This is a genomic window from Parashewanella curva, from assembly GCF_003675895.1.
GTDB lineage: Bacteria > Pseudomonadota > Gammaproteobacteria > Enterobacterales > Shewanellaceae > Parashewanella > Parashewanella curva.
In genome coordinates this window covers 1-115,343 of record NZ_ML014753.1, presented here as the reverse complement: position 1 = coordinate 115,343, position 115,343 = coordinate 1, and the positions used below count along the sequence as shown (strand labels likewise).

Sequence of the window (115,343 nt, the reverse complement as noted above, 5' to 3'; positions counted from 1 at the left end):
CGGTATTCTCAATTTGAGGATACTGAAGTATGGGCAATTTCAGCGCGGAAATTGTGCCAATGATCACTAAGGTCAAAGACAAAATAATCGCTAAAATTGGCCGTGTCACAAACATATCTGTGAAACGGGCTTTATAAGAAGTAGCGGACATTACTAACCCTTATTATTTTGTAGCTTGAGCATCAGCTTGTTTAATACTCACAAGCTGATTTGGGTAGAGCTTAAAGGCGCCAGAAGATACAACCTGTTCGCCCACTTTTAGGCCACTTGATACATAGCTAAACTCGCTATCATCTTGGAATACGCTCACATCACGACGCTGCGCACGATAAGTGCCTTCTTTTTCAGGTACGAGCACATAAACAAAGCGTGAAGATTGTTGACGAAGTACCGCATGTTTTGGCAGCTTAATCTTCGGCTTACTTTGGCCTTGTTGTAGTTTCACCTCAACAAAGGTGCCGGGGCTTAAATTCATGTCTGCTGTTTTTTGCAATTCGGCACGATACTTAACACCGCGGGTTTGAGCGTTAACCACAGGCTCTTTGGCAATGATGTTGGCAAACTCGGTTTTAGGATGATTTTCAATAACCATTTCAACCTTATCGCCACTTAAGCGTTGTGATTGAACTTGAGATAAATCGAAATCTACCCATAGAAGTGGTTGCTCAGTAACAAGGTTGGCCACTTGTGAGTTAGGTGCAAGGTATTCACCAACGGATAAGGTGTGCAGGCCAACTATGCCATCAAATGGTGCGTAGATGGTTTTTTTACTAATAATAGCTTGAATACGAGCGACCTCAGCTTGATTAATTTGAGCATCGGCTTGTGCTTGATCTAACGCTGCGTCAGAAGCCAGTTTTTTTCTGTGCAACTCTTTAGCACGAGCAAGCTCATTATTAGCAAGGGTTGATCTTGCTTTTGCTGTTTTTAACTGAGCCAGTTCTTCACTGATATCTACTTGCAGTAACTTTTGCCCTTTTTTGACAACAGAGCCACTTTGCAAATCTAAATAAGTGATTTTTCCAGCGAAGTTATTGGTGAGCATTAAAGATTCAGGGGCAACAATTTCAGCTGGAACTGTTACACGCTCTTTGTAATCGGAATAATCGACAGTTACCGCGTTGATAGGCGATGGAAACTCAGGTTGTGTCTGCGCCATTGCCGTTTTAATTTCGGATGATTTATAGTGATAAAGACCATAACCAATGCTGGCGATGGCAATAAAAGTCAGGCTCCAGTTAAGGAGTGGCTTTTTCTTTGTCATGTTAATTTTCCTAATGTTTTATCTATATCCAAGAGCTTCTAGCTCTAGTTTTGTTTGTTCTATGGCTTCTGGTGTCAGTGGATCTTTCCAAGGATGAGCATTGATGAAATGTGTCATGGCTACAATGCTGTTGTTCTCAACATTGGTTGCGGCTACACATTCGGCTCTCGGTAAGTGCTGCGAAACGACATCTATATGATTCTTGATTTGCTTAAATCCTATCGACATAGCCCAGTGTCCAACACTGAGTTCATATATGGCATTTAGATCTTTGCCTAAAAACTCACCTGAGTTGAAGCAGTCAACATTTTTTTGTCTGCAAAGTTCACTCATCTTATTTTCAAGCTCTAAAATGCGTGCTTTCCACATAGGAGAGCAACGGCGGATCACTGCTTCGCTTTTCGATAAAATGTCTAAATCCAAATCAAAGCTATATTTTTGTGACTTGTTCGGATCAAGCAAAATGAAGGCGATCAGCTTTTGTGGCATGGTGAGCGAAGTATCAAAAATTCTTTTAAATAATTGATAGAAATGCTCATCTTTTTCACAAGCTAGTGCGATGATCATGTCTTCTTTTGTCTGTACACATTTATATAGTGAACCAACAGATAATCCTGCCTGCTTCGCAATAGCGGTCATTTTAAAGTCCATCAATGAAGAGGACTCAATGACCTGAGCGGCAGCATCAAGGATCATTTGCTGTTGCTGCTCAACGGTAAATCTAGGTGCTGGACACATAGTCTGACTCGTATTCGAATTATATTCGAACGCGATTTTATGCTTGAGAATTGTTTTTTTCAACTGTTAATTCAGCACTGTTTAATCTTTATTTTTTAAAACAATGTGAGATTTTTATTAAATCTTATTCATTTTGCTCATGTATTAGGAAGGAATAGTGATGTGTTTAACCAACAAACAATTTTCGAACCAATCCTAAGTTTTTGTTTGTTATATTTATTCTTAAGTTTTCTTGTCTGATACAAAAGTTTTAGGAATTCAAGCATTCTTAAGCGTTTCTGTGTATCCCTTTGCGCTGGTTCAGTGAGGATTTATTATGCTTTTATTGTTCGATTAATGGTGAATTTATGGCTGTAGGTCAATCTTTAGCGTCTGATATCGCTGCAAAAGCGACCTTGATTTATGATGGCATTCAAAGCCATCCCCTTGATATCGGAACTGATTTTTTCAGAGAGATGAGGATGGGGGCAAATTGTTACCAATTAAAATTCAATGGCAGTCGTATTCCTTTGTCTGTTATTCCGGATAGAGATGAGCAGGGCTGTTGCCCTTTTAAAAGGTATTTTAAAAGAGATGAACTTAGGGTTTCACAAAAGATAACTAAGGCATTTTGTAACATTCAGCATGAAAAAGAGTTAGAACAACTTCGAGCTACATTAGATTTAAGGCAATCAGAGCCTGAGGTAAAATCCGAAACAAACGCAAAAAAAACTCTATTTCTATGATGTCGAACGTAAGTGTTTACAGCAGCTAGCTTGTTCTGTAGCAAAAGATATTCATGAGCCAGATGAGCGGCAAAGAGTGTTTAGGGAAGAAAGCGTTTTGCTTCTGGTAAGATATGAAACAGAAGCAAATAAGGAAGTCTTCGACCGATTAAGAAGAGCTAATAATTACAGGATTACGAAAAAAGCCGAGCACCCACGAGCTGGAGGAAAGCAAGCTGACTTTTTTGGTCGAGTCGCTGCTGAAGTTTGTCCCCCTAGAAGAGTCCATTCCGCGCAGAGTAAACGAACTTACTCAACTCAAGTCCAAAATAAAGGCAATTATACTCAGTTTTATACAGCCCCCATTTCAAGCCCCAAAATAACAAGTACTTTTTTACATCCAAAGTATCCTCAGGGTGGCTTTGATAGAAGGACTTGGAATACGGCTTCGCTGCCGCACTATAGACAAATTAATATGCATCGACCTGCCACATCGCAATGGGGTAACCAAGCTTTTTTTCAATACCAAATCAATAATGGGAAAACCAGACAACGTGTTAAAAATGAATCTCTTGTTTGATCTTTTATCAAAAGCAATTTGAATTTTTATGTTCTAAGTCCAGAGCGGCTTTGGAATAAATATCTAAATTAATTTGATTAATTGCCCTAAATATCATTTGTTTTTTATATTTTTTTTTCGATAGAGTGGATGCGTTAACTACAGCCTCTGGGTAAAGATACTGAAAAAATAAATAATTATTCTAAATAAGGTTGACAGCGATGTCGTAAGTGTTTAATTATATGATTAATTAAGTTAAAGATATTTTTTGAACTCTATGAAATTTGCATTTTTACTCTCACTGAACCTCTTACTCCTATTTAAAAGTAGGCGCGGGATGCTTGGTTAATTTCATTTGAGACCAGAAAACCCGCCTACAAAGTGCGGGTTTTTTTATGTGCATTACAAAATCACTAAAACTGGAGGAACCATGAACAATCAAGTGATCGTTTTTGACACCACATTAAGGGACGGTGAACAAGCTTTGGCGTCCAGTCTTTCAGTGCATGAAAAATTACAAATTGCACTGTCGATTGAGCAGCTGGGTGTTGATGTGATGGAAGTTGGCTTTCCAGTATCTTCACCCGGTGATTTTGAGTCGGTTCAAACCATTGCTCGAACAGTGAAAAATTCAAGAGTTTGTGCCTTAGCTAGGGCGGTTGAAGCAGACATTCAAGCTTGTGCAGACTCATTGAAAGTGGCTGATCAGTTCCGTATTCATACTTTCATTTCTACTTCGGATATTCACGTGTTGCAAAAATTGAGGCGTGAGTTCTCCGATGTTGAGCAAATGGCGATAAATGCAGTGAAATTTGCTCGTCGATTCACTGATGACGTTGAGTTTTCTTGTGAAGATGCTGGTCGTACTTCAATCGATAACCTATGTCGCATGGTCGAAAGTGCCATTAACGCAGGTGCTACCACAGTAAATATTCCCGATACAGTCGGTTACACCTTGCCTAACGAATTTAGCAGCATTGTTGAGCAGTTACTCAACCGAGTTCCCAACATCGACAAAGCCATAATTTCAGTACATTGCCATAATGACTTAGGTATGGCGGTCGCGAACTCAATGTCTGCAATAGAAGCTGGAGCAAGACAGGTCGAATGTACCATTAATGGCATCGGTGAACGTGCAGGAAACTGTTCATTAGAAGAAATTGCCATGATCCTCCAAACCCGTCAAAAAATGTTGGGTTTGCATACCAATATTAATCATAAAGAGATCGCTAAAACATCAAAGCTTGTCAGTGAGCTATGCAATATGCCCGTGCAGCCAAACAAGGCGATTGTGGGGAGTAACGCATTCAGTCACTCATCGGGTATACATCAAGATGGCATGTTAAAGGCCAGCAATACCTACGAAATTATGACGCCTGAAAGTGTTGGGATTTGTAAGACCAAATTGAACCTAACTTCTAGAAGTGGTCGTCATGTTATTAAACATAGAATGGAGAGCCTAGGATATAACGACACAGACTTTGACCTAGACAAGTTATACCAAGATTTTTTGGCTTTAGCGGATAAAAAAGGGCAAGTATTTGACGATGATTTAGAAGCCTTAATATTTAATATTAATCAACAATCGAACTCTGCTTTTTACCGACTGAATACCCTTAATGTTCAATGTGGTACAGGCCGTTTTGCTACGGCCAGTATTGACATAGCTATAGGTAATGAAAGCCAAATCAGTTCAGCGACAGGAAACGGGCCTGTAGATGCATTAATCAAGGCGGTTAAAGACGCTGTTGGCATTGAATTCAAAGTTGAAGACTACAAAATTTCCAATAAAGGTTCGGGTGGCGATGGCTTAGGAAAAGCTGCACTTGAAATCGTATGGGGTGATCGTCGCTTCCATGGCTATGGTATCGAAACGGATGTTGTAAAAGCTTCTGCACTCGCTTTGGTGGACGCCTTAAATAGTATTCACCTATCACGAACGGTGACTCAATTAAAAATCAATCAGCAGCAATTAAATAAGGATTTGGCATGTTACGTGTAGCGGTATTGGCTGGGGACGGAATTGGCCCAGAAGTGATGGAACAAGCGATAAAAGTATTAGATACCGTATCGCAACAATATGATTTTGAAATTAATTATGAACACCATGATGTGGGCGGTTGCGCTATAGATAATCACGGTGTTGCATTGCCTGAATCTACATTGAAAGGTTGTGAGCAAGCTGATGCTATTTTATTCGGTTCAGTAGGAGGTGAGAAATGGTCAAGCTTACCGCCTGCTCAGCAACCAGAGCGTGCTTCGTTACTTGGATTAAGAGGTCACTTTGGTCTGTTTTGTAACATGCGCCCAGCACAATTGCAGTTGTCTTTGTCGCAGTTATCTCCACTTCGAGCTGACATATCATCATCAGGTTTTGATATTTTGGTGATGCGAGAACTCACTGGTGGCATTTACTTTGGCGAACCGAAAGGTCGTCGTGATCAGGATACAGCACAAGAAACTGCTTTCGACACCATGATTTATTCTCGATCTGAAATCGAACGCATTACTCGTCTTGCTTTTGAAGCCGCACAAAAACGTAATCATAAAGTGACGTCAGTCGATAAAGCCAATGTTCTGGCATCTTCGCAATTATGGCGTGAAGTTGTCATCGAGATTGCGAAAGACTATCCAGATGTAGAGTTGGAGCATATGTATATCGACAACGCTGCAATGCAACTTGTACGAGCGCCGAATCAATTTGATGTGATTTTATGTTCTAACTTATTTGGTGATATTTTGTCTGACATCTGCGCCATGATCACTGGGTCTATGGGGCTTTTACCGTCGGCCAGTTTGAATGAGTCTGGGTTTGGCATGTATGAGCCCGCTGGTGGTTCGGCACCTGATATAGCTGGAAAGGGCATTGCTAATCCTATTGCTCAAATTTTATCAGCATCATTAATGCTACGTTTTAGCCTTAATCAACCACAGGCCGCTGATGCTATCGAACAAGCTGTATCGGCTGTTTTAGAACAAGGATTCTTTACTCGTGATTTAGTGTCTGATCCAAGTCAGAACCAAGCTTTATCAACCGCTGAAATGGGTGAAAAAATTTGTCAGCATATTCTTCAATATGGGTCAGCAGCTAAAGGAGGGCAGTGAAATGGCATTGACACTTTATGACAAGTTATGGCAACGAAATCTAGTAGAACAGCAAGATGGGGAAACTCCACTTATTTATGTCAATCGACACTTGATCCACGAGGTGACGTCTCCGCAAGCTTTTGCAGGGCTTCGTTTTCATGGTCGGCAGCTACGCCATCCGGAACGTACTTTCGCCACGATGGATCACAACATTTCTACTCGCTCTATTGCCATTGATGCAGCAGGTAAGAGTGCTGCGAATCAGCTGGCCACGCTAGAAAAAAACTGCGCCGAATTTGGTGTGACCTTATTTGGTATGGGCCATAAGAATCAAGGAATTGTCCATGTTATTGGGCCAGAACTTGGGTTAACTTTACCGGGAACAGTTATCGTTTGTGGTGACTCCCATACCGCTACTCATGGAGCATTTGGTGCATTAGCCTTTGGTATAGGTACTTCTGAAGTTGAGCACGTATTTGCTACTCAAACACTAAGGCAAAACAAAGCTAAATCGATGAAAATTCAGATCAATGGCAAAGTCGGTGATGGGATCAGCGCCAAAGATATTATTCTAGCCATTATTGGTAAAACCGGCTCCGCGGGTGCCGCTGGGCATATAGTGGAATATTGCGGTGAGGCAATAGAAGCGTTGAGCATGGAGCAGCGCATGACCATCTGCAATATGAGTATTGAGTTCGGAGCTAAAGCGGGGTTAGTTGCGCCAGATGAAATCACCTTTACTTACCTTGAGGGACGAGATTATAGCCCTAAAGGCAAGTTGTGGGATCAAGCCATAGCTGATTGGAAAACGCTAAAAACCGACCCAGATGCTGAGTTTGATAGAGTGCTCATTATGGAGGCTGCTGAGATCAAACCTCAAGTCACTTGGGGAACGTCTCTTGATCAAGTTGTTGCGATTGATGGGAATGTACCACACCCAGATTCTTATGATGATGCCGTTGAAAAAGATTCCTGTGCCAAGGCATTGCAATACATGGGGTTAACTGCTGGTACCAAAATATCAGATATAAACATATCTCATGTATTTATCGGTTCATGTACTAATTCTCGTATTGAAGATCTTCGTGCTGCCGCTAACACCATACAAGGTCAGCAAGTTTCAAAGGATGTGACAGCCATAGTCGTTCCCGGATCTTACCGCGTAAAAGAACAAGCTGAAAAAGAAGGGTTGGACGAAATCTTCATTGAAGCTGGATTTGAGTGGCGTTTACCCGGTTGCTCCATGTGTTTAGCGATGAATGATGATGTATTAAAAGAGGGAGAACGTTGCGCTTCAACCAGTAATCGTAACTTTGAAGGTCGGCAAGGTAGGGGCAGCCGTACTCATATTGTTAGCCCAGAACTGGCAGCTGCGGCTGCAATTGCGGGACGATTGATTGAACCGGCATTGCTTAACTAACCTGAGCTCTGCATAAGCAAACCTCTACAGCACAGCTACTTATGCGTATTTCTTCGTTAGAACAGCCTGAAATAGGCTGGCTATTACGAACTGTTCTGCCTTGAACTACACAAAATTAGCCGCACTGTAGATTGAATTTATATTTTATTTGTAAAATCAAAACAGTACTGATTTCTTTATACAGAGCTCAGGTTAACTAGAAGGAGCTGACATGAAAAAGTTTATTACTCAAACTGGAAAGTTATTACCATTGGATCAAGCCAATATCGATACAGACCAAATCATCCCTAAGCAGTTTCTGCAAAAAACAGAAAGGGTGGGCTTTGCACAGCATTTATTTCATGATTGGCGTTATTTAGATGATCACGGCAATATTCCTAATCCAGAATTTGTGCTCAATCAACCAGAATATAAAGGCGCAAGCGTTCTATTGGCGAGAGAAAATTTCGGCTGTGGTTCTAGCCGAGAACACGCTCCTTGGGCACTACAAGAATACGGTTTTAAAGTGATCATAGCCCCAAGTTTTGCCGATATCTTTTACGGTAATTGTATCAACATCGGTGTGCTCCCGATTATTTTGACTGATGCTCAGGTCAATGAACTTTTTTTGTTCGCTGAAAAAAATGTATTGACGATAGACGTTAACCTCGAGAATAAAATTATACAGGTAAACGACAAGGCATTCAGTTTCGATATTAAAGAAGTGCATCAAAAATCGTTACTTAAAGGTGTTGATAGTATTGGTAAGTCACTACACAGATTAGATCAAATTCAAGCTTTTGAGCAAACAATGCCAGCTTGGTTGTAATTTTCATTTTAAGTGCCTGATTAACCCAATTGGGCATTGCTCTCAATCTCTCCTTATTTTATCCAAGTTTTAATAATTCTCTTGAATTTGTTCAAAGGTTAACTAAAAGTAATTAAAGCTTAACTTGTTTTAAGTTTTTGATTTGTAATGTTTTAATTTTATGGTGTTGAGTTGCTCTGTGAGTTTCGGCATGAGTACACTTTATATTTTTGAAAATGTTGCTGTAATTAAATGACGTTAAATTGTTATTAGAGTTTTATTATGAGTATTAGTACTACAGATATCAGAGCAACTGATCAAGTTGTTAAAGAACAGAGCGAATTGATTGCAATGGAAACTCTTCCGTCTATGTCAAATACTACAGATATTCTTTTTATCAGTTGGGGAGGGACAACACATAAAGTTTCAATCAAAGTAGATGCTACAGTAGCTGAAGCGGTTTCGGAATTTTTAAAGGTGTTTGAAACAGATAGTCAAAAATACGAGTTATATTGCCGACCTTTTCAAAATGATCGAGACAAAGAAAGGAAAATGGAGTCACTTAATGATTTACCAATGATGAGCGTTGTTTATAACCTCCCCAAATTTTCAAAAATGCTTCCTGTTATAAGGTTTTTTCTTTACCCGAGAAGTGCTTGAGTGGATTAGAAAGCTAAGCAATTCATTTTTACTCGAAGTGAGTGTTGGTGAAACTTGCACCATGTGGTGATTATGTTACATTGCTAATAACCATCGAATAATCATATAAATAAATCATGGATGAAAAAATTTCTGCTTTTAGAGAGAGTTACCGCTCAAATATGAGCGCTCATTATCACCCTCACTTTCACTTCTTTTTTGTTTTTTCTGTAGGTCTAGTCGTTATTCTATTTTCTGTTTTGGAAATAAAAAAGGTAGAAGTGCTTGAGTGGCTAACAATACCTATTACGTTAATTTGCGTAAATTTTGCTGAGTATGCTGCTCACCGATGGCTAGGGCATCGACGAACTACAATAGGTCGTTTTTTCTACCAAAGACATACTGGTGACCATCACCATTTTTTTGATGAAAATCACATGAGTTGGGAAACATTGAAGGATTGGAGAGTGGTGTTATTTCCTTTATACCTAATTTTAGCTTTTATCCTTGGTATCGCTTTACCTGTCGGCAGTGCTTTATATTATTACGTTTCACCCAATTCAGCTTATTTGATGGTATGCAGTGCAATATTTGGGTATTTGCTGTATGAAGCTTTACATCTCAGTTTTCATGTCCCTGATGACTCTTACTTAAAAAAAATCCCTTTCTGGTGGCGATTAAAGCGACTTCATGTATTGCATCATGATCAAAAACTTATGGTAAAAAAGAATTTTAATATCACATACCCTTTGTTCGATTGGCTACTGAGGACTTTGGTTTTTGATAAAAAAGGAAATAGTTAATTATAACCTTTAAAATAGAAGCTTTATGGAGATGCCTTATATCTATATAAGGCAATAAAAGTCATACTTAATTGACTTTTTCATTCAGGAAAACTTATTTGCCCCAAAGCTTGCCAGCCTATCATATCGCTGTAATCTTTTATGGAATTATCAAATCTCTAAAAATTGTAGTAAAGATTGTCAAGTTGTCAGACGCCGAGGCAAGCTTTACGTAATATGTAAAAGCAACCCTCGTTTAAAAGCTCGTCAAGGTTCAGCAAAAAAAATCTAAATCGAGATTTGATACTGATAAATATCCTATTTGTTCACTTAATGTGGCGCCCAAAATTACTTCAACACAACATTAAAATTTAGATGTGTTGGAGATGTAATTCATAAAGAAATTACAAACAGAGTAACCATATATTCATATAAAAAAGAGATGATCTTCCTGTTTGTTATGTTGTAACATACGCTTTGTTTTTTTGATTAGGTTTATAGAGCATTATTTTCCTCTGATAAATGCAGTATCAGAGAACTTTTTTAAATTAGCGCCATGGAGTATAAATTGTTAACAAAATCACGCTTGGCTATTTGCATTAGCTTAGGGCTTTTTTCGCCACTTACACTTGCTCAGTCTGTTACTGAGGTTGAAACTCAAGATGTAAAACAGGAGTTAAAGAAAAAGAAAGAGTCTGCAATAGAAAGGATCTCCGTTACGGGTCACAGGATGAATCGAGCTGAAACCTCTCCATTACCAGTGCTAACGTTATCGGAAGATGAATTAGTACATCGTCGTCAAGGTGGTTTAGGTGAAACGCTTGCGGGATTGCCAGGGATTCACATGGATAATTTTGGTGGTGGTTCCTCTCGCCCTGTTGTTAGAGGACAAACGGTTCCACGTATTGAAATCTTATCTAATGGTGCCAATGTTTATGATGCGTCGGCAATTTCGCCAGATCATGCTATTACTACAGACCCACTATTGCTTGAAGCGATTGAAGTACAACGCGGTCCAGCAGCGATACGCTATGGTGGAAATGCCGTAAACGGTGCAATTAACTTAATTGATAACAAAGTGCCTACCAAGTTACCTGACAATAATTTTTCTGGTGCTGGCGAGGCAAGACTGGGTACTGGTGACAACGAAAAAACAGTAGTCGGCAAAGTAACGGGTGGCATTGGAGATTTTGCTGTTCATGTTGAAGGCTCTAACCATAAGAGTAAAGACTATAAAGTGCCCTCTAAGTTTGGCAACGACAAGCTAAAAGATTCATTTGCTGAAGGTTCTAGTGCCGCAATTGGGGCGTCTTGGATCACCGATAGTGGTTATATTGGTGCAGCCTATACTAAACAACAAAATAAGTATGGACTTCCTGGTCATACTCACTCTAATGCTTCTTGTCATACTCATAGTAGCGACTTGCATTGTGTACCTCATGATAGTTTCAAAGACCCATTTGCTGAAGGTGCCAATGATGCTGACACTGCTTTTATTCAATTAAAAAATGAACGTATTGATGTTCGTGGTGATTATCAAGACTTGATCCCAATTATTGAGCACACTCGAATTCGATTATCACATACAAATTATGCCCATGATGAAATTGATGGGAATACCGAATTCAGTGGTTTTACCAACAAAGTGTATGATGCGCGCCTTGAATTTGCTCATGAATCATTGTGGGGCTTTGAAGGCTTATTTGGTCTTCAGTATACCGATGGAGTTGCAACTGGCATTAACAACTCAACTCGCCATAAAGGTAAGAAGCCTTTTGAATTAGAAACTCAAAGCCAATCAATTTTTTGGAATGAGAATCGTAATTTTGGCCCAGTAGAAGTAAATTTAGGTGTCCGTAAAGAATGGGTTCAGTCAAATGTTAAAAAAATAGATACAGAGGTGTTATTAAGAGAATATCGAGGTTTTTCTCAACGCACAATTGATTTTCTAAAGCAGTCCTTTGGTCCTGATTTTGATGATGTTTTTGGCAATGAATTTTTCGACGGTGCCTATCCAACAATCAAACACGCCCCTTTATCGGCTTCATTAGGCTTTGCGTTTGATTTAAATGATGATCACTCTCTTGGGTTGGCTTTTTCTCACAGTCAAAGAGCACCGACAATTCGCGAAAATTACGCATCTGGTAACAATCTTGCGACCAATAGTTATGAGATAGGGTTAGCAGTTGTACATTTAGCAAGGCGTGATACAGACAAGTTCCCAGCGCTAAGAAAAGACGTACTAGAAACCACAAAATCCATTGACTTTACCATTGCTAAGAATACGGGCAAATTTCAATTTGAATTTAACGCTTATTATCAAGATGTTGATGATTATATTTATGTTAAATTAATTGAAGAAGAAAGAGTAAATGATAAGCCACATCGCTTTTTCGCTTACACTACGGCTGATGCAAGTTTTTTTGGTATTGATGCTCAAATGAGCTATGACTTTAGTGATGATTTAACTGTAACTATTTTTGGTGATTACATAAAATCAAAACTGAAAGGTGGAACGGATAAATTGCCAAGGATCTCACCAGCAAGGCTTGGTGCTCGCTATATCTATACCTACAATGATTGGATGGTTAACTACGAGCTAGTACATACCTTTACTCAAAATGATCATGCTTCGTATGAAACGCGTACTTCTGGTTACAACATGATGAATGCGACTGTGTCGTATAAGCTTGATGTTGGTAATGATAACCCGCTTGAAGTATATCTTCGTGGAACAAACTTAACGAATGAATTAGCGTTTGCACACACTTCATTTGTGAAAACCCAATCACCATTGAGAGGACGAAATGTCGTATTAGGTATTCGTCACGAGTTTTAAACTATGAATTAGAGTAGCTCAATATATCAATTCAAGCCTCGATAATGTGATTGTACTTATCTTAGGGCGTGTGGATCTTTCGTGATTGTTTTTGCAGCGATAAATTGGTTATCTTATGCAAGGCGGAGTTTGTGAATTGTGGTTGCCCCACATAAACAAACGATAACGCAGCAGAAGTGACCAATTTACTCTGTCTTCGATGCTTTTGAGCACTTCCTGTTCGGTGTTGTGACCCGCTTACTTAGATGACTAAGCTTCACTGCTCACTCCTTGAACAGAAAAGTGCTCAAATAGCACAAAATTTAATCCTGAAAGATCAACACGCCCTAGTAGGTTTGGTCTTAAATTTGTGTTGCTATGATAGAGATAATTAGAAGCTAGTTTAATGGCTCTGTCCATTGATGAATCCGTTTTGAACGAAGGCTGACTTGGCTTTGCTCCAAAACAAGTTGTGTTCAATAAAATTTAAGGAGAGGGGATGGAGCAAAAAATTGAAACAGAGCGTATTTCATTGATCCCACCATCAATGGACTTAGTTGAAGATGTTCACGCTGCTATTGTAGAAAGTCAGAAGGAACTTTCAGAATTTTCACCTTGGGTTCAAAATGTTATAGCAGAACCAGAGAGTAGCATGCACGAAGCAATAGCAAACTTTCACTCACTTTCCAACGAATTACGTTATTTTATTGCTGATAAACAAAGCAAGAAAATCATTGGAGCCGTAGGCTTAACCATTCGAGATAAAAGTGTTCCCTTTTTCGAAATTGGTTATTGGTTAAGAACCTCTGAAACAGGAAAAGAACTAATGACTGAAGCGGTATTCGCTTTGGAAAATCATGCTTTCACAAACCTGAAAGCTCGTAGGCTTGAAATACGTACAGCAGAGACAAATCTAAAAAGTCGTTCTGTCGCAGAAAGATGTAACTATCAGTTTGAGGATGTACTTAATGATGACACTTGTTCTCCCTCTGGAGAGCGTTCGAACACAGTCGTTTATAGAAAATGCAAATAAACAAGTGCAAGTCACGTTTCCGTCCAGAATCAACATATCCTTATTATCATTGGAAAAATATTACCTTTTAATTATTTCTGGTTAAAGTTGCTAGATGATGTTTTAAAAACATAGTTAAATGCGTTTATAGCACCATTAAGGCTGTAATTGTTCGTGCTTTTGTCTTGCTCTACAACACTGATATCTAAAGAGGGGTAATTGAATCGAGTACCTACTGATAGCATGGTATAAAAACTGCTTTTAAATCAAGCGGTTGTAAATAACCAATGACTTTTACCATCGCAAGTTGCGGAAGAGCCTGTTTCAGCGCTTTGCGACTTCGTACCTGTGAATATTTTAATAGTAACATTATCCCATTGCCGGCAAGGCGTTGGATTACTGTACATAAAAAAAGTTTGCCCTATATCATTTATTCCATAGGAAAAGGTTCTGCTAGACGTATTCTCAGGAACAGTAGAAGCGATTCTTGAATTTCCATTGACCGTTACAAACCAATCTCCAAAGTGAGTAGTCGTTGCAGCTAAAGTTGGTGAGCTTAATGCTACAAGTAGAAATAACGTTTTCATAATTACTCCTTCGGGCACTTCAGGCTCAGACTTTTTAACCTCTGCTTTTATTTTTTGGTCAGCCATTGAGAATGGCTAGGTTATTTGAAAAAACGGTAAATAATAAACAGGGTAACTCTTACTTAATAGGAAGTTAGACCCTTTTAAAAAAATATGCTGGTTGCTCAACGAGCTGTGCTCCATGCTTTTGGTTATATCTTCTGGCCGCAGCGTCACCTAATTGCGCTCCTAACACTAACCCAACTGGTCCAAGTGCTAAGGTTCCAGCCGTCGCGCTGATACTGGCCAGTGCTAATTCGGATATTTTATGGCCGTCGGTAGGCATCGGTTTAAGCGTTCGTTGGTATATTGTATTGGGTAGTAAGCGTTGAAGATTTGTGTACTCTTGTTTAGCTAGCTCCAGTGAAATATCATCATGCCAATCATTTTGGTAGGCCGTATTCACGTATTGAGCATTGCAAACGAATTTTTTTGACGGGTCGTAAGTTCTTATACATTTTGGTTTGTTATCTTTCCCTGTAAAAAAGACGCCATATATATGTGGTGCAGAAGTGTTGCACTTGATTTCATACCTTGCCCAAGGGTTGGTGTTTTGGTTTAGAGTTTTCACCGCATCTGTGATTTTGTCAGCATCAGGAATACCATAAAATAAATATTCCAGTTCATCGCAAGTCACATGTGAGGTGTATTTTTTGGTTGAGTCAAAGTCATAATTTTGAGTGTATAACTCAAGCATTTCCCGATAAGTTCTCTGTTTGAGTTGTGAGTCAAAAGCTTGGTGCTCTCTACAAAAAATTTGCCTCAAGCACTGTTCTTGCTCGGGAAGTCTGTGGAAGCTATAGGCTTTGGTTTGAGGGCTAGAATCGCTAATTTGGTATTTTGTACGCCCAATGACAAGATAGAAGTTATAACCGTGTTCATCTGATTTCATATCTTTTTCGATATAAGCAGCAGACCCTTTTAGGTAAAATTTATTGAGCCTTTCCATCGCTTTATCGCTTACCTCTACATCATCGGCGTGTAATAGCGCATGGAACTGAGTTAATGCATCATCCATATTGATGCCAAATAACCAGTTTACAGCTCTTGTTGTCCAACGGTTATTGATTGACTTAGGGGTGAACACCTCACTTCCATTCATTGTGGTAAAGTCATCAGCTGAGATACTTCGTTCAAGCCTAAAACCAAGTAAACTTCCTGATATTTGTATGGAGGGAAATTGAGCACTCATATCAAACACCAAAACATGACTTAGGTAAACCATTATAGGTATCCACTTATATTCGATATAAGAATTTTTGCTTATATAAAAGTCAGTTATCTGATAATCACTCCCAATAAACTACCTTGGCATATCCTTTGCTTTATCTCTTACATAACTCCATCTCGTCAAAAAATAGTCATGGGAGACCAACATGCAAATTGGTGCTAGTTCTTTGTATACAGAGATGCAAACGATGAAAGGGGAGATTACTCCTTCAATTTCTCCGCAAAATCATGGAATGCGTGAGATTAATAATGTAAATTCGTCAAATTTTAATGATGTTCTTGCAAATGCCATCGGTAATGTTAATCAACTTCAAGCTACAGCGGGTGATTTATCGACTCGATTGGAAATGGGCGATACCAGTGTAACGCTTTCAGATACCGTTATTGCTCGTGAAAAAGCTAGCGTTGCATTTGAAGCTACGGTTCAAGTACGAAATAAGTTGGTTGATGCTTACAAGCAAATTATGAACATGCCGGTGTAAGTACCTTAAATAAAAACAAAAGCAGTATAGCAGGTAAGAATTTTGAGCACAGAACTCACTGTTGGTAACCAATCGTCAGGCAGCAGCACAACCAATACAGGTGCGGACCAAGAGCATAAATCGAGCATGCTTGAAGGCTTAGGTAATACGAATACGCTTCGACAAATTACCATGATTTTGGGTCTAGCTGTGTGTTTAGCGTTAGCTGTGTTTGTGCTACTGCTTGCCTCAGAGGATGAGTATCGTCCACTTGGGAAAATGGAAACCCAAGAGCTTATTCAAGTGCTAGATGTACTCGATAAAAACAAAATTGAATACCAACTCGATGTCGATGTTGTCCGCGTCCCTGAAAACAAGTACCAAGAAGTCAAGTTATTGTTAAGCCGCTCTGGTATTGAAAGCAGCGCGAAAAACGACGACTTTTTAAATAAAGACAGTGGCTTTGGTGTAAGCCAGCGCATGGAGCAAGCCAGACTGAAACACAGTCAAGAGCAAAATTTAGCCCGTGCTATTGAAGAGCTAAAAAGTGTCACGCGTGCCAAAGTTATCTTAGCTTTGCCAAAAGAAAATGTATTTGCTCGCCGCAAGTCACAGTCAAGTGCAACAGTAGTGATCACCACTCGTCGAAGTGGACTTGGACAAGAAGAAATTGATGCGATTGTAGATATTGTCGCTTCAGCGGTACAAAATCTAGATCCAAGCAGAGTGACAGTAACAGACTCAGCTGGCCGATTATTAAACTCAGGCAGTCAAGATGGCGTATCGGCTAGAGCGCGTCGTGAACTTGAAATTGTACAATCAAAAGAAGACGAATACCGTAACAAGATTCAGTCCATTCTCATTCCAATACTAGGTCCTGAAAACTTTACCTCACAAGTAGACGTTGGTATGGATTTCACGTCCAAAGAACAAACGGCAAAGCGATTTAACCCAGCACAAGCGGCTGTTCGAAGTGAGCAAACGCTTGAAACAAATTCTGGTGCCGGTTTTGTAGGTGGTATCCCAGGGGCATTAACCAATCAGCCACCGATGAAATCAGAAATCCCAGAACAAGTCAGTGAGTTAACCCAGCAAGGTTCAGCTGAGCGTTCGGGCAGCTCTCATCGTGAAGCGACTCGTAATTTCGAAGTCGATACCACTATCAGTCATACTCGTCAGCAAATTGGCATTATCCAGCGCATCAGTGTTTCGGTCGCGGTTAACTACAAGCCCGGTGCCGTTGGCGAAGATGGACAAATTAATCGAGAACCTCGTACAGAAGCTGAGTTAGCTAACATTCGCCGCTTACTTGAGGGAGCTGTTGGCTTTAATTCGGTTCGTGGTGATATGTTAGAAGTAGTAACCGTACCATTTATGCAACATGAATTTGAAGCTGCTCCAAAGCCTGAACTGTGGGAGCAGCCTTGGTTTATGCGGGTTGTAAAGTTTGTGCTTGCTGCCATTGTTGTTTTAGTTTTAATTCTGACGGTAATGCGTCCAATGTTTAAGCGTATGGCTCAACCTGGATCTGATATGCCACAAGAAAAAATTATTCCAGGTAGCGAATTGGCTGAGATTGAAGATCAATATGCTCAAGAAACTTTGGGTTTGATTAATAAATCTGATGGTGAGTACAGTTATGCCGATGATGGGTCGATTTTAATCCCCGATCTTCACAAAGATGATGATATGATCAAGGCAATACGTGCACTGGTAGCTAATGAACCTGAACTGTCTACCCAAGTAATTAAGAGTTGGTTGCAAGAAGAAGATGCCTGATATAATTGAAAGCCCATCTACAGACGCTGCATCTTTTGATGTCAGTAGTTTGACTGGTGTAGAAAAAGCAGCGATTTTATTGCTAAGTTTGAGCGAAGCAGATGCCGCTTCTATTTTACGTCATTTGGAGCCAAAGCAGGTTCAGCAATTGGGGATGGCAATGGCATCGACGCAAGATTTCGGTCAAGAGAAAGTCATCGGTGTCCACAAGCATTTTTTAGATGATATCCAGCAATTTTCAGCTATTGGTTTTAACAGTGAAGACTTTGTTCGAAAAGCATTAACAGCCGCTCTTGGGGAAGATAAAGCTGGAAATATCATTGAACAAATCATCATGGGCAGTGGTGCTAAAGGCTTAGACTCATTGAAATGGATGGATGCCCGTCAGGTGGCGACCATTATTCAAAATGAGCATCCTCAAATTCAAACCATTGTCTTGTCTTATCTCGAGCCTGATCAAGCCGCAGAGATATTTGCACAATTCCCTGAGAACACTCGTGTCGACTTGCTCATGCGTATTGCAAACTTAGAAGAAGTTCAGCCTGCGGCATTACAAGAGTTAAATGACATCATGGAGAAACAGTTCGCAGGTCAAGGTGGTGCTCAAGCTGCGAAAATGGGTGGCTTAAAAGCGGCTGCCGATATCATGAACTACTTAGATACTTCAATTGAGTCACAGCTTATGGAAACCATGCGTGAGTCAGACGAAGAGATAGCACAGCAAATTCAAGATCTCATGTTTGTATTTGAGAACTTATTGGATATTGACGACCGTGGCATTCAGGCACTGCTCCGTGAAGTTCCACAAGAAATATTGATGAAAGCACTGAAGGGGGCTGACGACTCAATGAAAGATAAGATATTGGGTAATATGTCTAAACGAGCGGCTGAGCTGTTGAGTGATGATCTTGAAGCTATGGGGCCGATTCGTATCAGTGAAGTTGAGCTTGCCCAAAAAGAAATTCTGGGTGTTGCTCGTCGCTTAAGTGAAAGTGGTGAAATCATGTTAGGCGGCGGAGGTGGTGATGAGTTCCTCTAATCTCGATGCCGTTGCTGAGGAATTTAAACATTGGCAAATTCCTGACGTTTCGGAAGAAAGTTCAGAAAAACAAAACTTATTTGGACGAACTCAAGCTCAATCATTACCTCAAATCGAGGAGGAAAGCTTTACTCCGCCAACATTAGCGGAAATTGAAGCTTTGCAGCAACAAGCGGAACAAGAAGCAAGAGAGCAAGGGTTTCAACAAGGTTTCAATCAAGGTCTAGAGAAAGGTAAACTTGAAGGCTTAGAAAAAGGACACGAAGAAGGCTTTGCTCAAGGTAAAGAGCAAGGGCTCGAGCAAGGATTAGCTGAAGCTAAAGAAATATTGCTGCGATTAGAGCAACTGGTGCAGCAACTTGAACAGCCTTTATCTGTTGTAGACACTCAAATTGAAGCCAGTTTAGTCATGCTAAGCTCTAGTCTTGCTAAAGCCATTGTTGCGACTGAAATTCAAACCAATCCGCAACATATACATAATGTATTACGCCAAGGTATTGAGTCGCTGCCATTAAAAAATCAACCTGTTAACGTGCGCTTGAATCCGCAAGATGTTGAACTTGTGGAGCAAGCATACAGCGCAACCATGCTCGAAAAGAAACAATGGCAATTTGAAGCCGACCCGTCATTGAGTGTGGGAGATTGCTTCATTGAAAGCCAAAAATCTGCTGTTGATTTAACCGTAAAAAATCGAACAGAAACTGTGTTAGTCGCGTTAACAGAGCAGCAATACCAGCTAGAAAAACAGTTACAACAAGCTTTACTTGAGCAAACTCAAAAAGCAGTAGCCATTCCTACTCAAGAAGTGCCAACGCCAAATGAATCCTCAGAGAACCAAGAAACTCAAGAGCAAGCTTGATCAACTTTGCCACCAAGTGACCCCTTTTCGTGCTGTAGCGAGTGGGCAGCTAGTTCGAGTCGTTGGTTTAACTTTGGAAGCCAGTGGCTGCCGTGCTCCTGTTGGAAGTCTATGTTCTATAGAAACCATGGACGGCGAATTAGTTGCTGAAGTTATCGGTTTCGATGGCGAACTCCTTTATTTAATGCCTATTGATGAGCTCAGAGGTGTATTACCCGGCGCAAGAGTAGTACCGCTTGGTGAAAAATCGGGCTTAAATGTGGGAATGTCATTACTGGGACGTGTGCTTGATGGTAGCGGTCAACCTATTGATGGTCTTGGCGGTATTCAAAATTCAGAAAGTGTTTCTACTCATTCTGTGGCGATGAACCCATTATCCCGCCGTCCTATTTCTGAGCCATTAGATGTTGGTGTTCGCGCGATTAATGCCATGCTAACAGTAGGTAAAGGGCAGCGAATGGGGTTGTTTGCTGGTTCAGGTGTAGGTAAGAGTGTTCTGTTGGGAATGATGACCCGAGGCACAACCGCTGACGTCATTGTGGTTGGATTAGTGGGGGAGCGTGGCCGAGAAGTAAAAGAATTTATTGAAGAAATCTTAGGGCCAGAGGGGCGTAAACGCTCGGTTGTTGTTGCAGCACCTGCCGATACATCACCATTAATGCGTTTAAGAGCGTGTGAAACCTCAACTCGTTTGGCTGAGTATTTTCGTGATTTGGGTTATAGCGTGCTGCTATTGATGGATAGCTTAACCCGTTATGCTCAAGCTCAGCGTGAAATTGCATTGGCTGTCGGTGAACCGCCTGCAACCAAAGGCTATCCGCCGTCAGTATTTGCTAAGTTACCAAGGCTCGTCGAACGAGCGGGTAACGGCGGAGGTGAGCAGGGCTCGATCACCGCTTTTTATACCGTTTTAACAGAAGGGGATGATCAGCAAGATCCTATTGCCGATGCTTCTCGTGCAATTTTAGATGGTCATATCGTACTTTCACGTGCGCTAGCTGAATCAGGCCATTACCCAGCGATTGATGTGGAGGCCAGCATCAGTCGTGTTGCGCCCATGGTCGTAAGTGAAGATCATCTAAACAATATGCGCAAGGTAAAACAAATGTATGCTCATTATCAGCAGAATCGAGACTTGGTTTCTATTGGTGCTTATAACCAAGGAAGTGATCCGATATTGGATAACGCCATTCGATTACAACCAGCGACTAATGCGTTTTTACAGCAGGGAATGAAAGACAGCCTGAGTTTTGAAGAATGCGCCACTATGCTGTCGCAATTGGCTGCCCAGTGTTAGTTTAGAGTTTGATCATGGCAAAAGATCCTTTAAACACAGTATTAAAGCTTGCGAAAGATGCCGAAGAACAAGCTTCATTGCAATATCGAAGTGCCAAGCTCGATGAACAAAAAGCACGTGGTCAGCTTGAAGCCTTAAATCAATATCGACTTGATTATATGAGGCAAATGGGTGACAAGGTTGGTTCAAACTTATCTTCTTCTCAATATCAACAATTTCATAAATTCATATGCCAAATCGATCAAGCTATTAAGCAGCAAGTTGAAGCGATCAGGCAAACTGAAGAGCAACTCAAACATCGTCACCAGCATTGGCTTGAAAAGCAGCAAAAGAGGCAAGCAGTTGAAATGCTTTTAGAAAAAAAAGAGCAAAAACGACAGGCGGCACAAGCTAAATCAGAACAAAAAATGATTGATGAATTTGCGATACAGCAGTTTTATCGTAGGAAGACTTAGCCTCAAATAATAGTTTCTACTGATGGCGAAGGTAATGGTGGGATATGTTCGTCTAGCAGCCCTTTAATTTTGGTGTCACCTCTATCAACGGCTATCTGATAGGGGCATCTATTATATTTATCTAGCATAAATATTCCTTCTGGAAAGGTTTTCGCTAAGCAAGATATGTGAAACATTCTTCTTTGTTCGACAGCTTGGTGTAAGGGTAACCTTTTTTCTTTATCTGGAAGTTCAGCTAGTTTTGGGGAGTGTTGAAGTAATAATTCAAATACATCTGTTTTTTCAAAGCTGATGGCATAGGAAAGTGGTGAACCGCCATGTTCGTCCTGAACCATTGGGCTTATGCCCATGTTGAGTAATTGTTGACAAAGCTCAGAGTAGTCAAATTCTGCAATAACATGAAATGCATGAATTCGACGAGTTTTGGCAAGGGGATTAGCTTGTTGAGTCTCTAAAATTTTAGCTGCAATTTTAACTTTACCGTTAACTAAAGCATAGAAAAAGACTGAAATTTGAGAATCTATGAGGGTGTTTACTGAAATTCCCGTTTTTTGTAAAACGGTATTGAAAACCTTTACATCGTCATTGATGCATGCAAGCACGATAAGTTCCTTACAGTCGTTGCTACGTACTTGCTTCTGAATAAAAGGTAATGTAAATAAGTGCCTTACGATTGTGTGGTTTCCAACACTTAATGCTATTTTTAATAGCTTTATCCCATCGATTGAATTGCCATGCTTGTCTCTGTGGTTAAGTAAAAACTTGATCCTGTCCAAATCACTGTGGAGCACATAACCTTCAAGAATTTGCTGGGTTATTCGGTAACTGACTTGTGCTCCTCGCTCGAATAAAAATTGTAGATGCTTCTCTTGTATATATTGATTTCTCAATGCCTTAGATAAAGGCGAACAGCCCTCACTATCTAAGGCATTGATCGAAATATCATTAGAAAGTAACTCTACTAACTTTTTAAAATCATCAAATGAAACACTTTTATCGAAACAGCATAAAAAAACATGTAACGCAGTAGGTGTACCTATGCTGACTTGTAAAAATGGATTAGCTCCTTTGGATATAAGAAATTCTACGATATCTACGTGTGCCTTCCCCGCAGCAATTTCAATTGCGCTTGCGGTGACGTTGTCTTCTAATAATCCTCTATGGTCGATATTTCGAATATGTGGAAGCATGGCTTTTACAAGATTAAGCTCCCCCTGAAGAGCGGCTAGGTGAAAAGGAGTGTGCGCTTTATGATCAAATAAAAGGTCAATGAATAACCGCTTGGGGAGTAGGCTAGATACGGTTTTTTCAAGGTCTTCAATTTGTACAGAACTCACACGGGGATTATTGACGAGGCTGAACATAGGCACTTTTCGAGTTGTATCATGCGCATCAACTCTTAATCCTTTACTAATAAGAAATTGAATTTGTGCCAAAGTCCCGAAAGCGCAAGCATAATGAAGTAGGCTAGCCCTCTTTGTATCCATAATGTTTAACTCAGCGCCGGAGTCAATCAGATATTGATACACTTTCATTTGTTGATGAAGGAGTGCCACCATTAAAGGATATATGCCTTCATAATCTGAATCTATGCTGCGGGGACGTAGGCGAACAAGTGATTTTAAAGCTTGCATATCTTCGCAGCGACAAAGCTTAGATATAAGAAGGGCTTCAATTGAGGGCTGTTCCAGTGCTTTTCCCTCAATTTCGGGTTCAAATTGATTTTCGTCAGGTATCCAATAAAGTAATTTAAGGGCAATGCTAAAGTGCCCCTTATTGATCGCAACATAAACTGGAGTGAGAGTAGTATCTTGGGTTGCAGATTGAGTTTTTGCTCCGGCTCTCAACAAGGCTACTGCACAATCTTCGTTACCAAGCTCACAAGCGCGATATAGTGGAGACACATGTTCATTATCTACAATGTTAACTAAGATTGGATGTCGAGTTAGCTCATTAACAATATCGAGATGACCTTTCTTTGCGGCTATATGGAGTGGCGTGTCGCCATGGGAACGAGTTTTAGGCATCACATTAATGCCTTTTGCTATTAAAAATAATACAGCATTCAACTCGCCAGCCATACAAGCAAAATGTATCGGGGAGTAATTATCATAATCAGCTAATTGAATGTTTACATCCGCGCCTAGGTTGCAGAGATATTCTACTCCTTCTGAAAAGCCGAGATAACAAGCAATATGAAGTAAAGGACTACTCAAAGTTTTAGCATCGAATTCAAATGGAATTGAAGTGTTAGGGTCTCCTAGCTGAGGTACTAGTTGCTTAAAGATACTTGTATCCTTTTTAGTGATGGCTTCAATGAGTTTGTCATTTAATTGTTCATCACTATTCGGAGTAAGGGTATCTACAGGCAAACCTCTATCGACAGTTGCAAGCATGTTGGCCCCTTGTTTTGCATTACCTCTCCATCATCTTAACAATCTGTATTAGAAGAAATTAGTCTCTGTTTTTATATCTTATAATCGAATACCTATAGCTAAACCAATATAAAATTAGCTTGGCATAAATCATGCTTCGTATCTTCAAAGATAAATGTTTGACGGTTAGTTTCAAACCAGCGTTTAGAGAAGGAAGTAACAGTGACCCAAGTAAATCCTCTATCATTTATGTCTCAAGCCTCAGCAGAAGATGCAGAAGTGACTGTGGCGTTGTCGGATGATGCTAGTGTGGATTCAAAAGGCTTTGCACAACGGCTTTCGGAGCTTGCCAATAATGATGATGCGGTTTCTAATGAGGAATTAATTACCCAACCTCAAGTTGATGCTGAAACTAACCAAGATCCAAATAATAAAGAAGATCAAACTCAAGAGAACGCATTAACACCAGAGTCATTACTGGTTCAAATCAATGATTCTCAAAATTTCCAAACGGTAGTTACCCCCAGTAAGTCATTGCCAAACGGCGAGGCTTTGCCGCTTACTCAAATTGACGAAAACGAGGTTAGTGATGAATCTAAGGCGGCTGCTGAGGATGAAAAATCTAAGGTTGTGGCTGAACTTAAAATACAATCTGCAAAAGTTGATCTAACTGAAGGAGATGACGCAGATGTTGAAAGCGAACTTGCGGTTAAACTTACTAAAGCTTCATCTGAGTTAAGTACTGTCCGTAGTGGAAAAAAAATAGAAGATGAGAATGCGGTAGTTGCGAAACAGAATAATTTAGAAACTCTCTTGAATCGTCAATCAGGTGCTAAAGAAGACGTAAAATCAATTGAAACTACTGCTGCAAAGAACCTAGAAGCAACGCCTCAAGTGATTCAAAATGGAAAAATATCACAAGAACAAGAAATAGATAAAGACAATAAAGTTCAAATAAAGTTAGCAGAGTCTTTAACTTCGATAAAGCCAAATACAGAGTCACCGACCATCAAGGTTGATATGGCAAAAGCGATGGAAGTGGCTGCACAGGCTTCAACTGAACCCACTCCTATTGCAGAGAGAGTGAATCAATTACAAGCTCAAAACCCATTATCATTGCATCAGATAGCAACGCCTGAGGGCAAAGTTGAGACCCCTCAGTTACATGTGTCTCTAAGGCAAGGGAATGAGCAAGTCGTGCAAATGCAAGATATGATCAAGCGATTTTCCCCTGTTATGAAACAGCAGATGGTCGCAATGGTGAACAAAGGTATCGGGCAGGCAGAAATTCGTCTTGATCCACCGGAGCTAGGGCACATGATGGTTCGTATTCAGGTGCAGAACGACCAAACACAAGTGCAGTTTCAAGTTGCAACCCCTCAAGCTAGAGATTTACTCGAACATGCGCAACCGAGATTAAGAGAAATGCTAGCTGAGCAAGGGCTGCATTTAGCCGATAGTCAAATATCTCATCACAATGATGGTCGAAACAATCAACAAGGCAATGGGCAAGATAATGAGCAAGGATCTTCTCGCTCAAATCACTATACAGGTACTGAACAACAAGAAAGTGAACAATTAACGCTCAAAGTATCAGCAAACTCTAGTTCAGTTATAGATTATTACGCTTAAATCGTTACCATTACCCGATTAAGTTTCAAAAGTACTAAATAAGGAAATGTGGCCATGGCAGACGAAGAAACGCTAACGGTTGAAGAACAAAAAAAGAAGAGTCCGTTAATGCTCATTATCGCTGTGGTTGTTGTGCTGCTTCTCGCGGGGGCTGGGGCTTTCTTTTTTATGTCTGGAGATGATAACTCGTCAGAGTCAGCAGAAACAACAGAAAGCGCATCTTCTTCTGAGCAAGCTGCACCAATGAAGCAAGAAATGGCGAGTTATGTACCATTACCTCGACCATTTTTGTTTAACCTGACCGGAACAAAAAAAGCAGTTCTTGTTCAGATCAAAGTTCAACTTCAAGTGCGTGGTGCAGATGTTGAAAGTAATGTCAAAAAGCACATTCCACTGATTGAATCCGCATTATTGTCGACTTTCAGTGGTGCTAGCGTACAAAAACTAAGTACTCAATCAGGAAAAGATGAATTACGCCAACAAGCACTGTTGAGCGTGCAAAACGCTTTAATGCCAATCATGGGCAAGCATGGCGTTGAGAAAGTACTGTTTGTTGGGTTTGTAATGCAGTGATGAGCTGCTTTTTTAGGAAAAGAGTAATCTGTGAGTGACTTACTAAGCCAAGATGAGATTGATGCGCTGCTTCACGGGGTTGATGAGGTAGAAGAAGAGGTTGTCGATCAAAGTAATGACGATGCTCTATCGTATGACTTTTCGTCTCAAGATAGAATTGTTCGTGGCCGAATGCCAACACTTGAAATCGTCAACGAGCGCTTTGCTCGTCATCTTAGGATCAGCATGTTCAACATGATGCGCCGAACAGCAGAAGTGTCTATCAATGGCGTGCAGATGTTGAAGTTTGGTGAGTACATCCATAGTCTTTTTGTACCAACGAGCCTCAATATGGTGCGTTTCAGTCCGTTAAAAGGTACAGCGCTCATTACCATGGAAGCTCGCTTAGTCTTTATTTTGGTAGATAATTTTTTTGGTGGCGATGGTCGCTTTCATGCAAAAATAGAAGGCCGAGAATTTACGCCTACTGAACGCCGTATTATCCAATTACTGTTAAAAATCATTTTTGAAGATTACAAAGATGCTTGGGCGCCAGTCATGGATGTAGAATTTGAGTATCTAGATTCAGAAGTTAACCCAGCCATGGCTAATATTGTGAGCCCAACCGAAGTGGTGGTGATTAATTCATTCCATATCGAAGTTGATGGCGGTGGTGGTGATTTTCATATCGCCATGCCGTACTCGATGATCGAACCGATTCGAGAGTTGCTGGATGCTGGTGTGCAAAGTGACAAGCAAGATACAGATATGCGTTGGTCTCAAGCGCTCAGAGAGGAAATTATGGACGTTGACGTTGGCTTCAATGCCAGTTTAGGTGAGCAGTCAATGTCATTAAGAGACGTTATGACCATGCAAGCAGGCGATATTATTCCGTTTGACCTACCTGAACATGTGATGATGAAAGTTGAAGACTTACCAACTTATCGTTGTAAATTGGGGCGTTCAAGAGAGAACTTAGCCCTAAAGGTTACAGAGCAAATCCCACGTCCCGAAACCGTTAAATCAGAATTACAACTGGTCAAGTTACGCAATCCAACCAGTGATAGCCAAGAGAGATAGCTAGTTAAGGTTAACCTATGAATACAGAAGAAGATTGGGCGGCGGCAATGGCTGAGCAAGCCATTGAAGAAGCCAAAACTGCAACGTTAGACGAAGTGTTTGATGAGCCGGGCAGTATTGGAGCTGATAAAGATAACTTAGATGCGATTTTAGATATCCCTGTCACTATTTCTATGGAAGTAGGCCGCAGCTTTATCAGCATTCGGAATTTACTTCAGCTTAATCAAGGTTCGGTTGTTGAGTTAGATCGAGTTGCTGGAGAACCCTTAGACGTCATGGTTAATGGAACTCTCATTGCTCATGGTGAAGTGGTAGTAGTCAATGATAAATTCGGGATCCGTTTAACCGATGTTATCAGTCAGACTGAACGAATCAAGAAACTCAAGTAAGTTTTTGATAAGCTAGCGGAATACATTCTAAACCAAGGACATCCGATGAATAGCTTGCTTGTTACAACACTCGCAACAACCAGCAGTTCCAACACGGTTGAAGCACCCAGTGCACTAGGCAGTTTTGCCAGCATGATAGGTGGCTTAGTTGTAGTGGTAATGATTATTTTAGTGCTGGCATACTTAGTCAGGCGCTTTAATTTAACCCCTGCATCCAATGGTGTGATGAAAACCTTAGCTGTAACACCCGTTGGGCAGAAAGAAAAGTTGGTATTGATGGAGATGGATGGTAAGCAGTATTTGTTAGGTGTTACACAACATCAAATAACTTTACTCGATAAAATAAAAGATCCCATTGAAGTAAAAGCAGAGTCTTTTGCCGAGAAGTTGCGTCAGGCAAAAGGCAGGAAAGAAGATGCGCCTAACTAAATTATTTGTTTTAGCAATAGCCATGTTTGCGCCAATGGCTTTTGCTAAAGATGGGGTTTTACCCGCAGTAACTGTTACCACTGGCGCTGATGGTTCTACTCAATATTCGGTCACCATGCAAATTTTATTGCTGATGACTGCTATGAGTTTCATTCCAGCCATGGTGATCATGCTCACCTCTTTTACCCGCATTATCGTGGTACTTTCAATTTTAAGACAGGCGATAGGTTTACAGCAGACTCCCTCAAATCAGGTGCTAATTGGTATTAGTCTGTTTTTAAGCTTTTTCATTATGAGCCCCATTTTCAACAAGGTGTATGAACAAGGGGTGAAGCCTTACATGGATGATAAAGTTACCATCGAGCAAGCTTACGAGGCTGGAAAAAAGCCAATTATGGCATTTATGTTGTCTCAAACCCGAGTGACTGATTTACAGACCTTTATTGATATTTCTGGCTACAAAAACATTGATAAACCTGAAGATGCGCCAATAAGCGTGTTGATCCCTGCTTTTATTACCAGTGAACTCAAAACGGCTTTTCAGATTGGCTTTATGTTGTTTGTGCCTTTCTTAGTTTTGGACTTGGTGGTAGCCAGTATTTTGATGGCTATGGGTATGATGATGCTGTCGCCGATGATTGTATCTTTGCCCTTTAAGATCATGCTATTTGTGTTAGTCGATGGCTGGAGTCTAGTGATGGGAACACTAGCTAACAGCTTTGGCATCACTTAGTCGGAAGTAGGGGGAAGTATGTCTCCAGAAGCCTTAGTCGATATTTTTCGTGATGCTTTGTCTATCATAATTACGATTGTCTCGGTCATTATTTTACCGGGACTTGGTATTGGTTTGTTAGTGGCGGTTTTCCAAGCGGCAACATCTATCAACGAACAAACGTTGAGCTTTTTACCAAGATTGATAATGACGTTATTAGCTTTGATGCTGCTGGGTCATTGGTTAATACAAACCATGATGGAATTTTTTATGGAGATGGTTAACCGCATCCCGCAAGTAATCGGGTAGACGATAGCATGGAATTTTTAATGAGTACCATAGAGAAGACCCTTGCAGGTTATCTATGGCCGTTATTTCGAATTTCTAGCATGTTCATGGTAATGGCTGTGTTTGGTGCGACCACAACTCCAGCCCGAGTTCGGTTACTGTTAGCAGTGGCAGTAACCATTGCTGTTGCTCCAATGTTACCCGCTATGCCGTCAATTCCTCTGTTTTCATTAGAAGGCATGTTTGTAAATGCACAGCAAATCTTGATTGGTATCGCCATGGGGTTTGTGAGTGTGATGCTGCTGCAAACCTTTGTGCTTACAGGGCAAATTATTGGTATGCAAACCAGTTTGGGGTTTGCGTCTATGGTCGACCCTGGTTCTGGTCAGCAAGTTCCTGCTGTTGGTAACTTCTTCCTTATTTTATCGACGTTATTGTTTTTGCAGCTAGACGGTCACCTGTTGATGATAAAAATGCTCATTGCCAGTTTTGAGACTTTGCCTGTATCAACCGAAGGGATAGCAATTGGCAGCTACAAAGCGGTTGCGGACTGGGCCTCTTATATGTTTGGTGCGGCATTAACAATGTCGATTTCAGCAATTCTAGCGCTTTTACTGATCAACTTATCCTTTGGTGTGATGACTCGAGCCGCACCTCAATTGAACATTTTTTCTATTGGTTTTCCTATTACCATGCTCAGTGGTTTATTGGTGTTGTGGTTAACCTTAAACCCCATCATGGCGCATTTTTCAGAAGTATGGAATTCAGCTCAAGTGCTTATGTGTGACATTCTGCAATTACAGTGTCAGGTATCTGTAAATAAAGGAGGGCGCTGATGGCAGAAGACAGTGGCCAAGAACGGACAGAGGAACCCACCAGCAGGCGCTTGCAACAGGCGCGAGAAAAAGGACAGGTTGCACGCTCTAAAGAATTGGGTACATCAGCAGTGTTGCTCGCGGCAGCTGTTGCGTTAGCAATGATGGGGCCTAAATTGGCTCAAGCATTGGCCAGTATCATGACCAATTTATTTACCATCGAAAGAGCTAATATCTACGATGTTGATGCCATGCTTAGAGTCTGGGGAACCGTTGGTTCGGAGCTAATGTTTCCTGTTTTAGGTATTGTAACTTTATTGGCTCTTGTGGCTTTTATTGGAAATATTGCACTTGGTGGACTTTCTTTTTCCACCAAAGCCTTTATGCCTAAAGGCAATAAGCTTAACCCTATGAATGGCTTTAAGCGGATGTTTGGTACTCAAGCATTAGTGGAGCTAACTAAAGGGATTGCTAAGTTTTCAGTAGTGGCAATTTCGGCTTATACACTGCTTAGTATCTATTTTGAAGATATCATGCAGCTTTCGGCTTCGCATTTACCTACCAATGTATTTGAAGGGCTGAATCTATTATCTTGGATGTTTATCATTTTATGTTCATCAACCTTGCTGATTGTGGTTATTGATGTGCCGTTTCAGATCTGGAATCACAATAAACAGTTGAAAATGACCAAGCAAGAAGTGAAAGATGAATATAAGGACACTGAAGGTAAACCAGAAGTTAAAGGTCGTATTAGGCAACAGCAAAGAGAGATTGCACAACGAAGAATGGTGGCGGAAGTGCCTAATGCCGATGCTATTGTGGTAAACCCTGAGCATTATGCGGTAGCAATAAAATATGATGCTGATAAAGCGGCTGCGCCTTATGTAATTGCAAAAGGCGTAGATACCGTAGCCTTTAAAATTCGAGAAATTGCCCGCGAGCATGATGTGGCAATAGTTTCCGCACCACCGTTAGCCCGAGCGATATATCACACCACAAAAATCGATCAGCAGATTCCAGATGGTTTGTTTATAGCAGTCGCTCAAGTGCTTGCTTATGTATTCCAGTTAAAACAATATCAAAAAGGTAGAGGGCGAAGACCAACGCCAATTCCTACAGAGCAGCCGATACCAGAGGAGTTGAGGTATTAGTTAACAGCCACTCTTTGGAATAGTTCATTTCAATCACTCATCAAGCTCGCTTCGCGCCATGCAACAAATTACTGTAACTATACATGGGCAGCACAGGATACCACCCATGGTACCACCAATACGGACAGCCCATTTTTTAGCTGTTGAATAATAACTGCGGCCGGTCGGTAATGTTACCTTTTTGTCGAGAGCTGGGTGATGTTTATCAATTGTATCTCTTCGTAAATTTGTATCAGATACAAAAGCGTCAGTTAAGCTGTTAGAGAGCTTTTCAGCAAGTGGATCAGGTCCTTTGAAAGGCTGGCTATTCAATCCTTTTTGAGGCTTCTCAGACTTAAGTGTAAAGTATGCAGACACTTGCATACCTGTCATTCCACAGAAGATACTTTCTTCAGACGGTGTTAATGTAAGTTGATAAGTACGACTTACTTTATCAGAAAATGAAACGATTAACTCTTCTCTGTGTTGATCTATAAACGCTCTCCATTCACGTTTATTAATTTTGCCTAAATGTGCAGGGTTGTCTGACTTTAAACATAAGTCTAAGGCATTGTCCCAGCTATGATGCGGGCTTGTATTGAGTGCAGCGTATTGTTGTGAAGACATAACACGGTTTCCGAAAATTAGATAAAGGATTCAATATGTCAAATAAATACTGAACCATTAGTTAATATGCGGTGATTGTTCTGGCTTCTATCAGAGTAAGATGTTGATTTAAGGTTTAGAAAAGCCAAGGTTCTACATCATGACAATATCGGGCTTTTGGGTATAAATATGACAAGCTTCTGTTTTATCACCTCTTAACCATATATCGAAAGCATGGCTGTTATTGGTGTCAGTTATTACGAAACACACTGGATTTGGAATTTCATTTTTGGGGCGGTGAATATTCTGCTTTGAAAATAAATGTTTAAAGCAGTTAAAAACTGAGTAAGTTAGTTTGGCCGTATTTTCATCATCATGTAGTTTATGGCTTTGATTAGCTTCGACTCTATAATGGACATCACCGTCTTTTTTTCGAGTGACGGTTATTTTATGGCTGTTGCCTTGGGGATAGTGAACCTTTTTGGAACGACTTGATTTTTCAACCTCAAAAGAAATAAAAGTGGCTAATGGGTATCTTGTTGCTTCTAAAAACATTTTTCTTACTTTTTGATTTTAAATGTACAGATTTTATCGAGTGTGTTGCGGCCAAACAACAAGTTTCCTGAAAGATGAATCATGATTAACACGTCATTGGTAATAGCTTTTATTGTTTTATCAATTATTGTCACTATCACAACAAGTTATAAAGCAAATTAAAGCGCATATCGCAGGTGAGCATAAGGCCGTTCTGGCAGCAATATTACGTTTATCCCATTTAGTGAGAAAACAGGGGCTTTTAGGCAAATCATATTCACTTACAAGTGCAGGGTGATTATGTTTGATAATGAGTTCTCTTAAGCTTATTTCTGAACTTAAAGTATCAGTTAAATCTGTAGAGAGTTTTCTTGCAATTTCATCGGTAGTGTTATCTGAATATGTAAAAAATGACGCTGTAACCCTTAAGTTTTCTGCAGCTAAACATAAAATTTCTATATGAGGAGTTAGAGTAAGTCGATATTGCTTTGTGGTATTTTGGAAGGAAACTGTTAGATATGGAGTATTTTCATTAACAAAAGCTTTCCACTCAGAGAAACTCACTTTTCCAATTTTATTCGCAGAAGGGCCTGATACAAGTAATACGTAATTTTGGTAATCCTTACCCTGAGGTTCTTCATAAACTTGAGAGATACTTGAAGCCATAATATAACTCGTCCTCAAAGGAGACAAATAACATCATTGTTTAATCATGTATTGGCGTGTGGGTCATAATGAAATGTCGCTTCAGTTTGATCATGTGGCATCCATAGTTCAAACTGATGTGCATTTTCTTTATCTGTTATTTTGAAACAAGTTGTGCATTGAAAAAAAATTAGGTTTGGATGAGTCCCATTTAGAAGATTTGGGTTTACCTTTACTTTATAATCAACTTCGTTATCTTTTCTTCGATTTATATATACCATGTAATAACAATTCTCAATGCTGCAAGATTCTACTGCTTTTCCTGTGAAACCTACCTCAGACGATACATATCTTCTAAGTGAGGTTTCTGCTATTTCAGATGACATGTCTATACCTTAGCTTTTGTTCAACGATTAAAAATGCTACGAATTAATCAACGTGGATACAACTTATTAAGCCATTGATGAATAATTATTAATTGTTGAATTTCTGAGGGCTTAATATTAATCGCATCCAAATCAAGATGTTATTTTGGTGGTGTCTTTCTTAATATGAACTGATCGAAAAATTGTGCGGTTTCGTAAGCTACGTACGGAGGTGCATATGGTTTTCAACTGGATGTTATTCAACTTAATGTGGCTGGGATGTGTGAAATACGGAAATAACGTTGCTCCCTTTGTATTGGTATGGGCAATTGTTCATTTGTGGATGAGTAGCAAGCCTTGGCAACAGCTTGCTTTAGTTAGTTTCGTCACTTTCGTCGGCATATTTGTTGATACTGTATTGATGCATGCTGGTTTCTTTCAGTTTCCAAATCAAGGTGAAATAATTCCCTTGTGGTTAGCCATGATGTGGCTAAGTTTTGCTTTGACTATTAATGGCTGTCTATCCCTATTAACGCGTAGCAAAGTATTGCAGTGGATCTTTGGAATGGTCTTTGCGCCACTGGCTTATTGGGGGGGAATTAGTATGAGTGATGCTAGCTTTGGTCAACCATTTTGGCTAACGTTAATGGTGATTGGTGCCCTTTGGTCTATATTGATGTTGCTGTTTTTCGAGGTTAATGAACGTCTGAAAAAGGTGGAATCTTTTGCGTAAATGTATACATGTAATTTTATTAGGTTGCTGCTCATTAGCTATGTATCAGGCTAAAGCTTGTGATCTTGATTTTCCAGATCTTACAGAAAGCCATACTCAAATGAAAAAACTAGGTAATGCCTCACTTTCAGTTTTATTTTGGGATATATACAAAAGTACCTTGTATACAAGTGAAGCTGAAAAGCCTAGTTCAGCATCAAAAGTGTTGTTTGAAATCCAGTACCAACGTGAGATTGGCAGCCAAGATTTGGTTGAGCAAACAATGGCGCAATGGCAGCACCTTAAACTATCACCAGCAGAATACAAAAATTACCTACCTGAATTAAGAAGTATTTGGCCAAGCGTGAAAAAAGGTGACACCTTAGCGCTATTGGTAAGCAATAACAGCAGTTCTTTTTATTTAAATCAATCATGCATAGGAACCATAAACGATCCTCATTTCGGTAAGCGCTTTCTAGACATTTGGTTATCACCTAATACTTCAGAGCCAAAATTGCGTAAACGTTTATTGGGAGAAAGAGGATGAAAATTCGATTTTTGATACTATCTGTAATTTCGCTACTAATGCTTAGCGCTTGCTCTAGTGACATTAATGAATACAAGGGCACTGCTCCAACGTTGGATATAAAGAATTATTTCACTGGCGATATTGTAGCTTGGGGAATGTTGCAAGATTACACTGATAAAGTAACACGTCGATTTTGTGTCGAAATTAATGGCAGTTGGCAAGGCCGTAATGGGTTGCTAAAAGAGACCTTTTATTGGAACGATGGTGAGATCTCGCATCGAAATTGGCAGCTAAATAAACAAACTGACGGCAAATATACCGGCACCGCTGAAGATGTTAATGGGGTGGCTAAAGGGCAACAACAAGGGTTCGCTTTCAATTGGAAGTATGCCTTACAAGTCCCTATTGGAGATAGCTCTTACTCTTTCGACATTGATGACTGGATGTATCAACTCGATCAGTACAGAGTTATTAACAAAAGTAAAATGTATAAGCTTGGTATACATGTCGCAGATATTACCATTTTCTTTAATAAGAAAACGAGTTCAAAAAAATGTGATCTAAACCCTAACTGATACCGTAATTTCAGTAACGGAATTTTATAGTGTTTAACAGGTTTATTTATGGCAACAGCTACAAGGTTATTTGCAAACACTCATGAGTATGCTAAAGCTTTACCTATGACATTAAAATCACCGCCCCAAGATTTAGAGCAGTTACTTTTGGATGTTGCGTTAAAGCGCGATAAGAATGCATTTTCCCAATTATTCAAATTATTTGCTCCTAAAATCAAGCACCACGCTCAAAGCAAGTTAGGCAGCCAAGATGCTGCCAATGATATTGTGCAAGAAACCATGACCAATGTGTGGCGCAAAGCTCATTTATTCAACCCTAACAAGGGTGCAGTAAATACTTGGGTGTATACCATCATGAGAAATGTGACTTTTGATGCTTTGCGTAAAATCCAAAGCAATCGCGAAGATGTTGTTAGTGAAGATATTTGGCCGCTGATAGACATTGAGACAGTAAAACCGATGGAAGAAGATCATCTCTCAACTAACTTATTGATGAAGCATATAAATGAGTTATCTCCCGAGCAGCAAGCTGTGGTAAAAGGCATTTATTTTAGTGGTATTTCTCAAGAACAATTAGCAATACATCTTGATTTACCTTTAGGGACAGTCAAATCAAGGCTAAGGTTGGCGATGGCAAAGCTCAAAGCAATAGGAGCACACCTATGATAAATTATCATCCAGACTCACAGCTACTCACTTCTTATGTGAGTGGTGAATTGATGACTTCATTCAGCTGTGCGGTTGCCATACATCTTGAAAAGTGCCCTAGTTGTCGACACAAAGCAGAAAGTTTCATTGAGCAAAAAGCCTGTCATGCTTTCCAATTTGAAGAAAGCAATGGAGATAGCTCAGAGTTTGACGGAATGCTAAATGCTATATTGTCTGATGATGGTATCGATACACCGCCAATAAACTATTTAAAGGAAATGGAAATCGGGGGTGAGCAGTTCACCTTACCAAGAGCCTTATCCAAGTTAAGCTTTGGTAAAGCTAGCTCTATTGGAAAAATATCTCGCTCAAGAGCAAAGTTGGATGAAGGCTCAGTAAGAACCAGCCTCATGCACATTGAAGCAGGTGGCAAAGTGCCGCAGCATACCCATAAAGGTTATGAGTTAACGCTAGTGCTTAGCGGTAAGTTTAAGGATGAATCTGGCGAATACAGCGAGGGAGATTTTATTTTTCTTGAAGGAAAACACAAACATCAACCTGTTTCTGTAAATGGTTGTCTTTGTATGACGATTGTTAGTGACTCTCTACACTTCACTCAAGGCATTAATAAGTTACTCAATCCAATTGGAACATATATTTATTAATCATTGATCTGCCCGTTAAGTTGTCGCGTATTGAGCTGTTACTACCCATTGATAAAAACTGAGTTTGGGTAGATGACAAGGAGCTAAAATGTCTGCACAACTTGAGAATTCATCCAATCCCATTTGGCTCAACAATATTGTTGAGCTTTATCAAACTCTTACTAAGCAAGAACTTAACAAAATTTTAGATGTTTATCATGAAGATGTCGTATTTCGAGATCCTATTCATCGTGTCGTGGGTGTCGATGAACTGCATGAATATTTCCAGACCATGTACAAGAATACTACTTCATGCGAATTTGATATTTACGAGACTTTCTTTGATAAGCGTAATGCCGCTTTGTATTGGAAGATGACCTTTATCAACCCCAAAATTAATCGTGGAAATCCCATTTTGGTTGAAGGACATTCACTGATTCGAGGGCAAGGGGATAAAGTCATTTATCACCGTGATTATTACGATGTTGGGGAAATGGTATATGAACATGTCCCTCTACTAGGGTTTATGGTACGTAAGCTAAAAAGGTTCATCGGAAAATGCAAAAAGTCTTGATCACAGGTGCTTCATCAGGGATTGGCGCAGCGCTATATTCACAATATATTTCTCAAGGTTTTAACGTCATAGCTTGTGGTCGCAACCAGCAAAAGCTTGAAGAACTGACTCAAGCTCACGTCAAAGGCACAGGGCTGGTGTTTGATGTGACTCAGCAGCAACAAGTTGTAGAAGCGACAAGGGATATTGATGAGTTAGATATTCTGATCCTAAATGCTGGTGATTGTAAGTACATTGACGACGCTAAACATTTCGATGCCAGTCTTTTTAAGCACAATATTGAAACCAATCTTATTTCTGTTGGCTATCTATTAGAGAGCTTATTGCCTAAATTAAAGCATGGTGGACAATTGGTGTTGGTGAGTTCTAGCGCAACGATTGTGCCTTTCCCTCGGGCTGAAGGATATGGTGCCTCTAAGGCCGGCATGGACTATTTAGCCAAAAGCTTAACGATTGACCTAAAACCACACAATATTGATGTTAGCCTTGTTCACCCTGGTTTTGTGAAAACGCCACTTACTGATAAAAACGACTTCTCAATGCCTTTTTTGATCGATGCTGAACAAGCGGCACAAGCAATTTTTGCAGGTGTATCAAAACGTAAACGTTACATTCATTTTCCTAAACGTTTAACCCTGTTATTAAAAATGTTTTCACTCCTGCCTTTTGCTTGGTGGAGCAAGATGATTTCAAGGACGACTCGATGATAAAAAATATTGCCGTGATTGGTAGCGGCATTTCGGGATTAACGGCAGCTTATCTACTGTCAAAGAAACATAATGTAAGTGTATTTGAAAAAGCGGATCGCATTGGTGGCCATACGGCTACAGTGGATGTGGAAGTCGACAATAGAGCTTACGCAATTGATACAGGGTTTATTGTATTTAACAACAAGACTTACCCTAACTTTTTAACGCTTTTATCTGAATTAGGTGTTGATAAGCAAGAAACGGAAATGAGTTTCTCTGTTAAACACGCTCAAACGGGGCTTGAGTATAACGGCCACAACCTTAATACCTTGTTTGCTCAGCGACGCAATATTCTCAACCCTAAGTTTTGGGGATTGATCAGGGAGATTTTGCGATTCAACAAACACTGTAAACAACTCTATGCTAGTGATGACTTCAGTGTTTCACAAACCCTCGGGGAATTTTTATCTCAACACAAATTTAGTGACTACTTTTGTCAAAATTATATTTTACCAATGGGAGCTGCCATTTGGTCATCATCACTCGATGATATGCGGCTGTTTTCGCTGCGTTTCTTTGTACGCTTTTTCCATAATCATGGTTTGTTGAATATTACAGATAGACCACAGTGGTATGTGATCCCTAAAGGCTCTCGAAGTTATTTAGAACCTTTGATAGAACCATTTAAAAATGACATTCATCTCGACCAGAATATTAAAGGGATAACCCGCCGTAATAACAAGGTGCAATTAATCTTTGAGAATAAAACCCTTGAGTTTGATGAAGTCGTCGTTGCTTGTCATTCTGATCAGGCTTTAGCTTTACTCGATGATGCAACAGAGCTTGAAAGCGAAATTCTAGGTAGTATTCCTTATCGTAGTAATGATGTGGTGCTTCATACTGATTCAGATATTCTTCCTCAGCGTCGCAAAGCGTGGGCGAGCTGGAATTATCAGTTGGGTTTATCAAGCAGTCGTCCAGCGTGCGTCACTTATAATATGAATACCCTTCAAGGGCTTAAAAGTGACACCACCTTTTGTGTGACCCTCAACCAAACAGAGCGTATTGAGCCATCTAAGGTATTAGGTCGCTTTAACTACCATCATCCTGTTTATTCCATTGAGTCATTAGCAGCGCAGCAACGCAAACAAGAGATCTGCGGTATCAAGCATACGCACTTTGCTGGAGCCTATTGGTATAACGGTTTCCACGAAGATGGGGTAAAGAGTGCGGTCGAGATAGCAAAGCGTTTTGGGTGTGGCTTCGATGAGTAAACTGAATTTTTCAAGTATTTATAAAGGCTCGGTTTATCATTCTCGATATAAACCCAAGCCTCATCATTTTGACTATTCGTTATATATGATGGCGATTGATCCTGATGAAATGGCGGGTGGTGGTGTTGATTGTTGGCCATTTGGTCAACGCTGGTATCACCCAATGAGGTTCTGTGAAAAAGATTATTTGCGTGATGATCTGGGGTCACTTACTCAGCGTATCAAAGACAAGGTAAAAGCCTTAGGTGGTGAGAAGCCAATCACCCGAGTGCTGATGCTGGCTCAGCTTCGGTGTTTAGGTTTGTATTTCAGCCCAGCTAACTTTTATTTTTGCTATGACAATAATGGTAAGTGTCACTATACCTTGGTAGAAGTCAGTAATACGCCATGGAATGAACGTCATTATTACTTGGTAGATATGAAGTTTATCGAGTCTGAACAAACGCAAAAGGCCTTTCATGTCTCGCCCTTTATGAATAACGATATGAAATATCGATGGGCGATATTACCACCAAACCTTAATAAAGAAGATGTATTAATAAAAATACAAAATTGGAACGAATTTGAGTTAGGGAACCCTAAAAAACTGTTTGAAGCTGGAATGTTTCTAAGAAAGATATCTATTACACGTGGGGCATTATTTAAGTTGTGGCTGTGTGTGCCAATGATGACCTTAAAAGTCCTATTTGGCATCTACTGGCAAGCATTTCGGCTGTTTCTAAAGGGAATACCAATAACCACTTATCAAAAACAAAATAAGGTGAGTAAGGATCAGTAATGGAAAATATTGTAACTTCAAATATCACCAAACCAACATGGCTGCAAAATCGTTGTCGTGATTTTATATTTAAGCAGCTGGCTCAGTTACTCGACGGCGAGCTTAGTCTTGTTGAGCCTGATTCAACGAAACATAGATTTGGTCAGCGTCGAACCGAACAATGCTTGAATGCTGAGATAAGGATCCATGATTGGAGCTGTTATCGAGACTGGGTGATCAATGGGAGCATTGGCGCTGCAGAAGCATACATTGAGAACAAATGGTCGACATCCAATTTGACACAAGTGATCCGTTTGTTTGCTAAAGCGCAAAAGATTACTGATAAATTAGAGTCCAAACAAAGCTGGTGGAGCCAAATAAGCCAAACCTTATCCCACTGGGCAAACAAAAATAGCTTAGCGGGTTCTAAAAAGAACATCATCGCTCATTATGACTTAGGCAATGAGCTTTATACTCGTTTTCTCGATAAAGAAATGATGTATTCAAGCGCCATCTATCCAGATCCTAATGCCACATTGGAACAAGCACAGCTCAATAAGCTTGATGCAATATGTCAAAAGCTAGATTTAAAGCCCAGTGACCACTTGCTCGAAATCGGGACAGGGTGGGGAGGATTAGCGGTTTACGCTGCAAGTCACTTCGGCTGTAAAGTAACAACAACCACTATTTCAGAAGAACAGTTCGCTTATGCAGAGCAGCGTATAAATGAGTTGGGGTTACAAGACAGTATTACCTTGCTTAAACAAGATTATCGTACGCTGGAAGGTACGTTTGATAAATTGGTATCCATCGAAATGATTGAAGCGGTAGGGTATCGCTATCTGCCAGAATTTTTCAAAATATGTAATGACCGGCTAAAACCCAATGGAAAAATGCTGATCCAAGCGATTACTATTGCTGACCAGCGATTCGAACCCTACAAAAATAGCGTCGATTTTATACAAAAATATATTTTTCCCGGTGGATTTTTACCTTGCATAGCAGAGATGACTGCATTGACTCAGAAAAAAACACACCTCGTTGTCGAGGGAGTGGAAGACATAGGTCTGCACTATGCTAAAACCTTAGCTCATTGGCGTGAGCGGTTCTTACTGCGATGGCATGAGATAAAACACCACGGTTACGATGACACATTTAAGCGGTTATGGCTGTATTATTTCGGCTATTGTGAAGGGGCATTTTTGGAACGGTCAATCAGTACTGTACAGATGGTACTAAGGAAGTAGCGAAATGAAAAAGGTACTGATTTTCCTATTATCAATCTGGTTAGTGGCTTGTAGCAGTTCATACCCAAATCAAACCGTGTTGCAAGAAACTTTACCTGTCATGAAAGGGGAAACACTCGATAAACGTAGCGTTAAGATCCCCAATAATTTTGATGATTCGCAAACTTTATTATTGATTGGTTATCAAGGGCCTGTTGATCTTTCAGGCTTGAATTTTGTGCTATTTGAGCACATTCCTGTTCAAGGCGTGAGCGGTGAAGCTTAGCCATCTAAGTAAGCTGCTCACAACAAAGAACAGGGAGTGCTCAAAAGCATCGGAGACAGAGTAAATTGGTCACTTCTGCTGCGTTATCGTTTGTTTATGTAGGGCAACCACACTTCATAAACTCTGCCTTGCATAAGATAACCAATTTATCGCTGCCAAAATAAGCAAGAAAAATCAACAGGCCCTATAAGCCAGTCAGTTTGATATTGATCGCTGGATGATAGGGTTAAATGAGTTAAGCATTAAGGTCCCGACTTATGAGTTAGCCGCTGCAGCTGGCATTATGCCAAATATTTTTCAGGGCTTTATCAACAATGGCATGAGAAAAGGGATCCCTAAAGAGTTATGGAAAGGCGTGGTTACTTTATATGATGACGCCAATATCTTGCAGAGGTTTACTGGTAACCATAATCCCAATAATGCACGAGTGATGTTAATTGATGGTAATGGAAAGGTATTATATTTTTACGACCGAGGTTTTTCAGTTAATGCATTGAAAGCATTAAAAGTTAAGATAAATGAATAGCTTGTTAGTGCGTTAAATCTATTTCTTCTCTCTACCATAGCTTGAGTACTCAATAAGGGAAGCCTGATTTGGCTTCCCTGTAGTCTTAATGGAAAGGTTAGAGCCTTAATTTAAATTGCTTGGCACTTTTTTCTAACTGACTAGCCATATCCAATAAGTGCTCAGCGATTTCTGCGGTATTTTCAGCATCCTTAGAAGTGGTTTCTGTCGAATTAGCAATTTCTATTACGTTATTGTTAATGGATTCTGCAACTTCACTTTGCTCTGCTGCTGCGGTTTCCATTTGAGCATTTAGCTCACAAATTTCATTAACGGCGTCTGAAATTTGCTTTAACTCAACCGCAACACTTTGTATTGATGCAACTTGCTGCTTAGCAAGACTGGATGCGGTATTCATGACCGAAACACAATCAGACGTTTCTTCTTTTAGCCCTTCGATGGTACGACGAATATCCTCAGTGGATTCTTGAGTACGTGAAGCTAATGTTCTTACTTCATCTGCCACAACGGCAAAACCTCGGCCTTGTTCTCCCGCTCGAGCAGCTTCAATCGCAGCGTTAAGAGCGAGTAGGTTAGTTTGTTCTGCAATACCCGAAATAACAGATAGAACAGCCGCTACTTCATCTGTTCGCTGATCGAGTTGTTGGATTCTCATAGCTCCGTGTTGTACTTCTTGGCTTAAACCCTCGATGGCACTAACTGCATCATGTGTTTGGCTTTCACCATGAGTCGCAAGGGTATTCGTTTTTTGGGAGTGCGAGGCTGTACCCTCAGCATTACATTTCACTTGTTCAGCAGAAGCCGCCATTTCAGTCATGGCTGCCGCCATTTGGTCGGTATTATATTTCTGGGCTTGTACTTCTTTTTTGGTTGTGTTGGCAACCGAATTAATATCAATTGCAGATTGGGTGACTTGTTGAGCGTTCGATACTACAGAGCAAAGGGTGTCATTAATTTGTCTAACCATTTGATTGAAGGCTGACGAAACTACACCAATTTCATCTTCGCGATTATCTTCTAGTTTTATAGTTAGATCTGATGTTTGATAAATAGTACTCATTACATGGCGCAGTTCTCTTAGGCGAGCAATAACAACGCGATTCAAGATATAGGCGGTAAAAATGAAGGCGATGAAAAATAACGCTAACTGTACCAAACCTGTGGTCCAAAGGCTTTTATTTAAGGCTTTGTCTTCAGAGGCCAGTGAGTAGTCAATTCTCAATGCTCCTAATTGTGTATTTTCTGGTACTTGATGACAGCCTAAGCAATTCACACCTTGATAATTTGATTGCGCTAAAATAGGTTCAATACGTGTTAATACTCGCCCATTAGGAGTTTGACGAATTTCATTGATGGTTTGACCGTTAATACCACGTTGATCCAAGTTATCTTGTATCTGTTCACTTGCTAATCCAGAGCCAAAGACTTTATTTAACGCAGGAGAGCGGATGATACGAATATCGTTTATTTCGTCCTCTGCAATCAAGCGTTCTCGAATCATCTCTCGATTATTGATGCTTCCGGTAAGCATCATGGCATTCAAAGAATCAAAATATGATTTGGTAACACTATGAGTGTGTTGTTGAGCAAATTCTTCTAGGTTTTCCCGTTGGGTGCTGGCATTAAACCAAAAAGTAAACACTAGAACAGTCAAAAATATACAAGCCAAACAAAGCAAGACTAGTGATCGAATCGACAAGGAGCTCTTCATATTACAGCTAAAGACAAAATGAACCGTAATTTGCTATCGGCGCAGTTTAGAGTTTCTTCACTAAAATTTGTGAACTTAATCCTAACTGGTTGCAAAATGAGCGTTTGGTTGGCTTGTATGCATTTTGGCTTATTCCTTGCTTTTAACCGTTTATTATTGAAAAAGTGTCAAACATCGGTTTTTTGAATGAACGCCATATTAGGTCGATTTAAGCAGTTAAACACATCGAATATCAAAGGGGTAGGGACACCTATATTGGTACTTGCAGCCATGGCGATGATTATTTTGCCAATGCCTGCATTGCTATTAGATACCTTATTTTCGTTCAATATTGCTCTCGCTTTAGTGGTCATGCTCGTTGCAATCTACTCTAATCGCCCTTTGGATTTTGCCGCATTTCCAGCTGTATTGCTGGTAGCAACATTATTACGGCTTGCTTTGAATGTAGCGTCTACTCGTGTTGTATTACTCGAAGGACATAATGGTGGAGATGCTGCTGGTAAAGTGATTGAAGCCTTTGGTAATGTGGTTATTGGTGGTAACTATGCTGTTGGTTTGGTCGTCTTTATTATTCTTATCATTATCAACTTTGTCGTAGTAACCAAAGGCGCCGGTCGTATTGCGGAGGTAAGTGCTCGCTTTACCTTGGATGCAATGCCGGGTAAGCAAATGGCTATTGATGCTGACTTAAACGCTGGCATTATCGACCAAGATCAAGCCCGAACCCGACGCAGCGAAGTAACCCGAGAAGCCGACTTTTACGGAGCGATGGATGGTGCATCTAAGTTTGTAAAAGGGGATGCTATCGCTGGGATTATGATTTTGATCATCAATATCCTTGGTGGTTTCGTTATTGGTATGGTTCAGCATGGGTTGGACTTCTCAAGTGCTGTTGAAATTTATACCTTATTAACCATTGGTGACGGCTTGGTCGCGCAAATTCCAGGTTTGTTACTTTCGATTGCAGCAGCATTAATGGTGACTCGCCAAAATGAATCCGGTGATATGGGTTCTATGATGATGAGTCAGATGTTTGACAATCATAAGTCTTTAGCGATTGCTGCTGGTTTGTTGACCGTTATGGGCTTAGTTCCCGGTATGCCACACTTAGCATTTTTAAGCTTTGGTTTATTTACTGGTGGTGCGGCTTATTTTATATATCGTCGGAATCAGCAGCGTCTACAGCAAGCGGAAGAAATGGCAGATGCAGAAGCATTAGAACCACAAGAAGCTGAAACAAAAGAGCTTGGGTGGGATGATGTTCGTCATGTGGATGTGATTGGACTTGAAGTAGGTTATAGACTTATTCCTCTAGTAGATAAAAATCAAAATGGTGAGCTACTTAATCGCATTAAAGGGGTTCGTAAAAAGCTGTCTCAAGAATTTGGTTTCTTAGTTCCTGCTGTACATATTCGTGATAATTTGGATTTATCTCCAAACAGTTATCAAATCTCGTTAATGGGTGTGGTAGTTGGTGAGTCGGATATTCAACACGACTGCGAACTCGCCATTAATCCCGGTCAAGTTTATGGTCAGCTTGATGGTACGGTAACTAAAGATCCCGCCTTCGGATTGGAAGCCGTATGGATTAACCCTCAGCAGCGAGAGCATGCTCAAACACTGGGGTATACCGTGGTTGATGCTGCAACTGTTGTCGCGACTCATATCAGTCAGCTACTGACTAACAATGCTGCCAAACTATTAGGCTATGAAGAAGTTCAACAGCTATTAGATCTCTTGAAGAAGAACTCTCCCAAATTGGTGGATGGATTTATTCCAGAAGTCTTGTCACTAGGAATCGTTGTCAAAGTGATGCAAAACTTACTCGAAGAGGGAGTTTCTATTCGAGATCAAAGAACTATAGTTCAGACCTTGATAGAGTATGCGCCTAAGAGTCAGGATACTGAAGTTCTTACGGCTGCAGTGCGAATTGCATTGAAGCGAATGATAGTACAAGAGATTGCAGGACCAGAAACCGAAGTGCCTGTCATAACATTGGCTCCAGAGTTGGAACAGATGTTGCATCAGTCTATGCAGGCAACAGGTGGTGATGGGCCAAACATTGAACCAGGCCTTGCAGAACGCATGCAGAAGTCGCTTACAGACGCTGCACAACAGCAAGAGTTAATCGGTCAGCCCGCCATATTGTTGACGTCAGGAATGTTACGCTCGACTTTATCGCGATTTGTTAAGCACACCATTCCGAGCTTAAGAGTCATTTCCTATCAGGAAGTGCCGGATGAGAAACAAATCCGAATTGTGTCAGCAGTCGGTCAATAGAGGAAGTAACCGTGAAGATTAAACGATTTTTTGCTAAAGATATGAGAAGTGTTCTTGCCCAAGTGAAGGAAACTTTGGGTGCTGATGCTGTAATTATGTCAAATAAGAAAGTAGAAGATGGGATCGAAGTGGTTGCAGCTGTGGATTATGATGAGCCTCAGCCAAGTATTGCTCAGCCAGCCACCACACCTACTAAAGCAAAATCACAATCGGGATTCAGAAGCTTGTTAGATGACAAAGTTTCACTTGGTCAAAACCGCAAGCCTGCAATAACTGAACCTAAGAAAGAGTCTGGTTCTGCTGATTCATTACAAGCCCTTCTTGAGCGTCAACACTCCAAGTTGCAACAACAAAAACAACAAAAGCAAGAAGATATGGAGTTACCGGCATGGGCTAGAGGAATGGAAGCCGCAGCTCAAAAACAGACCAAAGCGGCGACATTTACGCCTAGCCCTGAAAAGCATAAGGTACCTTATACCACTAACAATGAAATGCAGCAGATGCGAGATGAGTTGGCATCATTACGTAATTTGCTCACTCATCAAGTTTCTAGCTTGTTAAATGAACAGAAGCAACGTGTTGATCCTGTTGGTGCTATGTTGGAAAGTAAGCTAATCGAAGCTGAATTTTCTATGACGATCGCCAAACAATTGGCAGAACTAACGTCAGATTTTACACCTGCTGAATTAGTAAACGCTTTACCTCAGAATTTAGCAAATTTACTCGACAATCAAGGTGATGATATTATAAAACGTGGGGGCGTAGTAGCATTAGTCGGCCCTACAGGTGTAGGAAAAACAACTAGTTTGGCAAAAATTGCTGCTCGTTTTGCTGCTAAGCATGGTAGTGACCAAGTTGCTTTGGTTACAATGGACCATTATAGAATTGGTGCCTATGAGCAATTGGCTACTTATGGCAAAATTATGGGATGTCCAGTAAAGCTTGCTCATGATTTAACGGAGCTAGAGCAAATACTGTATCAATTTAGAAACCGTAAACTAATATTGATAGATACTGCAGGGATGGGACAAAGAGATCTTCGATTATATCAACAATTAGATAACTTAGCTGAAAATAAACGCATACCTATCCGCAATTATCTGGTATTGTCTGCAACATCCCAGCGTCGTGTGTTGCAAGAGGCTGTAGAGCATTTTCAGCGTGTACCATTAGCAGGTGCGATATTAACTAAATTAGATGAATCAGTATCATTAGCTGGGGCTTTAAGTGTATTGGTTGAAAATCAACTTTCCCTAGGGTATGTGACAGACGGGCAACGGGTTCCAGAAGATATGCATGTGGCGGACTCTTTAAAATTAGCCGAACAAGCATTATCAGTATTAGATGAATCGAAACCTGATTTCGTACATAATACGAATTCCAATTGGGAAGTTCGAAATAACGAACATTACTAACATTAATAACAGAATTAATAGCAAGTAAAGCGAATACATTCGCTTTGGCAGTTTGAGTAAAGCTATGACCCAAGATCAAGCAAGCGGTTTACGTATGATGAATCAACCTAATAACGAAAAAGTGAAAGTTATTGCCGTAAGTGGTGGTAAAGGTGGCGTTGGTAAAACCAGCGTTTCCATCAACACTGCAGTAGCCCTTGCTGAAAAAGGCAAGCGTGTATTAATTCTGGATGCCGATTTGGGGCTAGCCAATGTTGACGTCATGTTAGGTATCCGCGCAGAGAAAAATCTTTCCCATGTTCTTTCAGGAGAGTCTGAACTGGATGATGTCATCGTCCGTGGTCCTAAAGGAATAGGCATTATTCCTGCTACGTCAGGCTCACAAACCATGGTAGAACTGACTCCGGCTCAACATGTTGGATTAATTCGAGCGTTTAGTGAAATGAGAACTCAATTTGATGTGTTAATTGTTGATACCGCAGCCGGTATCTCAGACATGGTATTGAGTTTCTCAAGAGCCTCTCAGGACGTATTAATTGTGGTATGCGACGAACCAACGTCTATTACCGATGCTTATGCATTAATAAAAATACTTAGTCGTGAACATGGTGTATTCCGTTTTAAGATTGTCGCGAATATGGTGCGCTCACTTAGAGAAGGAATGGAATTGTTTGCCAAGTTAAGCAAAGTTACCGACCGCTTCCTAGATGTTGCTTTAGAGTTAGTTGCCACTGTTCCTTACGACGATAATGTTCGTAAGTCAGTGCGTAAACAAAAATTAGTTGTCGAAGCTTTTCCAAAATCCCCATCAACTATTGCCTATCATAGTTTAGCGAATAAAATTATAAGTTGGCCTGTGCCTGAACAACCCGGTGGGCACCTTGAGTTCTTTATTGAACGCTTGGTTCAACGGCCTGATCACCATGAGGGAAATGTGAGTGAATAAGGCCGCTGCGTATACTAGTTTTGACGATAGGACAAATGTAGTCGAACAGTATGCTCCACTGGTTAAGAAAATCGCTCACCATCTTCTTGCGAGACTTCCAGCATCTGTTCAACTTGACGACCTATTACAAGCCGGGTTAATGGGGCTCTTAGAAGCCTCAGGTAAATTCGATAGCGGTAAAGGTGCAAAGTTTGAAACGTTTGCTGGCATTCGCATACGAGGCGCAATGTTGGACGAAATCCGTCGAGGAGATTGGGTGCCACGGTCGGTTCATCGAAATCAACGTATGGTTGATCAGGTGATAGAGAAGCTTGAACAAGAATTAGGAAGAGAAGCTTCAGATATTGAAATTGCGGCCGAATTAAATATACCAATTGAAGAATATCACCATATTTTAAATGATGTGGCGACAGGAAAAATCGTTGGTTTTGAAGATTTAGGCGTTTCGCATGATGTGCTCCGTGAAGAGCACCAACCTGAAGATCATGCTTTTGATGCTCTATCAGAGCAAAATTTTCAAAAAGCGTTAGTGCAAGGCATTAAACAATTGCCTGAACGAGATGCTTTAGTGCTTTCGCTGTATTATGACGAAGCTCTTAATTTAAAAGAAATTGGCGCTATTCTTGAAGTGAGTGAGTCAAGAGTAAGCCAAATATTGAGTCAAGCCATGCTCAGGCTTAAAGGTAAGCTGAGAGATTGGACGCAAAATTAAAAAAGCAAAAACTATTTAGTGGCTCATAAATAGCTACTTTTGATTGATGGGAAATCCTTGTTAGATGCGCTACGGCCAGTTTGGATATCCAAATACTAATTGGTTGTTTAACTCTGTCTAATTAAGTTTCCGTTCGCTTTTTACCATAAAGATAAGATTACAAAAGCCCTTGGAGGAAACCTTGGACAAGAATATGAAGATACTTATTGTTGATGACTTCTCAACAATGAGACGTATCATTAAAAACTTGTTGCGGGATTTGGGATTTAATAACACCCAAGAAGCCGATGACGGAACCACCGCACTACCTATGCTGCAAAAAGGCGACTTTGACTTTGTGGTCACTGATTGGAATATGCCTGGTATGCAGGGAATTGACTTACTTAAGGCCATTCGAGCTGATGAGAAACTCAAATCTATTCCTGTACTCATGGTGACAGCTGAAGCAAAGCGTGAGCAAATTATTGCTGCAGCTCAAGCTGGTGTTAACGGCTATGTAGTAAAACCGTTTACTGCAGCCACCCTAAAAGAGAAGCTTGATAAAGTTTTCGAAAGACTGGGCTAACCCGAGCAAGGACGTTGTATGTCGGAAGAATTATCAGGCCTGATCACTCTTGAGCAGGCGCAACAGCTAGTTGAACTTCTATCTGCGGGAGAACAACAGCAAGCAGATGAAGTCATTAAAGAGATTTCATTGCCTATTCAAAATGAGCTCTACGAGGAAATTGGAAAGCTGACTCGTGAGCTTCATAGTGCATTGATCGACTTTCAAGTTGATAGCCGTCTTACTGAATTGACCAATAATGAAATACCTGATGCAAAAGAGCGCTTAAATTACGTTATTGATATGACGGAACAAGCCGCGAATAAAACCATGGATGCGGTTGAAGAGTCACTTCCATTGGCTGATGCATTGATCAGTAACATCAATAATGTCCAACCTGCTTGGGACAAGCTCATGCGTCGAGATATTGACCTTGAGACGTTCAAAAAACTGTGCTTCGACATACAAGATATGATGCAAAGAAGTGGGCACGACTCCATTAGATTACGAGATTTGCTTAATCAAATTTTAATGGCTCAAGACTTCCAAGATATTACCGGACAAATGATCAGACGTGTGATCGAACTTGTTCATGAAGTCGAAAGTAGCTTGGTATCCATGCTAACTCTTTTTGGTGAGCATGCATCAGCAAACTCGGAAGAAAAAAATAAAAATAAAATTGAAGCTGAAGGTCCGATTCTAAATGCCGATACAAGGGATGATGTTGTATCAGGACAAGATGAAGTTGACGATTTGTTATCTAGTCTAGGTTTCTAAAATCTAAGCGTTGGCTTGAGGTGATAATAAGCAGGCATTTGGTACTGCAAGGAGTGTAGGATGGACTTTTCTGTTGATGAAGAGATCCTTCAGGATTTTTTAATTGAAGCTGGCGAAATTCTAGAGTTATTACAAGAGCAGTTAGTTGATCTCGAAAATAACCCAGAAGATACCGAACTATTGAATGCCATATTTCGTGGATTCCATACAGTAAAAGGTGGTGCAGGGTTCTTAGGCCTTACTCCAATGGTTGATGTATGCCATGAATCGGAAAATACCTTTGACTTGCTAAGAACGGGTAAGCGCTCAGTGACTGCTGAGTTAATGGACATCATTTTGCAGGCTGTAGATGCGATTAATGTGATGTTTAATCAAACTCAAAATGGTGAGCCGCAGCAAGAAGCGTCTTCGGAATTGCTCTCTCAATTAAAGTTACTGAGTTCAGGCGAGCCGTTGCCTAGTGAGTTAGGTGCAGCGCCAGCATCACCTCAACCTATTGTTGAAACTCCGGAGCCTGAGCCTGAACCAGAACCAATTCCTGAGCCTGAAGCTAATCAAATAGAAGCTATTGATGATATTACCGAGACTGAGTTTGAAGCTTTATTAGATGCTTTACATGGTCATGGGAAAGCGCCAACCTCTTCGGTAATTCAGGAAACTTCAGAATCAGACCAAAGTGATGATATTTCTGAAGATGAATTTGAAGCCCTATTAGATGAGCTTCATGGTGCAAACGGTTTCAACGCCAATATAGCATCTACTCTTGAGCAAATCACACCAGATGCAGTGACAGAGCAAGAATCTGATGAAATCACAGAAGATGAATTTGAAGCTCTACTCGATGAACTGCATGGTAAAGGAAGCAGTCCTACAACAACGTCAAAAAATTCACCAGAGAGCGCTGAACCTAAAAATAAACTTGAACCAACCGCTAAAGTTGAAGCTTCACCAAAAAAAGAAGACCCCAAAAAATCTACACCGCAACAAGTTGTAGAGAAAAAAGCAGCGGTGAAAAAGGAAGCCCCAACAGCTCGTGTTGCAGCACCTAAAGGTGAAACAACGGTTAGGGTAGACACTTCACGCTTAGATCAAATCATGAATATGGTTGGGGAATTGGTCTTAGTTCGAAACCGCCTAATTAGCCTAGGTGGAAATCGAGAGGATGAAGCCATGTCTAAGGCGTTAGCAAATTTAGATTTAGTAACGGCTGATCTTCAAGGTGCGGTAATGAAAACCCGTATGCAACCTATTAAAAAGGTATTCGGTCGCTTTCCTAGAGTTGTAAGAGATTTAGCTCGTTCGCTGGATAAAGACATCAACCTTGTGATGATCGGTGAAGAAACCGATCTCGATAAAAACTTGGTAGAAGCCTTGGCTGATCCTTTGGTTCACTTGGTTCGAAATTCAGTGGACCACGGTATCGAAATGCCAGATGAGCGTGAGGCTAATAACAAGCCTAGACAGGGAACAATAACCCTATCTGCAAGCCAAGAAGGCGATCATATTCTTTTGAAAATTGAAGATGACGGCGCCGGCATGGATGCAGAGAAACTTAAAAAGATAGCTATTAGTCGAGGAGTTCTCGATGAAGATGCTGCCGCAAGAATGTCTGATGAAGATGCTCATAACTTAATTTTTGCACCAGGTTTCTCAACTAAAACTGAAATTTCCGACATCTCAGGCCGTGGCGTTGGTATGGATGTAGTGAAAACCCGTATCGCACAATTGAATGGTACGGTTCATATTCACTCGCAGCAGGGACTAGGTACCACGCTAGAAATCAAAGTTCCGTTAACATTGGCGATTATGCCTACTTTAATGGTTGAAGTGGCAACACAAACGTTTGCATTACCACTTTCCAATGTCAGTGAAATATTTCATTTAGATTTGACCAAAACTAATGTGGTGGATGGGCAGCTGACTGTCATCGTTCGTGAAAAAGCGATTCCACTTTTTTACCTTGAAAATTGGTTACATAGTGATAGTGGTTTCCAAGATAGGCAGAAAGGATTTGGTCATGTTGTGATAGTTCATATTGGAACTATGATGGTAGGCTTTGTTGTAGACGCCTTAATTGGCCAAGAAGAGGTCGTAATTAAGCCTCTCGGAAAACTATTGCATGGCACTCCAGGGATGGCAGGAGCAACGATTACATCGGATGGCGGTATAGCCTTGATTTTAGATGTTCCTGGATTATTAAAGTTTTACGCAACAAGAAAGTAGTAATAAAGAGGTTCAATGGCTATAAAAGTTCTAGTCGTCGATGACTCAAGTTTCTTTAGACGACGTGTGAGCGAAATTCTTTCTCAAGATCCTAATCTTGAGGTAGTTGCTGATGCTCGTAATGGTAAGGAAGCCCTAGCAAAAGTTGCAGAATTTAAGCCCAATGTGATCACCATGGATATTGAAATGCCTATCATGGATGGGATCACTGCGGTCAAAGAGATCATGGGTAGCAATCCTACTCCAGTGTTGATGTTTTCATCATTGACTCATGATGGCGCTCAAGCGACATTAGATGCGTTAGATGCTGGAGCTTTAGACTTTTTACCTAAAAAGTTTGAAGATATTGCTACTAATCGCGATCAGGCGATTCGCTTATTGCAACAAAAAGTTAAAGCGCTAGGGCAACGAAGACTGTTTCGGAGGATCCCTAGGGCGAGTGTCGATTTAAGCGAGTCAAATCGAGCAGCCAGATCTTCCCAAAGCACGTTTAATAGAAATGATAAGCGAGACATTGCTCCAGTTGTTAATGCTTCTTTTAAAGCTAGTGGCAAACAATACAAAGTGCTTGTTATAGGTACGTCAACTGGCGGGCCTGTGGCCTTGCAACGTATTCTGACTCAGCTTCCAGCTAATTACCCTCATCCTATATTGCTGATTCAGCATATGCCTGCGGCATTTACGCCAGCCTTTGCAGTGAGGTTAAATGGCTTATGCAAAATTCAAGTAAAAGAAGCGGAAAATGGTGATGTAATGAAACCAGGGTGTGCCTACCTTGCACCGGGTGGGTTGCAAATGCTGATTGAAAAAAGTGGCGCATATGGTCGAATAAAAGTGATTTCTGGTAAAGAAGACATGAATTACAAGCCCAGTGTTGATATTACCTTTGCATCAGTATCTAAAGTGTTTGCCGATAAAGCATTAGCCGTTGTCCTAACCGGAATGGGGGCTGATGGCCGTGAAGGAGCTAGGCTGCTTAAAACTGCAGGTTCGAGTATTTGGGCTCAAGATGAAGCAAGCTCAGTAGTCTATGGAATGCCACAAGCTGTAACCCAAGCTGGGTTATCGAGTAAATCTATTGCTCTAGAACAAATGGCAAATGCCATTCTTAAAGAAACAATAGGCCGCTAAAAATGTCGATGCCGAAGCTGTATTTAAATTTGATTATTTTTCTTTTAGTCATTGTTTTGGCCTCGGTTGCTACATATGCCTTTGAACAACATCAAACGATTGAGTTGCTCGAAAAGAACGTTGAAAAATTGCTGGCATCTCAAGTGGTTTTTGTTATTAGTAACGAAAATTCAGAAGAGGTCAGTAAGTGGCTAAGAAAAAAGCCTGAAATGATCAAAGAGTGGCTTGCTAATGTTAATTCAAATGCAAAACAACCAGATAGTAAGCCCAAAAAACAATCGCAAGAAGTTAAAACTGTTTCTCAAAGTTCTAGCATCAAACAGTATAACTTGCCTAATGGTGGCATCCTGATCACAACGAGAGAGCAGTAGGTTGAAAATCTGGACAGTCGCTAATCAAAAAGGTGGTGTTGGTAAAACGACAACAGTGGTGAGCCTTGCTGGTGCTCTAGTGAAGCAAGGTAAACGTGTGCTAGTTATTGATACCGACCCTCATGCTTCACTGGGTTATTATCTTGGAATCGATTCTGAGGAAATACCAGCCTCATTATATAACTTATTTGTGGAGCACCAGTCGTTAACAGAATCCAAAATTCAAGCCCATATCGTACCCACGTCGGTAGACCATTTAGACTTACTTCCTGCCGCAATGGCATTGGCTACGATAGATAGGCAGTTAGGGCATGAAGATGGCATGGGATTGGTGTTACGAAACATAATTGATAATGTTTCTAGCAGCTATGATTACGCGATTATCGATTGTCCGCCAGTATTAGGTGTGTTGATGGTCAATGCCTTAGCAGCCTGTGAGCAGGTGCTGATCCCTGTTCAAACCGAGTTTTTAGCACTAAAAGGGTTAGATAGAATGATCAAAACCCTTAAATTAATGGATCGTACTCAACAGCAGCAACATCGGTTCATTGTGATCCCAACTATGTTTGATAAACGCACTAAAGCTTCACCGTTAGCACTCAGAGAGTTACAGCAAAGCTACTCGGATCATTTATGGAATGGTCTTATTCCCATAGATACAAAATTTAGAGATGCCAGTTTAGCACATACTCCAGTTTCCCATTGTGCACCTAACAGTAGAGGCTCTGTGGCGTATAGACGGTTACTGCAATTTCTCGACAGTGAACGAGGTGTGTCATGACTGAGCATTCAGATATTGCAGTCGTAGACTTTTTTTCTCGGCTTCTCAAAGAACCACAATCGTCAGGTCCTGTTGAAAAGCCAAAGGTTTTAGTTAAAGAAGCCGAACTCACGCTAAGTGCTGAGCAGGTAGGATTACAGCAATTACTTTCCAAAGTATCTGCGTTTGACGAAAAAGATGAGCCCCCAAAAGAGCCTTCATCACCCTTTACCTCTTCAAAATCAAAGCCTGAAATAATCGTTAGCGATTCAACAGCAAAAGAAACTGAAACTGCTGCCGATATAGGTAGTGAAAAGTCGTTTTTACACCAAAGACTTGAAGGTGAGTTTCAAGCCTTGTTCTTTAAAGTGGCTGGCTTAACCTTAGCCGTTCCTCTGGTTGAACTTGGTGGCATTATCCATGAAGTAAGAGTTACTCATTTACCAGGACAGCCCACATGGATAAAAGGTGTAATGACTCACCGTGATCAAAAAATTAATGTAGTTGATACAGCCGCTTGGGTGATGCCTGAAAAATACGATGCGAATCTGCAAAAGCAAGTCGATTATCGATACGTGGTGTTATTACAGAACAGTCAATGGGGCTTGGCATGTGAAGAGCTTTTGGATGCCGAATCAATAAACAAAGAACAAGTGAATTGGCGCGTGAATACAGCTAAACGCCCATGGTTAGCTGGCTTAGTAAAAAAGCAAATGTGCGGAATTTTAGATGTAGGGGCTTTGATCGAGCAACTTAGCTCACAGGGTCATATAGCAGGATAAATACCCTGGAAAAACGTAAAGAGTTAGAAAAGTAGCAGAGGATATTATGACAGATTCAAACAACCTAGCAGTATCAGCCAGTAACGATGATTCTGTTTTGCAATGGGTAACATTTCGCCTTGATAATGAAACTTATGGTATCAATGTTATGCAGGTACAAGAAGTACTTCGTTATAGTGAAATTGCCCCTGTTCCAGGTGCACCACATTATGTCCTAGGAATCATCAATTTACGAGGTAACGTGGTTACAGTTATCGATACTCGTGCGCGTTTTGGTTTAGCTTCAGCAGACATTGACGACTCTAGTCGTATCGTGATCATAGAAGCAGAAAAGCAAGTGATAGGAATTTTGGTTGATAGTGTTGCTGAAGTGGTTTATCTGAAAAGTACTGAAATTGATAATGCGCCAAACGTTGGTACTGAAGAAAGCGCAAAATTCATTCAAGGTGTCAGTAATCGAGATAGCGAGTTGTTGATCCTTGTTGACCTTGATAAGCTTCTATCTGATGATGAGTGGAATGAAATCGCTCAGTTATAAAAAATAAGAGATAGGCGTTCATGGAAAATGAATTACTGATAGCGGCGCTGTTTTATGCCACCGCTTGTTTGGGCTTGGTACTGTATTTACTGAAACAGTCTGGAAAGCAGCGCAAAAAGTTGGACGCCTTAGCCACTTTGGTCAAAGATAGTCAAAAACAGCGTGATACCTTAAAAAGGGAGCTAGACGAACTAAGAAAAGGAACAATCGGTGTTGGCCGACGCGTTATCGATTTGGAAAAAAAGCTAAAACAAAATGAAGCTAGAATTGATGAAGCTGCTCAAGAAGAACCGCAGTCACGGTTATATACTCGCGCGATGAAAATGGTTGCTCTTGGTGCTGATGTACAAGAAATTGTTCAAGAATGTGAGTTACCTAGAGCAGAAGCTGAACTTCTAATTCGTCTTCATAGCAAATCTGCATAGCCTGAATTTTTCAGGCTAGTTCCATAATGTGGAACTCAAAGTCTTACTTTACAAATCCAAGTTTTGAGAACTATTCTAGTTAGTCAAAGGTGAGAGTGATATAATCTCGCGCTTTCGTCAACGCTAGGAAACCAAGACAATTATGGGTCAACGGATTATTTTTGTTTGTTTATTAATTCTCACACTAGGTACAGGATGTACGTCAAAAGCGATACTTGAAACTAATCAAGCTGCGCAAACAGATAATGTATCTACATCCAAGTCTAGCCAACCTCAATACAATGACGATAGAGATCCTTTTGAAGGCTTTAACCGCGCAATGTGGAACTTCAATTATAACTATCTCGATAAGTATGTGTTAAAGCCTGTTGCTCATAGCTATAACGATTATGTACCGTCTCCAATAAAAACAGGTGTTGTCAATTTTGTTGAGAATTTAGATGAACCTTCATCTTTATTGAACAACACGCTGCAAGGAAAATGGAAAAATGCGGCAACATCAGGCGGACGTTTTATCATTAACAGTACGATTGGTTTACTTGGTTTAGTGGATGTGGCTGAAATGATGGGAATTTCAGCAAAACAAGAAAGTTTTAGTGAAGTTGTTGGTTACTACGGCGTACCAGATGGACCATATTTTATGTTGCCTGCTTATGGGCCTAAAGTTACGCGTGAACTTGCAACGGACTGGGTGGATGATTTGTATTTTCCATTAGCAGAATTGTCAACGGGACAGAATTTAATTCGTGTCGCTTTAAAAGGGCTAAATGCTCGAGTTGCGGCTATTCCACAAGAACGTTTGCTAGATAATTCACTCGACCCATACAGTTTCGTTAAAAATGCCTATTTACAAAATGTTCAATTTAAACTGCACGATGGTAAGGTACCTCAAAATCAAGGCAGTGATGATGTTGACGCATATCTTGATGAATTAGATTAATCTTGAGTACAGAACAGAGCAAAATTTAATTTGCTCTGAAATTCGCAAAAACTCAGAACTGGTGTTATAACTCTAATGCGTGTTACAAAAATGGTTTAGAGAAAGCCGTATTCCTCTGATGTCAAATCTTCTAAGTTGAGTGAAATTCTCTTTTTTTTACGAGACTTTATTTTGTTACATTCACAACTTCCTTATGCTTTGTTCAGTGAGACATTAAAGGTTACTTACTGAAAAATATTTATATAAGGTTAACCTTCCGTCTTTTTATAGGCGTAAAATGGATTTGAATCCAACAATGGAATGGTGTGGGTATGGCGTTACCAAATATTTCAATACTGCTGTTTGAAGTAGAGGCCTCAGAAGCAGAGATGATTACAGAATACTTAGCTCAACAAGGTTGTACTTGGTATTTAGCTAATAATCTTGATTCTGCTACCAAGGTACTCAAACAAGAATCTATAGATTTAGTGATTGCAGACCTCAGTCTGCCTAACTCAATTGGATTAGACTTAATTGCTGAAATTCCACTTATTTCACCTCCTACTCATTCAATCGTAATCTCTGGTAATAATGTGTTATCAGATGTATTACAAGCGATTCGTCTTGGAGCAAGCGATTACCTTTGTAAGCCTATTGATGACATGCTGGTGTTAGAAAATGCCATTCAACAAACCATGGTAGGCTTCATTGAAACCGATGCTCCTATGGCACTTTTAGATGAATTATCGTATCAAGAGTTTGACGAACATATTTCGTCGATTGAACAAAGTTCTCACGCTGTAGAGCATATTCAACAGCAGTTATTTCCAGCGGCTGAGGCGACTTTTCCTAATGCTCAAGTAAGTTACAGTATTTTTAAACATACCGAGGTCAGTAACTACTTGATAGACAGTACCTTAGTTAGTGAAAAATACCTTATGGTTTACATGGCGCATTTCCAGCCTGAAAATAAAACAACAGCTTTTGCGAGTGTGACGCTAAGAAGCCTTGTTAACCAAAAACTGCAAGCTTTTCGCATTGGAAAAAGTCAGTCTGTTATTGAGCCATTTAACATGCTCAGCTATCTCAATGATCGAATTGTAAAGTCTGGCTTGGGAGTTTATATCGATATGATTTATGCAATCGTCGATTTAAATAACTTCCGTACAGCCATTGCTCAAGCAGGTCATGGATTAAGAAGTTACATTCGAAATTCTGAAGGACTCATGCCAATAGCCATATCAGACTCAATGCAAATTGGTGTACAGCATTGGGTAAAAACCAGTACTCAATACCGGACGCTCAATCGGGGTGAAAATTTATGTATCTCCACCAGCAAGCCAGAGCATAAGCCTTTATTACTCAGCAACAGGTTTTCAGGATTAGTGAAAAATGAAGCCATACCTACTGGTGGGTATGTTGAAGTAAGGGTGTGATGTTTCTCAATGTTTCAATCCATCATTAAGTATAAGTTCAGTCTTAATATTGTTAACTAGCGATAAGTATTGGGGGTGAAGGACAAAAACTTTGGCTATTAAGTTCGACAATCAAGCTGCTTGTATTGCAGTATTGAAAGATGGTATTCCCGATTGGAAAAATGAAGGTTTTGTTAGCAAACACTTAATGACTTTATACTCATTACATATAATTAGTTTTCCACAAAAAAAATCGATTATGGATGCAGGAAGTTCAAGTGAGAAAGCTTCGAAGCTTGTTGAATTTCTAGTTGAAAGCACCGAACGATTTGGCACAGAAACTTTTCAAACTTTTATAGACGATTTGGACAATTATGATGAGAAAAATGTGCTAGGAGTACTTACTCAGAGATATAAAACATACATGCAGAATCCTCCTCAGGCATTTCAAAAATTTCTTTTATCTAAAGATACTACACAAAGTTCCACAGAAGGCCTTTTAGGTGTTCAGCTCGAAAGTCATAATAAAAAAGAACTACTAGCTTTAAGAGTTAAATCAAATGAATCAGAACAACAAATAAAGTCACTAAAAAGTGAAGTTGAAGATCTGCGGAAAGAAAACGACGATTTAACAGGCCAGCTTGAGCAACTTGCAATTCAGATGGATAAATTACAAAAAACAGTTGCTCCTAATAACATTCATACTGAAAATAATTGATGACTAAGCTGCTAAAATAGAGCCTGAAGGGAGTTGATTGAACTTTCGTTTTGTTTTTTTACAAAAGCCTCTGTTCCCCATAATGGCACCGTTGACAAACTGTGTTTAAAACTGCCCGATGTTTCTTTTGTTGAATATGACACATACAGCAGGGTTTGATGCTCTGCATCATAAATACGCCTAATTTTCATCGATTTAAAGAAGATGCTTTTTGATTTTTTAAATACGATTTCACCCGATTTACTCTTATCAATATGAGCAATCATTTCAGGCGTTATTTCGCCTGTTTGACGGCAAGATATGGCGCTATCGCTAGGGTCTGACAAACTTAGTTTTGCTTCTATTGAAGCAACATGACAAGTTACTCCGGGTACGTCAGGGTCTACCATAGTGTTAATTTTGATGTCTTTTAAAGTAAATAGTCCTAGCGAAACATCTCCCACTTCTTTTTGGCCGAAGCAACCAGTTAACAGAGTGGTGAACCAAATAATCGTGATGAGCTTTTTCATTTTAAATAAACTGTGTAAAAGTGTTACTTAATACTGACAAAAGTTGAAAGAAATAGCTACACGTCACTTGAAAACGCATTTTGCCATTTCTTGACTAAGTCGATAATATTTTGACGCATCAGTGGAGTTCGAACAAGCTTTGGAGATTTTTGTAATCTTAAATTTAAAATAGAGCTATCAGTTATTTTTTCTATTGAAACGGATGGAGATATTACTTGGCTTCGATAATTAAATAGGTTTAAAGCATTTAACACTACCCCTGTTTTACCTATTCCTGAATTACAGTGAATTAGAACCCCTCTATCTATGAGTTTAGGAGCTATTTTACAAACAAGTTCATCTAAGAGTGTTAAGTCATAGGTAACTGAACTAGGCCAATTGTTGATATGCAGTCGTTGCACTCTTTTACAGCTTTGTTTTTCATTATTTACCAGCTGATACTGATGGATATCATCATCAGTTTTAGTATAAATGACTGTCATCGAACCAAATGTTAAGTTTGTTTTTTGAGGATAATATGGCAGTGCCGATTCAAAAGAGTAAGATAAGTCTACTATAAGTCCAATATTTTGTTGGAACACAAGCTTCCAAAATAATTCGGGATGTTCTGGTGAATAGGGGGAGTCATGATATGGATATTCAGTAGCAATGAGTTTAGCTTTAGGGAACGGATGAACTGTTATGTAATTAGCTGAAATTAATCCCTTTATCGATAGAGGTTGATTGTTATCACTTATTAAAACATTGATAGGGACTAAGTTTATTGTTGGTACTAAAATCCCTAAAAAACGCCCAATTTTAGGTCTGCATATCTGGTGTGAAGCGGGCCACATGAGCATAGTACTTCTTGTTAGTTCATCAAATTTTTTATTTAAAGATTTTCTTGGAAATTGCTCATTAGGTTCAGTGACTAATCTGGTATCGCTTGTGTTAAAACCTGTCGTATTACTTCGAATTATAAAGTCGAGAGGTATCGAGTAATAAATTTTTGCACTACTGGTAACTCTTAGCTGTTTTAGGTTCCATACATTACCTAAGGGTGTTTGCTTGATAGCATTTAGTGCGTGTAGTTCATCTATTTCTGCTGATTCCGACTCTGTTAAATAGATTTGTAATAATAGTTTTGCTGCACTAGCTTGCTCAGACGATGCTAATTCAATTCCCCACATCTCATCTCGAACTTTAATATGGCATTTTCCAATGGTTGATATATAGGGATTTGACTCTAAGTCACAGGAAATATGAGTTTGTTGCAACGGAAATACTGCCATAGTGTATACACGCTAAAAGTATGATGTATAACACAATGAATCTGAATATACCTTGAGTGAAAGGTTGTTAACCTGAACTCTGTATAAAGAAATCAGCACCGTATTGTTTTAGGGCGTGTTGATCTTTCAGGATTAAATTTTGTGCTATTTGAGCACTTTTCTGTTCAAGGCATGAGCAGTGAAGCTTAGTCATCTAAGTGAGCTGCTCACAACACAGAACAGGAAGTGCTCAAAAGCATCGAAGACAGCGTAAATTGGTCACTTCTGCTGCGTTATCGTCTGCTTATGTAGGGCAGCCACACTTCACAAACTCTGCCTTGCATAAGATAACCAATTTATCGCTGCAAAAATAAACACGAAAGATCAACACGCCCTAGTAGATAAAATTTAAATTTTATCTACAGTGCTGCTAATTTTGTGTAGTTCAAGGCGGAACAGTTCGTAATAGCCAGCCTATTTCGGGCTGTTCTAACGCAGAAATACGCATAAGTAGCTGTGCTGTAGAGGTTTGCTTATGCAGAGCTCAGGTTAGTTAGAGAGTAAAAAATGGTGTCCCGAGCAGGATTCGAACCTGCGGCTTTCGGCTTAGGAGGCCGACACTCTATCCACCTGAGTTACCGGGACATACATAATGTGGTTATCACGAGTATGTCTATAGATTATATATAAAGATTCAGGTGTGTTGTAGTTTCTCTTGTTTCTCTATTTTCCATTTATTTTCAATTTAAGCCGAATGCCCAGTTTACTCACATTGACTTTTACTATCAGGCGTTTTCACTTTTAAAGCGTCATTGATACTCTGCGCATAAAATTCAGCATCACCATTGTTCTTAATATCATCATATTGAAACATAAATCCGCCTTGGGTTATTTTAGGGCATTTCTGTTTCCACTGGCTTAATACTGCGTAAACATCGTTAGGACCAGATTTTGATGTTGCAAATCCAAATGATACAGGCAAACCCAAATTCCAATCACAGGGTGAGTTGTACTCCCCTAACGAATAACCTTGTAAATAGATGTAATCTAATGCATTGCTTTTATGGGCATTGACTTTGGCAATAAACCCTTTCCAAAAATCTTCGTCACCATACGGTGAAATGGTTGTTTTAAAGCCTATGTCTGAAAGCATGTTGTGAAAAATGACTGAAGAATCCATATCAAATTCATCTTCGTCATCATTATTTAATCCATCAACATCAGGGAAGGTTTCTTTTAGTATCTTAAAATTTTTATATAAAATGTTGTTTTTAATATCGCAAGCTGAAGTCTTATCACATTTAAATAAGGCTTTAATATTAGAGTATGTCTCAGAGCCTGCGCCGCTTAGCCCAAATTCAATTCGCTGTACTTTCGTTTTGCCAGTCTTTAGTGAGGCTATCTCTTTGCGGAAATTTGGATAATCATTATCCCCAACATATTTTCCACCCTCAATTAATGGAAACTCTTCATTAAAATTCAAATCGCCATTTGCATGAACATGAATCGTCCAAACGATAATGGTATCGAAGCCAGAATTTTTCAGTTCATTAATGCTGGTTTCAGGGTTTTTATAAATGGAACCACCTGCATAAATGGCTGATCCAGCAAAACAAACATTGGTTAGAAAAGGTAGGCTTAGGAACGTCATTGTCAGGGTTCGTTTTTTCATCATATTGATTCTTACCTTTGTTGAAAACCTAAAACAAAGTAGATGACTTTCATCGAATACTCTCGTTAAGTTTTATTAGGGCCTGTTGATCTTTCGTGTTTATTTTTTCAGCGATAAATTGGTTATCTTATGCAAGGCAGAGTTTGTGAAGTGTGGCTGCCCCACATAAGCAGACGATAACGCAGCAGAAGTGACCAATTTACGCTGTCTTCGATGCTTTTGAGCACTTCCTGTTCTGTGTTGTGAGCAGCTCACTTAGATGACTAAGCTTCACTGCTAATGCCTTGAACAGAAAAGTGCTCAAATAGCACAAAATTAAAGCCTGAAAGATCAACAGGCCCTAATGTAGAAACATTACTTGTTCTCTGTGATCACATCTAAAGCTTGGGTAATTGAGTCTGCATAGCTTTTAGGTAATGAAGAGTTTTCAAAATTATCATACAGCCACATAAAGCCACCGCTGGTTATTTTGGGGCAGGTTAGCTTCCAACGACTTATTGCGCTATATACGCCTCTGACACTGGAAGTATTGGAAGATAAACCTGGAGAAACAGGAAGCCCAAAATCCCAATCGCAAGGCGAATTACCAGTTCCGCCAGCATATCCTTGTAAGTAAACTCTATCCAAGGCGTTAGGGTGATGAGCATTAACCTTTTTTACTAACTGTTGCCAAAAGCTTTGATCGGAATAGGGGACTATGGTTGATTTGAAACCAATATCGGCCAACATATTATGAAACTTTACTGATGAATCAAGATCAAACTCTGTCTCATCATCGTTATTAATGGCGTCAACATCAGGAAATGCTTTCTTAAGTGCCATGAAATTTCGATATAAGATGTTGTTTTTAATGTCACAGCGTTGTTTTTTTGGACACGTTAAAAGCGCTTTTATATTGGTGTAGCTTGGGGAACCAGCGGCACTCAATCCAAATTCGATTCGGTTAATGTGGGAGTGGTCGTGCTTCAAGGAAGCGACATCTTTTCGAAAGTGTGGATAATCGTTGTCGCCGATGTATTTTCCATTTTCAACCAGTGGGAATTCTTCATTAAAATTTAGACTACCATCTTCGTGAACATGAATAGTCCAAACTATCAAAGTATCAAAGCCCGATTTTTTCAATTCGTTAAGGCTTGTGTCTCGTTCTTTATAAATAGGGCCGCCAGCAAAAACGGCAGAGGTGGCAAAACAAGAGTTACATAGATTGAATAGCGCAATGAAGCAAATGGCTAAAGAGAGTCTTTTCATTATGATTGCCTTCGAGTGAATAACCAGCGTATAAACTAAATTATTTTTAGCTAATATGCAGTCAAAGTACGGCAGTCATACAACTAATCTTCAGCTTTTATATTGATTTAGCGATAACAATATCCCCAACTTGAATATTTTCAATTTTGTTTGCTTTGTTCCATTCAACAACTGCGGTTTGCTCGGTAATTTGAGTCACCTTAAGTTTTATCGGGCTGGATTGCGCAATAGTCTTAATGGATTGAAAGCGGGTATGTAAATCTTTCCTCAATACCAATTTTAGAGTATCACCAACTTGGATATTGTTACGTCGCCCCAGATTTACTATTAACAGCTTGCTTTTCTTTGCGATAACCGTACCCATTAATGGTCGATCTCTGAGATGATTATCTAACTCAACCGCAATACTATTAAATAGACGTTTGATGGCTTGTCCATACTTTGAATGCCATAACTCAGTAGATGATGCCGATAGGATTTTATTAGATTCAAATTCCCAAACTTCATTAATAAAGTACGTTTTTTGCCAAATCTTTTCACCACTAATGTTATGAAATAAGCTGAGATTTATTCGAAACTGACGTGTTGGCCAATCTTCGAATAATCCCAGAAAGCTTTCAGGTGAAGAAATGACTTCTGCATTCAAAATATTACCAATAAGTACATATTGGCTATTGGTCATATCTCCAATCCAGTAGGGGAGCTTTTGGCTGTTATCTTCAAAAAAGTGCTGCGTTAAATTTAAGCTTTGTTCGGCTCTTAACTCAGGAAAGGATAATTTCGCTTTTTGGCTAAGGCTGTCAGAAAACTTTTCGGTTAACATTTTGGAAAAATCGTTTAATTGCCCATATCTTAGGTGTGCAGGATTAGATAAAACAAATCGAGGCAGATAAATACTGGCTTTTCCCGATAAAGGAAACTCATTTTGATGGCTGGTTATCCTAACATTGACATAGATAACATCACCTTTGGTTCGCTCAGAAACTAATTCAATTTGCTCACTATTGTAAACTGAAGCTAATTCAGTTGAGCCTTGAATTAACTGACCTGATAGGGTGCTTCTTGTACTATTTACTCTAACACCGCTTTCAAGCTTAGCTTGTTGTATGGCGGATTCTATGGCTTGTTGGCGTGCTTGCTTGATATTGCCATTGATTATTGGTGCTTGACCTTGAAAGTAAAAATCTTCCGCTGTGCTTGAACGAGAAAAACCAAGAGCTAGCAATAATAAAGCTAATAAAACGAACGCACGATGCAACATTACCATGTAAAAGCCAACCTTTTGACAGCATAAATTCTCCTAATCTACTAATACAAAACTCATACCACTTTATTACTTGGTATTCATTTTGCTTAAGATTGAACATTAGATAAAAAATGACGCAAACGGCACCTTAACGGATGTAAAGCGGCAATTTTTGCCGTTACCAGTGAAGCAAGGTGGGAGAAGTGCAGTGAAAAGAATATTAGTTACTATTGGATGTGTCTTACTTAGCGCGTGTAGTTATCACGTTACCATTACGAAAGATGCTCATAAGCAAAAGGTACAAGAGTTAATGATGATGCCACCGAGCTGGGCGGCAAATGTAGTGTTGTCGCTCTCTAACCATCATTCGGCATTGCCTAAAGATGTGCCTCTAGTGGTAACGACACCTGTATCTGCAAATGATTTTAATGAACGAGCCAGTTTTGCAGCGCAAATTCAGCAAGAATTAATGACAACGTTTAGTCGTGCAGGGTATACCGTTGCCGATCCCAATGTCACCGATAGGTTAATGATTAAATCTAAAGGGGAGTTCGTCCTCAGTCGTGACTGGCAGGAGTTGTCAGGAAATCTTGAGATAGGCTTGCTTGTGGTCACCACATATAGCTTAGGGCTATCAGATATTAAACTGAATACTCGAGTAATAAACATTGAAAATAACCAAGTAATAGCTGCTGAATCAAGCGCTATTCCCGTTACAGAGCTAGAGCAGTTTTTGTCTCCTGCTGAAAAGGTAGTAGAAAAAAATGGAATGTTGTACAGAAACGAGGCTACGGGTATGGAACCCGTTTCAGATAAGCAGGTTAAACCATGAAAAAGTTAGTTGTATTATTCGCCTTATTGTTGTCAGCATGTGCTAGTTCAGAACGATATGTTCAGTGGGAAACCGAAAAGCCAGAGCACTTTCCTAAGTTAATCGCCATTGGCTATGCACCGTTGTCAGAACAACCAGGTAAGACGAAATCGAAACGTGTATTAATGGCGATGCAAGCGTCTAAAGTGGCAGCCTACCGTGAATTAGCTGAGCAAGTCTATGGACAGCAAATTACCGCTCAAACGACAGTGAAGGATTGGACGACTGAAAGCGAAGCAATCAGTTCTTCTGTAACAGGTGTTATCCGCGGAGCTAAAGTTGTAAAAACTTATGTTGCTGGGGATTTTTATGTTACTGAACTAGAGCTTGATTATCATAGAGTATGGGAATTATATCAGCACAGAAATAAAACTCAGAGAGTGAAGCGAGTCACTTACTTTTAGTTTTGTATACACTCAATTTATATAAACTCAAAATAGCTGCGGACTGCGCTCAAGCTCCTACAAATGACGGTTTAACTGTACTGCTACTTATAGGACGCGGAAAGCTTCTGAATAAACTCCACCTTTTAGAAGTCGAAGGTGTGCTTTTCTTAGCTTTATGGCAGTGTCTACGACCGTGAGTAATCCATGTGCTTCCTGTTGTCCTTTATTTGCAAATTTATCGAGGATATCTCTTTTTAAGCTCAAGAGCGGTAAATCATTTTTTACAAGTTCATGTTTTGATGAGATAAAACTTTTGAATACCGTGAACGCATCATATGTGAAGGTGGTAGTGGAATTTGTACTAGGTTTTTTTAGGCCAAGGAGTGCTTGAGTCCGCTCTTCTAAGTCCATTTTTTTGGGATGCCTAGATAATACTGAAATGTCTGTTTGGGGTAACGTTAGCAGCCAAAGTGCGACTTCGAATTGTTGATTCATTAATGCAAGAGTCAGGGGTGTTTGACTACTGGCTTGATAGGTTATGCAATCTGCAGTCTCATTAACATTTGCTCCGTGTGAATAAAGAGTCATTGCTATTTTTAAGTTACCATTGCTGCAGTAAAGTAAGAATGGAGAAATGCGGTCGTAATATAAGCCTGAGTCTGTGATACATGGTTTTCTCCATTGAGCGATCTTTTCGATACCATGTTCCTCAAATATTCTCTGTACCTGAGAGGCATCGCAGTTGTTAAATATGAGCATCTCTGGGGAACAAGACTTTTCATTGCTCATAGCAACCTGTAACTCCTGAATGATCTCAACGCTTTCAATAGCTTCATACTGTAACTGACTTAAACTCTGAACTTTTTCATCTTGTGTGACGGGTTGACTTTCAGTGGAATGAAAGTCACTTACGTGCTGCTCTGATTCCATTTTTTCATCGAACTGGAATGCTCCAACCGTTGCTGATTGCTGAGTTGATGGTATGTTTTCATGCTGCGGAAGTTGAGTGTGGGTATCTAATAGAGGGAGAGCAGCGCGCGTCATATGATTTACTGTATTCAATAAATTAATGGATTATCGAATACTTTTTTATCTTTAACATGGTTTTTTTGTAAAAAATTAGTGAAATAATTTTCATTAATTATCAAGGAGCAATCAAGGTAAGTTTTTTTCTTTAAATAGGATTATTAGCTTGGCGACTGACTGATTTAAAAGGGAAAGCTTACGCCTCAATACTCTTATTCATCGAAGACATAGTGGAAGTATGTCCTTTATCATCATAGGTGAGGGACGACGAGTTTTTACTCGCTTGTAGAGCTTGTGATAGTCGATTAACACTTGCGATATTCTTCTCAATCAATTCAGAGTTATGCTGGTTAAGGCTTTTGCACTCATTGAGTAAGCGCTTGCCTTGCTCTGATTTTTCGAGTAATTCTGGAGAAGATTTAATTAACTCAACCGTATCTGGTAACGCCAGAATAGCGTTATTTTGCTGGAGTTGGTTGAGGCTTTCATTTTTTTGCTTGGCAATTTCTAGCAGACGCTCACCATCTTGTGATGAAAGAACATCACTTTCATCAATGATAAGTTGCTTTAGGTGAGCCAGTAATCCAAGTTGCTGCTCAAGAATAGACGTGATTTGATCCATTATAATGGTTAGTCAACCCTGTTGTCGTTTTTGTCTTTATACAAGGCATTGAGCTCAGATTCAAAACTTGCAATGTTTTTTGCTAAGCTTTCTGCATCGATTTTATAGCGGCCTTCTGCAATAGCTTGCTTGATGCCTGAAACTTTATCGTGGTCAACATCTGACATTAATGACATGCGAGTTTGCATTCTTTGTAGCTGTTGTGCTTGTGCGGTCAGCTGCACAGAATCACCTTTTACTGGACGTGGAGCGTCGTTAGCCGCTTTTGGCTGTGATGTACTTTCGTTTTGAACCGCAGCCTTACGTACTTGAACGCGATTATTAAGGCTAGGGTTTAACTTGTTCGTGTCTATTGGCATGATAGTTTCCAGCAAATTAGAGATCGGATCATCCCATTATCGGCCATTGAATATTAAACTTTAATAAAAAATGCAATTTTTTTTAATTGAAGGTATTTTACATTTTGACTTCAACTTCGCCAACCCTAACAACCTTTACATCAATGATTTTGTTCGATTTACGATTTCTGACACGTATTTTATCGTTTGGGTTGCCATTTTGAAGTGCGACACCAATTGTTTTTATTTGTAAATGATCACTTTTGGCAAAAATAGATACTGTATCTCCCTTGCATACGTAACACACATTTTGTTGATAAATCACATTACCTTTACCTACGCGTCGTTTTAGGCGAGTGCCGATCAAGGCCTCCCGCTGATTGAACATGGCTCCTCTTAATCTTCTTTCGTCCATTAATTGTAAAACCACATCATCCTTGGTGATAATTTGGCCTGTTGATAAGATTCGGTTGGCAACGGCAACTTGATAGAGAATATTGACCTTCACGGATACAAATGATTGCCATAACGTTTGGTTTGGTTTTGTGCAGCTAATTTTAACAGTAGTGAGTGCTTTGATTCGATTATTGCTGATTTCTGCTTTTAGCGGAGAGTTACATTTTGGAATCATAAAACGGTTATCTAACACTTGAGTGTTAACATTTACCGTAGCATTGGATGGAGCCTTTACTTGAGCTTTAACAGTATCAATAGCCAGCTTTGAGATAGTGTTTAAATCTGGCGAATAGGCTTTAGCAGCAAGATGACCAGAGCAAAGTAAGCTGAAGCTCCAAACAAGCGTGCGAACAAGCGCAGAACTCAAGATAAAACCATTCAATTTAATTGACTCCTTAAGTCAAAATATTGACAAAAAACGCGTAAAATGAATTTTATGTAAAATATTAAGTAACGGCTATGCCAGAACGTTAAAATTGCTGGTAGTATACGCACCATTACTGAGCTTTGTAAGCGAACTAAGGCGAGATTATGGCTGGGGTTTTAGAATCCGTAAACAAGCGAACACAACTGGTTGGTCAAAACCGTTTAGAGTTATTGTTGTTCCAATTTGATGGAAAACAAAGGTTTGGGATCAATGTTTTTAAAGTTAAGGAAGTCTTGCAGTGCCCAGCATTGACGAGTTTACCTAAATTAAACCCAAATGTTCGTGGTGTGGCTCATGTTCGTGGTCAAACCATCTCGGTTATTGATCTAAGTGCTGCCACTGGTGGCCAACCAATATCGGATATCAGTAAAAGTTTCATCATTATTTCAGAATATAATCGCAGCACTCAGGGCTTTCTGGTTAGCTCTGTAGATCGAATCGTTAACCTGAACTGGGGAGACATTATGCCTCCGCCACAAGGTACGGGGAGGACTTCTTATTTAACGGCTGTGGCTGAAATTGAAGGTGAACTGATTGAAATTTTAGATGTTGAAAAAATTCTTGACGAAATATCTCCTGCTAAAACGGACTTAAGTAGCGAAGTTAAAACTAAGTTCGAAGAGGAAAGAACGGATGAAATACAAATCCTCGTTGTGGATGATTCGTCAGTAGCGCGCAAGCAGATTGTCCGCGCATTAAGTGCATTAAATTTAACGATTCAAACGGCCAACGATGGTCAGCAAGCGTTAAATCTTTTAAAAGGTATGGCACAAGATACTGATAATGTTTCAACAAAATTACCGTTGATTATTTCAGATATTGAAATGCCAGAAATGGATGGATACACCTTAACCGCAGAGATCAGGGATGACCCTAAGTTAGCTGATATAAAAGTAGTATTACATACCTCACTCAGTGGCGTGTTTAATCAAGCTATGGTGGAAAAAGTCGGTGCGGATGACTTTATTGCTAAGTTTAATCCAGATGAATTAGCTTCTACCGTAAACAACCATTTGAGTATATAAAAGCTAACTTTTTGAGAAACATGTTCAAGTAACAGTCATTGATACTAACTGCAGCCTTAAAACGGTGCAGTGAGTATTTTTGGCTGTCAAAATGTTTCATTAAATCCAAAGTAAGATCGAATATTGTGGGAAAATAGAGTGTCGCAGCGCCAGTTAACGCAAGATGAGTACAAAAGGTTCTCAGCTTTTTTAGAGCAACATAGTGGGATTGTTTTAGGTGACAATAAGCAGTACTTAGTACGTAGTCGTTTATCACCTTTGGTGACACTTTATGGACTTAGTGATATCGCAGAAGTAGCCCAAAAATCTATTGATGGTAGCCTTCGTCAATTACGGCTTGATGTAATTGATGCAATGACGACCAATGAAACCTTATGGTTTAGAGATGGTTATCCCTTTTCCCTGCTAGAAAGTACTATATTTCCAGAGTATTCCGATCAGAGTCGTTCTCTTAAAATATGGTCTGCGGCCTGCTCTTCAGGTCAAGAGCCATATTCTATTGCCATGAGTGCACTAGAGTACAAGCAAAAAAATCCGACAGCCTTTGCACGCGGCGTTTCAATTCTGGGCACCGATCTTTCCCCGACTATGCTCGAAAAGTGTAGTAAGGCCGAATATGATGAGCTGGCATTAGCACGTGGTTTATCTGAACAACGTAAGCGCCAATTCTTTGAAAGTAGCGGCCAAGCTGGAATGCGTGTTAAACAAAATGTTCGTGATTTAGTCAGCTTTCGTAATCACAACTTACTCGACAATTATAATGTGTTGGGAAAGTTCGATGTCATTTTTTGTCGCAATGTGCTGATTTATTTTTCACCAGCGGCAAAGTCAAAAATTCTGCGGCAATTTGCTGCCGCACTTAATCCTAATGGCGTCCTATTTCTTGGGGCATCTGAATCTATGACTGGGTTGTGTGATGATTTTGAAATGATCCGTTGCCGCCCAGGAATTTTCTACCGAAAAAAATCTTAACTACTTCTTTTCCTCTTGGCATAGCAATTGCTTTTTAGCTGTTGATTACAGTTAAAAGGCAATTTTATGGCGCTCAGTTTTGATAAAGCTCTCGGCATTCATCAGCACACGTTAGGCATTCGTGCGAAACGTGCTGAAGTATTGTCGAGTAATATCGCAAATGCAGATACTCCTAACTATAAAGCCCAAGACGTTGATTTTTCTCAGGCATTGAAACAAGCCTCGTCAAAACAGCGTGGTGTTGGTCTTGGGGCGACACATCAAAATCACTTCTCCATACAGAGCCAGCTTCAAGCTCAAAGTCAATATCGCATTCCAAACCAGCCAGATACAGGTGACGGGAACACGGTAGATATGCAGCAAGAGCAGGCCGCTTATATGGAAAACGCCTTGGAATATCAAATGTCTTTAGGCTTTCTCGAAAGCAAATTTATGGGACTTAAAAAGGCAATTAGAGGCGAATAAATATGAGCTTATTCAATATCTTTGATGTGTCAGGCTCTGGCATGTCAGCGCAATCAGTACGCCTAAATACTACCGCAAGTAATATTGCCAATGCTGATGCTGTGTCAAGTAGCGTCGATGAAACTTACCGTGCTCGTCATCCTGTTTTTGCCGCTGAAATGGCAAAAGCCTCAGCTTCTCAGGCGCATAACCAACCGAGTTCAATGAAAGTGGCGGTTAAAGGCATTGTGGAAAGTGATAAGCCACTTATCAAAGAGTTTTCACCTGATCACCCAATGGCAGATGCTGATGGCTTTATTTATAAGCCTAATGTCAACGTCATGGAAGAAATGGCCGACATGATCTCAGCCTCAAGATCTTACCAAATGAACACTCAAGTTGCAGATGTGGCAAAGAACTTGCTACAGCAAACACTACGCATGGGGAAATAGCTCTGTGATTGAAAGGAGTGAGGTATGAGTTCAGTAAGCCAAACAGGCAACCCGTTTTTAGATTCAGTGCGATTGCAGGGTAAGCCTGAGACCCCTGCATCGAATAACAATCAGCAACTGACTCAAGAAGATTTTTTCAAACTATTGGGTCAGCAATTGTCGCATCAAGATCCGTTCAAACCTGTTGAGAACGACAAAATGATTTCACAGATGTCGTCATTTGCAACGGTTGATGGGATTAAGAACCTCAATAACGAAATTACCAATATGAACAAGACGATGACATCTAGTCAGGCGCTTCAGGCTTCAAGCCTTGTTGGTCGAAAAGTGTTGGTTCCATCAAATGAAGGTTATTTGGCTCCTGGCTCAAACGAAGTTAAAGGGGTTGTTAGCGCTGGTAAATCGACAAAAGAGATAACAGTTCGTGTTGAAGATGAGAAAGGGCAGTTAGTTAACACTTTCAAAGTAGATGGCAGTGCAGGCGGCAACATTGATGTGAAGTGGGATGGCAAAGACAAAGATGGCAAAACCATGCCGTCCGGCAAGTACACATTAAAAGCCACCGGTTCCGTTGATGGTGAATCACAAGAATTACCGACTTCAACTTTTGCACACGTAACGAGTGTTTCATTGGGTAACGCTCAAACTGGTGCAGTTTTAAATCTTAAGGGCGTTGGAGGCATCAAACTTGCCGACGTTCTAGCAGTATCTGAAAGCTAAGCAGCGAGTATTAACTGCTTAATTGGAAAAAGAATTCGGCGAGGAATCGCCAGTACATGACTTGATGTCAGAACAGGGGGACTTATGTCGTTCAACATCGCTTTAAGTGGCATTGAAGCTGCTCAAAAGGATTTAAATACCACCGCGAATAACATTGCAAACTCAAACACCATTGGTTTTAAAGGTTCCCGCGCTGAGTTTGCTGACGTTTATGCCAATAGTATCTTTTCTAATGGTAAAACTAATGTAGGTGGTGGTGTAACAACAACTCATGTTGCTCAACAATTTCATCAAGGTAGCTTGCAGTTTACAAAGAACTCTTTAGATATGGCTATTAGTGGTGGTGGCTACTTTGTAACGTCAAACAATGCGACTTCAAATGATCTAACTTACACTCGAGCAGGCGCATTTAAAGTTAACAAAGAAAACTTTATTGTGGACTCTGCGGGTAATTATCTACGAACTTTACCAGTGGATAAAGATGGTAACTCTACCTCTGTAAGTTTAACAACGACTAAGCCAGTTAAAATACCTGATACTGCAGGTAGCCCTGTAAAAACTGAAAATATTGGCATTCGCATGAATCTAAATGCGGGACAAAAGCCGAAAGATCCTGCTAACTTTGATCCGACAGATTCTGATACATTTAATAATTCAACGGCAGTAACTTTTTATGACTCATTAGGTGAGCCGCACGTTCTTACTACTTACTATGTGAAACCGCCACAAGCTTCACATGATAACGAAAGTAACTGGGTGGCGTTTTATGCCGTAGATGGAAAGCGTTTGGATATTGATACTCCATCAGCACAGACTTATCGAACCGATACCAATGGTGATGGCACACCAGATGGCACTGCTACAGCAACAAACTCAGCAGGCTGGAAAGGTTCTGTAATTAAGTTTGACAATACCGGTAAATACACGGGAAGTAACCCTGCCAATATTAAATCGGTAAGCTTAGGCAATATAGCTGAATTCCCTGCTGGTGCGGATGGTAGCCAAGTATTAAACCTTAAGTTTAATAACCCTACTCAATTTGCAGCTCAGTTTGAAACAACTGAATTAACTCAAGATGGTACTACCGTAGGTCGTTTAACCAATGTTCAAGTTGGTGCAGATGGTTTGATCAATGCCAGTTACAGTAATGGTAAGACAGTCCCATTAGCTCGAATTGCATTAGCTCGATTCCCTAACGAACAAGGGCTAAGCCAAGTGGGCAACACGTCATGGCGTGCAAGTTTAGAGTCAGGACAAGCACTGGCTGGTGAACCTAACAGCGGTACCTTTGGTAGTATTCGTTCTTCAGCACTTGAACAGTCGAACGTAGACTTAACCACGGAAATGGTTGATTTGATTTCAGCACAACGTAACTTCCAAGCAAACTCCCGTACGCTTGAAGTCAATAACACGCTACAGCAAACGATTTTACAGATCCGCTAATATTTCGAGAGGCAGTGTTTAGGGGCTAAATGCTGTCTTTTATTTTTTCTTCTTAAAGTCACTCCTTGGTAAGGTCACATAACAATATTCGTTATCTTCATGGTCACCAATAGTAATAAAGCTATACTCTGCACTCTTGTGAGCATCAAGTTTTACTTTTTTAGTTTCTTTTGCTTTTGGTTTCTCATCTATTTTGTCTGTTTTTTGTGTTTCTGTTGTTACGGCCGCTGCTGGTAGTTGTGCTGTTCTATCTGATGTTCGTGATTCAGTTTCTTCAGTTATTGTTTGTAGTTCAACTTTTGAAGGAAGTTTTGGTTGTTCAGTTGTTCTGCTAGGTTCCCGTGGTTCTGTTTTTACTGTTGGCTTTTGCGGGGCTATTTTTGAGGCACTCTCTGAGGCTGTTGTTGCAATCGCTTTAGCGGGCTCTTGTGACTCTGTTGTCCCATTTGTTTTTATATCTTCAGTTTTCACAGTTGCCTTTTGTGACTCCCTTGAAATGGCTGCATTGTTTATTTCAGCTGTTACGACCAATTTTCCAGAAACAGTAGTCGTGGTTTGAGCAGCGGATATTGGTTGATTGTGTGTTGCCTGACTTCCTTGTTTAACCTTCGCTGTTGCAGTCGATTCTTTTGGGGGGATAGCAGAAACTGGTTTCGATGCTTTAGTTGTTGAAACCAATTTTGGACGATTACTTGTTGGTTGGCTTTGTGATGTTTCAGTTGCTTTTTTGTTTTCAGTAATCGTAGTTGCTCTGAGCGGAGAGGTTGATTCGCTTTTGGAGCGACTAACCACTTTGGTTTTTTCTGTTTTTAGCTTAGCTACATATGCATTTAATTGGCGCTTTACTGCATCAGAAAAATCATCACTTATAAATTCTTTTTCTGACTCTAGAGAACTGCAGCAACATAACTCTTGCCTCAAGGTTGATGGCTGTTTAAATACGACTCTATGGCAGTCGAATTCCTTTTCTGAAACTTTAATTAATCTAATAGCATAACCTGATATTTTGTTATATTGTAAGGTTGGCTCGGTAGTTTCACCAATCGTTTTGGGTGCCTGTTTATAAACTTTTTCCACGCTTTCTTGGTCAAAGTTAAATTGTTGATTGTTGCTTATATATTCATTTAATTGTTTTTGCAAAGCATCAGAAAAATCGTCTTTTATGGCTTTTTTTCTTTGCTCTTGTGTGCAGCAAAAACAGCACATTTGTCTGAATATGGACTGCTGTGACGATACGATGCTTTGGCAGTCGAATTCCCGTTTTGATACCCTCACCATCCGAATCGTGTATGAGGTGTTATTATACGTATAAGTGCTTGTTGTAGTGGCTCCAACCCTTTTAGGGGCACGATTATATGCTGCGCCCACGCTTTGTTGGTCGAAAAAAATTGGCTCTTTGCTGTAAGCCGTTGAGGTTTGGGCTGCGGTTGACATGACGATACTCTCTCTAGACGCACCATTATCATTTTGTTTTATTTGTTGAATAAAGCGTAAATATTTTTTTTGTATTAGTTAGGGCTTGTTGTTCTTTTTAATTGGGAGCGTCTTCAGTCACGATGAATTCATATATTAGCTGAGTCCGAGTTCCCAATAATGGGTAGCTCGTATTGGCTCTGAGGATAGAACTTCTTAATTTGTTCATCAGTTAAGATACTATGTATCAGTATTGTTCTTGTCGCTATGTTCTCAGGCTTTTTGCTATCACAGCTAGGCTTAGCCACATATTGATTAAATTGTTTTTGAATATCCTTTGAAAACCTATCAACTCTCATTCTTTCTTCTGTTCTAGAAAAGATGTGCAAACAATCCAACTTAGAAAGTACTGATGAATTCGCCGGGAGTACATGGTAGAAATCGAGTTGATCACTACTACCTTTTACCAATCTAAAAATATAAGTTTCATGTCGATTATGAGCGAATTCAATTTGAACTGACTCACCATCCTGAGCTGGTGCCACTTGATTAATCTGTTCAAACTGCTGAACTGTTAATGTGAAGTGATTCCCTTGCCACATTGGTGCTGGAGTAATGCTGACATTTTGATACGACATATGTTTATGGCTTTCGATTCAGATAAATCCTAGTCCATCATTGCTTATATATTGAAGATTAAGTAAATATTTTATCGCTATTAGATATGCATGTTGCTTATCACTTTAGGCTGCTAGAGGAATATTTATAGCGTGAATTCGTAGAAGTATCTTGTTGAACGTACTGTTTGATGACAGGAACTGACCGAATGGTATTGGTGTGTACCTTTGGACTCTTCGTGTATTTTCTTAACGCAAATTGATAGGCAAAATCTAGTGCTGCACATTTGGAATCAACTTTATAGATATGCATAAAATTACGCCTCGAAAGCATCCATTTTTTTTGTGATACATCGGATTTTGCTTTGAACGTTTCACCATCTAAGAATGTTAATATTAAGGTGCTGTATGTTGAGGGTTCTTCAGTAAAAATCAAGTAAAGATCATGGAGTTGAGTTCGAGTTAGAGCGCCGTAGCTTTGAGTTAAGCTATACCATTCAAGAGAGAAATTTAGATGGAATGTTATTGCAGTCATTTAATTCTCTATTTATTCATTGTCTTGTACCTATCACAGTTTTTTTGTTTGGTATCGTCTGAGTTGCTCAGGGGTGATATTGAGTTTAGCTGCTCTATTGGCTTGATTAGCTTGGTAAATAGTGAATAAATCTATTGACAATGAAGTGATTTTTTCTTCTGGCTCTTTACTAGACATACAACAGCTAGGATTACAGAGCTGGAAGAATTGTAGCTCATTTGTACGATCTCTTCGAATGACAAACACTTTATTATCAGAGAATTTAAAAAACGCTGAATTAGTTTTAGATTGGAACACATTAATTACTGTATCTGTAAAAACGTTCTGTTTCTCAACTTGTTGTGGTGATAACTGATTTTTTAGATTCCAGTCTAGACTGAATTTGAATTGATAAGTAGGCACAGACATTTTAATCATCCAACTTGAAGTCGTTTTGTGATAATTCATTGTTTAACTTAGTTTTTCAAATAACAAAATTGGCTTTCTTATAACTCTTGATGATTGCTGAAGCTATGAATTGGTTAATCTTTTAGATCTCACGAAAGTTAGATTCGGCTTCATATTAAGTAACATCAGCTCTGCATAAGCCAACCTCTACAGCACAGCTACTTATGCGTATTTCTGTGTTAAAACAGCCCGAAATTGAAACGCAGTAACGACAGTTTTGTATGTCGGTACCAGCTATTACGAACTGTTCTGTCTTGAACTACACAGAATTAGCAGCACTGTAGATAAAAGTTTAAGGTTTATATTTTAAATCAAAATGTTATTGATTTCGTTATACAGAGCTGATGTTAAGTACTTCTATTATCTCAGCTAGGCCTCATCTCTTTCAAATTGGCACGTTCAATGCTTTATCAAGTCAAATGTTGAATATTTGACGGATAGGCAATTGGACAAACTCCTCTATATCGCCACCAGTGGCGCAAAGCAAAATATGAATGAATTGGCGGTTAGAGCCAATAACCTTGCTAATGCTAATACTGATGGTTTTAAAGCTGATATGGCTCAAGCTCGCTCAATGCAAGCTTTTGGTGAAGGTTTGCCTACGCGCGTGTTTGCCATGACTGAAACGCCCAGCAGCAACTTTAAAGCAGGAGCGCTTCGTACCACTGGTCGTGATTTAGATATCGCCATTAACGGTGATGGCTGGATTGGTGTTCAGGGTAAAGACGGACAAGAAGCTTATACCCGTTCGGGTAGTCTGAGTTTTGACGCTACAGGCTTACTGCAAAATGATCGTGGAAATCCAGTCATAGGTGAAAACGGTCCTATTATCCTACCGCTTCCTATTCAAAAAATAGAAATTGCCCAAGATGGCACTATCTCTGTTCGCCCACAAGGTGCGCCAGCAGAGGTTATTGAAGTCGTCGACCGAATCAAATTGGTGAATCCAAATAATCAAGATCTTATGCGTGGCGAAGATGGTTTGTTTCGTCAAATGAACGGTCAAATTGCACCTGCAGATCCAGATGTAAAGGTCGAAAGTGGTGCAATTGAGAGCAGTAACGTCAGCCCTGTAGAAGAAATGGTGGCATTGATTGATATTCAGCGTCAATTCGAAATGCAGGTCAAGATGATGAAAACCGCAGAAGAAAATGATCGAGCCGCAGCGCAGATGGTTCGGATTTAGGGATTAAATAACTACAAAAGGTGAATTATGCATCCTGCATTATGGATAAGTAAAACCGGCTTAGATGCCCAACAAACCGACATCGCAGTTATCTCAAATAACGTAGCCAACGCCAGTACAGTGGGCTTTAAAAAGAGTCGCGCTGTTTTCGAAGACTTACTGTATCAAAAGGTAAACCAAGCAGGTGGCGTAAGCGCCGCTAATACCAAATTGCCAAATGGTTTGAGCGTTGGTGCAGGTACCAAAGTGGTAGCGACTCAAAAGTTGTTTACTCAAGGCAACATGGTTACCACAGATAATTCATTGGACTTAATGATTGAAGGCCCAGGGTTCTTTGAAGTGCAAATGCCAGATGGAAGCATTTCTTATACTCGTAGTGGTCAGTTCAGCATGGATGACCAAGGGCAAATTGTTACTTCGGGTTCGGGGTTTGTAATTCAGCCTGCGATTACGGTTCCGCAAGACGCTAAAAGCATTACAGTTTCCGCTGAGGGTGAAGTATCGGTAAAAGTACCGGGTGCTGCTGAAAACCAAGTGATTGGCCAATTCACCATGTCTGACTTTATTAATCCTTCTGGTTTAGAGCCAATGGGACAAAATTTATACCTAGAAACTGGAGCCAGTGGTGCGCCTATTCAAGGTACAGCAGCGTTAAATGGCATGGGAGCCATTCGTCAAGGAGCGTTAGAAACCTCGAACGTGAATGTGACTGAAGAGCTAGTGAACCTGATTGAAAGTCAAAGAATTTACGAGATGAACTCTAAAGTGATTTCATCTGTTGACCAAATGTTGTCTTACGTTAACCAGAATCTTTAGGAGTTGATGATGTTGCGTTTATTGCTGGTGGTTAGCGCGTTAATGCTAACAGCATGTGCTTCAACAAATAAGAAGCCTATTCCTGATGATCCTTACTATGCTCCAGTGGTACCTCAGGCTGCGCCAACCCACAATGAACCGACAGGCTCTATTTTTCTAGACAGTCAAGTAGCTGGGCTATACACCGACAAGCGAGCGCATCGTATCGGTGACATCATTACTGTAAGACTAACAGAATCTACTCAAGCCCGTAAAAGTGCCACTAATGGTATTAAAAAGGGCAATGCTTTCAAACTTGATCCATTCAAGCTAGCTGGAAAAAACGCCACCATTAATGGCAACCCTATTAGCTTAGATTACAAAGATAACTTTGATTTAAGCCGTGAAGCGGATGCCGATCAAAGCAATAGCCTTTCTGGCAATATCTCTGCTCATGTGATGAAAGTGCTCGCTAATGGCAATCTAGTCATTCGCGGTGAAAAGTGGATCACCATCAATAACGGTGAAGAGTTTATTAGAGTTACAGGTGTGATCCGCACCGAAGACATTAAACCAGACAACACCATTGAGTCGCCAAAAATTGCCAACGCCCGTATTCAATACAGTGGTACAGGTACCTTTGCAGACTCACAAAAAGCAGGCTGGTTATCGAAGTTTTTCCTTGGTGAATGGTGGCCTTTCTAGGAGTTACGTTATGAAAGTTAAAATTATTCTCGGCTTATTGCTCGCGGTCATTTCCACCAGTAGTTTTGCGCAGCGCATCAAGGATATTGCCAATATCCAAGGTATTCGTGATAACCAATTAGTCGGTTATGGCCTAGTAGTCGGCTTGCCGGGGACAGGTGAGCGCAATCGCTATACCGAACAAACGTTCAGTACCATGTTGAAAAACTTTGGTATCAACCTACCTAATGGTGTTCGCCCCAAAATCAAAAACTCAGCCGTAGTGGCATTAAGCGCCACCATGCCAGCCTTTATTAAAACCGGTCAAACCATTGACGTTACCGTTTCAAGTATTGGTGAAGCCAAAAGTTTACGTGGTGGCACATTATTACAAAGCTTTCTTAAAGGGATTGATGGAAAAATCTATGCCATCGCTCAAGGTAACTTGATTGTCAGTGGCTTTAGTGCAGAAGGTCGAGATGGCTCTAAAGTGATCCAAAATACGCCGACCGTTGGCCGTATTCCAAGTGGTGCAATCGTTGAGCGAGAAGTGATTTCACCTTTTACTCATGGTGACTACCTTACATTTAATTTATTGCGCCCAGACTTCTCATCGGCTAAACGTGTTGCTGATGCTATTAATGATTTATTAGGTGGTGGTATTGCCCAACCATTAGATGCGACTTCAATTCGAGTCAGCGCACCGCGTGATCCGTCGCAGCGCGTATCTTACTTAGCCACTATTGAAAACCTACAAGTGGATTTAGCCACTGAATCTGCCAAAGTCATTGTTAACTCTCGTACTGGCACCATCGTAGTTGGAGAGCAAGTGCGGTTAAAACCTGCCGCTATTACCCATGGTGGGTTAACCGTCACCATCAAAGAAGCACTGCAAGTTTCTCAGCCAAATCCGTTGGCACAAGGTCAAACCGTTGTAACACCAGACTCTGATATTGACGTAAACGAAAAAAACAAACGCATGTTTTCTTTTAAACCTGGTACGTCGTTAGATGAATTAGTGCGAGCGGTCAACTTGGTTGGCGCAGCGCCATCAGATGTATTGGCGATATTGGAAGCTCTGAAATTAGCAGGCGCATTACAAGGCGAGTTGATCATTATTTAAAGCGATTAAGCCTTAGTCGTCACTCCTGCGAAGGCAGGAGCCTAGTGCCTTATGTACTTAAAGGCTCTGGATGCCTCCTTTCGCAGGCATGACGTAAGAGAAAAATACAAACTGATTATCGAAGTGGTTAAATGGACAAACTATCAAACGCATCAAACATGTTGGAACTAGGAGGCTTAGATAACCTCCGTTCTCGTGCTCAACAAAATGACAAAGGTGCGATTAAAGAAGTTGCAAAGCAATTTGAAGGCATCTTTGTGCAAATGCTGATGAAAAGCATGCGTGATGCCAACGAAGTGTTTAAGTCTGACAGCCCGTTTAATACTCAGTACACCGCCTTTTATGAGCAAATGCGTGATCAGCAAATGGCGAATGATATTTCGGATAAAGGCGTATTGGGTTTAGCTGACCTGATGGTGCAGCAATTGTCACCAGAAACCAGCAATATGCGTCCTGCTTCAACGCTTCGTACTGATAGCTTACCCATTGCTTCACAAAACAATACTGCAGCGACACCAAAGCCGCAGCAACTCAATGAGATTATTAGCGGCAAGGTGTTGCCGTCTCAGCCTTTTGAAAGCCAAGATGACTTTGTTAAGCAGCTTTATCCTCATGCTAAAGAAGCAGCAGAGAAGTTAGGTACAACGCCAGAAGTATTAATCGCTCAATCGGCATTAGAAACAGGTTGGGGCAAAAAAATGGTGCGTCAATCGGATGGCACTGTTAGTAACAACCTATTCAATATCAAAGCCGATAAACGCTGGGGTGGTGATAAAGCCAGAGTATCTACGCTGGAATTTGACGGTGGCGTGGCAAATCGTCAGCAAGCAGATTTCAGAGTCTACGACTCAATCAAGCAAAGTTTTGATGATTTTGTAAACTTCCTTTCAAGTAATCAGCGCTACCAACAAGCGCTTGATGTCGCAAAAGATCCCCAACAATTCATAACTGGCCTACAAAATGCAGGGTACGCCACAGATCCCAATTACGCCAAGAAAGTGTTAGCCGTAATGAAAGGCATAGTAACGCCATAAAAAGATTAAGACTCGGCGCTTGGCACTAGGAACAAAAATAACAAATTGGAACAGCTGTTATGTCTAATGATTTAATGAATATTGCTCGCAATGGTGTGTTGACGTCACAGTCGCAACTTAGCGTAACCAGTAACAACATTGCCAATGTAAATACTGACGGCTATAACAGACAAGTGGCCACCCAATCTACTTTAGATGCCCATAAGGTGGGTAATCATTTTATGGGTTCAGGTTCTTATGTTTCCGATGTGAAAAGAATTTATAACGAGTTTGCCACACGCGAGCTTCGTATTGGTGCTACCGGACTTTCTGAGGCTCAAACCCGTCTTTCAAAAATGAATGAGATGGATCAATTATTCTCTCAAATCGGCAAAGCCATTCCAGATAGCCTTAATGATTTCCAAAACAACATTAACCGTCTTGGTGACACGCCAGATGATCTTGGTATTCGAACCAGTATCTTATCTTCAGCTAAGCACTTAGCCAACACCATTAATCAAATGGATAACCATTTGAGTAGCCAATTTAAAAGCACTAATGGTCAAATTGATGCGTCACTAAAACGTATCAATACGCTGACTCAAGAACTTGGCAACATCAATCAAGAATTGATGGAAGGCAATACTGAAAACAGCCAACTGCTAGACAAACAAGACAGTCTGTTAAAAGAACTTAGCGAATACGCCAATATCAATGTTATTCCGCTCGAAGGCGGCGGTAAAAGTGTCATGCTGGGTGGTTCAGTTGCCTTGGTTTCAGGCGCAAAAGCCATGCAATTAGAAAGTAAAACTGGCGATCCCTTTCCAAATGAAACTCGATTAGTGGTGAAGTCTGGTGATAACGAAACCTTGGTTTCTTCCCAGAATCTAGGTGGACAATTGGGTGGCCTGTTCGAATTCAGACAAGACACGCTTATCTCAGCCAAAAATGAACTCGGCCAATTTGCTCTTGGTATTGCCGATGCGTTTAATCAAGTACAAGCCAAAGGCATTGACTTAAATGGTCAAGTTGGCAAGCCGATCTTTCAAGACATCAATGATCCTGCTATGTCTAATGGTCGTGCTGGAAAATTTGACAGCAACACCGGAACTGCAAGCTTGTCGGTGAATATTGATGATGTCACAAAACTGACAGGCGCAGAATACGAACTGAGCTTTGACGGCACTGATTATAAGCTTACAGATAAAGCAACAGGCAAAGCGCAAAACTTAAGCCTAGATACTTCAACAACACCCAATCAATTAACTGGTGGTGATGGTTTTAGTATTCAAATCAAGTCAGGCGCATTTGCTAACAAAGACAAATTTACCATTCGTCCAACTTCTGGTGCTGCAAGTGGCATTGAAGTGGCAATCAAAGATCCAAAAGACATTGCCGCAGGTAAAGCCAATATCACAGAACCTGATAGCAACTCAGGTAATACCAAAGTTAAGCTTAGGGCAATTAACGACCGCAATGCCGCCAACTTCCCGAAAGATGGTCAACCACTGACATTTGAAATCAATACCAGTACAACACCAAAAACCTTCACTGTAATTGATAAAGATGGCAAGACTGTAGGTACAGCAAACCAAACGTTTACTGGTAATACAATCAAAGCCAATGGTATTGAATTTGAAGTGACTTCAACCGCAGGTTCAACCGATAAATTCACGTTCGATTTATCCGTCAGAAAAGGTGATAACCGCAACGCCGTAGAAATGGCCAAGTTGTCTACTAATTTCAAAATGAACAATGGCTCAACCACACTAATCGATGTGTTCCAAAACACCAAGCAAGATATTGGTAGCCAAACCAGCTCAGCTGAAATCCAACTCAATAGTGCGACCGCGGTCTTCAAGCAAGCGGAAACTCGAGTGTTAAGTGAATCAGGCGTCAATTTAGACGAAGAAGCGGCAAATCTAATGCGTTTTCAAAAATCTTATCAAGCATCTGCGCGAGTGATGACGGTAGCCAATCAAGTATTCGATAGTTTGTTGAGTGCTGTTAGGTAAGGTGGAGAGGAAATAATAAATGAGAGTATCAACAGCACAATTTCATCAACAAAACATTGGCAATATTCTTAATCGTCAATCCAATACTAGCAAATTGCTTGAGCAAATTGCCACTGGTAAACGAGTGAATACGGCTGGCGATGATCCTGTCGCTTCTGTTGCGATTGATAATTTAAAGCAGCAAAACAAATTGTCAGATCAATACCTAAAAAATATTGATTACGCTAAAAATCACCTGTCACAAACCGAATCCCAGCTTGGTGATGCCGAAGACATTGCTCGCACCTTAAAAGATCAAATGTTGAGTGTTCTAAACGGCAGACATAGTGATGCCGATCGGCAAACCATTGCCAAAAAAATGCGAAGTGACTTGGAAGCATTACAACAAGTAGCTAATAGCCGTGATGAATCAGGTAACTATTTCTTCTCTGGTTTCAAAACCGACCAAAAGCCCTTTGAGTTTTCAGGTAGCTCACCAAGAAGCATCAGCTACAACGGTGATGATGGTGTTCGTAATTCAGTAGTGGCTGATGGCGTAGCATTAGGCACTAACATTTCTGGCAGTCACGCCTTTATGGACGCCAAAAATGCCCTTGGTGACTACAGCGCCAAATACTCGTCAAACCAAAGCGGCAAATTTCAGATATCTGAGGCAAAAATTGCCAATTCTTCGACACATGTTACCGCCAATTACAGCATTAACTTTGTTGATGACGGAAAAGGCGGCGTAAACGTCGAGGTAAAAAACGGCAGTAACACCACTTTAGCGGCAACGCCATTTGATCCTAAAAAACCGATCAGTTTTAACGGCATTGAAATAAAGCTAGACGGCACGCCCAAAGCGGGTGATAGCGTGGAAATCAGCCCACAATCCAACACCAATATCTTTGATACCGTTGAGAAAACGATTGCGCTATTAGAAAAAGGTGATGTGCAATCTGAAGCAGGAAAAGCAGAGTTGGCACAACAATTGAATAACTTAAACCAAGGTATAAATCAAATTGGTTTAGCCAGAAGTGAGGCCGGTGTCAGCCTACAAAATAGCGATAGCTACTTAGCAAGGCACCAAGACACCAAGCTAGTAAATACTGAAGCATTGGCAAAGCTAGAAGATTTAGATACTGCAAAAGCAATAACGGATTTGAATCGAGAGCAGTTAGCACTAAGAGCCGCTTCAAGTACTTACACTAAAGTCAGTAATACGTCGTTGTTCGACTTTATATAACAAGCCGTATTTCACGACTTTAGGTCTGACTAAACAACAAATTCAAAAACAAAGTAGCCGAGCAGTTGGCTTAGGCTAAATTTTAAGGGGAAAAACATGATTAGTGTAAATACTAATGTTACTTCAATGAAGGCCCAAGGAAACTTAGGTAAAGCCAACATGGGCGTTCAAACTTCAATGGAGCGTCTAGCATCTGGCATGCGTATTAATAGTGCAAAAGATGATGCAGCAGGTTTACAGGTTTCTAACCGTCTAACCAGCCAAATTAATGGTCTTGGTGTAGCAAAGCGTAACGCTAATGACGGTATTTCTATCGCCCAAACCGCAGAAGGTGCAATGCAAGAATCAACCAATATCTTGCAACGTATGCGTGACCTTTCTTTGCAATCGGCTAACGGCTCGAACTCGGCCAAAGACCGTGGTGCAATGCAAAAAGAATTATCGGCACTTCAAGACGAGTTAACTCGTATTTCTGATACCACTACTTTTGGTGGTCAAAAGCTTCTTGATGGTTCGTATGGAACACAAGCTTTCCAAGTAGGTTCTGATGCCAATGAAACTATTTCAATTTCTCTTTCTGATGTTGGTGCTGATAAATTAGCTCAAGCAAGAACGGTAACCGCTGGCGGTATCAGTAAAGCAGGTGTTGATGAGTTAATTGATGGGAACACAAACAATGGTCAGCTAGTGTTCACGTTTGATGCTGATGGTGGTGGTTCAGGTGCCGCAGTTGATATAGAAGTGAATATTGGTGATGCGACTGATGCCGGCGGTGTTGCTGACGCAATCAATAAAGCACTGTCAGAGCGTGATATAAATGTAACTGCGGATGTTAAAACTGCTGCTAATGGTGACAAGTCTTTAAGTTTTTCAGGGAGCTTCCGAAACGGTGCTGCTACTCTTGCAATTGACGCTGCAAAATCTGAACAAGACGATGGTTCAACTGCATTAACAGGTACAACAGTTACAGCCATTACATTTGGTGCTGATGACACTGCTAGTGTCAATACTATTGATATTTCTACTGCAGGTGGAGCACAGGCGGCGGTTAAAACGATTGATGCTGCTATCGAACAAATTGATAACCAACGTGCCGATTTAGGTGCAGTACAAAATCGTATGAGCCATACAATCAATAACTTAGGTAATATTGAAAATAACGTATCTGATGCCCGTAGCCGTATTCAAGATGTTGACTTTGCAAAAGAAACAGCTCAGTTAACAAAAGGGCAGATATTGTCTCGAACTTCATCTGCTATGTTGGCTCAAGCTAACCAATTGCCACAAATTGCGCAATCGCTATTAGGATAAATATCTTTCCTCCTTAGCACCTTAAAATGGCATGATAGTTTATCTATCATGCCATTTTTGTTTTTATCGCCCAAAGGAATTTTTACAGTTGTGCTTGTTCACTGATATTAAGGTGAGCCAATAGTTCTATCCTTTAATGTGAGGTTCTTTTTATTACATCACTTTTCTTTATCGAAAATTGTCTTAAAAACATTTTTCAAATTATTTCTAAAGTCTCAATTTCTCCTGCCGTTAACTTAGTTGTAACCATTAACTAAGTCTGGCTGAGATGCTTCTGGATGGAGTCAGTCAGGTAAACAGAGGACAGTAATATGATCTCAGTCAATACCAATGTGACTTCCATGAAGGCTCAGGGCAACCTAGGTAAAGCGAACATGGGCGTGCAAACTTCAATGGAGCGCCTTGCTTCTGGTATGCGTATTAACAGCGCAAAAGATGATGCGGCAGGTCTACAAATTTCTAACCGTTTAACCAGTCAGGTTAATGGCCTTGACGTGGCAAAACGTAACGCTAACGATGGTATCTCAATTGCACAAACTGCAGAAGGTGCAATGCAAGAATCAACGAATATTCTACAGCGTATGCGTGATCTATCTTTACAATCAGCAAACGGCTCTAACTCTGCAAAAGACCGTGGTGCCATGCAAAAAGAAATCGGTGCACTACAAGATGAGTTAACACGTATTTCAGAAACAACATCTTTTGGTGGGCAAAAGCTGCTTGATGGGTCTTATGGCACCCAATCATTCCAAGTAGGCTCAGAGGCAAACGAAACTATTTCAGTTTCACTGTCAGATGTAGGTGCGGATAAACTTAGTGAAGGTCGAGCTATCACTGCTGGTGGAATTACCAAAGCGGGTGTAGGAGAATTGACAGATGGTAACGACAATGACGGATCGCTATCATTCGCAATTGATACCACTGGTAATGGTACTGCAGATGTTACTGTTACGGCGGCTATTGGTGACGCATCGGATGCTGGTGGAGTTGTCGAAGCAATTAATAAGGCTATGGCCGACAAAGAAATTAACATTGCTGCAAATGTAAAAGACGATGGCTCAATCGGTTTTGCTGGAAATCTCGTTAATACTTCTGCATCAGGCACTCCTGCAGCAGTTGTTATTACCGGAACTGGCGAAGGTACAGGTGGTACTGCAGGTACTTTTACTGCTGGTAATAAAACAGATTTAACTGTTGGTGCTAATAATTCATCTAACGTAGGAACTATCGATATTTCAACAGCTGGTGGCGCACAAGCTGCAGTAGGTGTTATTGATAAAGCCATCGAGCAAATTGATAACCAACGTGCAGATTTGGGTGCGGTGCAAAACCGTATGGGTCACACCATCAATAACCTAGGTAATATCCAAAACAATGTATCTGATGCTCGTAGCCGTATTCAAGATGTGGATTTTGCAAAAGAAACTGCACAGCTGACTAAAAACCAAATTTTGTCACGTACATCCTCTGCCATGTTATCGCAAGCGAATCAGTTACCTCAGGTTGCTCAATCGCTACTATAAGCCAAATCATTCAATGAGAACATTCAGCCCATCATATGATGGGCTTTTTTATTACAGTTTATTAAAAAATTTACAAAAAATAGAAAAAATATCTAAAGATGTTTTTGAATCTGTCGATACATTAAATGTAAATAAAATCATTATGCTGGCTGAGGTGCTCATAAGGAGAACAGTCAGGAAAACAGAGGACAGTAATATGATCTCAGTCAATACTAACGTGACTTCTATGAAAGCCCAAGGCAACCTTGGTAAAGCTAATATGGGCGTTCAAACTTCAATGGAGCGCCTTGCATCAGGTATGCGGATTAACAGCGCAAAGGATGACGCTGCAGGCTTGCAAATTTCTAACCGTCTAACCAGTCAGGTAAATGGTCTTGACGTAGCAAAACGAAATGCCAACGATGGTATTTCTATCGCACAAACTGCTGAAGGTGCAATGCAAGAATCAACGAATATTCTACAGCGTATGCGTGACCTATCTTTGCAATCGGCAAACGGTTCAAACTCTGCAAAAGACCGTGGTGCAATGCAAAAAGAAATCAGCGCACTTCAAGATGAACTCACTCGTATTTCTGACACCACTTCTTTCGGTGGTCAAAAGCTGCTTGATGGCTCTTATGGAACTCAGTCTTTCCAAGTGGGATCTGAAGCAAACGAAACGATTTCTGTTTCTCTTTCTGATGTTGGTGCTGATAAGCTGGCGCAAGGTAAAAATGTAACTGGTTCCATTACCACAGCAGGTGTAAATAGCTTGATTGATGGTAATACGGATAGCGGTAAGCTAGTTTTTTCATTTACTCCAAGTGGTGGTTCAGCAGGTGATGTAGATGTTGAAATTAAAGATGCAAGTAATGCTGGAGAGGTTGCGGAAGCAATCAATAAGGTATTTAAAGATAAAGATATTGGTGTATCTGTTGCTGCAAAGAGTGATGGCAGTCTTGAAATTAAAGGTGCTTTGAATAATGGTGAGGGGTTAGCTTTGAAAGCAACAGGCTCTTTACAAGACGATGGTTCTACAGCATTCGCTGGCGCTGGATTATCACTTACCGTTGCTGCTGATGATTCAGCAAGTGTTAATAGTATCGATATTTCAACAGCTGCGGGTGCTCAAAGTGCGGTAGGTGTTATCGATAAAGCCATCGAACAAATCGATAACCAACGTGCAGACTTAGGTGCGGTACAAAACCGTATGGGTCATACCATTAATAACCTAGGCAACATCCAAAACAATGTGTCCGATGCTCGTAGCCGTATTCAAGATGTTGACTTTGCAAAAGAAACTGCACAATTGACTAAGAATCAAATCTTGTCACGTACTTCTTCTGCGATGCTGTCTCAAGCGAACCAGCTACCTCAGGTTGCTCAGTCACTATTGTAATAAGTACAAGCTTTTACATTCTTTTCAAGCCTGCATTATGCAGGCTTGTTTATTATGGCTTTAATCTCTTGGATACAATACTTTTCATCAAATGTTGTTTTGGTAACCACTACGGTTTCATCTTCGCAATTCGACATATCAAAGCCTGAGTCTTCATTTATAAAAAACAGCTTAAACTGAACTCCATTTTCTTCTGATACATCTTCTTTAATATCATAATAGCGAGTAGACAAAAGAGCCTGTCCGTCACGAATTTTAAGTGTTAACTGGGCAATAACAGTACCTTTTAGCCCTTGTGCTGCCGATTTTAGTTTTTCATTAATCTGTTTAGTATCACCATCGGCAGTTGAAACCTCTATTGGAGAGCCATCACTGTTATAGATTGCAGTAAGTTGAATTGGTGGAAGGGACATACAGTTTCCTTATGCCTGAGTTTTTGGTGATGTATTCAATAGTGCTTCCACTTGCACTTTTATCTCTTTTTTGTAGTTCAAAGACTTTTCAGTGTCTTGCTCTGATTCAATCGACTCTTCTTTTACTATAGAAACGTAAAATGAAACCTGATTCTCCTTACCTTCTCTTGATTGTATCTGACAATGAAATTCAGTTAGGTATTCATTGTCTTCGTTAATAGTCCATACGCTAAATTCCGCTAGTGGGCTGTCAGGTGAAACAGAGACTTTTCGTGCTTGATATGAGCGGGATAATTGTTCTGACATATTGTCAGGAAAATGATGGGTGAGCTCCATATCATCGATATGAAGATTTGCATTTATAAAACGTAGTGTCTCTGATACTGCCATTATCTTCACTAGTGCCTGTATTTATGAGTTTTTACATAGTCCAATTACTGCTCAAATACTTCAATGATTTATAAAGAAAGATTCATTCTATCGAACTGAAAACCTGTTTTTAGTGGGGGTTATAGAGGGAATAGTGGGTTAAGTTTGAATGTGGATTGGAATGAGCTATAACACAAATTATTAACTTAATTTAATGTTTTAAGGCTAATAAAGGAATTCTACTCTGCTAGATTTATAAGTCTGTAAATTAGTTATTTAAGTATCCGTTCAAAAGTAAGCAGATAAGTTTGGCGTTCAATTCAGGTTATCAACAAGGCGCTTTTATGCAGGAATACCGGAAGTATTTCAAACAGAAGCAACGCAGTAGAAAGCTTGAAAGGGATGTTAAAAAATATGTTTTCATTTGAATGGGTACTTATGATAAGGGAGTATTATGAAGTTAACTAATTATCTATTGTGCACGGCTTTACCATTTACATTAGTTGGTTGTGGTGGCAGCAATGACAATAAAACCGATCCTGTTGTCATTGACAAACCCAAACCTGATGACGAAGTTAAGCAAGCGCCTAAACAGCTATTACCTACAGCTATTACTCAAGTACCTGCCAAAAAGCAAGATTCACCTCAAGGTGTTTCAGCTTCATTTGAACAGCCAGAAACCGATTACGCAAAACTTGAACCTAATATTTTAGGTGCAAAGCTTGCGGGTGACGAAGCATTTCAAATCACCAATTTTATTTTGTGTTTTGCTGGGCAACTGGTTCCACAAGAAAATATTAATCAAGGTATTTATACTGCATTGGTGGATCAAGCCGAATGTAATAAACAGTCAGGTATGCAGTCTGATGAATCACAACAATCACTGACTAAGGTGACAACACAAACGACTTCTAATGACGATGGTAGTTTTTTAGTGAATGCGGTTTGGAGTAGTGGTGGTGAGTTTAGAATTCGTTTCGAAGTTGCGGCTCCAGTATCAGATGATTCTCCATCTGGCAGCTTTAAGATGTATATGGTGAATGATGTGCCTGAAGCTCCACAGCCAAACCGTGGTTATTTAGAAATGACGCCAGACGCAAGTAATGTGCGAATTAAATATGCTGATAATGTCGGCGGCTCTAAGCAAATGGTGGGCTTACAGGCATTAAACGGAACTTCTGGCGGAAGCTTGTTTCACTTTAATGGTCAACAAGTATCAAAAATTGAGTTTAATAGTAATTTAGTGAACGCCATTGCTGGCGATGATACTCAGTGTTTGTCTAGGGACAATCCAAGTGAAGATGCATTAGGTTATGGCTTGTTCAAAAAAGGAAGTGGTGATCTCGTTAAACTGGAACCAGGACTTAGTTTTAGCTATAGCGATAATGGTGAACCAAAGCGTGGGCATATTGGTAAACAATACCAGTGGTTTGAAGGTGAACAGCCTGTATCAGGGACTGAGGTCAATGGCGATGACGATAAGGTTTATACCTTGACGCTAAATGAGCAGACTGGCAAATTTTCAGTTCAAAATGAACAAGGTGAAAATAAATCTTTTGATGATGTAATGGTCTTTGAGAATGTTGATTTAAGTGGTCAAAATGATAGAGCAGGTGTGCCTATGCCTGTTGAACCACAAACTCTTGTTTATTCAGGAATGGGAAGCATGGGGCAGTTTAGCGGTGAAGGCAATAATGTTGAATTTAGCTTTGATGATGGTCATGAATTGTCCAAAGAGATCGACGGTGAAGTTCAACCATTTGTTGTGAAAGCTTCAAGGATTCAGCAAAAGTTAAAAGCAGCCACAGATTCTGATGCTTGCCAAGCGATTGAGGGCTCAGGTCTTACTGCTGATGATTTTGTTGTTATTGACGATGAGTTAGATAACTTCCCTACTGCGGAAGTGCTGGAACCCTCTTCGGCAGCACCAAAGTACATTAGAGGCGAACTTACTTCTAACTAATTCTTATAGTAGCAAAGCGTAAAAAGCGAATGGTATAGCCATTCGCTTTTTTTGTGGCTTTAAAAAAATTCTAAAGTTTGCCTAAGTATTGCCGATAACAGGTCGATTAGAAGGAGTTTAATATTGGAAGACAATAGGAGCGCAACCTTATGTCAAATAATTCACTTACCTCTGGTATGAATTTTGCTAATGAGCAATTAGTAAATGCAATGCAAACAAATAAAGTTCGAGCGGTTGAAGAGCGCGAGGCTGTGGTTTCATCAGAAATTGAGAATGTTCGAACCGTTACTCAAACAGATGACACAAACAAAGTCACAGCAGTGACAGAAGCTGAAAAACAAGAGTTAGCTAATGCGACTGAAGAATTGACTCAAATGATGGCAATGACTCGTAAAAGTATTTCATTTGAAGTGAATGAAAACAGTAACGAGCCAATTGTAAGCGTTCGTGATGCTGATTCCGGCGAAGTGATCCGGCAAATTCCTTCCGAGGAAGCGCTAAAAATTGCCGAGCGTATTGCCGAAATGCGCGGTCTGCTGCTTGATGAAATCGTGTAGTACTTTTTAGTACTAAACAAAAATGATTTAAGGAATCTTTATGTTAACGTCCACAGGTTTAGGCTCAGGGTTAAATATTAATGCTTTGGTTGATGCTCTTGTTAACGCACAAAATGCACCCAAGCAGGCACAATTTAACCGTGAACAGGCGGTCATTAACGCTGAAATTTCAGCATTAGGCTCCTTAAAAAGTGGCTTGTCTAAATTTGTTGATAAACTCAAACCACTGTCTGAAACAGATGCCTTTCAAGGTACAAGTATCAAAACTTCGAACGAAGACTTTATTGAAGCCAAAGCTGATAAAGGCACTGTCCCGGGCAGTTACACTGTAAGTGTCGAGCAATTGGCGCGTAGTCAAAAGCAAGGAACGCAAACAGTTTCTGATGTTGAGGCAGCAGTAGGCGAGGGTTCGTTAAAATTTACTGTCGACGGGGACAGCTTTACCGTCGATGTCAGTGCCGAAGATGATCTTAAAGATGTCGTTAATAAGATTAACGAGTCGGAAGATAATAAAGAAAAAGGTGTTACTGCAACCATCATCAATAGTGATGCAGGTGCTAAGCTGGTCATCACGTCCAAAAAAACGGGCATCGCAAACAATGTTACTGTTGAAGCGACCGATGCTGCTGGCTCTTCATCATTAAGCAATACCTTTAATATGACAGAAGTTCAAGCCGCTAAAGACTCGGTTATCGTCGTAGATGGACTGCGTAAAACATCGGCATCCAATACGGTTGAAGATGCAATTGACGGTATCACTATTGATTTAAAAGAAGCTGATGCAGCAAAAACGACAACAATCACAGTATCTCAAGATAAAGATGCTACTAAGAAATCGATTAAAGAGTTTGTTGATGCCTTTAATGACATGTCGAAAACCATGAAAGGGCTGTCACATTATAATGCTGACCAAAAGACAGCAGGCGCGCTTCAAGGCGATGCGATGTTGCGTTCTATGAACTCTCAAATTCGTAATACATTGTCTTCTTCTTTTTCTGCGGGTTCAGGTACGGTTCAACTTGCAGAATTTGGTATTACCACAAAACGCGATGGTACATTAGAAATTGATGATGATATTTTAGATAAAGCCATCGATAATGACTTACCTAAACTAACTGAGTTTTTCACAAAAGAAGACACAGGTTTTGTAGCAAAAATGACCGAAAAAATTGAGGTCTACAGCAAAACTGGCGGTATTCTTGATAACAGGGATGAGTCTCTAGACGGAAAGCTTGACCGTTTACAAGATCAAAAAGACGCTTTTGGAAGAAAGATGAGTTCATTAGAAGATCGCTTACGCAAACAATTCAATGCGATGGACTCCATAGTTGGTAGTCTTAATGCCCAACAAAACTTTTTATCACAGCGTTTAGCTTCACTCCCCGGTGCAGCTAGAAGTTAATTAACTAGCGAAACTCACAAGAGAATCTACAATAAGCAGTACATAAACCGATTTTAGGAATGCCAGAGTGTCAGAGCTAAAGCAGCAGCTAAAAGAGCTAAATCAAACGATATCTCATACCATTAAAAGCTTGGATGATGTTATTAAATCAGACATCCATAAATCAGAGGAACTGGCATCGAGTTTGCAGGGATTAATAGACAAGCGTCAACTTTTGATTGAAAAAGTCACATCAGGCAATGATGTCGATGCAGATTATATCAATCAACAAAAAGCGTTGGCGAAAGCGTTTATGGATGCCCTTGTTACTCATCGCCAATATTACTTTGATGCATTAGCGAAAGTTAAACCGGGTACCAAAAAAATTAACCTTTACCAAGACATCGATTCGGGCAAATGATCATTGGTTGTTGCTGACAAAATGAAACAGTAAAACGTATTCATTTATAGAGGTGGTTTGGATTGGTTTCTCATGAATTTTAAGAACACATAAAAATGGAGTTGGTACTATGAGAGGATCGCTACAGTCCTATCGTCAAGTGTCAGTAAACAGTCAAATTACTGAAGCTTCACCACATAAAATTACACAAATGTTATTCGCTGGTGCATTGGAGCGTATCGCTCAATCTCGTTACGCCATTGAAAATAATGATATTGCAGCCAAAGGCTTATGCATTGGCAAGGCCATTGACATTGTAGAAGGCTTGAGAAGCTGCTTGGTAATGGACGATGATGAGCTAGGGCACAATCTAGAAGCATTGTATGATTTTGTTATTAACGGTTTGATTCAAGCTAACCTAAGCAATGACACAAAAATGTTAAATGATGTCTCAGAAGTTCTTAGAACCTTAAAAGAGGGCTGGGATGAAATCCCAGAAGAAATGCATCATATTACTGCTCACGCCAGCTAAAACTTTTTTTCATTTTGGGCTGATAACAGGCGTTTTTGAAACGCCTGTTTTGCTTTTTGCTGGCAATAAAAATAAAAATCGAAACGATATAGGCTGATGTGCATGCCTAGCTTTTTATGTGCCGTTAAAATCTCTATAGCCATTTTCTTGACGTACATCATAAGGGGTGTTTGATTTTTGAGCTATAAGTTGACTTGTTGTGCAGAAAGCCTATCAGAGACTTGCTTCTCGCGTTCTGATAATACAATATGCGAGATATTAAGCAGTGTTTACCTACGGGTAACATAAAATTAGCTAAAATGACACTGCAACTTACAATCGGGTTAGAACCAGCATAGTTTATTCAACTAACATTGTTGGTGAGCTCTACTAAACTGTAATAATACTTTTAACCTAATGGGCAAAGGATTACCCAAGTAATTAGTGATGGTTGGGTTTTTATAGTGATGATGCACTTACGGCCTTATTAATGATGCAAATTGATCAACGAATTTTACTTGTCGGTAATGACTCAGAGCGATTTAATCGTTTAACTTGCGTATTGGAGTTTCTTGGAGAACAAGTCGAGAAGATCAGCTTAGATCGTCTCTCAGCTTCAACAAAAGATACTCGCTATCGAGCAATTGTTTTTGGCGTCACTGTCAGTGAGCTCGAAACCGTTCGTGCTTTAGTTAGTACTTTGCCGTGGCAACCTTTTATTGCCTTGTCTCAGGAAATAGAATTTGATGCGGCTAACCTTATCGGTTCATTGGCTGACAATCTCAGTTACCCACAACTCACCGAGCTTTTACATTTTTGCCAAGTATTTGGTCAAGCCAAACGGGTGGAAGTACCAACCAGTGTAAACCAAACCAAGCTATTTAGAAGCCTTGTTGGTAGAAGTGAGGGCATTAACCAAGTTAGGCACATGATCAGCCAAGTTGCTGGTTCTGACGCTACGGTATTGGTGCTTGGTGAGTCTGGTACTGGTAAAGAAGTTGTTGCTAGAAACATCCATTACCTTTCAGAACGCCGTGACGGTCCTTTTATCCCTGTAAACTGTGGTGCCATTCCTCCAGAACTTCTTGAAAGTGAACTATTTGGTCATGAAAAAGGTTCATTCACGGGGGCGATTACAGCAAGGAAAGGCCGCTTTGAACTAGCCGAAGGCGGTACGCTGTTTTTAGACGAAATTGGCGATATGCCATTGCAAATGCAAGTGAAGTTACTGCGTGTTCTTCAAGAGCGAGTATTTGAGCGTGTTGGTGGTTCTAAAACCTTAAAAGCGGATGTTCGAGTTGTGGCTGCGACGCACCGCGACCTTGAGTTGATGATCAAGGAAAACGAGTTTCGTGAAGATTTGTATTACCGCCTCAATGTATTTCCTATTGAAATGCCATCGTTGAAAGAGCGAAGTGACGATATACCTCTACTTTTGCAAGAGCTAGTGGCTCGAGTATTTAACGAAGGTCGAGGAAAAGTGCGTTTCACTCAACGTGCTATTGATTCACTGAAAGAACATGCTTGGTCTGGTAACGTTCGCGAATTATCGAATCTAGTTGAAAGGCTAACCATTTTATATCCAGGTGGTTTAGTAGACGTTAATGACTTACCACATAAATACCGCCATATTGATGTACCTGAATATCAAGTGGCCGTAAGTGAAGAGCAAGCAGAACGTGATGCATTAGCTGCAATTTTTAACGATGATGAGCCTGTAGAAATACCAGAAAACCGTTTTCCTAGTGAATTGCCTGCTGAAGGGGTGAATCTGAAAGATTTATTAGCAGAGCTGGAAATTGACATGATCCGTCAAGCTCTTGACCAACAAGATAACGTTGTTGCCAGAGCTGCAGAAATGTTGGGTATTCGTCGTACTACCCTTGTTGAGAAAATGAAAAAATATAGCCTGTCTAAAGATTAATTTTTTTGAGTATATAAGCAAACCTGCTTGACAGGTTTGCTCTCTAATCCCCCTATTAATACAAAATTAAAACCAATTTATATTGGATTAGTTTGCTTGCTATTCAATATACAATGTTTACCACATTGTTATTTTTCGAATATTAAGAATGGCTTCTCAATCAGCTTCATATCAAACTTCATGGGCTCTGCCTAGGGAACTCTTCCCTCCGATGACGCTTAAAAATTTTGCTGGCGTGGTTACGGTAAAGGAGGTAGGTGCAACTGAAAGTGAAAGCATCAAAGTTAGATATGAATACAACTCTGTAACTGACCGCGAAAGGAAATTAGAGCTATTTTTTGACGGAGAAGAAGTCGACTCAAAAAAAAGTCAGGAAGTTGCAAAGGTTGTATCTGATGAATTTTTCAATCGCATATTACTCAGCAGGAGCAGAGTAAAATACCAAAATAGAGTCACTAGAACTTATGGAAAAATAAAAAGGGAAGATTGGACGATTAACACCACTAATGCTCACGTTAGTCCGCCTATTGAAAAAAATAAAACTGAGTTGTTGGTTAAAGAAAAAAAAGAATCTGCTAAAGAACTGAGCATTGAATCAGAAAAAACAATGGAAGTTCTCCAGCCTGAAACTGAACAAGTTATATCGCTTCCTAAAATTGGTTCATTACCTCTTTTTATTACAGTAGCAGATGAGAGTGGTGAGTCAAAAAAGCTAAACTTGCATCAATATCAGTCGATGATTTCACTGCTTCATACAGATATAAAAACATTGAATAATGCTCTATCTGGTATTGCACAGAAAGGGTTACTACTTGCTGAGTTTGTCGTTGCTCATAGGCTGAAAGCAGAATGTTCAAGTGTCGAAGTAAGCTTTGGTAAAGCTCCTCGTTTAGCGGTGTTGGAAGATAGGAAGTTCCCCGTACTTGTAGATAAAATGCCTTATGGTTTTATTAAGTTCAAAAATATGGATTGGGGAAATCAGGTCATGGTAACCCTTGTGAATCAGGAGCAACAAGAAAGAAAGGTTTGTATCTATTTGCCAAAGCAGGATGATTTAAGAGCTTATGAAGAAATGGAGCAAAAAAATAAATGTGAGCAAAAATTAAGCCAGAAAAGGCAAGAAAATTTTGATACTAAAATTGGTTTTAGGGCACAGATGTTACGACAACAACTCGCTGATTGTGACAGTGTGAAAAATACAAACACTGATACTCAATTAACAAGGGAGGACTTTCAAGAACGTTTGCTCCCAGAGGTACGGTCGTTTAACAAAAATTAAATAGTCCATTCAACTTAAATTCAGCTAAAACGATACTCTTTTTATACCTCATTCTACTTTCGCCTTCTTCATAATAATTTTAGATCAAATAGTTGGCATATTAGCTGCTTTATTCACTCTAGAAACAGTTTTTTGACGGAGTGAATGAGTGAGCAACTCATTAATACTAAAAGTATTTGTTCGATTTCTTGTAAATCGTCTTCACTCTGTTTTCTTGCTAGAAGCCATGAGTGAGGTCATTCAATGTCGAATGAAGTAGAACACATATTGCAAGCTATGCCGTCAGGCATTGTTATTCTCGATGGCAACGGTGTAGTAACCAAAGCTAACCCTGTTGCAATTGAATTACTTGGTGAGCCTCTTGAAGGCCAGCAATGGTTTACTATCATTCAGCGCTCCTTTGCGCCACAAGAAGATGACGGACACGAGGTATCTCTAATTAATGGTCGTCGAGTCAAATTAGAAATCACGCCTTTATCACCAGAATCAGGACAGCTAATCGTTCTTACTGATTTGACAGAAACTCGTCAGTTACAAAATAGCTTGGCTCATCTTCAGCGCTTATCAGCACTAGGCAAAATGGTGGCTAAGTTAGCCCATCAAGTACGCACGCCATTATCTGCTGCCATGCTATATGCGACTAATTTAGCTAATCCCAAATTACCTCAAGCCAATAAAGATAAGTTTCAAGGAAAGCTGGTCGATCGATTGAACCAACTTGAACGTCAAGTAAATGACATGCTTCTGATGGCTAGAGGTCGTCAAGAGCAAGAAGGCGAAGCTGTAGGGCTAGAACGGGTGATGCGTGAAGTTGAAGCCAATTGCGAACCGATTGCTGCTAAGCATCATTGTCAGCTTAAATTTATTGATATGTCTTCTTCAAAGCTTATGGCAAATCACTCTGCACTAGCGTCAGCCATTAATAACTTAGTTATGAATAGTATTGAAGCGAAAGCGACCGAAATCACGATTAAAGCCAGCGAGCATAATCAAGAGCTATTTCTTGAGGTAATCGATAACGGTAAAGGCTTACCCGCAGAGTTACACAGTAAAATTCTAGAACCATTTTATACAACAAAGTCACAAGGAACGGGCTTGGGGCTCGCCGTGGTGCAGTCAGTAGTTGGAAATCATGGTGGTCAATTAACGTTAAGTTGTGAGAAAGAGAAAGGTTGTCATTTTGTAATGAGATTTCCAGCTCTTGCTGCAGCCGCTTAATTTGGAGTAAGTATAATGTCTCAAGCCAAATTATTATTAGTCGAAGATGATGCGGATTTACGCGAGGCTTTAGTGGATACCTTAACCCTGTCTCAGTACGATTGCTTGGATGTGGCCTCTGCCGAAGATGCTATTTTGGCACTGAAAAAGCACAGCTTTGATATGGTGATCAGCGATGTGCAAATGGAAGGTATTGGTGGTTTAGGTTTATTGAATTACGTTTCGGCTAATCACCCTAAACTGCCCATGCTAATGATGACCGCTTACGCAACCGTTGACGATGCAGTTAAAGCGATAAAGCAAGGTGCAGTGGATTATCTAGAGAAACCTTTCGCGACCGAAGTGTTACTAAACCAAGTTTCACGCTATTTGCCAGATTCTTCAGATATTAATCAACCTATTATTGAGGATGAAAAAAGCGTTAATTTGTTTAACCTTGCGAAAAGAGTGGCTAACTCAGACGCATCGGTGATGATTCTTGGGCCAAGTGGAAGTGGTAAAGAAGTCATGGCTCGCTATGTTCATCAAAACAGTAGCCGTAAAGATGCACCATTTATCGCAATCAACTGCGCGGCAATTCCCGAAAATATGCTTGAAGCCACCTTATTTGGGTATGAAAAAGGCGCGTTTACTGGTGCACATCAAGCTTGTCCGGGCAAATTTGAACAAGCTCAAGGTGGTACTCTGTTACTGGATGAAATTTCAGAAATGGAATTAGGGCTTCAAGTTAAACTACTTCGAGTTTTACAAGAAAGGGAAGTTGAGCGTTTAGGTGGTCGTAAAACCATCAAGTTAGATGTTCGCGTATTAGCTACATCAAACCGTGATTTAAAAGCCTATGTCGATGAAGGTCAATTTCGAGAAGATTTATATTATCGTATTAACGTATTTCCATTAGCGTGGCCAGCGTTGTACCAACGTCCTGCTGATATTATTCCGCTGGCAAAACATATGCTCAATAAGCACTGCGAAAAGCAATCTATTATACAAGTGCCAGAGTTGTCAGATGCTGCAATCCGAAAACTATTACTACACCGTTGGCCTGGTAATGTACGTGAGTTGGATAATGTGATCCAACGAGCCATTATTCTGCATCAAGGTGAAGAAATTACTACTGATGATATTATCATTGATGCTAATGATGTGCATGAACAAGCAACTAATGATGATGTCGAACCTCAAACTAAAGAAGCCGAAACACTTGGTAAGGATCTAAAAGCGCAAGAGCACGTGATCATTTTAGAAACTCTAAATCAGTACCAAGGCAGCCGAAAAATGGTGGCAGAAAAACTGGGCATAAGCCCAAGAACCTTAAGATACAAAATTGCCAAAATGAAAGAGTTGGGGATGCAAATTCCCGCTTAGGTGCTGTTACGTTTATCAGTAAATGTTGGAAAAATTAAACCTTGTTAATGATGAAATATTATTGGTAGCTCTTTGATAGTATTTGCCAAAGTTGAATTAATTTAAGGTGAAAAAATATGTCAGCTATAGGTGGTAATCAATGGGGGAATATAGGTGTTAACCAACAATTCGATCGGCAAATAGCTCCACAACGACACTGGAGTGTTTCACAAAATCTAACCATCAGAGACCTAGAATCAATACTCAGTGACCTTGGAGAATTGAATGACTGGCAAAATTTTGGGCTTGGTTTGGGTCTTATCTATACAAAACTAGAACAAATTGAAAGAGATGGTCGAGGTCAAATTGAGCAATGTAAACGTAGAATGCTATCTCACTTTTTGACGACAGAGCAATCTAAAGCTCATGGTAGTAAAGCAAATGGTGCATTTATTATTGCTGCGATAAGACGTCATGATAATTGGATTGCTGATGAAATTTTAGCTAAGAATGTAAATAGCAGTAGTGCACATGCTTCTGCAAGAGTTATGGAGGTACAAGCACTTTCTCAAGCTAATTCTTATGAAGCACATTACCAACATGCTCAAAGAGAAATTCAGCAACTACAACAACAGCTTTCCTCCTTGAAAGTTGACATGGAGCGTCAGCAAGAATTTCATGAAAGTGAAACGGGTGCTATAAAACAAATAAATCAAGTGTTAGTTAAAGAAAACCTAGAGCTAAAAGAAAAGCTTAAAGTTTATGAATCTCAACAGCAAGATTTACGGGCTTGGCCTTACAATCAACCACATGTGACATTGCCCCATTCTTCGGAACAGCAAACACATTCTTTCACCAATAGCGTCAGTAAATTAAGCGCAGCTGCATATGCTCAGCTCAATAGGCAAATGAAATCATCTGATTTAAATCAGCTTATGGGTGTGATGAGACAAGATGGTGGTTTTTTACAAAATCACTGGAGGGTAATTGGTGAAGGCTTAGGGATAAATCCAAACACACTTAGTACAATTGAAACAGAAGAATCTAAAGTTGGTAGTCGTGCTAGAGAAATGCTAATGATAGCAATTAAAACCGAGCGTAAAGCATTTGTTGATTTAGCAAATGTCATTATGGATTTAGCGCCTAGTTTTGATGAAACTAGTGAGCCAATTAAAGCTCTAATGAGAATTACAAGCTAATTCAATTTTGTTGAAGTTTGCCATGGTGTTTCGGTATAAATTAGTTGGACTAAAATTCTGACATTGCTTTTGCTTGATGTTCCAAATATTTGTGTCGATGCAACATCACGGAAGCTATGAGGTTTAACAAAGATTAATGCTCAACCAATTAAGTGAGAACGCTTATTTGTTATTCTTCAGCTTCGTTAATAATTCGTAGTTTTATTATGGCAACCCTATTTCATCACCTGCCACAGTTTCTTTTGAATACTATTCAACTGAGGGTGAACATAGAGAATTAACGCCAGCTGATTTAGATGTTCTCTTGCCAGAGTTCCAATTTTATGAGTGGAGGCGTGTTGGATTACGTTTGGGGTTCTTATATCCTCAAATAAAAAAAATTGAAACTAACAATCAAGGCCAGAGTCTAGCTTGTCTATGAGAGTTATTAAGCGATTGGCTTAACAATAAGCATGAATCTAAGAAAGGTAAAAAGGTCAGTGTCTATACCTTAGTCGATACACTAACAGCTACTGACCAACATTTGGTTGCTGACAATATAAGGCGCAAATATCAGGTTCATACTTCTGCAACAACGGGGGAGGAAGCTCAGGTTGTTCATAGCTATTTCCTCCCTTCAGAATTAGAAGGCAAAAAGCTTCCTTTGAAAAAATTAACAAATGAACTAGTCCTGTTAAAAACAAAGCATGAATTGAAAACGATAAAGAACCAAAGGCTTAGAGCTTTTTTTTCATCTTCAGATAAATGCCATTCATTAGACGTTAAACAAAGTTCCCCTGATTGAATAGCAGATTAATCACAGCATATTTATATTCACTATAAAAATTGGAGGGCAAAATGGCTACCTGTCTATCACTAAACAGCATTCCCGACTCCGAGTTTAAGACTCAGTCTGCTTTTTCTGAGCCCTTGTTAGAAGAGAAGCTTAATTATTATCTAATTAACGGTAATGGTGAGCAAAAATTAAGGCAGTGGCTAATTTCAAATACAAAAGATGAGCAGCTAAGTAATGTATTGGGGGAGTTTTCTCAGGAAAATTTCACAGAACCACAAAGTGTAAAAAGTTTTTGTACTTTTGTTAATGGGCACTTAAAACAAGGTCCTGAACTTAAAGAAACGCTTAACTTTGAATTAGATTCAGTGATCTATGATGTATTTTGGGTAGAGGAAAATCGTAAACCATCCTTCGTGTTTTATAGTGTTAAAAAGCAATCTAAAACTATTAAGCCTTCAAAAACTAAACAAGTAATTGATCTGGTTTCTGAAGATGAGGTGGTACTAGATGATGTATTGGACAAAGAGACGTTTCAATTAATGCAACATCATAGGTTACAGCGAAATCAACGGCGATGTTTTGACATCCCTAATATGAGTGCTTTGACATTGAGTGATGAGGTCAAACCTACAGTAAGCAAGTTAGAGAGAAGAAGAAAACGAAGCGAATTCAGAGAGGCACAACATTTTGCTCTCAAGCATGTCGAAACAGCTGCTCGGCGCTTTTCAGTTGATTGGCATAGTGCAAGCAGAGAGGAAAAAATAGCAATCTTAAGGCGTGAAGGTACATTAAAGGAAGATGAATTCTCATCGTTTTTAGCATTGATAAGCCAACCCGAGGCTTCGAAATTACCTAAAATCAATTTTTAGTCAAACCAATACAAGAAAACACCGTTCTTGTTAAATTCTCAATTGTGCCGCTTAGCAGTTTTTGCTAGACTACTTCCCCGTCCTAGTGCTTTCTCATATCAATCCAATTTTCATACACAAGCTATAGTTTGTTAGCAGTGCTTTGGTTTAAAACTTGGCCTATTGATAAGTTGTATTTGAATTGATGTAAGCGAATTATTACTTTTACTTTCTCAGGTTCAGCATGACTACAAGGTATATCTTCGTAACTGGTGGTGTGGTTTCATCATTAGGTAAAGGCATTGCAGCGGCGTCGTTAGCGGCGATTTTAGAAGCACGTGGTTTAGACGTTACCATTATGAAACTGGACCCGTATATTAACGTCGATCCGGGCACAATGAGTCCGACTCAACACGGTGAAGTGTTCGTAACCGAAGACGGGGCGGAAACAGATTTAGACTTAGGTCACTATGAGCGTTTTATTCGCACCAAAATGACCAAACGCAACAATTTCACTACTGGTCGTATATACGAAGAAGTGCTTCGCAAAGAACGTCGTGGTGACTACCTAGGTGCAACCATTCAGGTTATTCCTCATATCACCAATGCGATTAAAGAGAAGGTATTAGCTGGCGGCGAAGGTCACGATATTGCAATCGTTGAAATTGGCGGAACTGTAGGTGATATCGAATCGCTACCATTCCTAGAGTCAATTCGTCAGTTAGGTGTATCTCTAGGTCGTGAGCGTACCTTGTTCATGCACTTAACTTTAGTACCTTTCTTAGGTGCAGCGGGTGAAGTGAAAACTAAGCCGACTCAGCACTCAGTTAAAGAACTTCGCTCAATCGGTATTGCTCCAGATGTTCTGATTTGTCGTGGTGATCGCGCGATTCCAAGTAATGAAAAAGCGAAAATTTCTCTGTTCTGTAACGTAGAAGAACGTGCCGTTATCTCACTTAAAGATGTGGATAGCATCTATAAAATCCCTGCACTACTAAAGTCTCAAGGGCTGGATGACTTAGTGACTAAGCGTTTTGGTATCGAATGCAAAGAAGCTGACTTAGTTGAATGGGAGAATGTAATCTACCAAGAAGCGAACCCAACCGATGAAGTGACCATTGGTATGGTAGGTAAATACATTGAATTACCTGATGCATATAAATCAGTAAACGAAGCGTTAAAGCACGCAGGTTTGAAAAACCGTTTATCAGTTAACATTAAATACGTAGACTCTCAAACCGTCGAAGCTAAAGGTAATGAAGTATTAGAAGATCTTGATGGTATCTTGATCCCTGGTGGCTTTGGTGAGCGTGGCGTAGAGGGTAAAATCTTAGCAGCTAAATATGCTCGTGAGAATAAAGTACCGTATTTTGGTATTTGCCTTGGCATGCAAGTGGCTTTAATTGAGTTCGCTCGTAACGTTGCTGGTATGAAAGGTGCGCACTCAAGCGAATTTGATAAGCAGTCTCCTTTCCCAGTTGTGGGTTTGATCACGGAATGGATTGATAATGAAGGTAAGATAGAGCAGCGTGATGAAGCCTCTGATTTAGGTGGCACTATGCGTCTTGGTGCACAGGTTTGTCACTTGAAGAAAGGAACCAAAGCAGCAAAGGCTTATGGTTCAGAATCTTGTGTTGAGCGTCATCGTCACCGTTATGAAGTGAATAATAACTTTGTTGAGCAGTTAGAAAAAGCGGGCTTAATATTTAGTGGCTTGTCATTTGATCGTAAATTGGTTGAGATGATTGAACTGGCTGATCACCCTTGGTTCGTCGCTGGTCAATTCCACCCTGAATTTACTTCAACTCCAAGAGATGGACATCCTTTGTTTGAAGGTTTTGTTGCTGCGGCAGCAGAGTTTCAAAAAAACAGTTAGGGGTATCCTGCTACCACTTCGACTTATTATGAGTTGAAGTGGTAGTCATAGTTTGAGAATTTATTCCAATTTGGTGCTTAATTACTCAATTGGTATAAGTTTTCATTTTTTTGTTTTAAATTACTCTAATTTTAATATCGAGGATAACAATGGCTAAGATTGTAAAAGTAATTGGTCGCGAGATCATGGACTCACGTGGTAATCCAACTGTAGAAGCTGAAGTACATTTAGAAGGTGGCTTTGTTGGAATGGCTGCTGCTCCATCTGGCGCATCAACTGGTAGCCGTGAAGCTCTTGAATTACGCGATGGTGATAAAGCACGTTACTTGGGTAAAGGTGTATTAACTGCTGTTGCTAACATCAATGGTCAAATTGCTGAAGCATTAGTTGGTAAAGATGCTACTGCTCAAGCTGATGTCGACCAAATCATGATTGATCTTGATGGTACTGAAAACAAAGATAAGCTAGGCGCTAATGCTATCCTTGCTGTATCTCTAGCAAACGCTAAAGCAGCGGCTGCATTTAAAGCTATCCCACTTTATGCTCACATTGCTGAACTTAACGGTACTGCAGGGCAGTACTCTATGCCAGTTCCTATGATGAACATCCTTAACGGTGGTGAGCACGCGGATAACAACGTTGATATCCAAGAGTTCATGGTACAGCCTGTTGGCGCAAAAAGCTTCCGTGAAGCATTACGTGTTGGCGCTGAAATCTTCCACAGCCTTAAAAAAGTACTTAAAGGTAAAGGCCTTAACACTGCAGTAGGTGATGAAGGTGGCTTTGCTCCTAATCTATCTTCAAATGCAGAAGCACTAGCAGTTATTAAAGAAGCAGTAGAAGCAGCAGGTTACGAGCTAGGTAAAGATGTTACGCTAGCACTTGATTGCGCAGCGTCTGAATTCTATAAAGACGGTAAATATGACCTTTCTGGTGAAGGTAAAGTATTCGATTCAAACGGCTTCTCTGATTTCCTAAAAGAGCTAGCAACTGAATACCCAATTGTTTCTATTGAAGATGGTTTAGACGAGTCAGATTGGGATGGTTGGGCATACCAAACTCAAATCATGGGTGACAAAGTTCAGCTAGTAGGTGACGATTTGTTCGTAACTAACACTAAGATCTTAGCTCGTGGTATTGAAAACAAGATTGGTAACTCTATCCTTATCAAGTTCAACCAGATTGGTTCCCTAACAGAAACTCTTGCAGCAATTCGCATGGCGAAAGAAGCTGGCTTCACTGCCGTTATTTCTCACCGCAGCGGCGAAACTGAAGATGCAACCATTGCTGATTTAGCTGTAGGTACAGCAGCTGGTCAAATTAAGACTGGTTCACTATGCCGTTCAGATCGTGTTGCTAAGTACAACCAATTACTTCGTATCGAAGAGCAGTTGGGTGACAAAGCAGTTTATCGCGGCTTGGCTGAAATCAACTGCAAGTAATTGAAACCTTGATTGATGACTTCTAGTCACTCATAATTAGGTATATGTGAGGCCACCTGATAAGGTGGCCTCTGTTTTAATGAGGCCAATTAGTATTATTTTTGCACAAACTTGTTGAGTTTAATGAAATTATTTATCGCCGGTTTATTAGTGTTATTAACATTGCTCCAATATCGCTTGTGGTGGGGAGTAAATGGCCTGCATGAGTATTTTTCACTACTTGATCAAATTCATAATCAACAGCAAGATAACCAAAAATTGGTTGAACGAAATCAAGTCTTAAAAGAAGAAATCGCCAATTTACAAACCGGAACCGAAGCTCTAGAAGAACGAGCCAGAAATGAGTTAGGTCTTGTTAAAGAAGGGGAGACTTTCTACCGAGTCGTGAGAGGAAAGAAATAGTCATTCTTCTGTTCAAGATTAACTGGAGAGCTTAAACGCGTGAGCGAAACTATCGACCGAATTATCGCAATCATTCCTGCTGCTGGTGTGGGAAAACGCATGGGAGTAACGCTTCCAAAACAATATTTGACCATTAATCACAGAGCCATTCTTAGTCACACTCTTAACGCATTTTTATCTCATCCAAATATCGATAAAGTGGTTGTTGCTATTGGAGAAGATGATCCTTATTTTAAGGAACTTCCCGAATCTGAACACCCAAAATTATTGACCACGATTGGTGGCAAAGAGCGTGCAGATTCTGTATTAAGTGCACTGAAATATGCCGAGCAAAATAATTCAAGCGATTCATGGGTATTAGTGCATGATGCTGCGAGGCCATGTATTACCCACGATGACATTGATAAATTGCTAGACGCTAGGCAAGAGTTTCCTCAAGGGGCTATCTTAGCCATACCTGTTAGAGATACTATGAAGCGAGCTGGATCTGATGGCACAATCGATCGAACCGTTTGTCGAGAGCAACTGTGGCATGCTATGACTCCACAAATGTTTCAACTTAATATATTAATGAACAATTTAGAGCGTGCGTTATCTGAAGATGTAACGATCACCGATGAAGCATCTGCAATGGAGTGGGCAAATATACAGCCGGGATTAGTGTCCGGTCGACCTGATAATATTAAAGTCACTCATAAAGATGATTTGCCACTAGCTGAACTCTATTTAAAAAATAATGGGTAACCCTATGAAGTTTCGAATCGGACATGGATTTGATGTACACAAATTTGGCTCAGATAAGCCGTTAATCTTGGGCGGTGTTACTATTCCTTACCAAGATGGTTTGATTGCTCACTCTGATGGTGATGTGGTACTTCACGCTATAAGCGATGCTATTTTAGGCTCCATGGCTTTAGGAGATATCGGTAAGCACTTTCCTGACACTGATGATGCATATGCTGGAGCTGATAGCAGAGTGTTACTAAGGCACTGCTATCAACTTGCCCAAAATAAAGGGTTCGAAATGGGTAATCTAGACGTTACGGTTATAGCTCAAGCCCCTAAAATGCTGCCTCATATCGAAGCAATAAGAGCTATTCTCTCAGAAGATTTGCAAACAGACATTGAAAATATCAATGTAAAAGCCACAACTACAGAAAAGTTAGGGTTTACTGGGCGCAAAGAAGGCATTGCAGTAGAAGCCGTAGTATTGATGCAATCAAAATAGTACTCAATGGCAAACTATACCCGCTAGATAAGAATTAGGTTTTAAGATGTTTGACGAATTACACTACCTTCATGGTAAACCCAAAGCTACTGCCAATTTACGAACTCATAATGCTGATTTTAAAGTAGTAGAAATGATGCCTGTTCAACCATCTGGCGAAGGTGAACATCATTGGTTGTACGTCAGAAAAGACGGATTAAATACTCGTTTTGTAGCTGATAAATTGGCTCGATTTGCCGGAGTGCCAAGTAAAGACGTGACTTTTGCTGGGCAAAAAGATCGCAATGCTGTCACTGAGCAATGGTTTGGTGTCCGTATTCCGGGAAAAGATACCCCAAACTGGGCTGAACTCAATGATGATGAAATGCAGATCTTACAAGCTCATCGTCATGGAAAAAAACTTCGCTTAGGTACACTTGCTGGCAATCGCTTTACGCTCACGTTAAGAAATGTATCAGATATTGATGAGCTTCAAGCTAAAGTAGAAAAAATCAAACAATATGGAGTTCCGAATTACTTTGGTGAGCAACGTTTCGGACATGAAGGAAACAACATCAAACATGGTGTTGAAATGTTCAAAGGCAAAAAGGTCAAGGATAGAAGTAAGCGAAGCATGTACTTATCCGCAGTTCGTTCTTACCTGTTCAACCAAGTGGTTTCTAAAAGACTAGTAGAGCACCAATTAAGTCCTATTACAGGTGATTGCGTGATGCTCACTGGCTCGAAAAGCTATTTCAGTGTTGATGAGTGGGGTGATGAAAATCAACACAGATTGAAGACTAATGACATTCAACTTTCAGCTCCTTTGTGGGGAAATGGAGAATTGAGTTCTCATTCTGATGCTCTGAACTTTGAAAACCAAGCGCTAAGTCAGTTTAGTGTTGAAAAGCAGGGACTAGAAGAGGCTGGCTTAAAACAAGAGAGAAGAGCACTTCTGCTTAAAGCTGAAAACCTTTCATACAAAGTGAGCGAAGACACGTTCACAATTAGCTTTTCATTGCCAGCAGGCTGCTATGCGACTTCAATCTTAAGAGAGTTGGTCAACTATACTGATGTACAGCAGAAAGTTTGGAAAGAAAAAAGTAAAGCAGAACCGCAGCCATTAAAAAGTAATAAAAAATTCATCCTAGTAAGTAATGATGATGGTGTATTAGCTCCGGGAATTAAGGCGTTAACTCAAGCAATGGCAACCATGGCCGATGTATTAACCGTTGGTCCTGATCGTAACTGCTCAGGTGCAAGTAACTCATTAACCTTGACGAACCCTTTAAGGATTAATAAGTTAGATAATGGTTATATTTCTGTGAGTGGAACACCAACAGACTGTGTGCATCTCGCTATACGAGAGCTGTGTCCGCAAGAGCCATCAATTGTTGTCTCTGGCATTAATGCTGGTGCCAACATGGGAGATGATGTCCTATACTCTGGCACTGTTGCGGCAGCAATGGAAGGTCGATTTTTAGGCTTACCTGCTATCGCTATATCTTTGGTTGGTAAGCAGTTACAACATTATGATACGGCGGCTCACTGGGCATTGAAATTGGTAAAAGGTTTGTTGGAGCATCCTTTAGAAAGAGATCAAATATTAAATGTAAATGTACCGGATATTCCTTTCGAACAAATAAAGGGAATAAAGGTAACTCACTTGGGTGCTAGACATAAAGCTGAAGGCTTAGTTCGTACACAAGACCCGTCTGGCAAAGAGATTTTTTGGTTAGGGCCTCCGGGACAACAACAAGACTCAGAAGAAGATACAGACTTTAATGCCGTGGCTAATGGCTATGTTTCCATTACGCCATTAACAGTAGATTTAACCGCTTATAAGCAGTTACCCACTTTAAATGAATGGACTAAAAAACTATGACACAGGCTGTCAGCGCTGCAGCAAGTAATTTATCTCAACGTCTTGCAGAACTAGGTATTAGTGATCATAAAGTGCTTCAAGTGGTGTCCAATACACCTCGTGAGCATTTTTTAGATATGGCGTTAGCTCATAAAGCTTACGAAAATACAGCACTGCCAATTGGAAGTGGTCAGACTATTTCACAACCTTATATCGTTGCAAAAATGACAGAGCTAGTGACCAATCATCATCCAAATAACATTTTGGAAATTGGCACCGGATCAGGTTATCAAACGGCGATATTGGCTCAAATTGTTCCTCAAGTCTGCACCGTAGAGCGTATTAAGAGCTTACAGGTACAGGCTCGCCAAAAGCTAAAATGGCTGGATTTGCATAACATTTCATTTAAATATGGCGATGGTTGGAAAGGCTGGGTAAATAAAGGACCATACGAAGCAATATTGGTAACCGCTGCACCGAGTCAAATCCCAGATGCGTTATTACAACAACTTTCGGACGGAGGAAAGTTAGTTATTCCTGTCGGAGGAGAATCTCAACGGTTAATGAGAATTACTAGAGAAGGTGATACGTTCAGAACTGAAGTCATTGAGCCTGTTAAATTTGTACCTCTAGTCGATGGAGATTTAGCGTAAGGAACTTAGGAACTGAGCAAGCAGAATGGATACTAGAAGCATGTGGCCGCAGCAATATAAAATACAAGGTGAAATGCAGTGATTGCGTTCATAAGAATTGTATTGCTGATTGCTATTGCGCTTTTAAGTGTAGGTTGTAGTTATCGTTCTGATCGACCTGCGCCAGTTTCCAGTTTAACTTCATACAATACTGGCTATGAAAAGGGGAGTATTAAAGGCTCTCGTTACAAAGTAAAGCGTGGTGATACTTTATATTCGATCGCATTCGGTGCAAACCGAGATTTCAAACAGTTAGCAATTTGGAATAAGCTCCCTAAACCCTACACTATCTACCCAGGTCAAATAATAAAGTTAAACAAACCTTCAATTCCGAAAAAAAATTACAATAGGAAAGTTAAAAACACAAAAAAATCAGTAAGTAAGGTGGCTAAGAACGTTAAAAACTTACCGAGTAAAAACACTAAGGAAAATAGTTCAAAAAAAATACTTGCTAAAAATAATCAAGCTGCATACTCTGTAACAGTACAACAACAAAAAAACAACAAAGCACCTGCTCAAAAAAGTAGGGCTTCTCAAAAAATAGATTCTCGGAAAAAAGTAGAGCGTTGGGTTTGGCCCTATGAAGGAAAAATTATCGCTCGTTTTTCAAGTAAAGCCCAAGGAAACAAAGGAATAAAGTTTTCTGGTCGTCGCGGAGACTCAATTAAAGCAGCGGCAAATGGCAAAGTCGTTTACGCGGGAAATGCGCTTAGAGGTTACGGTAATTTAGTCATTATTAATCACAATAATAACTACTTAAGTGCTTATGCACATGCCGATAAAATCTTAGTAAAAGAAAAGCAACAAGTGAAAGCAGGACAAACTGTTGCGACAATGGGAAGCACTGGTACAAACCGCGTAATGCTGCATTTCGAAATTCGATACCACGGTAAATCAGTCAATCCATTGCATTATCTACCTAAGTAACACTCTTAGGAGCCAATTTTGGCATTGGAGGACGAGTAAGCCTTAACATTATTGTCATTAGAGCGATATAAATTAAGGCGTTAGAAAAGCTGGATTTACTTTTTTAAGTAAATTTGTAAGCAATATCGATAGGTAAAGGATAGCCGTTAGCTGCAGTTAGGGATGAAGTTGTAGTGTATCAACAAGGAAGCATTTCCCCTTGTTTTCTATAAAACCCTCATAATCTAATATCTCTTTTCATATCTGAATTATTGCCAGCTTTTGCCGAGTAAACACTATCTTAGTTCCGATTTGGGGGGAAGCCATTATGGGAAGTAGAAATAGTACCGCGGTTGTAGAAGAGTTAGCAGGCGTCACTGAAGAAATGGATTCAGATGTGAGCGTAGCTCAGCGTGAGCAAAAGGCTGATGAAATCATAGGACAAGAAGACACACCAAGAAACTTGGATGCAACTCAATTGTATTTAGGTGAAATTGGCTTTTCGCCACTCCTATCTGCAGAAGAAGAAGTCTTCTTTTCTAGAAAAGCTCTAAATGGTTGTGAAAAATCACGCAATCGTATGATCGAAAGTAACCTGCGATTGGTTGTAAAAATAGCTCGCCGTTACAACAACCGTGGATTAGCGTTGTTAGACCTTATTGAAGAAGGTAACCTTGGTCTAATTAGAGCGGTAGAAAAATTCGATCCCGAGCGCGGTTTCCGCTTTTCAACTTATGCGACTTGGTGGATACGTCAAACTATTGAACGTGCCATCATGAACCAAACTCGTACTATTCGTCTACCCATTCACGTAGTTAAAGAGCTAAACGTCTACCTCCGCACAGCTCGTGAATTAGCTCATAAACTTGACCATGAGCCTACTGCGGAAGAAATTGCAGATAAATTAGGTGTACCTAGTGCTGATGTTAGCAAGTTACTCAAACTGAATGAAAGGATCACCTCTGTAGATACTCCTATTGGTGGCGAAAATGATAAAGCCCTTTTAGATGTGATACCCGCAGAAGACATGGTTGGCCCAGATCACAAGGTCCAATCGAAAGATATCTCTAATTCAGTTGTTAAGTGGCTTAACGAACTTAATAGTAAACAACGTGAAGTATTGGCTCGTCGCTTTGGACTATTAGGTTATGAGCCTTCAACTTTAGAAGATGTTGGTGCTGAAATTGGTTTAACTCGCGAGCGTGTTAGGCAGATTCAAGTCGAAGCATTGAAGCGGCTTAAAGATTTACTTTCGGCTCAAGGGTTATCGGTAGAGGCTTTATTCCAACAGCCTAATTATTAGCATTTCCAATATTACTTCAAGCCCTCTTTTTGAGGGCTTTGTTATACCTTTATGTAATGCTTAGTGTTGTAACTAAGTTTGGAAGAGTATCAGTTGCTTCAGGAATAGCCTCTGGTTTGGAAGATATAGTTTTATCATTCATATTTTTAGATTCTGTTACGCCACTCCCTGACTTAGAAAAAACAACACTTTACAAATCTTGTTTTTCAAATTGAAGGCCTTGGTAGTTTTCTCCAAGTAATATAAACCGTCTAAACCCTAACCTTGAGCATGTCGTCGTTGCACCGTTTAAGGTCAAAGAGATTGTATCTTCTCTCGCCGTTATTTTATTCGTAAAAGGGCATCTGAAAGGTTGTTTAAGAGCATCATATTCATCTACCGATACAGCTTCAGCTTGAACACTGTTTTTTAAGACTGCTTTTAGCTCCGAGCTTAATACAGAGTAGTTAGTTTCGTAGTGGAAATAACCTTCTTGTGCTTGAGAAGAAGTACCTTGTGGCATTTTAAAGACATAGAAACTATTTCCAACAGGCTTTATCCCTTGGTGCATGACTGCTGACTCAATAAGCCTCGCTTCTCCTTTTTGGGTGAGGAGTTTAACAACAGCCCAAGCTCTACTTTTGGAGCTATTTAGCGCGTCTTCATTTATGTAACAAGGGCGCCCACCGAAGACCCAGTTAGTCAGAACATATGTCTTACCACTACCTTCCATAGTGAATTTATTGGCAGATTTTTTATTAAAAAGCTGCTCAGCAACTTCTTGGTTGATTGCTTCTAATGATGGTGGAAGGCATTGCGCTAGTTCTTGGCTTAATTCTAATGACATAACTCATTACCTCTATTGTATTGTCAACTAGATAAATTCTTAGGGGAGAACATAGACGTTAAGGCCAGATAATGGTAACAACTAAAGCTGTTTATTGATTGAATAAGAGAGTCATTTCTGTGCTTTTGAAATGTTGTATCTACACAACCACTCAATTAACCCTAATACAGAAACATACAACGCTTCTGCGGTAATATAGAAAAAACCGATAAAGCTCATATTGGAAAAATGCATTTTAATAATGAAAATACAGCAAATAGCCCATTACAAATTACCGGCTGCCAGTGTTGTTACTGCTGTTAGAGACCTAGCTTTACATTTAGCAAGTGATAGGGCGCATATAGCGTAAATGAGATTTACAATGGCTATGAATAATATGATGTTTTTTGGTAGCCCGAAAAGTGTGATTAAAAAATTATGTAAAAAGAGAGTTGATGTACCAGCGATAGCAGCTGAGAGCCCATCAATCCAAAGTATCTTGTTGTATCCTTTCATTTTTATTTTTCCATAATTTGGTTTTGGATTAGAGAGTTTTTTACAAAACTCTAGTAGACCTTGGTGTTGCCTCCTCAATATTGTAAAGGTACTTCCTGATTTTGCGAATCAGTCAGCTAAAGACGTGGGCTGTTAGCCCACACCCAACCAAGAAAGGGGTCACCAGCAACCCCTCTCCTGGATCTCTCCATGCCGCTCCGCAAAGTTATACGTCATTCCTCTTATGGCAAAAAATATCTAACGCTTCTGATGGAGCATCCATGCACCTCAGAATCTAGCGCAGCGTCCATGCTGCGCTTACGCTATTTTTCACCAACGATGAATAACAACTTTGCCATGGGGAATTGTTGTAGCCTGCAAGGGTAATTGGAGTAGCTATAACTTATTTTTGCCCCGAAATCTTGATAGCAAACAACGGAAGGGTTGGATCTAAAACAGGGCAACCGCGCGAGTGTTTAAATTTCGTCCGCTACAGTTAGCCCAGCCTTTAAAACCTTTTCGAGATAATCTGTTTTCATCCAAGCTCGCTTTCTTTTTGTTGGGATGCTTATTTTTGTTTTTT

General features: G+C 40.1%; 117 protein-coding genes, 1 tRNA gene and 3 pseudogenes (1 of these 121 running past the window's edge). 93 read left to right on the top strand and 28 right to left on the bottom strand.

Features of this window, described 5'->3' with window-relative positions; all coding sequences use genetic code 11:
* The 3 genes in view from D5018_RS00610 to D5018_RS00600 are tightly spaced (at most 18 nt apart) and all read right to left on the bottom strand, a layout consistent with a single transcriptional unit that may run on beyond the window.
* Positions 1-151: the 5' portion of an efflux RND transporter permease subunit gene (locus D5018_RS00610; RefSeq protein WP_121837052.1), read on the bottom strand. 2,912 nt of this gene lie to the left of the window's left edge; 151 of the gene's 3,063 nt are visible here — the first part of the coding sequence; it begins with the start codon at positions 149-151; the stop codon falls past the left edge of the window.
* Between the two features lie 12 nt (positions 152-163).
* The gene (locus tag D5018_RS00605; protein ID WP_121837051.1) at positions 164-1,264 is read right to left on the bottom strand and encodes an efflux RND transporter periplasmic adaptor subunit; all 1,101 of its coding nucleotides are present in this window, start codon (positions 1,262-1,264) and stop codon (positions 164-166) included.
* Between the two features lie 18 nt (positions 1,265-1,282).
* Positions 1,283-2,002 (bottom strand): TetR/AcrR family transcriptional regulator, encoded by a 720-nt coding sequence (locus D5018_RS00600; RefSeq protein WP_121837050.1) that lies wholly within the window; start codon positions 2,000-2,002, stop codon positions 1,283-1,285.
* 347 nt (positions 2,003-2,349) lie between these two features.
* Between D5018_RS00600 and D5018_RS00595 the strand changes: the two genes are divergently transcribed.
* The 11 genes from D5018_RS00595 to D5018_RS00545 all read left to right on the top strand — a co-directional run bounded on the left by D5018_RS00595 (position 2,350) and on the right by D5018_RS00545 (position 13,831).
* Positions 2,350-2,727 (top strand): hypothetical protein, encoded by a 378-nt coding sequence (locus D5018_RS00595; RefSeq protein WP_121837049.1) that lies wholly within the window; start codon positions 2,350-2,352, stop codon positions 2,725-2,727.
* Positions 2,728-2,824: 97 nt separating this feature from the next.
* On the top strand, positions 2,825-3,286 hold the full coding sequence (locus tag D5018_RS00590; protein WP_133309211.1) for a hypothetical protein: 462 nt from the start codon (positions 2,825-2,827) through the stop codon (positions 3,284-3,286).
* 409 nt (positions 3,287-3,695) lie between these two features.
* Positions 3,696-5,267 carry a 2-isopropylmalate synthase gene (gene leuA, locus D5018_RS00585; RefSeq protein ID WP_121837047.1) on the top strand — a complete coding sequence of 524 codons (1,572 nt, stop codon included), beginning with the start codon at positions 3,696-3,698 and terminating at the stop codon, positions 5,265-5,267.
* Positions 5,255-6,370 (top strand): 3-isopropylmalate dehydrogenase, encoded by a 1,116-nt coding sequence (gene leuB / locus D5018_RS00580; RefSeq protein WP_121837046.1) that lies wholly within the window; start codon positions 5,255-5,257, stop codon positions 6,368-6,370. The genes leuA and leuB overlap by 13 nt, the downstream gene beginning before the upstream one ends.
* Position 6,371: 1 nt before the next feature.
* Positions 6,372-7,772: a 3-isopropylmalate dehydratase large subunit gene (leuC, locus tag D5018_RS00575; protein WP_121837045.1), complete on the top strand. Its 1,401-nt coding sequence runs from the start codon at positions 6,372-6,374 to the stop codon at positions 7,770-7,772.
* Between the two features lie 211 nt (positions 7,773-7,983).
* Positions 7,984-8,580, top strand: coding sequence for a 3-isopropylmalate dehydratase small subunit (gene leuD / locus D5018_RS00570; protein ID WP_121837044.1), 597 nt, complete (start codon positions 7,984-7,986; stop codon positions 8,578-8,580).
* 261 nt (positions 8,581-8,841) lie between these two features.
* Positions 8,842-9,219 (top strand): hypothetical protein, encoded by a 378-nt coding sequence (locus D5018_RS00565; protein WP_121837043.1) that lies wholly within the window; start codon positions 8,842-8,844, stop codon positions 9,217-9,219.
* Between the two features lie 116 nt (positions 9,220-9,335).
* Positions 9,336-10,001, top strand: a complete 666-nt coding sequence (locus D5018_RS00560) for a sterol desaturase family protein (RefSeq protein ID WP_121837042.1) — start codon at positions 9,336-9,338, stop codon at positions 9,999-10,001.
* Between the two features lie 154 nt (positions 10,002-10,155).
* Positions 10,156-10,272, top strand: coding sequence for a 50S ribosomal protein L36 (rpmJ, locus tag D5018_RS21930; RefSeq protein WP_207819183.1), 117 nt, complete (start codon positions 10,156-10,158; stop codon positions 10,270-10,272).
* A 276-nt stretch (positions 10,273-10,548) separates the two neighbouring features.
* Positions 10,549-12,819, top strand: coding sequence for a TonB-dependent receptor domain-containing protein (locus D5018_RS00550; RefSeq protein ID WP_207819170.1), 2,271 nt, complete (start codon positions 10,549-10,551; stop codon positions 12,817-12,819).
* A gap of 478 nt (positions 12,820-13,297) precedes the next feature.
* Positions 13,298-13,831, top strand: a complete 534-nt coding sequence (locus D5018_RS00545; protein WP_207819167.1) for a GNAT family N-acetyltransferase — start codon at positions 13,298-13,300, stop codon at positions 13,829-13,831.
* A 245-nt stretch (positions 13,832-14,076) separates the two neighbouring features.
* Here the strand turns inward: D5018_RS00545 and D5018_RS00540 are convergent, their stop codons facing one another.
* Both D5018_RS00540 and D5018_RS00535 read right to left on the bottom strand, forming a co-directional pair.
* A complete protein-coding gene (locus tag D5018_RS00540) occupies positions 14,077-14,463 on the bottom strand; it encodes a hypothetical protein (protein WP_121837040.1) in 387 nt (128 codons plus the stop codon).
* 67 nt (positions 14,464-14,530) lie between these two features.
* Complete coding sequence (locus D5018_RS00535; RefSeq protein ID WP_133309210.1) at positions 14,531-15,628, bottom strand: hypothetical protein; 1,098 nt, start codon at positions 15,626-15,628, stop codon at positions 14,531-14,533.
* 184 nt (positions 15,629-15,812) lie between these two features.
* On the opposite strand from D5018_RS00535, the gene fliE reads away from it, so the two are divergent.
* The 6 genes from fliE to fliJ all read left to right on the top strand — a co-directional run bounded on the left by fliE (position 15,813) and on the right by fliJ (position 21,556).
* Positions 15,813-16,148 carry a flagellar hook-basal body complex protein FliE gene (gene fliE, locus D5018_RS00530; protein ID WP_121837038.1) on the top strand — a complete coding sequence of 112 codons (336 nt, stop codon included), beginning with the start codon at positions 15,813-15,815 and terminating at the stop codon, positions 16,146-16,148.
* Positions 16,149-16,274: 126 nt separating this feature from the next.
* Positions 16,275-17,906, top strand: coding sequence for a flagellar basal-body MS-ring/collar protein FliF (fliF, locus tag D5018_RS00525; RefSeq protein WP_243637354.1), 1,632 nt, complete (start codon positions 16,275-16,277; stop codon positions 17,904-17,906).
* On the top strand, positions 17,899-18,945 hold the full coding sequence (gene fliG, locus D5018_RS00520) for a flagellar motor switch protein FliG (protein WP_121837036.1): 1,047 nt from the start codon (positions 17,899-17,901) through the stop codon (positions 18,943-18,945). Before fliF ends, fliG begins: the two co-directional genes overlap by 8 nt.
* Positions 18,932-19,804 (top strand): flagellar assembly protein FliH, encoded by an 873-nt coding sequence (gene fliH, locus D5018_RS00515; RefSeq protein WP_121837035.1) that lies wholly within the window; start codon positions 18,932-18,934, stop codon positions 19,802-19,804. Before fliG ends, fliH begins: the two co-directional genes overlap by 14 nt.
* Positions 19,764-21,101 carry a flagellar protein export ATPase FliI gene (fliI, locus tag D5018_RS00510; protein WP_121837034.1) on the top strand — a complete coding sequence of 446 codons (1,338 nt, stop codon included), beginning with the start codon at positions 19,764-19,766 and terminating at the stop codon, positions 21,099-21,101. The genes fliH and fliI overlap by 41 nt, the downstream gene beginning before the upstream one ends.
* 14 nt (positions 21,102-21,115) lie before the next feature.
* Positions 21,116-21,556, top strand: a complete 441-nt coding sequence (fliJ, locus tag D5018_RS00505) for a flagellar export protein FliJ (protein ID WP_121837033.1) — start codon at positions 21,116-21,118, stop codon at positions 21,554-21,556.
* 2 nt (positions 21,557-21,558) lie between these two features.
* Here fliJ and D5018_RS00500 read toward each other — a convergent pair whose 3' ends face one another.
* Entirely contained in the window at positions 21,559-23,952 is a 2,394-nt protein-coding gene (locus D5018_RS00500; RefSeq protein ID WP_121837032.1) for an ankyrin repeat domain-containing protein, read from the bottom strand.
* Positions 23,953-24,153: 201 nt separating this feature from the next.
* On the opposite strand from D5018_RS00500, the gene D5018_RS00495 reads away from it, so the two are divergent.
* Genes D5018_RS00495 through flhB form a run of 9 tightly spaced genes read left to right on the top strand, consistent with a single transcriptional unit; the run spans position 24,154 to position 30,979 of the window.
* On the top strand, positions 24,154-25,563 hold the full coding sequence (locus tag D5018_RS00495) for a flagellar hook-length control protein FliK (RefSeq protein ID WP_243637349.1): 1,410 nt from the start codon (positions 24,154-24,156) through the stop codon (positions 25,561-25,563).
* A 54-nt stretch (positions 25,564-25,617) separates the two neighbouring features.
* A complete protein-coding gene (fliL, locus tag D5018_RS00490) occupies positions 25,618-26,136 on the top strand; it encodes a flagellar basal body-associated protein FliL (protein ID WP_121837030.1) in 519 nt (172 codons plus the stop codon).
* Between the two features lie 30 nt (positions 26,137-26,166).
* Positions 26,167-27,195, top strand: coding sequence for a flagellar motor switch protein FliM (fliM, locus tag D5018_RS00485; protein ID WP_121837029.1), 1,029 nt, complete (start codon positions 26,167-26,169; stop codon positions 27,193-27,195).
* Positions 27,196-27,212: 17 nt separating this feature from the next.
* Entirely contained in the window at positions 27,213-27,584 is a 372-nt protein-coding gene (gene fliN, locus D5018_RS00480; protein ID WP_121837028.1) for a flagellar motor switch protein FliN, read from the top strand.
* Positions 27,585-27,629: 45 nt separating this feature from the next.
* Positions 27,630-28,013: a flagellar biosynthetic protein FliO gene (gene fliO / locus D5018_RS00475; protein ID WP_121837027.1), complete on the top strand. Its 384-nt coding sequence runs from the start codon at positions 27,630-27,632 to the stop codon at positions 28,011-28,013.
* On the top strand, positions 28,000-28,746 hold the full coding sequence (gene fliP, locus D5018_RS00470; protein WP_121837026.1) for a flagellar type III secretion system pore protein FliP: 747 nt from the start codon (positions 28,000-28,002) through the stop codon (positions 28,744-28,746). The genes fliO and fliP overlap by 14 nt, the downstream gene beginning before the upstream one ends.
* 18 nt (positions 28,747-28,764) lie before the next feature.
* Positions 28,765-29,034: a flagellar biosynthesis protein FliQ gene (gene fliQ, locus D5018_RS00465; protein WP_121837025.1), complete on the top strand. Its 270-nt coding sequence runs from the start codon at positions 28,765-28,767 to the stop codon at positions 29,032-29,034.
* 8 nt (positions 29,035-29,042) lie between these two features.
* Positions 29,043-29,849: a flagellar biosynthetic protein FliR gene (gene fliR, locus D5018_RS00460; RefSeq protein WP_121837024.1), complete on the top strand. Its 807-nt coding sequence runs from the start codon at positions 29,043-29,045 to the stop codon at positions 29,847-29,849.
* Positions 29,849-30,979, top strand: a complete 1,131-nt coding sequence (gene flhB / locus D5018_RS00455) for a flagellar biosynthesis protein FlhB (protein WP_121837023.1) — start codon at positions 29,849-29,851, stop codon at positions 30,977-30,979. The genes fliR and flhB overlap by 1 nt, the downstream gene beginning before the upstream one ends.
* Before the next feature lie 33 nt (positions 30,980-31,012).
* On the opposite strand, the gene D5018_RS00450 is transcribed toward flhB, so the two are convergent.
* From D5018_RS00450 to D5018_RS00435, 4 genes are all read right to left on the bottom strand, one after another.
* A complete protein-coding gene (locus D5018_RS00450; RefSeq protein WP_121837022.1) occupies positions 31,013-31,585 on the bottom strand; it encodes a hypothetical protein in 573 nt (190 codons plus the stop codon).
* 132 nt (positions 31,586-31,717) lie between these two features.
* The gene (locus D5018_RS00445; protein WP_121837021.1) at positions 31,718-32,119 is read right to left on the bottom strand and encodes a hypothetical protein; all 402 of its coding nucleotides are present in this window, start codon (positions 32,117-32,119) and stop codon (positions 31,718-31,720) included.
* A gap of 120 nt (positions 32,120-32,239) precedes the next feature.
* Positions 32,240-32,764, bottom strand: a complete 525-nt coding sequence (locus D5018_RS00440) for a hypothetical protein (protein WP_121837020.1) — start codon at positions 32,762-32,764, stop codon at positions 32,240-32,242.
* 44 nt (positions 32,765-32,808) lie between these two features.
* A complete protein-coding gene (locus D5018_RS00435; RefSeq protein WP_121837019.1) occupies positions 32,809-33,129 on the bottom strand; it encodes a hypothetical protein in 321 nt (106 codons plus the stop codon).
* Positions 33,130-33,361: 232 nt separating this feature from the next.
* Here D5018_RS00435 and D5018_RS00430 point away from each other — a divergent pair, with 232 nt between their 5' ends.
* The 12 genes and pseudogenes from D5018_RS00430 to D5018_RS00375 all read left to right on the top strand — a co-directional run.
* Entirely contained in the window at positions 33,362-33,841 is a 480-nt protein-coding gene (locus D5018_RS00430; RefSeq protein WP_165904970.1) for a DUF2878 domain-containing protein, read from the top strand.
* Positions 33,834-34,367, top strand: coding sequence for a chalcone isomerase family protein (locus tag D5018_RS00425; protein ID WP_121837017.1), 534 nt, complete (start codon positions 33,834-33,836; stop codon positions 34,365-34,367). The genes D5018_RS00430 and D5018_RS00425 overlap by 8 nt, the downstream gene beginning before the upstream one ends.
* Positions 34,364-34,924: a DUF3833 domain-containing protein gene (locus D5018_RS00420; RefSeq protein ID WP_121837016.1), complete on the top strand. Its 561-nt coding sequence runs from the start codon at positions 34,364-34,366 to the stop codon at positions 34,922-34,924. Before D5018_RS00425 ends, D5018_RS00420 begins: the two co-directional genes overlap by 4 nt.
* A gap of 48 nt (positions 34,925-34,972) precedes the next feature.
* Positions 34,973-35,590 carry a sigma-70 family RNA polymerase sigma factor gene (locus D5018_RS00415; RefSeq protein WP_121837015.1) on the top strand — a complete coding sequence of 206 codons (618 nt, stop codon included), beginning with the start codon at positions 34,973-34,975 and terminating at the stop codon, positions 35,588-35,590.
* Complete coding sequence (locus D5018_RS00410; RefSeq protein WP_121837014.1) at positions 35,587-36,237, top strand: ChrR family anti-sigma-E factor; 651 nt, start codon at positions 35,587-35,589, stop codon at positions 36,235-36,237. Before D5018_RS00415 ends, D5018_RS00410 begins: the two co-directional genes overlap by 4 nt.
* An 88-nt stretch (positions 36,238-36,325) precedes the next feature.
* On the top strand, positions 36,326-36,790 hold the full coding sequence (locus tag D5018_RS00405) for a nuclear transport factor 2 family protein (protein WP_121837013.1): 465 nt from the start codon (positions 36,326-36,328) through the stop codon (positions 36,788-36,790).
* The gene (locus D5018_RS00400) at positions 36,775-37,497 is read left to right on the top strand and encodes an SDR family NAD(P)-dependent oxidoreductase (protein ID WP_121837012.1); all 723 of its coding nucleotides are present in this window, start codon (positions 36,775-36,777) and stop codon (positions 37,495-37,497) included. Before D5018_RS00405 ends, D5018_RS00400 begins: the two co-directional genes overlap by 16 nt.
* Positions 37,497-38,753, top strand: coding sequence for an NAD(P)/FAD-dependent oxidoreductase (locus tag D5018_RS00395; RefSeq protein WP_121837158.1), 1,257 nt, complete (start codon positions 37,497-37,499; stop codon positions 38,751-38,753). The genes D5018_RS00400 and D5018_RS00395 overlap by 1 nt, the downstream gene beginning before the upstream one ends.
* A complete protein-coding gene (locus D5018_RS00390; protein WP_121837011.1) occupies positions 38,746-39,531 on the top strand; it encodes a DUF1365 domain-containing protein in 786 nt (261 codons plus the stop codon). Before D5018_RS00395 ends, D5018_RS00390 begins: the two co-directional genes overlap by 8 nt.
* Complete coding sequence (locus tag D5018_RS00385; RefSeq protein WP_121837010.1) at positions 39,531-40,757, top strand: SAM-dependent methyltransferase; 1,227 nt, start codon at positions 39,531-39,533, stop codon at positions 40,755-40,757. The genes D5018_RS00390 and D5018_RS00385 overlap by 1 nt, the downstream gene beginning before the upstream one ends.
* A gap of 4 nt (positions 40,758-40,761) precedes the next feature.
* Complete coding sequence (locus D5018_RS00380; RefSeq protein ID WP_121837009.1) at positions 40,762-41,022, top strand: hypothetical protein; 261 nt, start codon at positions 40,762-40,764, stop codon at positions 41,020-41,022.
* Positions 41,023-41,215: 193 nt separating this feature from the next.
* Positions 41,216-41,548 (top strand): annotated as a pseudogene (locus D5018_RS00375) (hypothetical protein); the annotation flags it as partial.
* A 97-nt stretch (positions 41,549-41,645) separates the two neighbouring features.
* On the opposite strand, the gene D5018_RS00370 reads toward D5018_RS00375, so the two are convergent.
* A complete protein-coding gene (locus tag D5018_RS00370) occupies positions 41,646-43,190 on the bottom strand; it encodes a methyl-accepting chemotaxis protein (RefSeq protein WP_243637348.1) in 1,545 nt (514 codons plus the stop codon).
* Positions 43,191-43,445: 255 nt separating this feature from the next.
* Here D5018_RS00370 and flhA point away from each other — a divergent pair, with 255 nt between their 5' ends.
* From flhA to D5018_RS00290, 16 genes are all read left to right on the top strand, one after another.
* Complete coding sequence (gene flhA / locus D5018_RS00365) at positions 43,446-45,539, top strand: flagellar biosynthesis protein FlhA (protein WP_121837006.1); 2,094 nt, start codon at positions 43,446-43,448, stop codon at positions 45,537-45,539.
* Positions 45,540-45,550: 11 nt separating this feature from the next.
* Positions 45,551-46,954, top strand: a complete 1,404-nt coding sequence (gene flhF / locus D5018_RS00360) for a flagellar biosynthesis protein FlhF (RefSeq protein WP_121837005.1) — start codon at positions 45,551-45,553, stop codon at positions 46,952-46,954.
* A 64-nt stretch (positions 46,955-47,018) separates the two neighbouring features.
* Positions 47,019-47,900 carry a MinD/ParA family protein gene (locus D5018_RS00355; protein ID WP_121837004.1) on the top strand — a complete coding sequence of 294 codons (882 nt, stop codon included), beginning with the start codon at positions 47,019-47,021 and terminating at the stop codon, positions 47,898-47,900.
* Positions 47,893-48,612, top strand: coding sequence for an RNA polymerase sigma factor FliA (locus D5018_RS00350; RefSeq protein ID WP_121837003.1), 720 nt, complete (start codon positions 47,893-47,895; stop codon positions 48,610-48,612). The genes D5018_RS00355 and D5018_RS00350 overlap by 8 nt, the downstream gene beginning before the upstream one ends.
* A 181-nt stretch (positions 48,613-48,793) precedes the next feature.
* On the top strand, positions 48,794-49,177 hold the full coding sequence (cheY, locus tag D5018_RS00345; protein ID WP_121837002.1) for a chemotaxis response regulator CheY: 384 nt from the start codon (positions 48,794-48,796) through the stop codon (positions 49,175-49,177).
* Positions 49,178-49,195: 18 nt separating this feature from the next.
* Positions 49,196-49,933 carry a protein phosphatase CheZ gene (locus D5018_RS00340; protein WP_121837001.1) on the top strand — a complete coding sequence of 246 codons (738 nt, stop codon included), beginning with the start codon at positions 49,196-49,198 and terminating at the stop codon, positions 49,931-49,933.
* Positions 49,934-49,993: 60 nt separating this feature from the next.
* The gene (locus D5018_RS00335) at positions 49,994-52,156 is read left to right on the top strand and encodes a chemotaxis protein CheA (protein ID WP_121837000.1); all 2,163 of its coding nucleotides are present in this window, start codon (positions 49,994-49,996) and stop codon (positions 52,154-52,156) included.
* Positions 52,157-52,171: 15 nt separating this feature from the next.
* Positions 52,172-53,287, top strand: a complete 1,116-nt coding sequence (locus D5018_RS00330; protein WP_121836999.1) for a protein-glutamate methylesterase/protein-glutamine glutaminase — start codon at positions 52,172-52,174, stop codon at positions 53,285-53,287.
* 2 nt (positions 53,288-53,289) lie between these two features.
* Positions 53,290-53,658, top strand: coding sequence for a hypothetical protein (locus D5018_RS00325; protein WP_121836998.1), 369 nt, complete (start codon positions 53,290-53,292; stop codon positions 53,656-53,658).
* Between the two features lies 1 nt (position 53,659).
* Positions 53,660-54,439, top strand: coding sequence for a ParA family protein (locus D5018_RS00320; RefSeq protein ID WP_121836997.1), 780 nt, complete (start codon positions 53,660-53,662; stop codon positions 54,437-54,439).
* Positions 54,436-55,200, top strand: a complete 765-nt coding sequence (locus tag D5018_RS00315) for a chemotaxis protein CheW (protein WP_121836996.1) — start codon at positions 54,436-54,438, stop codon at positions 55,198-55,200. Before D5018_RS00320 ends, D5018_RS00315 begins: the two co-directional genes overlap by 4 nt.
* Before the next feature lie 46 nt (positions 55,201-55,246).
* Positions 55,247-55,738 carry a chemotaxis protein CheW gene (locus D5018_RS00310; protein WP_121836995.1) on the top strand — a complete coding sequence of 164 codons (492 nt, stop codon included), beginning with the start codon at positions 55,247-55,249 and terminating at the stop codon, positions 55,736-55,738.
* Positions 55,739-55,758: 20 nt separating this feature from the next.
* Positions 55,759-56,163, top strand: a complete 405-nt coding sequence (locus D5018_RS00305) for a DUF2802 domain-containing protein (protein WP_121836994.1) — start codon at positions 55,759-55,761, stop codon at positions 56,161-56,163.
* Between the two features lie 142 nt (positions 56,164-56,305).
* Positions 56,306-57,103 (top strand): MlaA family lipoprotein, encoded by a 798-nt coding sequence (locus D5018_RS00300; protein ID WP_121836993.1) that lies wholly within the window; start codon positions 56,306-56,308, stop codon positions 57,101-57,103.
* A gap of 311 nt (positions 57,104-57,414) precedes the next feature.
* Positions 57,415-58,518: a response regulator gene (locus D5018_RS00295; protein ID WP_121836992.1), complete on the top strand. Its 1,104-nt coding sequence runs from the start codon at positions 57,415-57,417 to the stop codon at positions 58,516-58,518.
* A gap of 91 nt (positions 58,519-58,609) precedes the next feature.
* Positions 58,610-59,215, top strand: a complete 606-nt coding sequence (locus tag D5018_RS00290; protein WP_121836991.1) for a hypothetical protein — start codon at positions 58,610-58,612, stop codon at positions 59,213-59,215.
* Positions 59,216-59,226: 11 nt separating this feature from the next.
* Here D5018_RS00290 and D5018_RS00285 read toward each other — a convergent pair whose 3' ends face one another.
* The 6 genes from D5018_RS00285 to D5018_RS00260 all read right to left on the bottom strand — a co-directional run bounded on the left by D5018_RS00285 (position 59,227) and on the right by D5018_RS00260 (position 65,161).
* A complete protein-coding gene (locus tag D5018_RS00285) occupies positions 59,227-59,724 on the bottom strand; it encodes a CreA family protein (protein WP_121836990.1) in 498 nt (165 codons plus the stop codon).
* A gap of 56 nt (positions 59,725-59,780) precedes the next feature.
* Positions 59,781-60,995, bottom strand: coding sequence for a protein-tyrosine phosphatase family protein (locus D5018_RS00280; RefSeq protein WP_121836989.1), 1,215 nt, complete (start codon positions 60,993-60,995; stop codon positions 59,781-59,783).
* Positions 60,996-61,542: 547 nt separating this feature from the next.
* Positions 61,543-61,619, bottom strand: a tRNA-Arg gene (locus D5018_RS00275).
* 118 nt (positions 61,620-61,737) lie between these two features.
* Positions 61,738-62,649, bottom strand: coding sequence for a hypothetical protein (locus D5018_RS00270; RefSeq protein WP_121836988.1), 912 nt, complete (start codon positions 62,647-62,649; stop codon positions 61,738-61,740).
* Between the two features lie 351 nt (positions 62,650-63,000).
* On the bottom strand, positions 63,001-63,894 hold the full coding sequence (locus D5018_RS00265) for a hypothetical protein (RefSeq protein ID WP_121836987.1): 894 nt from the start codon (positions 63,892-63,894) through the stop codon (positions 63,001-63,003).
* A gap of 97 nt (positions 63,895-63,991) precedes the next feature.
* The gene (locus tag D5018_RS00260) at positions 63,992-65,161 is read right to left on the bottom strand and encodes a flagellar assembly protein T N-terminal domain-containing protein (RefSeq protein WP_121836986.1); all 1,170 of its coding nucleotides are present in this window, start codon (positions 65,159-65,161) and stop codon (positions 63,992-63,994) included.
* Positions 65,162-65,348: 187 nt separating this feature from the next.
* On the opposite strand from D5018_RS00260, the gene D5018_RS00255 reads away from it, so the two are divergent.
* Positions 65,349-65,972, top strand: a complete 624-nt coding sequence (locus D5018_RS00255; RefSeq protein ID WP_133309209.1) for a FlgO family outer membrane protein — start codon at positions 65,349-65,351, stop codon at positions 65,970-65,972.
* Positions 65,969-66,415, top strand: coding sequence for an LPP20 family lipoprotein (locus D5018_RS00250; protein ID WP_121836984.1), 447 nt, complete (start codon positions 65,969-65,971; stop codon positions 66,413-66,415). The genes D5018_RS00255 and D5018_RS00250 overlap by 4 nt, the downstream gene beginning before the upstream one ends.
* 87 nt (positions 66,416-66,502) lie before the next feature.
* Here the strand turns inward: D5018_RS00250 and D5018_RS00245 are convergent, their stop codons facing one another.
* The 4 genes from D5018_RS00245 to flgA form a co-directional block, all read right to left on the bottom strand.
* Positions 66,503-67,441: an ankyrin repeat domain-containing protein gene (locus D5018_RS00245; RefSeq protein ID WP_121836983.1), complete on the bottom strand. Its 939-nt coding sequence runs from the start codon at positions 67,439-67,441 to the stop codon at positions 66,503-66,505.
* A gap of 178 nt (positions 67,442-67,619) precedes the next feature.
* Complete coding sequence (locus D5018_RS00240) at positions 67,620-68,045, bottom strand: flagella synthesis protein FlgN (RefSeq protein ID WP_121836982.1); 426 nt, start codon at positions 68,043-68,045, stop codon at positions 67,620-67,622.
* A gap of 8 nt (positions 68,046-68,053) precedes the next feature.
* Positions 68,054-68,404 carry a flagellar biosynthesis anti-sigma factor FlgM gene (flgM, locus tag D5018_RS00235; RefSeq protein ID WP_121836981.1) on the bottom strand — a complete coding sequence of 117 codons (351 nt, stop codon included), beginning with the start codon at positions 68,402-68,404 and terminating at the stop codon, positions 68,054-68,056.
* 97 nt (positions 68,405-68,501) lie between these two features.
* The gene (flgA, locus tag D5018_RS00230) at positions 68,502-69,206 is read right to left on the bottom strand and encodes a flagellar basal body P-ring formation chaperone FlgA (RefSeq protein WP_165904969.1); all 705 of its coding nucleotides are present in this window, start codon (positions 69,204-69,206) and stop codon (positions 68,502-68,504) included.
* A 164-nt stretch (positions 69,207-69,370) separates the two neighbouring features.
* On the opposite strand from flgA, the gene D5018_RS00225 reads away from it, so the two are divergent.
* From D5018_RS00225 to flgE, 6 genes are all read left to right on the top strand, one after another.
* A complete protein-coding gene (locus D5018_RS00225) occupies positions 69,371-70,291 on the top strand; it encodes a chemotaxis protein CheV (protein WP_121836979.1) in 921 nt (306 codons plus the stop codon).
* Positions 70,292-70,429: 138 nt separating this feature from the next.
* Entirely contained in the window at positions 70,430-71,263 is an 834-nt protein-coding gene (locus D5018_RS00220; RefSeq protein WP_121836978.1) for a CheR family methyltransferase, read from the top strand.
* A gap of 66 nt (positions 71,264-71,329) precedes the next feature.
* Positions 71,330-71,728 carry a flagellar basal body rod protein FlgB gene (gene flgB, locus D5018_RS00215; protein WP_121836977.1) on the top strand — a complete coding sequence of 133 codons (399 nt, stop codon included), beginning with the start codon at positions 71,330-71,332 and terminating at the stop codon, positions 71,726-71,728.
* A gap of 2 nt (positions 71,729-71,730) precedes the next feature.
* Complete coding sequence (gene flgC / locus D5018_RS00210; RefSeq protein WP_121836976.1) at positions 71,731-72,159, top strand: flagellar basal body rod protein FlgC; 429 nt, start codon at positions 71,731-71,733, stop codon at positions 72,157-72,159.
* Between the two features lie 24 nt (positions 72,160-72,183).
* Positions 72,184-72,879, top strand: coding sequence for a flagellar hook assembly protein FlgD (gene flgD, locus D5018_RS00205; RefSeq protein ID WP_121836975.1), 696 nt, complete (start codon positions 72,184-72,186; stop codon positions 72,877-72,879).
* Positions 72,880-72,963: 84 nt separating this feature from the next.
* Entirely contained in the window at positions 72,964-74,322 is a 1,359-nt protein-coding gene (gene flgE / locus D5018_RS00200) for a flagellar hook protein FlgE (protein WP_121836974.1), read from the top strand.
* Positions 74,323-74,361: 39 nt separating this feature from the next.
* Here flgE and D5018_RS00195 read toward each other — a convergent pair whose 3' ends face one another.
* From D5018_RS00195 to D5018_RS00180, 4 genes are all read right to left on the bottom strand, one after another.
* Positions 74,362-75,756 (bottom strand): hypothetical protein, encoded by a 1,395-nt coding sequence (locus D5018_RS00195; protein ID WP_121836973.1) that lies wholly within the window; start codon positions 75,754-75,756, stop codon positions 74,362-74,364.
* A 128-nt stretch (positions 75,757-75,884) separates the two neighbouring features.
* The gene (locus D5018_RS00190; RefSeq protein ID WP_121836972.1) at positions 75,885-76,373 is read right to left on the bottom strand and encodes a hypothetical protein; all 489 of its coding nucleotides are present in this window, start codon (positions 76,371-76,373) and stop codon (positions 75,885-75,887) included.
* Positions 76,374-76,473: 100 nt separating this feature from the next.
* Positions 76,474-76,887: a hypothetical protein gene (locus D5018_RS00185; protein ID WP_121836971.1), complete on the bottom strand. Its 414-nt coding sequence runs from the start codon at positions 76,885-76,887 to the stop codon at positions 76,474-76,476.
* 33 nt (positions 76,888-76,920) lie between these two features.
* Positions 76,921-77,295: a hypothetical protein gene (locus tag D5018_RS00180; RefSeq protein WP_121836970.1), complete on the bottom strand. Its 375-nt coding sequence runs from the start codon at positions 77,293-77,295 to the stop codon at positions 76,921-76,923.
* Positions 77,296-77,779: 484 nt separating this feature from the next.
* Here D5018_RS00180 and flgF point away from each other — a divergent pair, with 484 nt between their 5' ends.
* The 10 genes from flgF to D5018_RS00130 all read left to right on the top strand — a co-directional run bounded on the left by flgF (position 77,780) and on the right by D5018_RS00130 (position 89,587).
* Positions 77,780-78,520, top strand: coding sequence for a flagellar basal-body rod protein FlgF (gene flgF, locus D5018_RS00175; RefSeq protein ID WP_121836969.1), 741 nt, complete (start codon positions 77,780-77,782; stop codon positions 78,518-78,520).
* Positions 78,521-78,547: 27 nt separating this feature from the next.
* Positions 78,548-79,336, top strand: a complete 789-nt coding sequence (flgG, locus tag D5018_RS00170) for a flagellar basal-body rod protein FlgG (RefSeq protein WP_121836968.1) — start codon at positions 78,548-78,550, stop codon at positions 79,334-79,336.
* A gap of 9 nt (positions 79,337-79,345) precedes the next feature.
* The gene (gene flgH / locus D5018_RS00165) at positions 79,346-80,020 is read left to right on the top strand and encodes a flagellar basal body L-ring protein FlgH (protein ID WP_121836967.1); all 675 of its coding nucleotides are present in this window, start codon (positions 79,346-79,348) and stop codon (positions 80,018-80,020) included.
* Positions 80,021-80,030: 10 nt separating this feature from the next.
* On the top strand, positions 80,031-81,122 hold the full coding sequence (locus D5018_RS00160; protein ID WP_121836966.1) for a flagellar basal body P-ring protein FlgI: 1,092 nt from the start codon (positions 80,031-80,033) through the stop codon (positions 81,120-81,122).
* A 131-nt stretch (positions 81,123-81,253) separates the two neighbouring features.
* Positions 81,254-82,156: a flagellar assembly peptidoglycan hydrolase FlgJ gene (flgJ, locus tag D5018_RS00155; protein ID WP_121836965.1), complete on the top strand. Its 903-nt coding sequence runs from the start codon at positions 81,254-81,256 to the stop codon at positions 82,154-82,156.
* Positions 82,157-82,215: 59 nt separating this feature from the next.
* On the top strand, positions 82,216-84,150 hold the full coding sequence (gene flgK / locus D5018_RS00150) for a flagellar hook-associated protein FlgK (protein WP_121836964.1): 1,935 nt from the start codon (positions 82,216-82,218) through the stop codon (positions 84,148-84,150).
* Positions 84,151-84,169: 19 nt separating this feature from the next.
* Positions 84,170-85,375: a flagellar hook-associated protein FlgL gene (gene flgL / locus D5018_RS00145; protein ID WP_121836963.1), complete on the top strand. Its 1,206-nt coding sequence runs from the start codon at positions 84,170-84,172 to the stop codon at positions 85,373-85,375.
* Positions 85,376-85,471: 96 nt separating this feature from the next.
* Positions 85,472-86,686 (top strand): flagellin, encoded by a 1,215-nt coding sequence (locus tag D5018_RS00140; protein WP_121836962.1) that lies wholly within the window; start codon positions 85,472-85,474, stop codon positions 86,684-86,686.
* 311 nt (positions 86,687-86,997) lie between these two features.
* Positions 86,998-88,209, top strand: a complete 1,212-nt coding sequence (locus D5018_RS00135; RefSeq protein WP_121836961.1) for a flagellin — start codon at positions 86,998-87,000, stop codon at positions 88,207-88,209.
* Positions 88,210-88,405: 196 nt separating this feature from the next.
* Positions 88,406-89,587, top strand: coding sequence for a flagellin (locus tag D5018_RS00130; protein WP_121837157.1), 1,182 nt, complete (start codon positions 88,406-88,408; stop codon positions 89,585-89,587).
* A 35-nt stretch (positions 89,588-89,622) separates the two neighbouring features.
* On the opposite strand, the gene D5018_RS00125 is transcribed toward D5018_RS00130, so the two are convergent.
* Together D5018_RS00125 and D5018_RS00120 are read right to left on the bottom strand one after the other, a co-directional pair.
* Positions 89,623-90,000 carry a hypothetical protein gene (locus D5018_RS00125; protein ID WP_121836960.1) on the bottom strand — a complete coding sequence of 126 codons (378 nt, stop codon included), beginning with the start codon at positions 89,998-90,000 and terminating at the stop codon, positions 89,623-89,625.
* 9 nt (positions 90,001-90,009) lie between these two features.
* Entirely contained in the window at positions 90,010-90,390 is a 381-nt protein-coding gene (locus D5018_RS00120; protein WP_121836959.1) for a hypothetical protein, read from the bottom strand.
* 433 nt (positions 90,391-90,823) lie between these two features.
* Here D5018_RS00120 and D5018_RS00115 point away from each other — a divergent pair, with 433 nt between their 5' ends.
* The 21 genes and pseudogenes from D5018_RS00115 (at position 90,824) to rpoS (ending at position 113,460) form a co-directional block, all read left to right on the top strand.
* The gene (locus tag D5018_RS00115) at positions 90,824-92,332 is read left to right on the top strand and encodes a hypothetical protein (RefSeq protein WP_121836958.1); all 1,509 of its coding nucleotides are present in this window, start codon (positions 90,824-90,826) and stop codon (positions 92,330-92,332) included.
* Between the two features lie 149 nt (positions 92,333-92,481).
* The gene (locus D5018_RS00110) at positions 92,482-92,889 is read left to right on the top strand and encodes a flagellar protein FlaG (protein ID WP_121836957.1); all 408 of its coding nucleotides are present in this window, start codon (positions 92,482-92,484) and stop codon (positions 92,887-92,889) included.
* Between the two features lie 40 nt (positions 92,890-92,929).
* The gene (gene fliD / locus D5018_RS00105; protein WP_121836956.1) at positions 92,930-94,291 is read left to right on the top strand and encodes a flagellar filament capping protein FliD; all 1,362 of its coding nucleotides are present in this window, start codon (positions 92,930-92,932) and stop codon (positions 94,289-94,291) included.
* A 67-nt stretch (positions 94,292-94,358) separates the two neighbouring features.
* Positions 94,359-94,691: a hypothetical protein gene (locus D5018_RS00100; RefSeq protein ID WP_121836955.1), complete on the top strand. Its 333-nt coding sequence runs from the start codon at positions 94,359-94,361 to the stop codon at positions 94,689-94,691.
* Between the two features lie 109 nt (positions 94,692-94,800).
* Positions 94,801-95,202 carry a flagellar export chaperone FliS gene (gene fliS / locus D5018_RS00095; RefSeq protein WP_121836954.1) on the top strand — a complete coding sequence of 134 codons (402 nt, stop codon included), beginning with the start codon at positions 94,801-94,803 and terminating at the stop codon, positions 95,200-95,202.
* 469 nt (positions 95,203-95,671) lie between these two features.
* Positions 95,672-97,105 (top strand): sigma-54 dependent transcriptional regulator, encoded by a 1,434-nt coding sequence (locus D5018_RS00090; protein WP_121837156.1) that lies wholly within the window; start codon positions 95,672-95,674, stop codon positions 97,103-97,105.
* Between the two features lie 211 nt (positions 97,106-97,316).
* Positions 97,317-98,384 (top strand): hypothetical protein, encoded by a 1,068-nt coding sequence (locus D5018_RS00085; protein ID WP_121836953.1) that lies wholly within the window; start codon positions 97,317-97,319, stop codon positions 98,382-98,384.
* 240 nt (positions 98,385-98,624) lie between these two features.
* Positions 98,625-99,602 (top strand): annotated as a pseudogene (locus tag D5018_RS00080) (sensor histidine kinase); the annotation flags it as partial.
* A gap of 15 nt (positions 99,603-99,617) precedes the next feature.
* Positions 99,618-100,967 carry a sigma-54-dependent transcriptional regulator gene (locus D5018_RS00075; RefSeq protein WP_121836951.1) on the top strand — a complete coding sequence of 450 codons (1,350 nt, stop codon included), beginning with the start codon at positions 99,618-99,620 and terminating at the stop codon, positions 100,965-100,967.
* A 116-nt stretch (positions 100,968-101,083) separates the two neighbouring features.
* Positions 101,084-102,145: a hypothetical protein gene (locus tag D5018_RS00070; protein WP_121836950.1), complete on the top strand. Its 1,062-nt coding sequence runs from the start codon at positions 101,084-101,086 to the stop codon at positions 102,143-102,145.
* Between the two features lie 837 nt (positions 102,146-102,982).
* Entirely contained in the window at positions 102,983-103,789 is an 807-nt protein-coding gene (locus D5018_RS00065) for a hypothetical protein (protein WP_121836949.1), read from the top strand.
* A 223-nt stretch (positions 103,790-104,012) separates the two neighbouring features.
* On the top strand, positions 104,013-105,644 hold the full coding sequence (locus tag D5018_RS00060) for a CTP synthase (protein WP_121836948.1): 1,632 nt from the start codon (positions 104,013-104,015) through the stop codon (positions 105,642-105,644).
* A gap of 149 nt (positions 105,645-105,793) precedes the next feature.
* Positions 105,794-107,086, top strand: coding sequence for a phosphopyruvate hydratase (gene eno / locus D5018_RS00055; protein WP_121836947.1), 1,293 nt, complete (start codon positions 105,794-105,796; stop codon positions 107,084-107,086).
* 123 nt (positions 107,087-107,209) lie between these two features.
* Complete coding sequence (gene ftsB / locus D5018_RS00050) at positions 107,210-107,488, top strand: cell division protein FtsB (RefSeq protein WP_121836946.1); 279 nt, start codon at positions 107,210-107,212, stop codon at positions 107,486-107,488.
* Positions 107,489-107,527: 39 nt separating this feature from the next.
* Positions 107,528-108,232, top strand: a complete 705-nt coding sequence (gene ispD / locus D5018_RS00045; RefSeq protein WP_121836945.1) for a 2-C-methyl-D-erythritol 4-phosphate cytidylyltransferase — start codon at positions 107,528-107,530, stop codon at positions 108,230-108,232.
* A 4-nt stretch (positions 108,233-108,236) separates the two neighbouring features.
* Positions 108,237-108,716, top strand: coding sequence for a 2-C-methyl-D-erythritol 2,4-cyclodiphosphate synthase (gene ispF, locus D5018_RS00040; protein WP_121837155.1), 480 nt, complete (start codon positions 108,237-108,239; stop codon positions 108,714-108,716).
* Between the two features lie 46 nt (positions 108,717-108,762).
* A pseudogene (gene truD, locus D5018_RS21925) lies at positions 108,763-109,743 on the top strand (tRNA pseudouridine(13) synthase TruD); the annotation flags it as partial.
* 96 nt (positions 109,744-109,839) lie between these two features.
* On the top strand, positions 109,840-110,580 hold the full coding sequence (surE, locus tag D5018_RS21920; RefSeq protein ID WP_121837154.1) for a 5'/3'-nucleotidase SurE: 741 nt from the start codon (positions 109,840-109,842) through the stop codon (positions 110,578-110,580).
* On the top strand, positions 110,577-111,212 hold the full coding sequence (locus D5018_RS00025; protein WP_121836944.1) for a protein-L-isoaspartate(D-aspartate) O-methyltransferase: 636 nt from the start codon (positions 110,577-110,579) through the stop codon (positions 111,210-111,212). Before surE ends, D5018_RS00025 begins: the two co-directional genes overlap by 4 nt.
* Before the next feature lie 78 nt (positions 111,213-111,290).
* Positions 111,291-112,178: a peptidoglycan DD-metalloendopeptidase family protein gene (locus D5018_RS00020; protein ID WP_243637347.1), complete on the top strand. Its 888-nt coding sequence runs from the start codon at positions 111,291-111,293 to the stop codon at positions 112,176-112,178.
* A 307-nt stretch (positions 112,179-112,485) separates the two neighbouring features.
* A complete protein-coding gene (gene rpoS, locus D5018_RS00015) occupies positions 112,486-113,460 on the top strand; it encodes an RNA polymerase sigma factor RpoS (RefSeq protein ID WP_121836943.1) in 975 nt (324 codons plus the stop codon).
* Positions 113,461-113,650: 190 nt separating this feature from the next.
* Here the strand turns inward: rpoS and D5018_RS00010 are convergent, their stop codons facing one another.
* The gene (locus D5018_RS00010; protein ID WP_121836942.1) at positions 113,651-114,286 is read right to left on the bottom strand and encodes a hypothetical protein; all 636 of its coding nucleotides are present in this window, start codon (positions 114,284-114,286) and stop codon (positions 113,651-113,653) included.
* Positions 114,287-115,343 lie beyond the last annotated feature (1,057 nt).

Excerpts from the sequence above, each read along its gene's own strand:
- D5018_RS00065 (WP_121836949.1), top strand. The coding sequence starts at position 102,983 with ATGGCTACCTGTCTATCACTAAACAGCATTCCCGACTCCGAGTTTAAG.
- D5018_RS00545 (WP_207819167.1), top strand. The coding sequence starts at position 13,298 with ATGGAGCAAAAAATTGAAACAGAGCGTATTTCATTGATCCCACCATCA.
- fliN (WP_121837028.1), top strand. The coding sequence starts at position 27,213 with ATGAATACAGAAGAAGATTGGGCGGCGGCAATGGCTGAGCAAGCCATT.
- fliP (WP_121837026.1), top strand. The coding sequence starts at position 28,000 with ATGCGCCTAACTAAATTATTTGTTTTAGCAATAGCCATGTTTGCGCCA.
- flgK (WP_121836964.1), top strand. The coding sequence starts at position 82,216 with ATGTCTAATGATTTAATGAATATTGCTCGCAATGGTGTGTTGACGTCA.
- D5018_RS00195 (WP_121836973.1), bottom strand. The coding sequence starts at position 75,756 with ATGTCAACCGCAGCCCAAACCTCAACGGCTTACAGCAAAGAGCCAATT.
- D5018_RS00270 (WP_121836988.1), bottom strand. The coding sequence starts at position 62,649 with ATGATGAAAAAACGAACCCTGACAATGACGTTCCTAAGCCTACCTTTT.
- flgB (WP_121836977.1), top strand. The coding sequence starts at position 71,330 with ATGGCGCTCAGTTTTGATAAAGCTCTCGGCATTCATCAGCACACGTTA.
- D5018_RS00430 (WP_165904970.1), top strand. The coding sequence starts at position 33,362 with ATGTTATTCAACTTAATGTGGCTGGGATGTGTGAAATACGGAAATAAC.
- D5018_RS00385 (WP_121837010.1), top strand. The coding sequence starts at position 39,531 with ATGGAAAATATTGTAACTTCAAATATCACCAAACCAACATGGCTGCAA.
- fliD (WP_121836956.1), top strand. The coding sequence starts at position 92,930 with ATGTTAACGTCCACAGGTTTAGGCTCAGGGTTAAATATTAATGCTTTG.
- D5018_RS00070 (WP_121836950.1), top strand. The coding sequence starts at position 101,084 with ATGTCAGCTATAGGTGGTAATCAATGGGGGAATATAGGTGTTAACCAA.
- D5018_RS00280 (WP_121836989.1), bottom strand. The coding sequence starts at position 60,995 with ATGGCAGTATTTCCGTTGCAACAAACTCATATTTCCTGTGACTTAGAG.
- D5018_RS00185 (WP_121836971.1), bottom strand. The coding sequence starts at position 76,887 with ATGACTGCAATAACATTCCATCTAAATTTCTCTCTTGAATGGTATAGC.
- fliH (WP_121837035.1), top strand. The coding sequence starts at position 18,932 with ATGAGTTCCTCTAATCTCGATGCCGTTGCTGAGGAATTTAAACATTGG.
- D5018_RS00500 (WP_121837032.1), bottom strand. The coding sequence starts at position 23,952 with ATGCTTGCAACTGTCGATAGAGGTTTGCCTGTAGATACCCTTACTCCG.
- fliO (WP_121837027.1), top strand. The coding sequence starts at position 27,630 with ATGAATAGCTTGCTTGTTACAACACTCGCAACAACCAGCAGTTCCAAC.
- D5018_RS00090 (WP_121837156.1), top strand. The coding sequence starts at position 95,672 with ATGATGCAAATTGATCAACGAATTTTACTTGTCGGTAATGACTCAGAG.
- leuC (WP_121837045.1), top strand. The coding sequence starts at position 6,372 with ATGGCATTGACACTTTATGACAAGTTATGGCAACGAAATCTAGTAGAA.
- D5018_RS00330 (WP_121836999.1), top strand. The coding sequence starts at position 52,172 with ATGGCTATAAAAGTTCTAGTCGTCGATGACTCAAGTTTCTTTAGACGA.
- D5018_RS00160 (WP_121836966.1), top strand. The coding sequence starts at position 80,031 with ATGAAAGTTAAAATTATTCTCGGCTTATTGCTCGCGGTCATTTCCACC.
- D5018_RS00325 (WP_121836998.1), top strand. The coding sequence starts at position 53,290 with ATGTCGATGCCGAAGCTGTATTTAAATTTGATTATTTTTCTTTTAGTC.
- leuB (WP_121837046.1), top strand. The coding sequence starts at position 5,255 with ATGTTACGTGTAGCGGTATTGGCTGGGGACGGAATTGGCCCAGAAGTG.
- D5018_RS00410 (WP_121837014.1), top strand. The coding sequence starts at position 35,587 with ATGATAAATTATCATCCAGACTCACAGCTACTCACTTCTTATGTGAGT.
- fliG (WP_121837036.1), top strand. The coding sequence starts at position 17,899 with ATGCCTGATATAATTGAAAGCCCATCTACAGACGCTGCATCTTTTGAT.
- D5018_RS00415 (WP_121837015.1), top strand. The coding sequence starts at position 34,973 with ATGGCAACAGCTACAAGGTTATTTGCAAACACTCATGAGTATGCTAAA.
- flgE (WP_121836974.1), top strand. The coding sequence starts at position 72,964 with ATGTCGTTCAACATCGCTTTAAGTGGCATTGAAGCTGCTCAAAAGGAT.
- flhA (WP_121837006.1), top strand. The coding sequence starts at position 43,446 with ATGAACGCCATATTAGGTCGATTTAAGCAGTTAAACACATCGAATATC.
- D5018_RS00565 (WP_121837043.1), top strand. The coding sequence starts at position 8,842 with ATGAGTATTAGTACTACAGATATCAGAGCAACTGATCAAGTTGTTAAA.
- D5018_RS00180 (WP_121836970.1), bottom strand. The coding sequence starts at position 77,295 with ATGTCTGTGCCTACTTATCAATTCAAATTCAGTCTAGACTGGAATCTA.
- fliQ (WP_121837025.1), top strand. The coding sequence starts at position 28,765 with ATGTCTCCAGAAGCCTTAGTCGATATTTTTCGTGATGCTTTGTCTATC.
- fliL (WP_121837030.1), top strand. The coding sequence starts at position 25,618 with ATGGCAGACGAAGAAACGCTAACGGTTGAAGAACAAAAAAAGAAGAGT.
- D5018_RS00315 (WP_121836996.1), top strand. The coding sequence starts at position 54,436 with ATGACTGAGCATTCAGATATTGCAGTCGTAGACTTTTTTTCTCGGCTT.
- fliR (WP_121837024.1), top strand. The coding sequence starts at position 29,043 with ATGGAATTTTTAATGAGTACCATAGAGAAGACCCTTGCAGGTTATCTA.
- D5018_RS00265 (WP_121836987.1), bottom strand. The coding sequence starts at position 63,894 with ATGAAAAGACTCTCTTTAGCCATTTGCTTCATTGCGCTATTCAATCTA.
- D5018_RS00405 (WP_121837013.1), top strand. The coding sequence starts at position 36,326 with ATGTCTGCACAACTTGAGAATTCATCCAATCCCATTTGGCTCAACAAT.
- fliS (WP_121836954.1), top strand. The coding sequence starts at position 94,801 with ATGAGAGGATCGCTACAGTCCTATCGTCAAGTGTCAGTAAACAGTCAA.
- D5018_RS00440 (WP_121837020.1), bottom strand. The coding sequence starts at position 32,764 with ATGGCTTCAAGTATCTCTCAAGTTTATGAAGAACCTCAGGGTAAGGAT.
- D5018_RS00605 (WP_121837051.1), bottom strand. The coding sequence starts at position 1,264 with ATGACAAAGAAAAAGCCACTCCTTAACTGGAGCCTGACTTTTATTGCC.
- D5018_RS00115 (WP_121836958.1), top strand. The coding sequence starts at position 90,824 with ATGAAGTTAACTAATTATCTATTGTGCACGGCTTTACCATTTACATTA.
- D5018_RS00120 (WP_121836959.1), bottom strand. The coding sequence starts at position 90,390 with ATGGCAGTATCAGAGACACTACGTTTTATAAATGCAAATCTTCATATC.
- D5018_RS00245 (WP_121836983.1), bottom strand. The coding sequence starts at position 67,441 with ATGACGCGCGCTGCTCTCCCTCTATTAGATACCCACACTCAACTTCCG.
- D5018_RS00560 (WP_121837042.1), top strand. The coding sequence starts at position 9,336 with ATGGATGAAAAAATTTCTGCTTTTAGAGAGAGTTACCGCTCAAATATG.
- eno (WP_121836947.1), top strand. The coding sequence starts at position 105,794 with ATGGCTAAGATTGTAAAAGTAATTGGTCGCGAGATCATGGACTCACGT.
- D5018_RS00450 (WP_121837022.1), bottom strand. The coding sequence starts at position 31,585 with ATGTCTTCACAACAATACGCTGCACTCAATACAAGCCCGCATCATAGC.
- ftsB (WP_121836946.1), top strand. The coding sequence starts at position 107,210 with ATGAAATTATTTATCGCCGGTTTATTAGTGTTATTAACATTGCTCCAA.
- D5018_RS00190 (WP_121836972.1), bottom strand. The coding sequence starts at position 76,373 with ATGTCGTATCAAAATGTCAGCATTACTCCAGCACCAATGTGGCAAGGG.
- D5018_RS00110 (WP_121836957.1), top strand. The coding sequence starts at position 92,482 with ATGTCAAATAATTCACTTACCTCTGGTATGAATTTTGCTAATGAGCAA.
- D5018_RS00535 (WP_133309210.1), bottom strand. The coding sequence starts at position 15,628 with ATGAGTGCTCAATTTCCCTCCATACAAATATCAGGAAGTTTACTTGGT.
- D5018_RS00295 (WP_121836992.1), top strand. The coding sequence starts at position 57,415 with ATGGCGTTACCAAATATTTCAATACTGCTGTTTGAAGTAGAGGCCTCA.
- D5018_RS00060 (WP_121836948.1), top strand. The coding sequence starts at position 104,013 with ATGACTACAAGGTATATCTTCGTAACTGGTGGTGTGGTTTCATCATTA.
- flhB (WP_121837023.1), top strand. The coding sequence starts at position 29,849 with ATGGCAGAAGACAGTGGCCAAGAACGGACAGAGGAACCCACCAGCAGG.
- D5018_RS00340 (WP_121837001.1), top strand. The coding sequence starts at position 49,196 with ATGTCGGAAGAATTATCAGGCCTGATCACTCTTGAGCAGGCGCAACAG.
- fliE (WP_121837038.1), top strand. The coding sequence starts at position 15,813 with ATGCAAATTGGTGCTAGTTCTTTGTATACAGAGATGCAAACGATGAAA.
- flgM (WP_121836981.1), bottom strand. The coding sequence starts at position 68,404 with ATGCCAATAGACACGAACAAGTTAAACCCTAGCCTTAATAATCGCGTT.
- flgH (WP_121836967.1), top strand. The coding sequence starts at position 79,346 with ATGTTGCGTTTATTGCTGGTGGTTAGCGCGTTAATGCTAACAGCATGT.
- fliJ (WP_121837033.1), top strand. The coding sequence starts at position 21,116 with ATGGCAAAAGATCCTTTAAACACAGTATTAAAGCTTGCGAAAGATGCC.
- fliF (WP_243637354.1), top strand. The coding sequence starts at position 16,275 with ATGCTTGAAGGCTTAGGTAATACGAATACGCTTCGACAAATTACCATG.
- D5018_RS00445 (WP_121837021.1), bottom strand. The coding sequence starts at position 32,119 with ATGTTTTTAGAAGCAACAAGATACCCATTAGCCACTTTTATTTCTTTT.
- D5018_RS00435 (WP_121837019.1), bottom strand. The coding sequence starts at position 33,129 with ATGTCATCTGAAATAGCAGAAACCTCACTTAGAAGATATGTATCGTCT.
- D5018_RS00135 (WP_121836961.1), top strand. The coding sequence starts at position 86,998 with ATGATCTCAGTCAATACCAATGTGACTTCCATGAAGGCTCAGGGCAAC.
- D5018_RS00540 (WP_121837040.1), bottom strand. The coding sequence starts at position 14,463 with ATGGCTGACCAAAAAATAAAAGCAGAGGTTAAAAAGTCTGAGCCTGAA.
- D5018_RS00595 (WP_121837049.1), top strand. The coding sequence starts at position 2,350 with ATGGCTGTAGGTCAATCTTTAGCGTCTGATATCGCTGCAAAAGCGACC.
- D5018_RS00380 (WP_121837009.1), top strand. The coding sequence starts at position 40,762 with ATGAAAAAGGTACTGATTTTCCTATTATCAATCTGGTTAGTGGCTTGT.
- D5018_RS00420 (WP_121837016.1), top strand. The coding sequence starts at position 34,364 with ATGAAAATTCGATTTTTGATACTATCTGTAATTTCGCTACTAATGCTT.
- flgD (WP_121836975.1), top strand. The coding sequence starts at position 72,184 with ATGAGTTCAGTAAGCCAAACAGGCAACCCGTTTTTAGATTCAGTGCGA.
- D5018_RS00240 (WP_121836982.1), bottom strand. The coding sequence starts at position 68,045 with ATGGATCAAATCACGTCTATTCTTGAGCAGCAACTTGGATTACTGGCT.
- D5018_RS00310 (WP_121836995.1), top strand. The coding sequence starts at position 55,247 with ATGACAGATTCAAACAACCTAGCAGTATCAGCCAGTAACGATGATTCT.
- D5018_RS00285 (WP_121836990.1), bottom strand. The coding sequence starts at position 59,724 with ATGAAAAAGCTCATCACGATTATTTGGTTCACCACTCTGTTAACTGGT.
- D5018_RS00085 (WP_121836953.1), top strand. The coding sequence starts at position 97,317 with ATGACGCTTAAAAATTTTGCTGGCGTGGTTACGGTAAAGGAGGTAGGT.
- D5018_RS00335 (WP_121837000.1), top strand. The coding sequence starts at position 49,994 with ATGGACTTTTCTGTTGATGAAGAGATCCTTCAGGATTTTTTAATTGAA.
- D5018_RS00125 (WP_121836960.1), bottom strand. The coding sequence starts at position 90,000 with ATGTCCCTTCCACCAATTCAACTTACTGCAATCTATAACAGTGATGGC.
- flgC (WP_121836976.1), top strand. The coding sequence starts at position 71,731 with ATGAGCTTATTCAATATCTTTGATGTGTCAGGCTCTGGCATGTCAGCG.
- D5018_RS00390 (WP_121837011.1), top strand. The coding sequence starts at position 38,746 with ATGAGTAAACTGAATTTTTCAAGTATTTATAAAGGCTCGGTTTATCAT.
- flgL (WP_121836963.1), top strand. The coding sequence starts at position 84,170 with ATGAGAGTATCAACAGCACAATTTCATCAACAAAACATTGGCAATATT.
- fliI (WP_121837034.1), top strand. The coding sequence starts at position 19,764 with ATGAATCCTCAGAGAACCAAGAAACTCAAGAGCAAGCTTGATCAACTT.
- ispF (WP_121837155.1), top strand. The coding sequence starts at position 108,237 with ATGAAGTTTCGAATCGGACATGGATTTGATGTACACAAATTTGGCTCA.
- D5018_RS00305 (WP_121836994.1), top strand. The coding sequence starts at position 55,759 with ATGGAAAATGAATTACTGATAGCGGCGCTGTTTTATGCCACCGCTTGT.
- leuD (WP_121837044.1), top strand. The coding sequence starts at position 7,984 with ATGAAAAAGTTTATTACTCAAACTGGAAAGTTATTACCATTGGATCAA.
- D5018_RS00600 (WP_121837050.1), bottom strand. The coding sequence starts at position 2,002 with ATGTGTCCAGCACCTAGATTTACCGTTGAGCAGCAACAGCAAATGATC.
- D5018_RS00140 (WP_121836962.1), top strand. The coding sequence starts at position 85,472 with ATGATTAGTGTAAATACTAATGTTACTTCAATGAAGGCCCAAGGAAAC.
- D5018_RS00260 (WP_121836986.1), bottom strand. The coding sequence starts at position 65,161 with ATGGTAATGTTGCATCGTGCGTTCGTTTTATTAGCTTTATTATTGCTA.
- leuA (WP_121837047.1), top strand. The coding sequence starts at position 3,696 with ATGAACAATCAAGTGATCGTTTTTGACACCACATTAAGGGACGGTGAA.
- D5018_RS00355 (WP_121837004.1), top strand. The coding sequence starts at position 47,019 with ATGACCCAAGATCAAGCAAGCGGTTTACGTATGATGAATCAACCTAAT.
- flgG (WP_121836968.1), top strand. The coding sequence starts at position 78,548 with ATGCATCCTGCATTATGGATAAGTAAAACCGGCTTAGATGCCCAACAA.
- D5018_RS00250 (WP_121836984.1), top strand. The coding sequence starts at position 65,969 with ATGAAAAAGTTAGTTGTATTATTCGCCTTATTGTTGTCAGCATGTGCT.
- D5018_RS00010 (WP_121836942.1), bottom strand. The coding sequence starts at position 114,286 with ATGTCATTAGAATTAAGCCAAGAACTAGCGCAATGCCTTCCACCATCA.
- D5018_RS00400 (WP_121837012.1), top strand. The coding sequence starts at position 36,775 with ATGCAAAAAGTCTTGATCACAGGTGCTTCATCAGGGATTGGCGCAGCG.
- D5018_RS00300 (WP_121836993.1), top strand. The coding sequence starts at position 56,306 with ATGGGTCAACGGATTATTTTTGTTTGTTTATTAATTCTCACACTAGGT.
- D5018_RS00130 (WP_121837157.1), top strand. The coding sequence starts at position 88,406 with ATGATCTCAGTCAATACTAACGTGACTTCTATGAAAGCCCAAGGCAAC.
- D5018_RS00025 (WP_121836944.1), top strand. The coding sequence starts at position 110,577 with ATGACACAGGCTGTCAGCGCTGCAGCAAGTAATTTATCTCAACGTCTT.
- D5018_RS00225 (WP_121836979.1), top strand. The coding sequence starts at position 69,371 with ATGGCTGGGGTTTTAGAATCCGTAAACAAGCGAACACAACTGGTTGGT.
- flgJ (WP_121836965.1), top strand. The coding sequence starts at position 81,254 with ATGGACAAACTATCAAACGCATCAAACATGTTGGAACTAGGAGGCTTA.
- rpoS (WP_121836943.1), top strand. The coding sequence starts at position 112,486 with ATGGGAAGTAGAAATAGTACCGCGGTTGTAGAAGAGTTAGCAGGCGTC.
- D5018_RS00075 (WP_121836951.1), top strand. The coding sequence starts at position 99,618 with ATGTCTCAAGCCAAATTATTATTAGTCGAAGATGATGCGGATTTACGC.